This is a genomic window from Clostridium sp. AF19-22AC, assembly GCF_003479085.1.
GTDB lineage: Bacteria > Bacillota > Clostridia > Lachnospirales > Lachnospiraceae > Faecalicatena_A > Faecalicatena_A orotica.
Window position 1 is genome coordinate 1 of sequence record NZ_QUGN01000008.1, and the last position, 115,343, is coordinate 115,343.

Annotated in this window: 110 protein-coding genes, 4 tRNA genes and 1 other annotated feature (1 of these 115 running past the window's edge); of the genes, 86 read left to right on the forward strand and 28 right to left on the reverse strand. The window is 45.2% G+C overall.

Features of this window, described 5'->3' with window-relative positions:
• Positions 1-44: 44 nt before the first annotated feature.
• The 6 genes from DWX43_RS10715 (at position 45) to DWX43_RS10740 (ending at position 6,700) form a co-directional block, all read left to right on the forward strand.
• Positions 45-974: an ABC transporter ATP-binding protein gene (locus tag DWX43_RS10715; RefSeq protein ID WP_109733114.1), complete on the forward strand. Its 930-nt coding sequence runs from the start codon at positions 45-47 to the stop codon at positions 972-974.
• 10 nt (positions 975-984) lie between these two features.
• Positions 985-2,115: an ABC transporter permease gene (locus tag DWX43_RS10720; RefSeq protein ID WP_118620276.1), complete on the forward strand. Its 1,131-nt coding sequence runs from the start codon at positions 985-987 to the stop codon at positions 2,113-2,115.
• Entirely contained in the window at positions 2,102-3,253 is a 1,152-nt protein-coding gene (locus DWX43_RS10725; RefSeq protein ID WP_118620277.1) for an ABC transporter permease, read from the forward strand. Before DWX43_RS10720 ends, DWX43_RS10725 begins: the two co-directional genes overlap by 14 nt.
• Positions 3,254-3,466: 213 nt before the next feature.
• Positions 3,467-4,861 carry an MATE family efflux transporter gene (locus tag DWX43_RS10730; protein WP_118620278.1) on the forward strand — a complete coding sequence of 465 codons (1,395 nt, stop codon included), beginning with the start codon at positions 3,467-3,469 and terminating at the stop codon, positions 4,859-4,861.
• Between the two features lie 155 nt (positions 4,862-5,016).
• Positions 5,017-5,646 carry a CatB-related O-acetyltransferase gene (locus DWX43_RS10735; protein WP_118620279.1) on the forward strand — a complete coding sequence of 210 codons (630 nt, stop codon included), beginning with the start codon at positions 5,017-5,019 and terminating at the stop codon, positions 5,644-5,646.
• 226 nt (positions 5,647-5,872) lie between these two features.
• A complete protein-coding gene (locus DWX43_RS10740; protein WP_118620280.1) occupies positions 5,873-6,700 on the forward strand; it encodes an Mrp/NBP35 family ATP-binding protein in 828 nt (275 codons plus the stop codon).
• Between the two features lie 128 nt (positions 6,701-6,828).
• On the opposite strand, the gene DWX43_RS10745 is transcribed toward DWX43_RS10740, so the two are convergent.
• On the reverse strand, positions 6,829-7,527 hold the full coding sequence (locus DWX43_RS10745) for a S1 RNA-binding domain-containing protein (protein WP_347559300.1): 699 nt from the start codon (positions 7,525-7,527) through the stop codon (positions 6,829-6,831).
• 334 nt (positions 7,528-7,861) lie between these two features.
• On the opposite strand from DWX43_RS10745, the gene DWX43_RS10750 reads away from it, so the two are divergent.
• A complete protein-coding gene (locus DWX43_RS10750; RefSeq protein WP_109733121.1) occupies positions 7,862-9,514 on the forward strand; it encodes a putative manganese-dependent inorganic diphosphatase in 1,653 nt (550 codons plus the stop codon).
• A gap of 81 nt (positions 9,515-9,595) precedes the next feature.
• Complete coding sequence (locus DWX43_RS10755) at positions 9,596-10,177, forward strand: flavin reductase family protein (protein ID WP_118620282.1); 582 nt, start codon at positions 9,596-9,598, stop codon at positions 10,175-10,177.
• 84 nt (positions 10,178-10,261) lie between these two features.
• On the opposite strand, the gene galT is transcribed toward DWX43_RS10755, so the two are convergent.
• Genes galT through DWX43_RS10770 form a run of 3 tightly spaced genes read right to left on the reverse strand, consistent with a single transcriptional unit; the run spans position 10,262 to position 13,963 of the window.
• A complete protein-coding gene (gene galT, locus DWX43_RS10760) occupies positions 10,262-11,752 on the reverse strand; it encodes a UDP-glucose--hexose-1-phosphate uridylyltransferase (protein WP_118620283.1) in 1,491 nt (496 codons plus the stop codon).
• Positions 11,753-11,756: 4 nt separating this feature from the next.
• Positions 11,757-12,755: a UDP-glucose 4-epimerase GalE gene (gene galE / locus DWX43_RS10765; RefSeq protein WP_118620284.1), complete on the reverse strand. Its 999-nt coding sequence runs from the start codon at positions 12,753-12,755 to the stop codon at positions 11,757-11,759.
• A 38-nt stretch (positions 12,756-12,793) separates the two neighbouring features.
• Positions 12,794-13,963 (reverse strand): galactokinase, encoded by a 1,170-nt coding sequence (locus tag DWX43_RS10770; RefSeq protein ID WP_109733125.1) that lies wholly within the window; start codon positions 13,961-13,963, stop codon positions 12,794-12,796.
• A 176-nt stretch (positions 13,964-14,139) separates the two neighbouring features.
• Here DWX43_RS10770 and DWX43_RS10775 point away from each other — a divergent pair, with 176 nt between their 5' ends.
• Positions 14,140-14,967: an AraC family transcriptional regulator gene (locus DWX43_RS10775; RefSeq protein ID WP_109733126.1), complete on the forward strand. Its 828-nt coding sequence runs from the start codon at positions 14,140-14,142 to the stop codon at positions 14,965-14,967.
• 15 nt (positions 14,968-14,982) lie between these two features.
• On the opposite strand, the gene DWX43_RS10780 is transcribed toward DWX43_RS10775, so the two are convergent.
• Together DWX43_RS10780 and DWX43_RS10785 are read right to left on the reverse strand one after the other, a co-directional pair.
• Positions 14,983-17,580 carry an FtsX-like permease family protein gene (locus DWX43_RS10780; protein ID WP_182440667.1) on the reverse strand — a complete coding sequence of 866 codons (2,598 nt, stop codon included), beginning with the start codon at positions 17,578-17,580 and terminating at the stop codon, positions 14,983-14,985.
• Between the two features lie 64 nt (positions 17,581-17,644).
• On the reverse strand, positions 17,645-19,024 hold the full coding sequence (locus tag DWX43_RS10785; protein ID WP_118620286.1) for an MATE family efflux transporter: 1,380 nt from the start codon (positions 19,022-19,024) through the stop codon (positions 17,645-17,647).
• Positions 19,025-19,159: 135 nt separating this feature from the next.
• Between DWX43_RS10785 and DWX43_RS10790 the strand changes: the two genes are divergently transcribed.
• The 4 genes from DWX43_RS10790 to DWX43_RS10805 all read left to right on the forward strand — a co-directional run bounded on the left by DWX43_RS10790 (position 19,160) and on the right by DWX43_RS10805 (position 22,564).
• Positions 19,160-19,855 carry a polysaccharide deacetylase family protein gene (locus tag DWX43_RS10790; protein ID WP_242996216.1) on the forward strand — a complete coding sequence of 232 codons (696 nt, stop codon included), beginning with the start codon at positions 19,160-19,162 and terminating at the stop codon, positions 19,853-19,855.
• Between the two features lie 28 nt (positions 19,856-19,883).
• Positions 19,884-20,606, forward strand: coding sequence for a tRNA threonylcarbamoyladenosine dehydratase (locus DWX43_RS10795; RefSeq protein WP_118620287.1), 723 nt, complete (start codon positions 19,884-19,886; stop codon positions 20,604-20,606).
• Positions 20,607-20,698: 92 nt separating this feature from the next.
• On the forward strand, positions 20,699-21,550 hold the full coding sequence (locus DWX43_RS10800; RefSeq protein ID WP_109733130.1) for a YitT family protein: 852 nt from the start codon (positions 20,699-20,701) through the stop codon (positions 21,548-21,550).
• A gap of 225 nt (positions 21,551-21,775) precedes the next feature.
• Positions 21,776-22,564: a MarR family transcriptional regulator gene (locus DWX43_RS10805; RefSeq protein WP_118620288.1), complete on the forward strand. Its 789-nt coding sequence runs from the start codon at positions 21,776-21,778 to the stop codon at positions 22,562-22,564.
• A gap of 104 nt (positions 22,565-22,668) precedes the next feature.
• Here DWX43_RS10805 and DWX43_RS10810 read toward each other — a convergent pair whose 3' ends face one another.
• On the reverse strand, positions 22,669-23,292 hold the full coding sequence (locus DWX43_RS10810; RefSeq protein WP_118620289.1) for a GNAT family N-acetyltransferase: 624 nt from the start codon (positions 23,290-23,292) through the stop codon (positions 22,669-22,671).
• Between the two features lie 91 nt (positions 23,293-23,383).
• Between DWX43_RS10810 and DWX43_RS10815 the strand changes: the two genes are divergently transcribed.
• The 3 genes from DWX43_RS10815 (at position 23,384) to DWX43_RS10825 (ending at position 26,308) form a co-directional block, all read left to right on the forward strand.
• Positions 23,384-24,196: a MerR family transcriptional regulator gene (locus DWX43_RS10815; RefSeq protein WP_118620290.1), complete on the forward strand. Its 813-nt coding sequence runs from the start codon at positions 23,384-23,386 to the stop codon at positions 24,194-24,196.
• Between the two features lie 121 nt (positions 24,197-24,317).
• Positions 24,318-25,235, forward strand: a complete 918-nt coding sequence (locus tag DWX43_RS10820) for a tyrosine-type recombinase/integrase (protein ID WP_118620291.1) — start codon at positions 24,318-24,320, stop codon at positions 25,233-25,235.
• 293 nt (positions 25,236-25,528) lie between these two features.
• Positions 25,529-26,308 carry a toll/interleukin-1 receptor domain-containing protein gene (locus tag DWX43_RS10825; protein ID WP_118620292.1) on the forward strand — a complete coding sequence of 260 codons (780 nt, stop codon included), beginning with the start codon at positions 25,529-25,531 and terminating at the stop codon, positions 26,306-26,308.
• On the opposite strand, the gene DWX43_RS10830 is transcribed toward DWX43_RS10825, so the two are convergent.
• A complete protein-coding gene (locus DWX43_RS10830; protein ID WP_118620293.1) occupies positions 26,282-27,700 on the reverse strand; it encodes an SIR2 family protein in 1,419 nt (472 codons plus the stop codon). The two genes, DWX43_RS10825 and DWX43_RS10830, sit on opposite strands and share 27 nt — an antisense overlap.
• A gap of 178 nt (positions 27,701-27,878) precedes the next feature.
• On the opposite strand from DWX43_RS10830, the gene DWX43_RS10835 reads away from it, so the two are divergent.
• A complete protein-coding gene (locus DWX43_RS10835; protein WP_118620294.1) occupies positions 27,879-29,195 on the forward strand; it encodes a replication-associated recombination protein A in 1,317 nt (438 codons plus the stop codon).
• On the opposite strand, the gene DWX43_RS10840 is transcribed toward DWX43_RS10835, so the two are convergent.
• From DWX43_RS10840 to DWX43_RS10850, 3 genes are read right to left on the reverse strand one after another with little or no spacing between them, the layout of a single operon-like run.
• The gene (locus tag DWX43_RS10840) at positions 29,172-29,684 is read right to left on the reverse strand and encodes a DUF4364 family protein (RefSeq protein WP_118620295.1); all 513 of its coding nucleotides are present in this window, start codon (positions 29,682-29,684) and stop codon (positions 29,172-29,174) included. The two genes, DWX43_RS10835 and DWX43_RS10840, sit on opposite strands and share 24 nt — an antisense overlap.
• Positions 29,677-30,603, reverse strand: a complete 927-nt coding sequence (locus DWX43_RS10845) for a TIGR01212 family radical SAM protein (protein WP_118620296.1) — start codon at positions 30,601-30,603, stop codon at positions 29,677-29,679. Before DWX43_RS10845 ends, DWX43_RS10840 begins: the two co-directional genes overlap by 8 nt.
• Positions 30,604-31,752, reverse strand: coding sequence for a malic enzyme-like NAD(P)-binding protein (locus DWX43_RS10850; protein ID WP_118620388.1), 1,149 nt, complete (start codon positions 31,750-31,752; stop codon positions 30,604-30,606).
• Between the two features lie 303 nt (positions 31,753-32,055).
• Between DWX43_RS10850 and rho the strand changes: the two genes are divergently transcribed.
• Positions 32,056-33,405, forward strand: a complete 1,350-nt coding sequence (gene rho / locus DWX43_RS10855) for a transcription termination factor Rho (protein ID WP_109733140.1) — start codon at positions 32,056-32,058, stop codon at positions 33,403-33,405.
• 12 nt (positions 33,406-33,417) lie between these two features.
• Here the strand turns inward: rho and DWX43_RS10860 are convergent, their stop codons facing one another.
• Positions 33,418-34,179: a TSUP family transporter gene (locus DWX43_RS10860; RefSeq protein WP_109733141.1), complete on the reverse strand. Its 762-nt coding sequence runs from the start codon at positions 34,177-34,179 to the stop codon at positions 33,418-33,420.
• 235 nt (positions 34,180-34,414) lie between these two features.
• On the opposite strand from DWX43_RS10860, the gene rpmE reads away from it, so the two are divergent.
• The 4 genes from rpmE to prfA all read left to right on the forward strand — a co-directional run bounded on the left by rpmE (position 34,415) and on the right by prfA (position 37,693).
• Positions 34,415-34,615 carry a 50S ribosomal protein L31 gene (gene rpmE / locus DWX43_RS10865; RefSeq protein WP_109733142.1) on the forward strand — a complete coding sequence of 67 codons (201 nt, stop codon included), beginning with the start codon at positions 34,415-34,417 and terminating at the stop codon, positions 34,613-34,615.
• A 135-nt stretch (positions 34,616-34,750) separates the two neighbouring features.
• Complete coding sequence (locus DWX43_RS10870; RefSeq protein ID WP_118620297.1) at positions 34,751-35,683, forward strand: DUF1385 domain-containing protein; 933 nt, start codon at positions 34,751-34,753, stop codon at positions 35,681-35,683.
• A gap of 2 nt (positions 35,684-35,685) precedes the next feature.
• On the forward strand, positions 35,686-36,588 hold the full coding sequence (gene prmC / locus DWX43_RS10875) for a peptide chain release factor N(5)-glutamine methyltransferase (RefSeq protein WP_330582241.1): 903 nt from the start codon (positions 35,686-35,688) through the stop codon (positions 36,586-36,588).
• Positions 36,589-36,619: 31 nt separating this feature from the next.
• Positions 36,620-37,693 (forward strand): peptide chain release factor 1, encoded by a 1,074-nt coding sequence (prfA, locus tag DWX43_RS10880; RefSeq protein ID WP_109733145.1) that lies wholly within the window; start codon positions 36,620-36,622, stop codon positions 37,691-37,693.
• 148 nt (positions 37,694-37,841) lie between these two features.
• Here prfA and DWX43_RS10885 read toward each other — a convergent pair whose 3' ends face one another.
• From DWX43_RS10885 to DWX43_RS10890, 3 genes are all read right to left on the reverse strand, one after another.
• Positions 37,842-38,459, reverse strand: a complete 618-nt coding sequence (locus DWX43_RS10885; protein ID WP_109733146.1) for a VanZ family protein — start codon at positions 38,457-38,459, stop codon at positions 37,842-37,844.
• Positions 38,460-38,645: 186 nt separating this feature from the next.
• Complete coding sequence (locus tag DWX43_RS26940) at positions 38,646-38,795, reverse strand: hypothetical protein (RefSeq protein ID WP_182440668.1); 150 nt, start codon at positions 38,793-38,795, stop codon at positions 38,646-38,648.
• Positions 38,796-38,862: 67 nt separating this feature from the next.
• Positions 38,863-39,408 (reverse strand): Uma2 family endonuclease, encoded by a 546-nt coding sequence (locus DWX43_RS10890; protein ID WP_347559301.1) that lies wholly within the window; start codon positions 39,406-39,408, stop codon positions 38,863-38,865.
• A gap of 166 nt (positions 39,409-39,574) precedes the next feature.
• Here DWX43_RS10890 and DWX43_RS10895 point away from each other — a divergent pair, with 166 nt between their 5' ends.
• The 5 genes from DWX43_RS10895 to DWX43_RS10915 all read left to right on the forward strand — a co-directional run bounded on the left by DWX43_RS10895 (position 39,575) and on the right by DWX43_RS10915 (position 45,211).
• Complete coding sequence (locus tag DWX43_RS10895) at positions 39,575-41,317, forward strand: ABC transporter ATP-binding protein (RefSeq protein WP_118620300.1); 1,743 nt, start codon at positions 39,575-39,577, stop codon at positions 41,315-41,317.
• Positions 41,318-41,498: 181 nt separating this feature from the next.
• Positions 41,499-42,398: a phosphatidylglycerol lysyltransferase domain-containing protein gene (locus tag DWX43_RS10900; protein WP_118620301.1), complete on the forward strand. Its 900-nt coding sequence runs from the start codon at positions 41,499-41,501 to the stop codon at positions 42,396-42,398.
• A gap of 33 nt (positions 42,399-42,431) precedes the next feature.
• Positions 42,432-43,619 (forward strand): pyridoxal phosphate-dependent aminotransferase, encoded by a 1,188-nt coding sequence (locus tag DWX43_RS10905; RefSeq protein WP_109733150.1) that lies wholly within the window; start codon positions 42,432-42,434, stop codon positions 43,617-43,619.
• A gap of 10 nt (positions 43,620-43,629) precedes the next feature.
• Positions 43,630-44,688, forward strand: a complete 1,059-nt coding sequence (gene hisC / locus DWX43_RS10910; protein ID WP_118620302.1) for a histidinol-phosphate transaminase — start codon at positions 43,630-43,632, stop codon at positions 44,686-44,688.
• A gap of 13 nt (positions 44,689-44,701) precedes the next feature.
• Positions 44,702-45,211, forward strand: coding sequence for a small multi-drug export protein (locus DWX43_RS10915; RefSeq protein ID WP_109733152.1), 510 nt, complete (start codon positions 44,702-44,704; stop codon positions 45,209-45,211).
• A gap of 61 nt (positions 45,212-45,272) precedes the next feature.
• Here DWX43_RS10915 and DWX43_RS10920 read toward each other — a convergent pair whose 3' ends face one another.
• Positions 45,273-45,602, reverse strand: a complete 330-nt coding sequence (locus DWX43_RS10920; protein WP_242996217.1) for a helix-turn-helix transcriptional regulator — start codon at positions 45,600-45,602, stop codon at positions 45,273-45,275.
• A 243-nt stretch (positions 45,603-45,845) separates the two neighbouring features.
• Here DWX43_RS10920 and DWX43_RS10925 point away from each other — a divergent pair, with 243 nt between their 5' ends.
• The 3 genes from DWX43_RS10925 (at position 45,846) to DWX43_RS10935 (ending at position 51,917) form a co-directional block, all read left to right on the forward strand.
• The gene (locus DWX43_RS10925; protein ID WP_109733154.1) at positions 45,846-46,304 is read left to right on the forward strand and encodes a hypothetical protein; all 459 of its coding nucleotides are present in this window, start codon (positions 45,846-45,848) and stop codon (positions 46,302-46,304) included.
• Between the two features lie 67 nt (positions 46,305-46,371).
• On the forward strand, positions 46,372-47,433 hold the full coding sequence (gene ispG, locus DWX43_RS10930) for a flavodoxin-dependent (E)-4-hydroxy-3-methylbut-2-enyl-diphosphate synthase (protein WP_109733155.1): 1,062 nt from the start codon (positions 46,372-46,374) through the stop codon (positions 47,431-47,433).
• A complete protein-coding gene (locus DWX43_RS10935; RefSeq protein ID WP_118620303.1) occupies positions 47,421-51,917 on the forward strand; it encodes a PolC-type DNA polymerase III in 4,497 nt (1,498 codons plus the stop codon). Before ispG ends, DWX43_RS10935 begins: the two co-directional genes overlap by 13 nt.
• A 365-nt stretch (positions 51,918-52,282) precedes the next feature.
• Here DWX43_RS10935 and DWX43_RS10940 read toward each other — a convergent pair whose 3' ends face one another.
• The 4 genes from DWX43_RS10940 to DWX43_RS10955 are packed head-to-tail and all read right to left on the reverse strand — an operon-like array spanning position 52,283 to position 54,474.
• Positions 52,283-52,954, reverse strand: coding sequence for an ElyC/SanA/YdcF family protein (locus tag DWX43_RS10940; RefSeq protein ID WP_118620304.1), 672 nt, complete (start codon positions 52,952-52,954; stop codon positions 52,283-52,285).
• A 24-nt stretch (positions 52,955-52,978) separates the two neighbouring features.
• The gene (locus tag DWX43_RS10945) at positions 52,979-53,251 is read right to left on the reverse strand and encodes a metalloregulator ArsR/SmtB family transcription factor (RefSeq protein WP_109733158.1); all 273 of its coding nucleotides are present in this window, start codon (positions 53,249-53,251) and stop codon (positions 52,979-52,981) included.
• 37 nt (positions 53,252-53,288) lie between these two features.
• Positions 53,289-53,534 (reverse strand): thioredoxin family protein, encoded by a 246-nt coding sequence (locus tag DWX43_RS10950; protein WP_109733159.1) that lies wholly within the window; start codon positions 53,532-53,534, stop codon positions 53,289-53,291.
• 10 nt (positions 53,535-53,544) lie between these two features.
• Complete coding sequence (locus tag DWX43_RS10955; RefSeq protein WP_118620305.1) at positions 53,545-54,474, reverse strand: GTP-binding protein; 930 nt, start codon at positions 54,472-54,474, stop codon at positions 53,545-53,547.
• 219 nt (positions 54,475-54,693) lie between these two features.
• Between DWX43_RS10955 and glyA the strand changes: the two genes are divergently transcribed.
• The 16 genes from glyA to DWX43_RS11035 all read left to right on the forward strand — a co-directional run bounded on the left by glyA (position 54,694) and on the right by DWX43_RS11035 (position 72,656).
• The gene (glyA, locus tag DWX43_RS10960) at positions 54,694-55,929 is read left to right on the forward strand and encodes a serine hydroxymethyltransferase (RefSeq protein WP_109733161.1); all 1,236 of its coding nucleotides are present in this window, start codon (positions 54,694-54,696) and stop codon (positions 55,927-55,929) included.
• Positions 55,930-56,316: 387 nt separating this feature from the next.
• The gene (locus tag DWX43_RS10965) at positions 56,317-57,390 is read left to right on the forward strand and encodes a zinc-binding dehydrogenase (protein WP_109733162.1); all 1,074 of its coding nucleotides are present in this window, start codon (positions 56,317-56,319) and stop codon (positions 57,388-57,390) included.
• An 11-nt stretch (positions 57,391-57,401) separates the two neighbouring features.
• Positions 57,402-58,085 carry a ribulose phosphate epimerase gene (locus DWX43_RS10970; RefSeq protein WP_109733163.1) on the forward strand — a complete coding sequence of 228 codons (684 nt, stop codon included), beginning with the start codon at positions 57,402-57,404 and terminating at the stop codon, positions 58,083-58,085.
• Positions 58,086-58,136: 51 nt separating this feature from the next.
• Positions 58,137-59,510, forward strand: coding sequence for an MFS transporter (locus DWX43_RS10975; RefSeq protein ID WP_109733164.1), 1,374 nt, complete (start codon positions 58,137-58,139; stop codon positions 59,508-59,510).
• Between the two features lie 62 nt (positions 59,511-59,572).
• A complete protein-coding gene (locus tag DWX43_RS10980; protein ID WP_118620306.1) occupies positions 59,573-60,628 on the forward strand; it encodes an NAD(P)-dependent alcohol dehydrogenase in 1,056 nt (351 codons plus the stop codon).
• 33 nt (positions 60,629-60,661) lie between these two features.
• Positions 60,662-61,501 carry a ketose-bisphosphate aldolase gene (locus DWX43_RS10985; RefSeq protein ID WP_118620307.1) on the forward strand — a complete coding sequence of 280 codons (840 nt, stop codon included), beginning with the start codon at positions 60,662-60,664 and terminating at the stop codon, positions 61,499-61,501.
• Positions 61,494-62,477 carry a sugar kinase gene (locus DWX43_RS10990; RefSeq protein ID WP_109733167.1) on the forward strand — a complete coding sequence of 328 codons (984 nt, stop codon included), beginning with the start codon at positions 61,494-61,496 and terminating at the stop codon, positions 62,475-62,477. Before DWX43_RS10985 ends, DWX43_RS10990 begins: the two co-directional genes overlap by 8 nt.
• A 36-nt stretch (positions 62,478-62,513) precedes the next feature.
• The gene (locus tag DWX43_RS10995) at positions 62,514-63,503 is read left to right on the forward strand and encodes an aldo/keto reductase (protein ID WP_118620308.1); all 990 of its coding nucleotides are present in this window, start codon (positions 62,514-62,516) and stop codon (positions 63,501-63,503) included.
• A gap of 165 nt (positions 63,504-63,668) precedes the next feature.
• On the forward strand, positions 63,669-64,427 hold the full coding sequence (locus tag DWX43_RS11000; protein WP_109733168.1) for a DeoR/GlpR family DNA-binding transcription regulator: 759 nt from the start codon (positions 63,669-63,671) through the stop codon (positions 64,425-64,427).
• Between the two features lie 127 nt (positions 64,428-64,554).
• The gene (locus DWX43_RS11005) at positions 64,555-65,910 is read left to right on the forward strand and encodes a dicarboxylate/amino acid:cation symporter (RefSeq protein WP_243099293.1); all 1,356 of its coding nucleotides are present in this window, start codon (positions 64,555-64,557) and stop codon (positions 65,908-65,910) included.
• An 854-nt stretch (positions 65,911-66,764) separates the two neighbouring features.
• Entirely contained in the window at positions 66,765-68,075 is a 1,311-nt protein-coding gene (locus tag DWX43_RS11010; RefSeq protein WP_118620309.1) for a phenylacetate--CoA ligase, read from the forward strand.
• 3 nt (positions 68,076-68,078) lie between these two features.
• A complete protein-coding gene (gene iorA, locus DWX43_RS11015; protein ID WP_109733170.1) occupies positions 68,079-69,824 on the forward strand; it encodes an indolepyruvate ferredoxin oxidoreductase subunit alpha in 1,746 nt (581 codons plus the stop codon).
• A gap of 2 nt (positions 69,825-69,826) precedes the next feature.
• A complete protein-coding gene (locus DWX43_RS11020) occupies positions 69,827-70,396 on the forward strand; it encodes an indolepyruvate oxidoreductase subunit beta (protein ID WP_109733171.1) in 570 nt (189 codons plus the stop codon).
• Between the two features lie 19 nt (positions 70,397-70,415).
• Positions 70,416-70,835, forward strand: coding sequence for an ACT domain-containing protein (locus DWX43_RS11025; RefSeq protein ID WP_118620310.1), 420 nt, complete (start codon positions 70,416-70,418; stop codon positions 70,833-70,835).
• Positions 70,836-70,863: 28 nt separating this feature from the next.
• Positions 70,864-72,198: a phenylacetate--CoA ligase gene (locus tag DWX43_RS11030; protein WP_109733173.1), complete on the forward strand. Its 1,335-nt coding sequence runs from the start codon at positions 70,864-70,866 to the stop codon at positions 72,196-72,198.
• A gap of 14 nt (positions 72,199-72,212) precedes the next feature.
• Entirely contained in the window at positions 72,213-72,656 is a 444-nt protein-coding gene (locus DWX43_RS11035; RefSeq protein ID WP_109733174.1) for an amino acid-binding protein, read from the forward strand.
• 211 nt (positions 72,657-72,867) lie between these two features.
• On the opposite strand, the gene DWX43_RS11040 is transcribed toward DWX43_RS11035, so the two are convergent.
• On the reverse strand, positions 72,868-73,065 hold the full coding sequence (locus DWX43_RS11040; RefSeq protein WP_109733175.1) for a cold shock domain-containing protein: 198 nt from the start codon (positions 73,063-73,065) through the stop codon (positions 72,868-72,870).
• A gap of 298 nt (positions 73,066-73,363) precedes the next feature.
• Between DWX43_RS11040 and DWX43_RS11045 the strand changes: the two genes are divergently transcribed.
• The 14 genes from DWX43_RS11045 to DWX43_RS11110 all read left to right on the forward strand — a co-directional run bounded on the left by DWX43_RS11045 (position 73,364) and on the right by DWX43_RS11110 (position 87,610).
• Positions 73,364-73,795 (forward strand): Rrf2 family transcriptional regulator, encoded by a 432-nt coding sequence (locus tag DWX43_RS11045; protein WP_118620311.1) that lies wholly within the window; start codon positions 73,364-73,366, stop codon positions 73,793-73,795.
• A gap of 239 nt (positions 73,796-74,034) precedes the next feature.
• Positions 74,035-74,475 carry an Rrf2 family transcriptional regulator gene (locus DWX43_RS11050; RefSeq protein WP_109733177.1) on the forward strand — a complete coding sequence of 147 codons (441 nt, stop codon included), beginning with the start codon at positions 74,035-74,037 and terminating at the stop codon, positions 74,473-74,475.
• Between the two features lie 43 nt (positions 74,476-74,518).
• Positions 74,519-75,808, forward strand: a complete 1,290-nt coding sequence (locus DWX43_RS11055; RefSeq protein ID WP_118620312.1) for an O-acetylhomoserine aminocarboxypropyltransferase/cysteine synthase family protein — start codon at positions 74,519-74,521, stop codon at positions 75,806-75,808.
• Positions 75,809-75,833: 25 nt separating this feature from the next.
• Positions 75,834-76,763: a cysteine synthase A gene (gene cysK / locus DWX43_RS11060; protein ID WP_118620313.1), complete on the forward strand. Its 930-nt coding sequence runs from the start codon at positions 75,834-75,836 to the stop codon at positions 76,761-76,763.
• 162 nt (positions 76,764-76,925) lie between these two features.
• Positions 76,926-77,183 (forward strand): HPr family phosphocarrier protein, encoded by a 258-nt coding sequence (locus tag DWX43_RS11065; protein WP_118620314.1) that lies wholly within the window; start codon positions 76,926-76,928, stop codon positions 77,181-77,183.
• Positions 77,184-77,207: 24 nt separating this feature from the next.
• Positions 77,208-78,830 (forward strand): phosphoenolpyruvate--protein phosphotransferase, encoded by a 1,623-nt coding sequence (gene ptsP / locus DWX43_RS11070; RefSeq protein WP_118620315.1) that lies wholly within the window; start codon positions 77,208-77,210, stop codon positions 78,828-78,830.
• Positions 78,831-79,167: 337 nt separating this feature from the next.
• Positions 79,168-80,499, forward strand: a complete 1,332-nt coding sequence (locus DWX43_RS11075; RefSeq protein ID WP_109733182.1) for a putative DNA modification/repair radical SAM protein — start codon at positions 79,168-79,170, stop codon at positions 80,497-80,499.
• A gap of 9 nt (positions 80,500-80,508) precedes the next feature.
• Positions 80,509-81,279 (forward strand): TIGR03915 family putative DNA repair protein, encoded by a 771-nt coding sequence (locus DWX43_RS11080; RefSeq protein ID WP_118620316.1) that lies wholly within the window; start codon positions 80,509-80,511, stop codon positions 81,277-81,279.
• Positions 81,280-81,425: 146 nt separating this feature from the next.
• Positions 81,426-81,869, forward strand: a complete 444-nt coding sequence (locus tag DWX43_RS11085; RefSeq protein WP_109733184.1) for an NfeD family protein — start codon at positions 81,426-81,428, stop codon at positions 81,867-81,869.
• A gap of 3 nt (positions 81,870-81,872) precedes the next feature.
• Positions 81,873-82,808 carry an SPFH domain-containing protein gene (locus tag DWX43_RS11090; RefSeq protein WP_109733185.1) on the forward strand — a complete coding sequence of 312 codons (936 nt, stop codon included), beginning with the start codon at positions 81,873-81,875 and terminating at the stop codon, positions 82,806-82,808.
• A gap of 84 nt (positions 82,809-82,892) precedes the next feature.
• Entirely contained in the window at positions 82,893-83,615 is a 723-nt protein-coding gene (locus tag DWX43_RS11095; protein ID WP_118620317.1) for a LytTR family DNA-binding domain-containing protein, read from the forward strand.
• Positions 83,608-84,459, forward strand: coding sequence for an ATP-binding protein (locus DWX43_RS11100; RefSeq protein WP_118620318.1), 852 nt, complete (start codon positions 83,608-83,610; stop codon positions 84,457-84,459). The genes DWX43_RS11095 and DWX43_RS11100 overlap by 8 nt, the downstream gene beginning before the upstream one ends.
• Before the next feature lie 52 nt (positions 84,460-84,511).
• Positions 84,512-86,875 (forward strand): ATP-dependent DNA helicase, encoded by a 2,364-nt coding sequence (locus DWX43_RS11105; RefSeq protein WP_118620319.1) that lies wholly within the window; start codon positions 84,512-84,514, stop codon positions 86,873-86,875.
• Positions 86,876-86,944: 69 nt separating this feature from the next.
• A complete protein-coding gene (locus DWX43_RS11110) occupies positions 86,945-87,610 on the forward strand; it encodes a MerR family transcriptional regulator (RefSeq protein ID WP_182440669.1) in 666 nt (221 codons plus the stop codon).
• A gap of 95 nt (positions 87,611-87,705) precedes the next feature.
• On the opposite strand, the gene DWX43_RS11115 is transcribed toward DWX43_RS11110, so the two are convergent.
• The 4 genes from DWX43_RS11115 to DWX43_RS11130 all read right to left on the reverse strand — a co-directional run bounded on the left by DWX43_RS11115 (position 87,706) and on the right by DWX43_RS11130 (position 90,547).
• On the reverse strand, positions 87,706-88,125 hold the full coding sequence (locus DWX43_RS11115; protein ID WP_109733190.1) for an Hsp20/alpha crystallin family protein: 420 nt from the start codon (positions 88,123-88,125) through the stop codon (positions 87,706-87,708).
• 112 nt (positions 88,126-88,237) lie between these two features.
• Complete coding sequence (tsaA, locus tag DWX43_RS11120; RefSeq protein WP_118620321.1) at positions 88,238-88,717, reverse strand: tRNA (N6-threonylcarbamoyladenosine(37)-N6)-methyltransferase TrmO; 480 nt, start codon at positions 88,715-88,717, stop codon at positions 88,238-88,240.
• Positions 88,718-88,795: 78 nt separating this feature from the next.
• On the reverse strand, positions 88,796-89,629 hold the full coding sequence (locus DWX43_RS11125; protein ID WP_109733192.1) for a MerR family transcriptional regulator: 834 nt from the start codon (positions 89,627-89,629) through the stop codon (positions 88,796-88,798).
• Positions 89,630-89,674: 45 nt separating this feature from the next.
• Positions 89,675-90,547, reverse strand: coding sequence for a LysR family transcriptional regulator (locus DWX43_RS11130; RefSeq protein WP_109733193.1), 873 nt, complete (start codon positions 90,545-90,547; stop codon positions 89,675-89,677).
• Between the two features lie 111 nt (positions 90,548-90,658).
• Between DWX43_RS11130 and DWX43_RS11135 the strand changes: the two genes are divergently transcribed.
• From DWX43_RS11135 to DWX43_RS11250, 25 genes are all read left to right on the forward strand, one after another.
• A complete protein-coding gene (locus tag DWX43_RS11135; protein WP_243099294.1) occupies positions 90,659-91,378 on the forward strand; it encodes a TIGR01906 family membrane protein in 720 nt (239 codons plus the stop codon).
• 81 nt (positions 91,379-91,459) lie between these two features.
• Positions 91,460-95,215, forward strand: a complete 3,756-nt coding sequence (locus DWX43_RS11140; protein WP_118620322.1) for a phosphoribosylformylglycinamidine synthase — start codon at positions 91,460-91,462, stop codon at positions 95,213-95,215.
• 237 nt (positions 95,216-95,452) lie between these two features.
• Positions 95,453-95,526: transfer RNA gene (locus tag DWX43_RS11145), tRNA-Met, on the forward strand.
• Between the two features lie 123 nt (positions 95,527-95,649).
• Complete coding sequence (locus tag DWX43_RS11150) at positions 95,650-95,895, forward strand: DUF3781 domain-containing protein (protein ID WP_109733195.1); 246 nt, start codon at positions 95,650-95,652, stop codon at positions 95,893-95,895.
• A 74-nt stretch (positions 95,896-95,969) separates the two neighbouring features.
• Positions 95,970-96,398 carry a phage tail protein gene (locus tag DWX43_RS11155; protein WP_118620323.1) on the forward strand — a complete coding sequence of 143 codons (429 nt, stop codon included), beginning with the start codon at positions 95,970-95,972 and terminating at the stop codon, positions 96,396-96,398.
• Positions 96,399-96,532: 134 nt separating this feature from the next.
• Positions 96,533-96,605 (forward strand) — tRNA-Val (locus tag DWX43_RS11160).
• A gap of 23 nt (positions 96,606-96,628) precedes the next feature.
• A tRNA-Met gene (locus tag DWX43_RS11165) sits at positions 96,629-96,702 on the forward strand.
• Between the two features lie 146 nt (positions 96,703-96,848).
• The gene (locus DWX43_RS11170; RefSeq protein WP_118620324.1) at positions 96,849-97,175 is read left to right on the forward strand and encodes a hypothetical protein; all 327 of its coding nucleotides are present in this window, start codon (positions 96,849-96,851) and stop codon (positions 97,173-97,175) included.
• 3 nt (positions 97,176-97,178) lie between these two features.
• On the forward strand, positions 97,179-97,724 hold the full coding sequence (ispF, locus tag DWX43_RS11175; protein ID WP_109733198.1) for a 2-C-methyl-D-erythritol 2,4-cyclodiphosphate synthase: 546 nt from the start codon (positions 97,179-97,181) through the stop codon (positions 97,722-97,724).
• A 23-nt stretch (positions 97,725-97,747) separates the two neighbouring features.
• Positions 97,748-98,875: a GNAT family N-acetyltransferase gene (locus DWX43_RS11180; protein ID WP_118620325.1), complete on the forward strand. Its 1,128-nt coding sequence runs from the start codon at positions 97,748-97,750 to the stop codon at positions 98,873-98,875.
• Between the two features lie 125 nt (positions 98,876-99,000).
• Positions 99,001-99,225 (forward strand) — a binding site (T-box leader).
• An 83-nt stretch (positions 99,226-99,308) separates the two neighbouring features.
• On the forward strand, positions 99,309-100,019 hold the full coding sequence (epsC, locus tag DWX43_RS11185; RefSeq protein WP_347559302.1) for a serine O-acetyltransferase EpsC: 711 nt from the start codon (positions 99,309-99,311) through the stop codon (positions 100,017-100,019).
• Complete coding sequence (cysS, locus tag DWX43_RS11190; RefSeq protein WP_118620326.1) at positions 100,006-101,412, forward strand: cysteine--tRNA ligase; 1,407 nt, start codon at positions 100,006-100,008, stop codon at positions 101,410-101,412. The genes epsC and cysS overlap by 14 nt, the downstream gene beginning before the upstream one ends.
• Positions 101,397-101,855: a ribonuclease III domain-containing protein gene (locus DWX43_RS11195; protein ID WP_118620327.1), complete on the forward strand. Its 459-nt coding sequence runs from the start codon at positions 101,397-101,399 to the stop codon at positions 101,853-101,855. The genes cysS and DWX43_RS11195 overlap by 16 nt, the downstream gene beginning before the upstream one ends.
• A 15-nt stretch (positions 101,856-101,870) precedes the next feature.
• Positions 101,871-102,641: a 23S rRNA (guanosine(2251)-2'-O)-methyltransferase RlmB gene (gene rlmB / locus DWX43_RS11200; protein WP_118620328.1), complete on the forward strand. Its 771-nt coding sequence runs from the start codon at positions 101,871-101,873 to the stop codon at positions 102,639-102,641.
• 11 nt (positions 102,642-102,652) lie between these two features.
• The gene (locus tag DWX43_RS11205; protein ID WP_118620329.1) at positions 102,653-103,264 is read left to right on the forward strand and encodes a sigma-70 family RNA polymerase sigma factor; all 612 of its coding nucleotides are present in this window, start codon (positions 102,653-102,655) and stop codon (positions 103,262-103,264) included.
• A gap of 179 nt (positions 103,265-103,443) precedes the next feature.
• The gene (locus DWX43_RS11210) at positions 103,444-103,815 is read left to right on the forward strand and encodes a GntR family transcriptional regulator (RefSeq protein WP_109733205.1); all 372 of its coding nucleotides are present in this window, start codon (positions 103,444-103,446) and stop codon (positions 103,813-103,815) included.
• 5 nt (positions 103,816-103,820) lie between these two features.
• Complete coding sequence (locus tag DWX43_RS11215) at positions 103,821-104,669, forward strand: ABC transporter ATP-binding protein (protein ID WP_118620391.1); 849 nt, start codon at positions 103,821-103,823, stop codon at positions 104,667-104,669.
• A complete protein-coding gene (locus tag DWX43_RS11220; RefSeq protein WP_118620330.1) occupies positions 104,666-105,322 on the forward strand; it encodes an ABC-2 transporter permease in 657 nt (218 codons plus the stop codon). Before DWX43_RS11215 ends, DWX43_RS11220 begins: the two co-directional genes overlap by 4 nt.
• Before the next feature lie 76 nt (positions 105,323-105,398).
• Positions 105,399-106,415 (forward strand): cell wall hydrolase, encoded by a 1,017-nt coding sequence (locus tag DWX43_RS11225; protein ID WP_118620331.1) that lies wholly within the window; start codon positions 105,399-105,401, stop codon positions 106,413-106,415.
• A 320-nt stretch (positions 106,416-106,735) separates the two neighbouring features.
• A tRNA-Thr gene (locus tag DWX43_RS11230) sits at positions 106,736-106,808 on the forward strand.
• 157 nt (positions 106,809-106,965) lie between these two features.
• Positions 106,966-107,088, forward strand: coding sequence for a putative holin-like toxin (locus DWX43_RS27340; protein WP_243099295.1), 123 nt, complete (start codon positions 106,966-106,968; stop codon positions 107,086-107,088).
• 301 nt (positions 107,089-107,389) lie between these two features.
• On the forward strand, positions 107,390-108,745 hold the full coding sequence (locus DWX43_RS11235) for a GHKL domain-containing protein (RefSeq protein ID WP_118620332.1): 1,356 nt from the start codon (positions 107,390-107,392) through the stop codon (positions 108,743-108,745).
• Between the two features lie 27 nt (positions 108,746-108,772).
• Positions 108,773-109,528, forward strand: a complete 756-nt coding sequence (locus DWX43_RS11240) for a LytTR family DNA-binding domain-containing protein (protein WP_118620333.1) — start codon at positions 108,773-108,775, stop codon at positions 109,526-109,528.
• A gap of 150 nt (positions 109,529-109,678) precedes the next feature.
• Complete coding sequence (locus DWX43_RS11245) at positions 109,679-110,551, forward strand: ABC transporter ATP-binding protein (protein WP_243099296.1); 873 nt, start codon at positions 109,679-109,681, stop codon at positions 110,549-110,551.
• Positions 110,551-111,294 (forward strand): ABC transporter permease, encoded by a 744-nt coding sequence (locus tag DWX43_RS11250; RefSeq protein WP_118620334.1) that lies wholly within the window; start codon positions 110,551-110,553, stop codon positions 111,292-111,294. Before DWX43_RS11245 ends, DWX43_RS11250 begins: the two co-directional genes overlap by 1 nt.
• A gap of 11 nt (positions 111,295-111,305) precedes the next feature.
• Here the strand turns inward: DWX43_RS11250 and dtd are convergent, their stop codons facing one another.
• On the reverse strand, positions 111,306-111,752 hold the full coding sequence (gene dtd, locus DWX43_RS11255; RefSeq protein ID WP_109730556.1) for a D-aminoacyl-tRNA deacylase: 447 nt from the start codon (positions 111,750-111,752) through the stop codon (positions 111,306-111,308).
• A gap of 146 nt (positions 111,753-111,898) precedes the next feature.
• On the opposite strand from dtd, the gene DWX43_RS11260 reads away from it, so the two are divergent.
• A complete protein-coding gene (locus tag DWX43_RS11260) occupies positions 111,899-113,245 on the forward strand; it encodes an MATE family efflux transporter (RefSeq protein ID WP_118620335.1) in 1,347 nt (448 codons plus the stop codon).
• A 13-nt stretch (positions 113,246-113,258) separates the two neighbouring features.
• Here DWX43_RS11260 and DWX43_RS11265 read toward each other — a convergent pair whose 3' ends face one another.
• Positions 113,259-115,214 carry a DUF6449 domain-containing protein gene (locus DWX43_RS11265; protein WP_147356301.1) on the reverse strand — a complete coding sequence of 652 codons (1,956 nt, stop codon included), beginning with the start codon at positions 115,212-115,214 and terminating at the stop codon, positions 113,259-113,261.
• A gap of 16 nt (positions 115,215-115,230) precedes the next feature.
• Positions 115,231-115,343, reverse strand: partial view of an ATP-binding cassette domain-containing protein gene (locus DWX43_RS11270; protein ID WP_118620337.1) — the 3' portion only. It continues 787 nt past the right edge of the window; only the last 113 of its 900 coding nucleotides appear in the window; its start codon lies beyond the right edge, outside the window — the gene reads right to left on this strand; it ends in the stop codon at positions 115,231-115,233.

The following is a 115,343-nucleotide window of genomic DNA, read 5'->3' on the forward strand; positions in this document are numbered from 1 at the left end:
TAGTCTTGATTGACTACATCATTATTATACTAGGAGGAAATGTTATGATAAAGATAGAAAATCTCGTAAAACGATATGGAAATCTGGTGGCGCTGGATCATTTGAATCTGGAAATAGAGGAAGGGGAAATTTTCGGGCTGCTTGGTCCGAACGGTTCGGGAAAAACGACGGCGATCAGCTGTATGCTGGCACTGCTGAAATATGACAAAGGAAAAGTCACGATTTTTGGTGAAGAGATGAAGCCTGACAGCTACAAGATCAAGCAGCAGATCGGAATCGTTCTTCAGAATGTGGCGGTTTTCGATGAGCTGACAGTCTATGAAAACATTGATTATTTTTGTGGGCTGTATGTGAAGGAGAAGGCGAAACGGAAAAAACTTGTAGAGGAAGCCGTCCAGTTTGTGGGACTGGAAGAATATATAAAGATGCGTCCGAAAAAGCTTTCAGGAGGCCTTTTAAGACGGCTGAACATTGCATGCGGAATCGCACACAGGCCGAGGCTGATTATTATGGATGAGCCGACAGTCGCGGTGGACCCGCAGAGCAGGAACCGGATTCTGGAAGGGATTAAGGAACTGAACAGGCAGGGCTCGACGATCATATACACATCCCATTATATGGAAGAGGTGGAACAAATTTGCACAAGGATTGCGATCATGGACCACGGCAGGAGCATAGCATCGGGAACGAAGGAAGAGCTCAAGAGTATGATCAAAACAGGTGAGACTGTAACAATAGAAGCCGTTGCAATAGAAGAGGCACAGATCAGGGAAATCAGACAGCTGCCTCATGTGTTTGATGTCCGGTACGATGAACAGGTATTGACTGTGAGATGTACGGGCGCAAAACATAACCTGATCCGCATTCTGAATTATCTGCAGGAAAACGCAGTCTCTTTCGGGAGAGTTTTTTCAGAACTGCCGACTTTAAACGATGTTTTTCTGGAAATCACAGGAACAGAACTGAGAGATTAGGAGGGAAGATATGCTGCATTTAATGAAATACGATGTGAAAGTAAAACTGCATAATTTTAATATGCTTTTCTGGCCGCTGGTTTTTCCTCTTGTTCTGGCAACGTTTTTTTACTTTGCCTTTGGGCGCATGGAAGAAGCAGATTTTGAAACAGTGCCAGTGGTTATTGTGGAAGAGGCAGACAGCGCAGAGGCGGATGCATTTACAGAGTTTCTGAAGAGCATCGAGGCGGACGATACAAAACTGATTACAGTAAAGAAAATGGATGAAAAAGAAGCACAAAAAGCATTGGAAGAAAAGAAAGCAGCCGGTATTTTTTACGCCGGTGAAGAGCCGTCACTTACTGTCAGGGGAGTCGGTCTGGAGGAGAGTATTCTTCAGTCCCTGCTGGAAAGCTATGAGAATGGAAGGCAGACAATGGAAAATATTGCGGCAAGTCATCCAGAAGGCATCCAGAACGCTGTAAAACAGATGGAGAATTACGAGGAATTAGTTTCTCAGGTATCTCTGGGCGGCAGGACGACAAATGGCAATGCACAGTTTTTCTATGCATTGATAGCGATGGCATGTATGTATGGCTGTTTTATCGGTTTTGGATCTGCACTGACCCTGCAGGCAAACCTGACCGCCCTGGCGGCAAGAAGATGTGTAACACCAACCCATAAGCTGAAACTGATCCTCTCAGAGATGCTGACTTCTTTTGGGATTCACTTCATTAATGTAATAATACTGCTATTGTACCTGAAGTTTGTACTGAAACTGGAATTTGACGGGCAGATGCTGCAGATGCTGCTTGTGTCTTTTGTCGGCTGCATGATCGGGGTATCAATGGGAATCTTTATCAGCAGTTCCAGTAAACGGGGAGAAGGAATCAAGATTGCCATATTGCTGGGGATTTCTATGGTATGCAGTTTCCTGGCAGGGCTGATGAATTCAGGGATGAAGGATGTAGTAGAAAGAAACTGCCCGATCATAAACCGGATCAACCCGGCCGCACTGATATCAGATGCCTTTTACTGCATTAATGTCTATGATGATCCGCTTCGGTTCAGACGCAGCCTGATGACACTGGTCATAATGTCTGCCGTACTGACAATTGGCTCATTCTTAGTGATCAGGAGGGAACGTTATGACAATATTTAAAGGATATATGAAAATCACAAAACAAAATGCAGCCATCATCATTCTCTATCTGGTGGTTTTCTTCGGAATCACTCTAATGATACAAAGCTCTGTCAAATCAACGATGAATGACAGCTATACAGCACATAGCGTTAAACTAGCATTTGTGGATGAAGATGGCGGAGAAATGGCAAAAGGGCTTATGCAGTATCTTGAAAAGTACCATCAGGTAACATTGACAGAGAACAATAAAGAAGAATTACAGGAAAACATGTTCTATTCGAACATCGAATATATTGTAAAGATTCCTGCCGGATTCGAGGAAAAATGTCTGGACGGCGATGAAAAACTGTCTGTGACCAAAATTCCGGGTTCATACACAAGCTTCTATGTAGACCAGCAGATCAACAGCTTTCTGAATAACATGAAAACATACAACGCAGCAGGGTATACAGTTGGAGAGGCAGTCAAAGCAGTAAATGCGGTAAAGGAACCATCAGTAACAATGCTGGCCAGTAACGGAAACGCAGGAGAGGCACCGGTATACAGTTACTATTTTCAATACATCCCTTATCTCCTGCTGAGCATACTCTGCTATGTCCTTGGAAACATCCTGTCCGCTTTCCATAAGCCAGACATCCAGAAAAGAATGCAGGCAAGTGCGGTTTCCGCACGCAGACAAAATGTGGAGGCACTATTGGCGGCATCTGTATTCGGCCTGGTATTGTGGGGAATCAGCATGGCCGGAAACCTGATCCTGTATGGAAAAGAATTCCTGCAAAGCAAAAACGTTCCATACTATATCATAAACTCGCTAATCATGCTGGTGGTGGCATTATCACTCGCATACATGGTCGGAATGATTACAAATAACACGAATGCACTGAACGGAATCGTTAATATACTCTCCCTTGGGATGGGCTTCCTCTGCGGCGTCTTCGTCCCACTGGAATTACTGGGGAAAGGCGTAAAAACAGTCGCACAGTTCCTGCCGGTCTATTGGTACGTAAAAAGCAACGACCTGCTGGCCGAATACGGAAGCATCACCGGAAACGTCAGGACAGAAATACTGCAGGCATTCGGAATACAACTCGTATTCGCAGCGGCAATCTTATGCATCGCAATGGTAATATCAAAAAGAAAGAGATTAGGGACGTAATATAGTTCAGGTTTACTACGTCCCAAATTAAGGTTTGTGGTGTACCAATTTGAAGTTTGCCCTGTACCTTTTTGGAATTTTATGCTAATATTTTTATACTAAGATGTTCTTTGCGTCAGCGGAGGGCATCTTTTCTAAGGTTAGGCCGGTGTGTGGATAGATGTTTTCCAGACAGGTGAAAAATATAAAGTATAAGAGAGGGCGGCGAAGAAGATGAGTGTGGAGAAAGGCAGGATACATATAGAGAATCAGCTGGGGATTGACTGGGGTAAGTTTTATAAAAGTGTGTTTGCCCTTGTGATTCCGATGGCGCTGCAGAATCTGATAAATGTGGGGGTTACTGCGGCGGATGTTATTATGCTGGGCAAGGTGGGGGAAAAGGCCCTTTCAGGGGCGTCTCTGGCTGGGCAGGTGCAGTACATCATGGTTCTTTTTCTGTTTGGCCTGACGTCCGGGGCAACGGTGCTGACGGCACAGTACTGGGGGAAGGGCGATAAGAAGACGATTGAGAAGATACTGGCTCTTGGAATGAAGGCGGCGGTGGTGGTTACTGCGGTGTTTATGATTGCGGCCCTTGTGATTCCGGGGATGCTGATGAAGATATTTACGAATGATCCGGAGGTGACAGCACAGGGGATACAATACCTGCGGATTGTAGCATTTTCATATGTGATAATGGGGATTACCCAGGTTTACCTTTATGTGATGCGCAGTGTGGAGCGGGTGGTTGTGGCAACTGTCGTCTACCTCATTTCGCTTATCGTGAATGTGGTCCTGAATGCCATTTTTATTTTTGGCCTTCTGGGCTGTCCGGCGATGGGAATTCAGGGTGCGGCGCTTGGAACGCTGATTGCAAGGATTACGGAGCTGGTACTCGTATTTGGATATGCCAGGTTCTTTAATAAGGACATAAAATTCCGGATAAACTATTTTTTAAGGACAGATAAAATACTTGTGCAGGATTTCCTGCGTTATGCACTGCCTGTTGTTATGAATGAGGTGATGTGGGGGCTTGGCACGGCTGCGAATACGGCTATTTTAGGACATATGGGAAGCGCGGCCGTGGCTGCAAATTCTGTCGCGCAGGTGGCCAGACAGCTGGCAACTGTTGTGGCATTTGGCCTGTCGAGCGCCACTGCGATTTATTTAGGTAAAACAATAGGGGAGAAAAAATTTGAACATGCAAAGGCATATGCCAACAGGTTTCTTTGGCTGAGCGTCATTATGGGGGCATTAGGCGGGGTGCTGATTCTGGCGGCATCACCGGTCGCAGCGGCGGCGCTGTCACTGTCTGTGGAGGCTAAGGGCTATCTGAAATTCATGTTCTTTATTATGTCTTATTTCGTAGTTGCCCAATCATTCAACACAACGATGGTAGTAGGAACATTCCGTTCAGGCGGGGACACGAGGTTCGGCCTGATTATGGATGTTTCTACCATGTGGGGAGGCTCTATCCTGTTTGGATGGCTGGCCGCATTTGTGTTTAAATGCAGCGTCCCGGTTGTATACATGATATTGATGTGCGACGAGTTGATTAAAGTACCGATCACATGGATACGCTACAAAAGCTTCAAGTGGCTGAAAGACGTCACCCGGGATGAATTGTAGAAACGAAGGACGGATGGGAAAGTTTACTTTAAAGCATCTCTATGTTATGATAAATATTGTATCAAATTAAAAAGAGGTGAGCGTTTGTGAAGCTTTGCATTGCATTAGCTGGAATGGTTGAAATAAGTGGTTAACAATTAAGAGGAGGACTTAAAATGACTATTCCAGAGGAACAAATATATCCCAGAACGGGAGATAATCAGACAGTTTATTTAAAGAACGTAATCAGCGATCCAAACATAATGGTCGGCGATTATACGATGTATAATGATTTTGTCAATGACCCGGTATTGTTTGAAAAAAGTAATGTGCTGTATCATTATCCGGTCAACCATGACCACCTTGTGATCGGCAGGTTCTGTTCTATTGCCTGCGGAGCAAAGTTCCTGTTTAACAGTGCAAATCACAGGATGTCATCCCTGTCTACGTATCCGTTTCCACTTTTCTTCGAGGAGTGGGGGCTTGACATGAAAAATGTTGCAGATTCCTGGGACAACAAGGGTGATATCGTCATAGGAAATGATGTGTGGATCGGCTATGAGGCAGTTATTCTGGCCGGGGTTACCATCGGTGATGGCGCAGTCATAGGCAGTCGTGCGCTTGTGACAAAAGACGTTGCACCATATACCATCGTCGGCGGAATACCGGCAAAGCCTATCAGAAAACGGTTTTCAGAAGGTACCATTAAGACCCTTCTGGAGCTGAAATGGTGGGACTGGCCGAAAGAGCGCATTGCACAAAACATTACAGCGATACAGTCCGGCGCCATAGAAAAACTGGTATAGGGGTATGCAATCATTCCGGGGGTTTTAAGTAAATTGCATTTATGGTATAATGCTCGCACTTAGCGTGGTTTTATCACGCTTAGTAAGACATATACCTAAATACTTAACGAGGTATTTCACGAGTTTAGTATTTATGGTATAATACAAAAAGCGGGCCTTGCCGTTACAGGCAGGCTTGCTTTTTGAAGCAGTACGATACTATTATAGAAAGAGAAGGTAGAGCAATATGGCAGATGAACACAGCAATGGCTGCAGCGAAGAGTCCTGTGCAGGCTGCGCACATGCAGGATCATGTGAGAGCAAAAAGGAGGATTTCAGAGTTCCGGCAAATAAATATTCACAGATTAAAAAGGTAATCGGCGTTATCAGTGGAAAGGGAGGCGTAGGCAAATCACTCGTGACCGCATCTCTGGCCAGAATGATGCGTGAGAAAGGATACACCGTCGGCATTCTGGATGCAGACATTACAGGACCGTCCATTCCAAAGATGTATGGTGTGCATGAGACGGCGAAGGGCAGTGATGAGGGGATGTTCCCTTGTATCGCAAAGGATGAGACCAGAATCATGTCCGTCAACCTTCTGCTGGAGGATGAGGATACCCCGGTTATCTGGAGGGGGCCTGTTATTGCAGGAGTCGTAACACAGTTCTGGACTGACGTTATGTGGGGAGACATTGATTATCTGTTCGTGGACATGCCTCCGGGAACTGGAGATGTGCCGTTAACCGTATTCCAGTCACTGCCGGTAGACGGGGTTGTCATTGTAACATCTCCTCAGGACCTTGTACAGATGATCGTGAAGAAAGCATACAACATGGCAAAACAGATGAATATCCCTGTGCTTGGCGTGGTGGAAAACTACAGTTATGTAAAATGTCCTGACTGCGGGAAAGAGATCAAAGTATTCGGCGAGAGCCACATAGACGAGATTGCGGCGGAACTGAACATGCCTGTACTCGGTAAGATGCCGATCGACATGAAGATTGCAGAAGCGGTTGATGCAGAAAAATTCTATGAGGCAGAGAATCCATATCTGCAGGATATTGAACTTTAAAAAGGCGGGGGAGCCGACCAAAGCATATAATGAAACCCTTCAGTCCGGGCAGGAAAAATATATCCTGCTCCAGTCTGAAGGGTTTGTTCATTTCATAGCTTTTTCCGGAAACTTTCAAAAAGGAAATCCTAAAGCTTAATGTTCTTAAAGAGGTCACCAAGGTTTGTCCCGATGTTCTCGCTCTTAGGAATCTCTACTTTTTCAACAACTTCTTCTGCAGATTCCTCGAGTGCTTTCATACTCAGGCTTATCTTGCCGTCCTTAATCCCGATCACTTTTACCTTTACAGTGTCGCCGGCTTTCAAAACTTCACCCGGAGTCTTGATGCGCTTCTGGGAGATCTGGGAGATATGCACGAGGCCGGACAGTCCGTTCTCGAGTTTGATAAATGCCCCATAATTCTGCAGAGTCTCAACAGTTCCTTCCATAACAGTACCGATCTTAATGCTTGCGATCTGGTCTTCACGTGCTTTTTTCTCTTTTTCCCTTAAAATCTCGCGGGCGGATAAAACGAGACGGTTATTTGCCTGATCAACATCAATGACGCGTACTTCGATGTCCTTCAATAAATAGGTTTCCAAATCCTCAATATATGAAAGAGAAAGCTTGGATGCAGGGATGAATCCGCGTAAGCCCTCGACCATTGCGATAGCGCCGCCATTTACGATCCCTTCTACTTTAACAGGCAGGACTGTCTTGTTCTTCATGTAGTCAAGAACTCTGTTCCAGGGATTTGCATCATCAAAATGTCCCTCGTAATCAGCCATTGTCTCAACAGGTTCTTCATTTGTCTGTACTTCTTCTGTTCTCAATTCTTCGCTCATCATTGCACCTCAACTTATCTTTAAAATTCGTGTAAATCACACTTGCACCGCGGCCTATTACTGAAAACTCGTGTGTCTGTGTGAAAAATAGTACAGACTTAGTATAGCATATGTTTTACCAAAAAAACAACCAATCTTGAAAATTGGGTTGACGAATTCCTGAAAAAATGGCAAGCTACTATTAATGAATTGAAAAACCAAAGACCCTGCGGCGGGCTGCAGGGCATTAAATTTGCAGTGCGGCGGGTCCCGGGTAGAGGTTTTCTCCCACGGTGACAAAAAGGGATGGGATACCTGATCCCGTCCTGCCGCCTGCGGGAATAGAGGGTGAAATAATATGGATAATGGAGTAAATAAGCGAAAAGTATATGTAGTAGGCCACAAGAACCCGGATACGGATTCGATCTGTTCTGCGATTGCCTATGCAAGGCTTAAGACGAGGCTGACAGGGGAGGAGTATACCCCGCGCAGGGCAGGGCAGCTCAATGAAGAGACACAGTATGTTCTGGAGCGGTTTGGCATAAAAGTTCCCGGACTTCTTTCTGACCTGCGTGTCCAGGTGAAGGACGTAGAGTTAAGGAAGGTAGAAGGGCTCAATGGCAGCGTGTCCATTAAGACGGCATGGGCCAGAATGAAGGAACTCAACATCAAGACACTGCCGGTCACAAGAGGCGGCAAGCTCGAGGGTCTGATCACCATTGGTGACATTGCTACATCTTATATGGATGTGTATGACAGTACGATCCTTTCCACAGCCCGCACACAATACCGCAATATCGCAACGACGATCGGCGGCCGGGTAGTAATCGGAAATGACCACAGTTTTCTTCTGAAAGGAAAAGTGGGGATTGCGGCGTCCAGCCGTGACCTGATGTCTGATTTCATTGAGGAGGATGACCTCGTAATCCTTGGAAACAGAAGAGAAGCACAGCAGTGTGCGATCGACCTGAATGTAGGCGCAATGGTCGTTTGTCATGGTGCGGAGATACCGGCTGACATCATAGAACAAGCGAGACAAAAAGAAATCGTGATTATCAGCACGCCCCACGATACATTTACGGTGGCAAGACAGATCAACCAGAGTATCCCTGTCAGACATTTTATGACAAAGGAAGGGCTCATTACGTTTAAATTGCGTGATTACGTCGATGATGTAAAGGATGTCATGGCACATAAGCGTTTCCGTGATTTCCCGATCGTAGATAATAAAGGCAATTTCCTCGGCTTCATTTCCAGAAGGCGGCTGCTTAACAGCAGAAAGAAACAGGTCATTCTTGTAGATCATAATGAGAAGAATCAGGCTGTAGACGGGATTGAGGAGGCTGATGTGTTGGAAATCATAGACCATCACAGGCTGAGCAGCATAGAGACAATGGGACCTGTATTTTTCAGGAACCAGCCCGTTGGATGTACGGCAACCATCATCTACCAGATGTATCAGGAAGAGTGCATTGAGGTGGAAAAGGAAATTGCGGCGCTTCTTTGTTCCGCGATCATTTCCGATACACTGATGTTCCGTTCACCAACCTGTACGCCGCTGGATGAGGCATCTGCCAGAAAACTGGCGCAGATAGCAGATATCAATATAGAAGAACTGGCACTGGAAATGTTTAATGCCGGAAGCAACCTGAAGGGAAAGAGTGCAGAAGAAATCATTTTCCTGGACTTCAAGCAGTTTACAGTCAACGAAACCGTCATCGGGGTAGGCCAGGTCAACTCCATGAGCGGGGACGAACTCAAAGAAATCAAGGCAACGGTCCTGCCTCATTTGGAGAAGGCAAGAAAATCACACCGTCTGGATATGATTTTCTTCATGCTGACGAACATCGTTACAGAATCCTCGGAACTGATTTGCTGTGGTCTGGATGCGCGTTCCAAGGTGATCGCTGCCTACGACCTGCGTGAAGATACGGACGATTTGCTCTTAAAGGGTGTAGTATCCAGAAAGAAACAGCTCGTGCCGACACTCGTAGGTGCCCTCCAGCAATAAGCGTGCCGCAAAGGGGTCAGACCCTTTTGCACTCCGTATTCAGAATATTCTGAATTTAAGGGAAAGGAAGATGGTAAGAAGATGAGCAAACAAGTATGGAAGCCCGGGAATATGCTGTATCCGCTCCCGGCTGTTATGGTAAGCACCGCGGACCGATCAGGAAAAACGAATATCCTGACGGTTGCGTGGACAGGAACGATCTGCACAAATCCGCCGATGGTCTATATTTCCGTCAGGCCGGAGCGTTATTCCTACCAGATGATAAAGGAGTCAGGGGAATTTGTAATAAATCTGACAACAGAAAGCCTGATCAGGGCAACAGATTACTGTGGGGTCCGCTCAGGAAGAGACGTTGACAAATGGAAAGAAACTGGTTTGACGCCGTTAAAGGCGGAAACGCTGTCTTATGCACCGGCTATAGAAGAGAGTCCTGTCAGTATCGAATGCAGGGTGGCTGAGGTCAAAGAACTGGGGAGCCACCATATGTTCCTTGCCGAAGTGACGGCAGTTCAGGTGGATGAATCCTATATGAACGAGAAGAATAAGTTTGAACTCAACAAAACAGGCCTGCTTGCTTATTCCCACGGGGAATACCTTGGACTCGGGAAAAAGCTGGGCACATTCGGATACAGTGTACGCAAGAAAAAAAGAAAGAAAAAATAGAGAGAAACAAAAACGGGTGTGGGGTCAAATGATCAGAGTAACTGACAATTTGGCCGCACACCCGTCTGGCTTATTGAAACTTTCTTACAGGGCAGCAATAAATCTGCCGAATGCGTTCATTCCTTCTTCTGTGCATTTATAAACACCTGCATCTTCGAGCACCTGGCAGAAGACTTTCCCGACCTCCTGTTTCAAAATCCCGTCGATATTATCCGGGTTCAGGTCCGGATAATCAGGAAGGAACCCTTCTACCCAGTCGGCATGTTTTTGAAGCGTCTCATTGCTCCTGATATCTTTCTTTTCCAGAATATATTCTGTCAGCAGTTCCAGCTCATCTTTCAGACGTGACGGCAGGACTGCGAGTCCCATGACTTCAATCAGGCCGATATTTTCTTTCTTGATATGGTGCAGTTCTGCGTGCGGGTGATAGACGCCGAGAGGATGTTCTCCGGTCGTGATATTATTGCGCAGTGTCAGGTCAAGTTCATACAGGTCACCGTGCATTCTGGCGATCGGCGTGATCGTGTTGTGAGGCTGTCCGTCTGTCTCTGCATAAATGAATGCATCTTCATCGGTATATCCCCTCCATGTCTTTAGGATATGGTCTGCCAGCTCGATAATCCGGTTCTCATCACTGCCCTGGAGGCGGATGACGGAGAGCGGCCATTTTACAATCCCTGCAGCCACATCTTCAAAGCCTTCGACCACAAAGTTCCTGACAACAGGGGCCTTGGCCATAGCGAACGTATAGTGGCCGCCCTGAAAGTGATCATGGCTTAAGATAGAGCCTCCTACGATCGGCAGGTCCGCATTAGAGCCGAGGAAGTAGTGGGGGAACAACTTTACAAAATCAAATAGTTTACGGAAGGTATTCTTCTCAATCTTCATGGGCACATGCTCACCGTTGAGTACGATACAGTGCTCATTATAATAAACATAAGGAGAGTATTGGAACCCCCAGCCGCTGTCATTGACCGTGATCGGGATAATCCTGTGGTTTTCACGCGCCGGGTGGTTTGTACGGCCGGCATAGCCTTCGTTCTCCATGCAGAGCAGACACTTCGGATAAGAAGATGCCTTCGCATTTCTTGCGGCTGCGATGGCCTTGGGGTCCTTCTCCGGTTTGGAAAGATTGATTGTAATGTCCAGTGTGCCGTAATCCGTGTCAACGGTCCACTTCATATCCTTACAGACACGGTAGCGGCGTATATAATCGCTGTCCTGGCTTAACTTGTAATAATATTCGGTAGCGGCCTTTGGTGACTCCTTGTACCTTTTCCAGAATTCAGACTGCACCTGGGAGGGACGCGGCATGAGACAGTTCATCAGCTTCGTATCAAACAAATCCCTGTATACGATGCTGTCCTCAATGATTCCGCGGCTGCATGCCTCATCCAGCAGTTCTTTCAAAACATCCTCCAGAACAATCAGGGAGAGATCACAATCTGTGTCTTGATATTCATCCTCATGGAACAGATCGAGCAGCAGGTTGGTCGTATAAATACGTTCACATTCCGGTGTAAGCCCTGTCTGGATTCCATACTGTACCAGCTTCTTGATTGCTTCATTCAACATAACGTTATGCCTCCTGTTTTCTGAATCCGTGCGGATGGGTGCTGTGCCATTTCCAAGCAGAAGCGATGATCTCTTCCAGATCGGCATGCTGCGGATTCCAGCCGAGGACCTCTCTTGCCTTATCACTGGATGCAATCAGCCTTGCAGGGTCTCCTGCACGCCTTGGTGCTATCTTTGCATTAATTTCAAGGCCGGTTACTTTTTTGGCAGTCTCAATTACTTCTTTGACGGTGAAGCCGATCCCGTTTCCGAGATTGAAGATATTGCTGTCACCGCCGTCCAGAAGATATTTCAGGGCAAGGATATGAGCCTGTGCAAGGTCCGTTACATGAATGTAATCACGGATGCATGTGCCATCTTTCGTGTCATAATCATCCCCGAAAATACTGATGTATTCACGCTGGTTCAGCGGAACCTGGAGGATCAGTGGAATCAGGTGCGTCTCAGGACTGTGTGCTTCACCGATGCTGCCGCTTTCATGGGCACCACAGGCGTTGAAGTAGCGCAGAGCGACATATTTCAGGCCGTGTGCGGCATCAGTCCATTTCATCATCTTTTCCATCGCAAGCTTTGTTTCCCCGTATGTATTGGTTGGACAGGTCCTGTCATCCTCCATGATCGGGATATTCTCAGGCTCCCCGTAGGTCGCGGCGGTGGAAGAGAAGACGATTTTCTTTACATCATGGGCAATCATAGATTCCAGAAGGACTTTCGTGCCGCAGACATTGTTGTCGTAATATTTCAGCGGGTCGACCATACTCTCACCTACAAGGGAGTTTGCGGCAAAATGAATGACAGCATGGATTTCTTCGCTTTCGAAAATGTTATCCACGAAACCACGGCTGCGGATATCCCCTTTGTAAAAACGGGCTTTCGGATGAACCGCCTCTATATGCCCTGTCTCCAGATTATCCGCGATGACAACATCGGCTCCTTTGTCAATAAGTTCATAAACTGTGTGTGAGCCGATGTATCCGGCTCCTCCTAATACTAAAATAGACATTTGAACTCCACCTTTCTGAATCTTTTATTCCCTGTTTCTTAATTTAACTTACATGCCCCGCCGCCGATATCAACGGTATAGAATTCTGCCTCGTGGCCGACTTTCTCCTTATAGCTGCTGCCGACGGTACTGATGAAGGCATCCACGGCGTCATTTTTTACAATGCTGACCGTACAGCCGCCGAAGCCGCCTCCTGTGATTCTGGAGCCGATCACGCCGGGAACTTCCCATGCCAGGTCAACTAAGACATCAATCTCATCACAGGAAACCTCGTAATCATCCCTTAAGGAAATATGGGACTGGTTCATCAGTTCGCCGAACCGTTCAATATTGCCGGCTTTCAGTGCCGCTACAGCCTCGATCGTGCGCTGGTTCTCGGCAACCGCATGCTTTGCACGTCTTACCTGAACCGGATTCGGGATGACTTCTTTAAACTTCTCAAACGTATCCATATCCAGATCACCGAGTGCGTTGATGTCCAGTTCTTTTTGAAGTGCGGCAAGAGCCTCAGAACACTCCTGACGTCTTTCGTTGTATTTTGAATCAACGAGGCTGTGCTTTACCTTGCTGTTCGTAATAATAATCTTGGCGTCTTTAAGGACGACCGGGGCATATTCATAATGCAGTGTCGCGGTATCAAGGAAAATGGCATGGTCTTTTTTGCCCATTGCAACGGCGAACTGGTCCATAATCCCGCAGTTACAGCCGTTGAAGTTGTTCTCGGAATATTGTCCGATCAAAGCTAAGTCAATCATACTGAACTTATCAATGCCAAACAGGTCACTTAAGATCACTCCTGTCAGAACCTCCAGAGAGGCAGAAGAGGAGAGGCCGGATCCATTCGGGATATTGCCCCAGATTACCATGTCAAAACCACTGTCCAGCTTCACACCCTTTTCGGCAAAAGCCCAGACAACACCTAACGGGTAGTTCGCCCAGCCATAGGCTTCTTTGTTCGTCAGGTCGTCCAGAGAGGCTTCCACGACACCGAAGCTGTTCAGGTTCATGGAATAAAAGTGCATTGCCCTGTCGGAACGTTTCCTTGCCATCCCGTATGTACCAAGAGTCAGGGCACATGGGAAAACATGCCCTCCGTTGTAATCGGTATGTTCACCGATCAGGTTCACGCGCCCCGGTGAAAAATAAAATCCCGCGCCGTCAGCGCTTCCAAACAGTTCTTCAAATTTTGCAGATAATTTTTCTTTCATGTTAAATCCTCACTTCCATATGGTGTCAGAGTCGTTCTTTCCTATGCTTTTATTATAACGGAACAGAGGGAGGATGTATATAAAAAATCCGTGCAAAGATATGTAATTATGTTGCACGAGGAGAAAGCAGCCGATATAATAATGAAAGAGAAGTAAGGAAGAAGGGAGAGCAGAATATGGAAGGAACTTATAAATACTCATACAAGGTTGGAGAGAGCCTGCTGACCTCACTGTCTGTTTATAATGTGGGACATCAGAAATGTGGGCCCGGCTACCAGTGGGGGCCCGGTATCCGGAACCATTACTGCATCCACCATATCATTTCCGGGACGGGGTATTATAGTGTACATGGAGACACCTATAAGCTGTCGGCGGGGGATACTTTTATTCTTTATCCGGATACGGAAGTGAAATATTATGCAGATACGGAAAAACCGTGGGAGTATGCATGGGTAGGATTCATGGGGACCGACGCGTCGTCCATCATACGATCCACAGACTTTACGAGGGAAAAACCATATATTGAGAATGGGAAAACACCGAAAAGAGTCCTGAAGAATCATCTGGATAAGATATACGAAGTAAAGGGAAACAGTCATGAGGCTTCCGTGGCAATGACCGGGGCACTCTATACACTGCTGGCTGTATTCATGCACTATGCAGGCCATAGGGAGCCGTCCAGCGATATCCAGCTTGCTTACGTCGAGAAGGCAAAAAACTATATATCCACGAGCTACTCTTATCCGATCACGGTGGAAGATGTTGCGGCCTATGCGGGCATCAGCCGGAGCCATCTGTACCGTTCGTTTCAGGCATATGAACAGCAGTCCCCGAAGGAATACCTGAGCAATTTCCGCATAAAACAGGCCTGCCGCCTTTTAAAGGAAACAAGCCTGTCTATCGCGTCAATTGCTTATTCGGTTGGGTTCGAGAACAACCTATATTTTTCGAAGGCATTTAAGAAAGTGATGCATGTCAGCCCGTCAGAATACAGACAGAACTGAGAGGAAGGGATAAAGCTATGGCTCCTCCACCTTTTTGATAAAGCCCTTTTCCAGAAAATGTATTCCGGCACAATAGACCACAACATATACTGCCAGTAAAACGGCAAGCAGAATCAGGTACCTGGCAGTTTCCGCCCCGGTAAACAGTCTCTTCACAGGCATTCCGATGAAGAAGATGGCGGAGACGGCCACACCAGCCAGAAAGGCGAACCGGGAGTGCACAGACATATCGCTGCGCAGGAGATGGACCCGTTCTCTGCGGTTCATTCCAACGGCCTCGAGAAGCTGATTCCTGCGCCTGAGTTCCCCGATCTCCAGACTGTACTTCAGATAGAAGACGAACAGGCTGCTAATCAGCAGGATAAGTGCCGTGACAGAGAATGCAATTGCCTTAAAGAAGTGCCCGCCTTCGGCAAAAGACTGTGAAGCCTGTTTTCCGTAGCATGGCAGGATGGTCGGGTCCACATAAGTGTCCGCTGCATGCTTCTCTGTGAAAACCTTCAGATGCTCTGAAACATTCTGATATTCCCCGTCAGCCGTTTTCAGCGTTATAAGCTGTGTCGGGGAAGGTTCTTCTTCAATCCTGTCCAGTACGGACTGGCGCAGTTCTTCAAAATACGAATCAGAGAAGACTACGATATTTTCCTGGTCCCCTTCATGGAACATTCCTGTCAGAACTGTCTTTTCCTGACTTTTAATCCGGTATGGGGGATACAGCTCATCGCGGTTGTTCAGGGTATAATTGCAGATCACCCCCGCCCTTAAGTGCGGATCATATCCAAGGTCCTCCATCGGAGAATAGTACCAGTCCAGAAGACGGGCACGCTGTGAGGTATCCTGCTGGAACACGACATGAATCTCCCGGCCGTTCAGGTTCAGACTGCTTTTTTCATCCGGCCGTATAATCTTTTTCAACGTCCGGTATGTACTGTCCGAAATTCCAATATGCTGTCCGAGTGGGAAAAACATACCGTTATTTGTGGAACCCTTCAGTGTATTAAATGAAAACGGTTCTGCAAGCAGCGTGTCAATCCGGACCATCGGATAAGTCTCCATCTGTACATCATAGTCTGCACTCAGATCTTGAAAGAATTCCTCATCCCCTTCATGTGCCATACATACAAAATCATATGGATAGAGATTCTTCTCCGCAGAGGCAGTCAGAACCGAACTTAACCGCGGCAGGTAGACGGAGAGTGCAAATATATGAATCATAAACAGAAGAAAGAGGTACTTTGCATTTGTACGAAACCGGTATTTCCAGGGCAGTGTCAGGAAGATATGGTTCAGGCGGCGGTCCCTTTTCTTAATAAACCAGCGGTACAGCCTGCTGCCCCCACAGTAGATCAGGAGCAGGAAACCAAACAGCATGACTGCCAGCCTCGAAAGACCTTCCATCCAGTATCCATACAGATAGCCGCTGATTCCTGTTATGATACAGTAAATTCCGTAAATGAGTCCGACAAGCAGAAGTCGTTTTGGCAGCTTTTCCTTTTTGGTTTCGCTGACTGCCGAGGACGTAATATCCGTATATTCAAATAAATGATAATTGATCAGGGTTGCGAGACCTGCCATAAGTAAAAATGCAATGGCGGTAATGAGAATGAGCAGCCCATAGTCAGTAGGAACGGATGTATGTACCCCGATAGCGCGCAGAAAAAGAATTTTTGTGAGCGGAAGAAACAGGTTCCCGGCAAGCAGTCCCGCAGCCAGTGAAGCAAGGATACATACGATATATTCAAGCGCAATGACCAGCCCCAGAGTCTTTCTGCGGATCCCTAGGCTTATAAAAATCCCGTAGTTTTTCATGCGTGTCTTTATATAGTTCGAAATAATCAGAACGAACAGCAGGACTGACAGGACAACAACGATCACGGCGGCCTCAATAAAAATGGAGGTAATCTGGGCGCCTGAAGCCGAAGGCACATCCTGTCCCGGACTAAGCGTATGGTAAGCAGCCAGTGCCCCGAACATGACGTAAATAAGCGCAACAGAGGCCGAAGCAGCCAGAATAAATAAAAGATAGCTCTTCAGGTTGCTGCGGAAATTCGCAAAGATCACCTCAAAAAAATCTTTGGAGTACCGTCCTGGAAAACGCATCCGGCGGAGCTTGTCCAGACGGGCAGCCTCCTCTTTACGCTTCAGTTCCCGCGCTTTACGGTTCATCTCGTCGTGTTCCATAATCAGCCTTGCGCCGATATAATCCGCGACCATAAGGATCATAGAAACAGCTACGGCGGGCCGTACGGTATAAACGCCCAGAAATACGGTCAGAAGGTATACGAAACCGGTCCAGTAGCTGATGCTGCTGAGTACATTCGCATTTTTCCCAGCCAGGAAAAGAACGGACCGCAGGAGTAAAATCGCTGTAAGCAGGAGGGGCAGGAAAAGAAACAGGTAGGCAGGAACAATACTGACACCCGTTGCGGCCACCACCGCGGGATCCTCCAGAGCATTAGAAAAAGCCGAAATCCCGCCATAGCGCCGGACCTCAGCGTAAAATTCCAGAATCGTATAAGAGACCCCCTGAAAAGAGAGCCATTTAGCAAAAAAAATCAGGCAGGAAATCACAATTCCCACCACGGCGCAAAACCGGTTTGCAATACGCTTCATAAAAGCCTCCGTTCCCGGACGGCCCGCGGTGCACATCCCTTCCCGGCGGGCCTCCTGTCAATTCTTAAGAAACACTCGTTTCCGCTCCCAGCGGTTTCACCTTCTGGCGTATGATGCGCTTAAACAGCAGAGATGACAGTACCACAGAAACAATCTCCGCGATTGGAATCGCCCACCATACCATGTGAAGCCCAAACAGCTCAGCAAAAAGATAAGCTACCGGAAGGATCACAAATAACTGTCTTGCAACAGACACGATCAGGCTGTATACCCCGTTCCCGAGTGCCTGGAAAGCAGAACCTACGATAATACAGTAGCCTGCAAATATAAAACTCAGGCTGATGATGCGCAGCGCCGGCACCCCGATCTCCAGCATATGTTCAGAAGCATCGAACAGTCTCAGCAGCTGTGCCGGGAAGATCTGGAATATGGCAAGCCCAAGTATCATAATGCCGACAGCAATCATGACACTCAGATTAATGGTCTTCATGATTCTTTTCTTATCACGTGCACCGTAATTGTAGGCGACAATCGGAATCATACCATTGTTGAGGCCGAACACCGGCATAAAAATAAAGCTCTGCAGTTTAAAATACACACCGAACACGGCTGCGGCGGTAGATGAGAAAATCAGAAGGATCTTATTCATTCCAAATACCATGACAGATCCGATGGACTGCATAATAATAGAAGGCACGCCGACTTTATAAATGTTGGCGATAATCGTCCGGTCAGGGCGGAATCCTTTCATATTAATATTCAGTTCCGGATTTTTCCGGCAGTTAAAGTATAAAGACATACATACGGCTACAAGCTGGCCGATAACGGTTGCAAGTGCTGCCCCTGCGACTTCCATTCTCGGCAGGCCAAACAGGCCGAAGATCAGGATCGGGTCAAGGACAATGTTGATAACGGCCCCGGTTCCCTGTGTGATCATGTTATAAATCGTTCTTCCGGTGGACTGCATCAGACGTTCAAAGGTAATCTGCATGAAGATGCCGACGGATACAATCGTGATGATCAGCATGTATTGTGTACCATAACGGATGATGACGGGATCATTTGTCTGGACGGTAAAGAAAAGATGCGAACCAAACAGACCAATCAGTGCCATCACAATATAGCTGGCCATTCCGAGAAAAATCCCGTTTCTGGCAACGTTATTCGCCTCCTCGAACTTCTTCTCCCCGAGATGTCTGGAAAGAAGCGCATTGATACCGACACCGGTGCCCGCGGAAATGGCAATCATCAGGTTCTGTACGGGAAAGGCAAGCGAAACTGCAGTCAGGGCGGCTTCATTAATCTTTGCGACAAAGACACTGTCCACGACATTATAAAGCGCCTGTACGAGCATCGAAATGACCATAGGCAGAGACATTGTAATTAAAAGTTTCGGAACGGGCATAACGCCCATTTTGTTTTCTTGTTGTAATGGTTTTTCCATATTTTTATAATTCCTCCTCATTTGTGGCACAATGCTTATTATAACATCAATAAAATATAGTTACAATGCATATATTTAAAGGAAGCGTTAAAAAAGGGTCGTGACGGTTTGCGTTTTAAAAGGATGATGCAGGGCATGGGCCTGGTCTATGTTCTGCTTCTGATGGGAGTGGTCTATCCGTCTTTCTTCAGGGAAAATACGGTGGAAAATGAGAAGCGGGAAGTGTCGAGTCCCAATGCGATTGCATATGTGGCAGAGTCAATGACGGAGAAACCAAGAATTGCAATTACTTTCGACGACGGGCCGAATGCCACCTACACCCCGAAACTGCTGGATGGCCTGAAAGAACGAGGCGTGAAGGCTACATTTTTCCTGATCGGGCAAAATATAGAAAAAAATGGAAACAGAGAAATTGTGAAACGGATGTATGAGGAAGGCCACCTGATTGGAAATCATACATACCATCATGTGGAGATTACGAAGGTGAGTAATGAGGAGGCTTATCAGGAAATTGTTATGACGAATGAACTAATCAGCAGCATTACAGGGGAAGAGGTACAGTTCATGAGGCCCCCGTTCGGACTGTGGCAGAAAGAGCTTGAACAGAAGATCCATGTACTCCCCGTGATGTGGAGCATCGACCCTCTCGACTGGGCCACGGAAAATGTAGACGAAATTGTAAATAAGGTAGTGACGGAAGCGGAAGAAAATGATATTATTCTGTTGCATGACTGTTATGACAGCTCTGTAAAAGCGGCTCTGAAAATCATTGACCGGCTGACCGCTGAAGGATATGAGTTTGTAACAGTCGATGAATTGATGATGGATTAAATGACAGGACATAAAACAGGAGAAAAAGATGAATACACTAAATGAATATTCAAGAACAGAATTACTGATAGGAGCAGAAGGGATAAACCGGCTTAAGGATGCGTCAGTGATGGTATTCGGTGTCGGCGGCGTAGGTTCGCACTGTATCGAGGCACTTGCCAGAAGCGGGGTGGGAAATCTGGTACTGGTAGATAATGATACGGTATCACTCACAAATATTAACCGCCAGTCCATTGCGTATCACAGCACGATAGGAAAGTACAAGACGAAAGTAATGGAAGAACGTATCCATGATATCAATCCGGCAATCCGGGTGAAGACATATGAAACATTCGTACTCCCGGATAATCTCCAGTCTCTGTTCGAAGAGAAGCCGGATTATATCATAGATGCAATAGACACGGTTACTGCCAAACTTGCGCTTGCCAAGCTGGCCCGGGAACTGGATATCCCTCTCATCAGCAGCATGGGAACAGGGAACAAGCTTCATCCGGAACTGTTTGAAATAGAGGATATATCAAAGACAAGCGTATGCCCCTTATGCAAGGTCATGCGCAGGGAATTGAAAAACAGGGGGATATACCACTTAAAAGTGCTGTATTCAAAAGAAAAACCGATTGATACATCCGAAAGGGATACAGGAGAGGAAAAGGGTGTGAGGCGCAGTCTCCCGGGAAGTATTTCATTCGTTCCTCCCGTAGCAGGCCTCCTGATTGCCGGGGAAGTCATCAGAGAGATCGTTTTCCAATAAATGAAGTGCAAATTGGACAGACTTATAGTATACTATAGGCAATATGCGGTTGTTAGGATAAAAAAACATAGTGGGAATAGGAGAAATTAATAATGAACTCAAAGAAAAATTCGGTCCGTGAGTTTTTAATCATTACATTCGGAATGATGCTCGTGGCGGCGGCAGTCTATTTTTTCATGGTTCCGAGTAATATCGTGGTAGGAAGTATTTCCGGTCTGGCCCTTGTCCTGTCACAGCTTATCGGAATCCAGCTCTCTGTTATTACATTTATATTGAACGCAGTACTCTTAGTAGTGGGATTTATTTTTATCGGGAAAGAATTTGGTGCAAAGACAATTTATACATCCATGCTTCTTCCAGTTTTTCTATGGCTTTATGAGCGGATATTCCCAGTAACTAAGTCCGTGACAGGGAATCCGGTATTCGACCTTGTAACTTACATCCTGATCGTAGCGTTGGGACAGGCAATGCTGTTTCATGTCAATGCTTCTTCCGGCGGAATTGATATTGTGGCAAAAATCATCAGCAAGTTTACCCATATGGAGATCGGAAAAGCAGTGACCGCGGCGGGGATGGTAACGGCGATGACCTCTATCTTTGTCTACGACTTTTCAACACTGGTTGTCAGCATCCTTGGGACATATGCGAATGGCATCGCGGTAGATTACTTCATAGACGGATTTAACAAGAGGAAGAGGGTCTGCATTCTTTCTGACAACTATCAGGAGATTCAGGATTATATTATGAAGGAATTAAACAGGGGAGTGACACTATATGAGGCACAGGGTGCCTATGACAAAAAGAAGCGGACAGAACTGGTGACAATCCTGACCCAGCAGGAATATAAGCTGCTCCTGAACTACCTGCACACGACCCAGACCAATATATTCGTAACAGTGTCCACGGTGAATGAAGTAGTGGGACAATGGAATAAAAAACAATAAGAAGAAATGGCAGACTGTTAAAGGGCGTAAATCCAGATATTGGATTGCGCCTTTTTGTAATACATGTTAGTGGAGTGATAGGCTGGGGATTGATCTAATACATATCTTTTTAAAATAAATTGATTAGGTACCTTGACAAATAAGAGAGCGAGTGATATTATTTATACAAGGTACCTAACTAATTGCGGATTTCAACCGATTTTTAAGAAAGAGAGGAATTTATTTATGAATAATCAAGAAGTTAATAACCAAAAACAGAATCAGGAATTTTGTAACCAGTGTAACCGGCAGTGCCCAAAGGACGATCTTTTGTGCGGAAGAGGCAGGGCTTATTTCGGCATCGGAGATAACGGGAACGAAAGAGGCTCAGAGTCAGGAGACAGCCGGTCCGGGGATCACAGAGATTTTAACGGGGACTCTGAAAGAAAGCGTGGATACAGAGCTGCCCGCGAAAGACTGCGCAAAGAGCGCATGGCGGAGCTCCACAGGGACAGCGAAGGCAGGCATCACGGTCATGGAGGATGGCACGGACAGTCCGAAGAGGAGATGCCGCTTTCCCAGCTGTTAAGCAGCTGCGGTCATATTGCGGGGCACGCCGACAGACGTTTCAGGGGACAGGGACGCATCCTGCACATCCTCTCCCAACAACAGGAAATGAGCCAGAAAGAACTTCAGGAAGCCATGCAGGTCGAGGCAGGTTCGCTGAGCGAAATCATGGGTAAAATGGAAGCGAAGGGTATACTTGAGCGAAAGAAAGACGACAATGACCGCAGAAGAATGCTTGTCCAGCTTACAGAGGCCGGCCGGAAAGCTGCATTGGAATCTATGAAGGATACAAATACCGGGGAGGATATGTTTCAGGTACTGAGTGAGGAAGAACAGCAGCAGTTAAAGGAAATACTCGTGAAATTACTGAAGCAGTGGAAAGAAGACTTTGCAAAAGAAGGGCACGGCAGACAAAATGGGCACAGGCATGGAGGAGATCATCAGCATTCCCGGTCCGGGAAGGAATAAGGGCAGTGCTGCCAGAGATGAAAGCTTATAAAAATAGCTGCATAAAGGCATATGAAAACAATAGAAGTCTGGTTTTCATATGCCTTTTATAAAATTCCCTGAGATTATTTACAGTAATAATCGTAGATAAAGAAATTCATTTTTGCAGTCTGCCCGTTTATCATAAAGGTATGTTCTTTCTCGCAGCGCCGCGTCATTCCCTGGTGTTCATAAAATCCATAATTGCAGCTTGTATCGGTAAACAAGTAAAAGGCATCCAGTTTCTGCTCCTTCATATAATCAAGGGCAGATTGAAACAGTACCTTCCCGATCCCTTTTCCACGGCAGGAGGAATCAACTGCAAATAATGCAATCTCCGCAGGATAAGTTCTGCCGCAGTCCTGTAAAAGCTGCTGATCTATTCCATTTACATTCCCGAAGATTTTCGATACGTTTCTACCTTCTTTGGAAAGAAACAGGGAAATTACTGCGGTTAACTGTCTGATTTTCCGGCTAAACGGACATCTATGTATTGCCCTGTTTTTGGCTAAAATGATGCCGACAGGTACTCCATTATCAAGGGCAGCACGGGAAAAGGTGTAGTTCGTCAGGCAGCTGCTTAAATACACCCGTGCTAATTTGGATGCGGTCTTTGGGCTGCATAATTCATCATAATGCCATGTCTCTCTGATTATGTTTTCCAATGCCTTAAAATCCTGATTCTGAAATTCTCTTAATGTAATCTGCATACTAATTTCTCCTTGTCTGTAATCTTTACAGCATTTATAATAAAGTATACAGTTACTGTAAAGTCAATAATGGAATGAAAAGAGGTTAAAAATGAAAAGAAATCTGGCAAAACTGACTACGGCACAATTTGCCAAACTGCACAAGGTAAATAAACGGACACTGCATTACTATGATATGATCGGTCTTTTTTCACCAGATATGAAAGGAGATAACGGCTATAGATACTATGACATTTCACAAAGTATAGATTTTGAATATATCCGGATGCTGAAAGATTTGAACATGAGCATTGAAGAAATACAAACTTATCTGCAGCATCCTGATTCAGAGAGCTTTATTAAAATGGCTGAAATAAAAGAAAAAGAAATCGAAACACAAATACAGAACTTAAAGAAGGTAAAACAGGTATTACATACGAAAAGGGGGCAGGCAGTTTTTTGCAGGACATTAGATGAACAAGAAATCAGAATTACAGAATGCGATGCTGAAGAATATTTTATCCTTCCTTATGATTTCTTAAATGATGATTTAACAGATTTATTTTCATATGTAAAAGAATCCTGGAGCATCGAGCAGATCCGAATGGGAATTGGGGGATTTATATCCGCAGACAAAATCATGAGAGGGGAATTTGATATGTATGACGGTATTTATTCCCCTGCGGCAAAGGGCCCGTCGTCCGCGAAAAAGCTAGTAAGGCCGAAAGGAAAATATTTATGCGGTTATCAAAAAGGAACATGGGACAAATTACCTCAGATTTATCATAAGATGATTTCATTTGCAAAAGATCATGATTTTAAGCTGGCTGGGTATGCTTATGAATCAGGTCTCAATGAGTTTATGATTGATAGTGAAAATGAGTATATTACACAGATCATGATAAAAATTGAGCAGATACATTGATTTACAGGATAAATTACGAAAATAAGTCATCCGAAAACAAATGCTAAATATATTACAACTGTTTAGTTACGAAATGTATGCTACACTGTATGGTATATTTTTAATGCTGGAGGATGAAAGAATGGAGATACAACAAAGAGTAAAATCTTATCTGGAGTATTGTGAATTTAGAAAACAGCTTGACGGTAAAACGTTAAAGGCATATAGGATTGATTTAAGGCAATATTTGACTTTTATGGACCAGAAAGAACCGAGCAAAGACCAGTTGGAGCTTTATATAACAGATCTGCATAAAAAGTACAAGCAGAAAACAGTAAAACGAAAACTGGCAAGCGTAAAGGCTTTTTACAATTATCTGGAAGAGGAGGAAATCATAAAAGAAAATCCATTTAGGAACATTAAGGTTAAATTCAAAGAAAATATCATTTTGCCCAGAATTATTCCGAGAGATGAGATAGAGCGGCTATTGAATTATATGCATTCACATCTTCGGGAGGAACGCGAAAAAGGCAATAAATACTGGCTGCGTGATCTGGCCGTGATAGAAATGTTTTTTGCTACAGGCGCAAGGGTTTACGAGATATCAAATATTAGGGCAGACTGTGTCGATCTGGGTTCGGGAACAATCAGATTCATGGGGAAAGGCGGAAAAGAGCGATATATTCAGATCGGAGAGCCTTCCGTGATAAGGTTGTTAAGAGAGTACTCTGACGAAAATAAGAGTGAAATCAGAAAGAGCGGATACTTCTTTATAAATCAGCGGGGAGAACGATTTACAGAGCAGTCTGTCAGACTGATGCTGAAAAAGCACACCAAACAGGCCGGAATAGACAGAAACATCACACCTCACATGTTCCGGCATTCATTTGCCACATATTTGATTGAAGAAGGTGTTGACATCAGCTGTGTGCAGCAGATACTTGGTCACAGTTCAATAAAAACAACACAGATATATATTCATGTGGCGGCGAGACGACAGGCGGAGATATTGCGGAGCATGCATCCCCGGAATCAAATGAAAATCATAAGTGCTGCATAGATAAAATGTATAAAATACAAGGGATTAGGCTGGCTTAAGAGGGCGGTCTTTTTGTGGTATAGAAAAATTAAAAAGTTTATGCAGATAGGAAAAATGTGGAGTTTTAGGTTGTCGAAAATGGGAAAGTATGGTATTATTATCCCGTGGTGAACAGTTTTCTCGAGATAAGTACAAGGGGGGCTATCACCTTTTTTATTAATTTATTTTGGGGATGGTAGCAGGAGGATTATTATTGTCAAGATGTTGGATAATTAGTAGTTATCAATTACTCTTGATGTCAAATGGAGTAAGTTATGAATATTAATTATTTTATCTCACATAGCAAAGAAACAAAAGAAAATATCGCCATTCCTATTGTGCAAATATTACTAAATTTGGGATTTGACGTATGGATTGATCGAAAAGAAATTGCATCTGGAGGATATATTTATCAGGACATAAAAGAAGCTATTTACAGTTCTGAATACTGTATTGCTATTATTGATTCCTTTTATTTATCACGTGCATGGACATTAAAGGAATTAAATTTATTCTATCAACGTGAACTCACAGAACATAAAAACCTAATAATTCCTATATACATAGGTATTGAAAAAGAGACAGTATATAAACAGTTTTCATGGTTGGAAGGGCGCGCTTTCGAAGAAATATCCAATGATAAATTTGATATTCACGTATGCGTAGATACAATATGTAGAATAGTAGGTAGATACTATAACGATAAGATAACAGAATCAATTGAAAATATTTTTAATCATATTAAAAATTTCTCCTTTCCTTGCAAAGAAACCATTATGATTTTAATCAATGACAAAGAATACTATTCAACAGATTTTCGGACTGCAATCATTGAATTTAGTAATATTGGGGGACTCTTACATGGAATATATATTTCCATGAGCCAAAATCAGACCCCCAATTTTGATTTAGAGACTTCTTTTCGTTTTTGCAATCTTTTGAGAAACATTTGTTTTAATGCCCAATACAAATTAACTTATAATATGTATATTGCCATACTGAAATCAGTTACCATTGCGGCAAAAGAATTAAAAATCCTTCTGGATTCGAATTAAAATACGCAAAATGGAATGAATTACTTCTTCTGCATCCGTGCAGTCTCGCAGTATACTTGCTTCAGCTTTCAGATATGGAAATTTTTCCAATTCACTTGATACTTCGTTCCATATCTGTCTTGCTACATAGCCGGTAGAACCAACAGGAATAATATACGCATTTGATTTTTTAGCAATGCAGTACTCCTCATATACACCGTTACTTAGAATTAGACCATTCTCAGTAATTTTGTTTCCAAACATAAATATGGCAATTCCAGCGTGTTCAAATATACCTTCTCGATATTCTGTAATTAATTGTGAATAGTCACTTCTTTCTTTATCTTCATATGGGAACGCCTTTATTATAAGATGTTTTTCCAATTTTGATACATTTGATTGGCATTCTTCTAGCACTGAACTTATGACATAACTCCCAACGCCTCTTGCATGGCCTGTTATTATTTTATAATGATGATAGTATAATTCTCTAACTAGATTTTTTATAAATAAAGGTGCTGTGGTGTTCCATTCAGAACCATACTCATGTGCCGCACCAGAAATAAAAATATTGTTACACTTCACCTCCTTCTGGATATTCATTAATATAGAAGGGATATCATCATAACTATCTATCAAAACAGCCTCTATACCATACCGTCTCAAATCATGGATCTTTAGAGTCTGTTTGTTTAGGTCATAATAAAACGCTTCAAGATTGTCTTTATATTTTTCTTTATCTAATTTTTCCAATAGAAAATAGTGTGTACGCCTGTTCTCATCCAATAAATTTCGTATTCTTGTAAGTATATATTTCAAATTTGGATCTTCAAAGCTAAATCCAATAAACAAAAAAGTTTTAGAAACTAAGTCACCTTGTAAAGCCGTTGTAAACAATTGACGCTTTTCGTTATACAATTCATAATCATCTTTTGTAATAACACATGATGAGGGATCCAAATAATCCCCATGCATTTTATATACAATTGCATCATTTTCCGCTAAAGTTGTTGCAAGGTTTTGCGGTGTCATTTTAATATCAATTCGTTTACCACTCTTTTTGAGTGTATCTTCCAATAAATGGTCATAATTCGTTGTCCAATAAGTGCGAATTGGCATTTCTGTCAGTACTTGTATACTGATATTTTCTTGTGATTCAGTAATAAACCTATTTAATATTTTATCATTTATTTCATTTCTTCCTCTTTTTTCGTTACAATAATATTGTGCAACTTCTATTAAATCGGTTTCTTTATCTACATCTAACTGAATTTCTTCTGCTAAATCACGTAATAAATCCTTCCAATCAACAAAACCTGATGGACGTGAAAGACCCGCTCCTGCAAATATAGCAGCATAACCCTCTTGTATTGCTTTTGCATAATATTTTTTGAATTCCGATAATTTTGCCATCTTTTCCTCTTTTGCTTTGAATATCGGATAACTACTAATTATCCAACATCAAAGAATGAATGGCATAAAGAGGTATTGAATTTTCCGTCCTTTTGGAATAATATAAGTATCAGGCTCTATTTTTAAAGTAGACTATATGAAAAGCAATGTATAATTCTATGGAAAGGAAGTTGTCATCATGGATTTATTTGACTATATGAGAGAAACAAAGCAGGAGAAGGAGTCGCCTCTTGCGTCAAGGATGCGTCCTACGACTCTGGATGAGGTGGTGGGACAGCAGCACATTATCGGAAAGGACAAGCTGCTGTACCGGGCAATTAAGGCTGACAAGCTTGGCTCCCTGATTTTTTACGGCCCGCCGGGGACGGGTAAGACGACACTGGCGAAGGTGATTGCCAATACGACGAGTTCTGAATTCAAGCAGATCAATGCGACGATTGCAGGGAAGAAGGACATGGAGGAAGTGGTGAAAGGAGCGAAGGAGCTTCTGGGGATGTACCAGAAGAAGACGATTCTGTTTGTCGATGAGATTCACCGTTTCAATAAGGGACAGCAGGATTACCTTCTGCCTTACGTGGAGGACGGCACGATCACGCTGATTGGCGCCACCACAGAGAATCCTTATTTTGAAGTGAACGGGGCCCTGATATCACGTTCCAGTGTGTTTGAACTGCGGTCACTGAGCAAAGACGAGGTGAAGACTCTGATAAAACGGGCGGTCTATGATGAGAAGAAGGGGATGGGGAGTTTTTCGGCTGAGATCGACGATGATGCGCTGGATTTTCTCGCTGACGTTTCCGGCGGGGATGCGAGAAATGCCTTGAATGCTGTCGAGCTCGGAATCCTCACGACGGATCGAAGTGCGGATGGGAAAATACATATTACGCTGGATGTGGCTTCCGAGTGTATCCAGAAGAGGGTAGTGCGGTATGATAAGACAGGAGATAACCATTACGATACCATTTCTGCGTTCATTAAGAGTATGCGCGGGTCAGACCCGGATGCGGCCGTTTATTATCTGGCGAAGATGCTCTATGCGGGCGAAGATATTAAGTTCATTGCCAGAAGGATCATGATCTGTGCCTCCGAGGATGTGGGCAATGCCGATCCGATGGCATTGACGGTTGCAGTGTCCGCGGCTCAGGCGGTGGAACGGATCGGGATGCCGGAATCCCAGATCATTCTGTCCCAGGCAGTCACTTATGTGGCATCCGCTCCGAAGAGCAACTCAGCCACGAATGCTATTTTTTCCGCAATGGAGAGTGTAAAGAACCAGAAGACGACTGTCCCGTCACATCTTCAGGACGCGCATTATAAGGGATCACAGAAGCTGGGGCATGGCATCGGCTATAAATATGCCCATGATTATCCGAACCACTATGTTGACCAGCAGTATCTCCCAGATGAAATAAAAGACGCCAGATTCTACGAACCGGGCGTCATGGGTTATGAAAAAACAATCAAAGAACATTTAGAGAAGCTTAGACAGGATTAATGCATAGATATCCTGGCATTGTCCGGTCCAGTTATTTGCGATGGTTTCGGCCTCGACCTCTGTAGGAACGGTAAGTTTCAGGTCGATGAGGCTGAAACCATTTTCTACAATCTGGCACTGCACATCGTATTCATGCCTTGTATTCAGATAGTAATCAGACTTTATGGCAACTTCTTCTTTCAGGTCATACTGCTTTTCCTTAAGAAATTCATCAATATCTTTCTGGATTGCAGGGGAGATTTTGTTTTTGAAAAATTGAATGGTTTCTTCCCCGTTCTCGGTCAGGTGATATAATGTCCTGTTGTGGGTCGTCTCAACCCTGAGTAATCCTGACTCCATCATTTCTGACAAGGTCTCCTGAAGCTTAAAGTACGTTGTGTAGCCTTTGTCCAGTATAAATTCTGAGATTTGTGAGGTCGTCAGCGGAAAGTCTACTTTCTCGAGCATGTACAATACAATTAGTTTATAGAGTGTGAATGATTCAGCCATAATACTCCTTTCCCTGCCAGATATCCTGCTCCTTTAAATAGCGGTGCAGTGTATTCAGCACAGTTCTTTTATTGCTTGTCCACAGAGGGGCGGTCAGAAGGCTGCCCGGTCCGTCGCCTGTCAGGCGGTGGATCGTGATCTGCGGATTCAGGTGTGAGATACAGGTCCCCAGGAAACGGATATATTCGTCCATATCCGGAACCGGGAAGGGATGCGCCTCATATACTTCTGCAAGGTCTGTATCTTTTAAAATATGCAGAAGCTGGAGCTTTATTCCCTGAATATCCATATGATTCAGATAATCAAGTGTTTCCATCATCATTTCTTTCGTCTCTCCGGGAAGGAAGAGGATTGTATGGACTATGACGGTAATTCCAAGTGCCCTCAGATCCTTCACTGCTTTTTCAAAAACAGGCAGTTCATATCCCCTGCGGATGAACTTAGCGGTATCTGTGTGTATTGTCTGCAGGCCAAGCTCGATCCAGACAGGCTTTATCCGGTTTAACCGTCCCAATAGTTCCAATACGTCATCACCGAGACAGTCGGGCCTTGTTGCAATGGAAAGAATCTTTACATCGTCGTCCTGAACAGCTTCTGTAAAGATTTGTTCCAGACGGCTTAACGGAGCATAGGTATTAGTAAATGCCTGAAAATAAGCAATATAAGAGTGGACCGGCCTTTTTCCGTTCAGTTCCTGCTTGCCGCGTGCAATCTGTTCCGAGATGGACAGCGTTTTAGGACCGGCAAAATCACCGGAACCACTGGCACTACAGAAGATGCAGCCGCCCGTTCCGACGGTCCCGTCACGGTTCGGGCATGTCATGCCCCCGTTCAGTGTAATCTTATAAACTTTTTCGTGGTAAATCTGCTTTAAATCATAATCCAGAGAGTGGTAGCGCTTTTCCCCCCAGCGGTTCATCTATATCAATTCCTTTACTGCTTTGCTTACTGCATCAGCCACACGCGGATCGAATGCTTCCGGAAGAATATTATTTTCATTCAATTCTTCGTCAGGTACAAGACCTGCAATCGCCTTTGCGGTCGCCAGCTTCATTTCTTCTGTGATCTGTGCTGCACGTCCTTCCAGAGCCCCTTTGAAGATCCCCGGGAATGCAACGACATTATTGACCTGGTTCGGGAAATCAGAACGCCCTGTTCCGACTACTTTTGCTCCCGCTTCTTTCGCAAGGTCAGGCATGATCTCCGGAACAGGATTCGCCATAGCAAAGAGGATGGCATCTTGGTTCATGGAAGCGACCATCTCTTTTGTGACGATGTTAGGAGCCGAGACACCTACAAAAATATCAGCACCTTTCAGGGCGTCTGCCAGTGTGCCTGTATTTCCTTCAAGGTTTGTGACTTCAGTCATCTTTTTCTGCATCCAGTTCAGATTAGGGGAAGCCTTGCTGATGATGCCATTGATGTCACACATTGTAACATTCTGAAAACCGTATGTGAGAAGCAGCTTCGTGATGGCCACCCCTGCAGAACCCGCGCCGTTAACCACGACTTTACAGCTTTCTTTTGCCTTTCCCGTCACTTTCAGGGCATTGATTACACCAGCCAGTACAACAATGGCCGTACCATGCTGGTCATCGTGGAAAACAGGAATATCCAGAAGTTCCTTCAGGCGCTCCTCAATCTCGAAACAGCGCGGTGCCGAAATATCTTCCAGATTGATCCCGCCGAAGGCAGGGGCTATATTTACAATTGTTTTAATGATCTCTTCTGTATCCTGGGTGTCCAGACAGATCGGCACGGCATTGACACCGCCAAATTTTTTGAACAGGACGGCCTTCCCTTCCATAACGGGCATCGCCGCACGTGCACCGATGTTACCGAGCCCAAGGACCGCGCTCCCGTCAGATACGACCGCGATCGTATTCGCTTTGATTGTATATTTATACGCCGCATCCGGATCTTTAGCAATGACCTTACACGGTTCTGCAACACCCGGGGTATAAGCGATAGCAAGGTCTTCCCTTGAATTCACATGGGCTTTTGCTGTGGTCTCGATTTTTCCGTTCCATTGTTCATGCATCTGCAATGCTTTTTCACTGTTTGTCATTTTGTTACCTCGCTGTTTTATAATGTTCTTCTTATTGTTATATCTGTTCATTATCATATCACTCTTGGAAATGCAACGCAAGCAGGAAACAAAATGGTTTGTGATAGTTTTGCAAAAAAAACTTTCCTTTTTACGAAAGATGATGTATAATAGGTACAGATTTAATACATCTATGGAGACAGGTATGGCATACATCCCTGAATTCGGACAAGTCACTTCAGACTAAGGTTCCCGCGACATTTTTTATAAAATGAATACATGAACTTAATAACATTAATTTTAAAGAAAGGAATAGTTGAATTTATGACGAGAGAAAAGTATGAATCTCTGCCTCTTGCTACACTTAAGGAGCTTGCAAAGGCCAGAAAAATGAAAGGCGTTTCCACGATGAAAAAAAGTGATCTGATAGAGGCTATGCTTTCACAGGACAAGAAAGAAGAAATGGAGGAGGCAAAGGCAGAAGCGAAGGAAGAAATTAAAGAAGAATTAAAAGATAAGAAGGAGACTACTGATATCGAGCAGCTGGACAGCGGGGAAACAGCGAATGGTATTCTGGAGGTACTGCCTGACGGATATGGGTTTATCCGCTGTGAGAATTATCTGCCGGGGGAGAAGGACGTATATGTTTCACCTTCCCAGATCCGCAGATTTAATTTGAAAACAGGAGATATTATTACGGGAAACAAAAGAATCAAGACACAGTCTGAAAAGTTCAGTGCTCTTTTGTATGTTTCAACAATTAACGGACTGAGGCCGGCAGAAGCGATGAAGCGCACCAATTTCGAAGACCTGACTCCGATTTTCCCGAACCAGCGCCTGCGTCTGGAGACACCGGGATGCTCTACTGCAATGAGAATCGTAGACCTGCTTTCACCAATCGGAAAGGGACAGCGTGGTATGATTGTGTCTCCTCCGAAGGCAGGTAAGACAACCTTGTTAAAAGAGGCGGCACTATCTGTACAGAAGAGAGAGCCGAACATGCATCTTCTGATCCTCCTGATCGATGAGCGTCCGGAGGAAGTTACCGATATTAAAGAAGCAATCGGGGGACCGAATGTAGAGGTTATTTATTCTACGTTTGATGAACTTCCGGAGCATCACAAAAGAGTGTCTGAGATGGTGATCGAGCGTGCAAAACGCCTTGTTGAGCACGGCAAGGATGTCATGATCCTTCTGGACAGTATCACGAGGCTTGCACGTGCATACAACCTGACCGTTCCACCGTCAGGAAGAACACTTTCCGGCGGTCTCGACCCGGCGGCGCTGCATATGCCGAAGCGTTTCTTTGGTGCGGCGAGAAATATGAGAGAGGGCGGAAGCCTGACCATTCTTGCAACCGCACTTGTTGAGACGGGAAGTAAGATGGATGATGTCGTATACGAGGAGTTCAAAGGTACCGGCAACATGGAACTTGTTCTGGACAGGAAACTGCAGGAGAAGAGAGTATTCCCTGCAATTGATATTCCGAAGTCAGGAACAAGAAGAGAAGACCTTCTGCTGACAAGAGAAGAGCAGGATGCTGTTTACATTATCCGCAGGGCAATGAATGGTATGAAAGCAGATGAGGCTGTGGACAATCTTCTAAATATGTTCGCCCAGACAAAGAACAACGCAGATCTTGTACAGACGGTAATTAAGAAGAAATTTATATAAATCTGATGTACCTTAATATACATTCAGTACTTTTAAGAGCAGAAGGAAAAGGACGAGCAGGATACTCGGTTTTACAATCTTTGCCCCGTTCTTCATAACCATCCCGGCTCCCAGATAACCGCCGGCCATGTTGCATAAAGCGGCGGCGATTCCGACAGGGATCAGAACCTGCCCGTTTATAAGGAATATGACTAAGGATGTAATATTTGTCGTTAAATTAATGACCTTTGCCTGCCCGTTGGATGTCTTAATGCTCAGCTTTGCAAATACGGTGAATGCGATGATCAGAAAGGTTCCGGTTCCCGGACCGTAAAAGCCGTCGTACATACCGATGATCAGGGCGGCGATCGTGGCGGTGAGGTAGGTTCTTTTATCGAGGGTAACCGTATCACTTCCCTTGTCATGGAACAGTTTTTTGTTCAGTACAAGGAATGCAGATACAGGCAGAATCCCGACCAGAACATACAGCATGATTTTTTCCGGCACGATCATGGAGATATGGGCGCCGATGGAAGAACCAATGATCGCGGCAATGACAGACGGGACAGCGAGCTTAAAATTTACCAGTCCGTTTTTGATAAAGCGGTAAGTTGCAAGTGCGGTTCCGCAAGTGGAAGACATCTTGTTCGTGGCAACTGCCGTGTGAGGGGGCAGCCCTGCAATCAGATAGGCAGGAAGTGAGATAAGTCCGCCGCCTCCGCCGATGGCATCTACCATTCCGGCAAGGAACAGAAAGGGACAGACAATAAAAAATGTGGATGCTGTAATTTCCATTAGAAGTACTCCTTTGTAATTAAACTTAGTAAGAGCAGTATAACATGACAAAATAACATTACACAACTACTGTATTACTTCTATTTTATGTTGCCCGGCAGGTCTGGTTCAAAAAAATAAGCCGTTTCACAGATTATTCAGAGAAATCACTTGCAAAACAAAAAATCTTATGATACAATAACAAAGCTGTTTAGAGATTATAATAACTATATTTTGAAATAGAGAGGTGAAAATCATGAGAGAAGGAATCCATCCAGAGTACCATCAGGCAACAGTAACTTGCAACTGTGGGAACACATTCGTAACAGGTTCTACAAACAAAGATATCCACGTAGAAATCTGCTCCAAATGCCATCCATTCTACACAGGCCAGCAGAAAGCTAACCAGGCTCGCGGACGTGTAGACAAGTTCAATAAGAAATATGGTATGAAATAGGAATGATTTATTGCAGGCTGAGGTGAAAATCTCAGCCTGTTGTTAAATTATAGCATTGTAGAAGATCATCAAAAGGTCAGCAACTTCAAAGAGAAGGAACTGACCCTTTTTACGGTCCTACAGACAGGAGGATAGATGAAGTCATCTAATATAGGCGGTCAGGCGGTGCTGGAAGGCATCATGATGAAGAACTGGGATAAGTATGCTGTAGCAGTCAGGAAGCCTGACAAAGAGATTGAAGTAAGTGTAGACGAATATAAGAGTGTCATTCCCTGGAAATCGGTGACAAAGGTTCCTTTTATCAGGGGGATTTTCAATTTTATTGATTCGATGGTACTGGGGATGAAGACACTGATGTTTTCTGCCAGCTTTTTTGAAGATGAAGAGGGGACTCCGGAAGTTCTTACGGAAGAGGCCTTAGCAAAGCGGGAGAAAAGGGATAAGATGATCATGAACCTGACCGTTGCCTTTTCTGTCGTTCTGGCGGTGGGGATTTTTATGGTACTCCCTTACTTCCTCAGCAACATTCTGAGAAAACATATAGAATCAAGGGCGGTAATTACGATTCTGGAAGGTGTGATCCGTGTGGGAATATTTCTGGCATACATTCTGCTTGTGTCGAGAATGGAGGATATCCAGAGAACCTTTATGTATCACGGGGCGGAACACAAGTGTATTAACTGCATCGAACACGGACTGACTCTGAATGTAGAGAATGTCCGGGCAAGTTCCAAGCAGCATAAACGCTGTGGGACAAGTTTCTTGTTCTTTGTCATGATTGTAAGTATCATATTCTGTTTCTTTATTACCGCGGAATCCCAGATTATGAGGGTGCTTCTGCGTATCGCCCTTTTCCCGCTGATTGCAGGGGTATCTTATGAGATTATCAAGCTGGCGGGAAACAGTGATAATGTGATCGTCAACCTGCTGAGCAGGCCGGGACTCTGGGTACAGAATCTGACGACAAAAGAACCTGACGACAGCATGATTGAAGTGGCAATCTGTGCGGTGGAAGCAGTGTTCGACTGGAAGGCATATGAGGCCGAGAACTTCGGTAGAGAGTTATGACGATGCAGGAAGCATATCAGCAGGGGGAAAAACTGCTGGTGCAGGCACAAATACCGGATGCCCGTCTGGATGCATGGTATCTGCTGGAACATGTGACCGGGGTGAGCCGGGCCATGTATTATGCCATGCCGGACAAGGAACTTTCGGAAGAACAGGCGGATCAGTATTCGGATTTTATCAGCAGGAGGGCGGCACATATCCCGTTGCAGCACCTGACGGGGGAACAGGAATTCATGGGGCTTACCTTCTGGGTAAACGAGCATGTTTTAATCCCGAGACAGGATACAGAACTTGTAGTGGAAGAAGCACTGAAAATCATGGAAAGCCGTTCTGAGGCAGAATATCCGGCAGGTAAAGCGGACGACAGTAAGAAACAGGATTTCAGGGTGCTGGATATGTGCACGGGTTCCGGATGCATTCTTCTTAGCGTGCTGTATCATGCCGGAAAGGATAAAAAGTGCGGGAATCTAAAGATGGCTGGAACCGGCGCGGATATTTCGGAAGAGGCACTGGAAACTGCACGGATAAATGAAGAATTACTTAATATAGAAGCAGAGTTCATACACAGCGATTTATTCGATGAGGTAGAAGGAAGGTTTGAGCTGATTGTATCGAACCCGCCTTATATCCGTACAGATGAGATCAGTAAGCTTCAGGATGAAGTCCAGGGCCATGACCCGTGGATTGCATTGGATGGAAAAGAGGACGGCCTTTACTTTTACAGGAAGATTATCTCAGGGGCGGGTGGTTACCTGAGTGATGGAGGACACCTTGTATTTGAAATCGGTTTTGACCAGGCTGATGCGGTCAGTACCCTGATGAGGGATGCCGGATTCAGAGATATTATGGTAAAAAAGGACCTTGCAGGTCTTGACCGTGCAGTGATTGGCGTGTATGATAGGTAAAGTAGTGTTAAGTGAGAAAGGATAGAGAAAAATGTTTGACAGATTAGAAGATTTGCTGATCCGTTACGAGGAAGTGATGGGGGAATTACAGGAGCCGGACGTGGCGAATGACCCGGAACGTTTTCGCAGACTGATGAAGGAACAGAGTGATCTGGGTCCGATCGTGGAAGCATATAGAGAATACAAGCAGTGTAAACAAAACATAGAGGACAGCCTCATCATGCTGGACGAGGAGTCCGATGACGAGATGCGTGAGATGGCGAAGGAAGAATTAAATGAGTCAAAAGCACGTGTAGAAGAATTGGAACAGGAACTGAAGATCCTGCTTCTTCCAAAAGACCCGAACGATGACAAGAACGTTATGGTGGAGATCCGTGCGGGTGCCGGCGGAGACGAGGCGGCTTTATTCGCGGCAGAGATTTACCGTATGTATGTCCATTATGCGGAAGGACGCCGCTGGAAGATAGAGATGATCTCTCTGAACGAGAATGGGATCGGCGGATTCAAGGAATGTGTATTCATGATCACAGGACAGGGAGCGTATTCCCGTTTAAAATATGAGAGCGGTGTACACCGTGTACAGCGTGTGCCGGAAACGGAAAGCGGTGGAAGAATCCATACATCAACGATCACGGTTGCGATTATGCCTGAGGCGGAGGATGTCGATGTTGTGATTGAGGACAAAGATATCCGTATTGATGTTATGCGTGCATCCGGAAACGGCGGACAGTGCGTCAATACGACAGACTCTGCCGTACGTCTGACGCATTATCCGACCGGAATTGTTATCTACAGCCAGACAGAGAAGTCACAGCTCCAGAACAAGGAAAAAGCGTTCAGACTGCTCCGTTCCAAGCTGTATGACCTGGAGATGGAGAAGCAGCAGGCATCAGAGGCGGAGGCAAGAAGAAGCCAGATTGGTACCGGCGACAGATCTGAAAAGATCAGGACTTACAACTTCCCGCAGGGAAGGGTCACTGACCATAGAATTAAGCTGACACTCCATAAGCTGGATACAGTATTAAACGGAGATCTGGATGAGATTATTGACAGCCTGATTGCGGCAGACCAGAGTGCAAAACTTGCAAATATGAATAATGAATAAAGAATAGAAAAAAGAAGCACACAGGGATACAGATTGATTCCAGAGAATCAGACGGCATCCCTGCAGGCTTCTTTTTGTTATAGTCTGGAGCATATCGAGGATGAGACTTCATACTGCGGATTATAAAAGTTCGTTACCACTGCCGGAATTACATGAAGAACGTCCGCACCATCCAGCGCCAGTTAAAGAGGAAAAATTCACCGGCCATGCTGAGTACGAGATAGACTGCAGCCTCTTTGCCGGAGAGTGAAATTTCTCTTTTCCCGCCTTTAGGGTGGAACAAACATACGAAGATAATCCAGATGACATACCCGGCGACGGCTCCGAGCGTATTCATGATAAGATCATCTATATCTGTCACACGGTTGTTGAACAGCTGGCAGAATTCGATACCGAAGGAATATCCTGCTCCTGCCAGAAGTACTTTGAGCGGGGAGCGGAATTCTTTCCAGATGAACGGAAGCAGGAATCCAAGCGGCATGAACATGATGATATTCAGGGACTGGGAAAAGCCCGTTATATCAGTGAACGGAATCAGGTTGATTTTGTCAACGGAGATGATGCCGTCATATTTCCCAATATCCCAGATAGTGCCGATGCCGGTTGCCTCCAGAACCATATACAGGTACAGTAAGAAAATCAGAACCCAGATAAAATGGGGCCCGCTCAGGCAGACGCCGGGTTTTCTCTTTTGCAGGAATATATAAAAAATACACGGCAGCATCATACATAAAAGCGGGTAAAGTGTTGAAATCAGAATCGTCATGGTATCTCCTCCCTCTGTTTCATCTTTTATTGGTTATTCTTATTTTTACAGGTCCATTTTAAAATTCACGTATTATTTTATTAAGAATTGTTTAATTTGGGGAGGAGTTTATGAAGTATAGAAAAATCAAGGGCGATAACTGTTAACCCTTGATTTTACGATGTTTCTTATATATTTTACAGTAGATCAGGATTGTCTTAATACATCTGATATGATTTCGTCCACAGCTTTTAATTCTGCTGTATCTTTCATCTGTTGATGTTTCAGATCTTTCATTCCTTTTTCAAGATCTCCAACTTTTTCAAGTAATAAATCTAATTTTTCGCTGTCTGTCATATGAATACCTCCAATGTTATTAACTTGCTAAAAAGACTCTAATTACAGGATAAAAGCTATTGGTAAGTTAAACTAATTGCGCCATTTTAATAACGAGGTCATCATAAATGCAGACGCTGATATCTTCATCAAAAGTATATAGGTTGGATTCTTTCTCTTTCTCGAAATCATATACCATTACCGTATGCTTCTGAGGATCTACAATCCAGTATTCACGTACCCCGGCAGTGCGGTACTTAAACAGCTTTACACCATAATCCATCTGCGGATTGGAAGGGGAGGTTATTTCAATCACCCAGTCCGGAGCGCCGCTGCATCCACTGTCTGTGAGCTTGCTTTTGTCACATATAACGGAGATGTCAGGCTCCACGTAATTTTTATCGTCTTTATTGAGAAAGACTGCAAATGGGGCGGGATATACCTCACAGCAGCCTTCCCTGCGTTTGATATAGTCGCGAATTTGATAATTTAATTCAGAAACAAGTTTCTGATGCTGTCTGTTGGGCGGTGACATCATATATAGTTTGCCATCAATTAACTCTGCTCTCTGCCCATCTGGCAGGGAATAGATATCATCAATAGTATAAGCCCGCTGCTGTGCCAGTGCCATAATACATACCTCCTTATTCGATAAAGTATTGCCTTTTTTCGTCTTCTTTAAAGAAAGGATAACGTGACAAGTTAAAAAAGTCAATAAAAAGAAAGAGAGGTTTACAAACGCCCTTCAACTGGAGTAATATGGTATTCATAAATTGTGAACAGTCAGAGAGGGAATGAAGATGAAAGAGAAACTAAAAAAATTATTTGCTTATTATAAGCCCTATATGGGGTTATTTTACAGTGACATGTTTTTCGCTGTCCTGGGGGCGGCCGTCACGCTTGTGATTCCCCTGCTTGTCAGGTATATTACGAATGAAGTCATATATTTTGATGCTGCCGAGGCAAAATACGCGATTTTTGTACTCGGTGCAGTGATGATCGGCCTCGTCCTGCTGGAAGTCTTCTGCAACTTCTATATCGCCTATTTCGGACATATTATGGGTGCGAAGATGGAAGCAAATATGCGGAGCGATATTTTCGGTCATTATCAGAAGCTGACATTTGCTTTCTACGACAATCAGAAGGTGGGGCACCTGCTGTCCAGAATTACAAGTGATCTGTTTGATATCAGCGAACTTCTGCATCACGGACCGGAAGATCTTGTTATTTCTATCATTAAAATTGTCGGTTCATTTATCATTTTACTGACCGTAAACGTAAAACTGGCCCTGATCGCATTCGCATTTATCCCGGTTATGGCCGTATATGCTTTCTATTATAACGGTAAGATGAAGAAGGCGTTCAAACGTAATCGTGAGAAAATTGCAGATATTAACAGCCAGATCGAAGACAGCCTTTCCGGAATCCGGGTTGTAAAATCTTTCGCGAATGAAAATGTAGAGATGAAAAAGTTCAAAGTAGGGAATGATAACTTTGTAGCGGCAAAAAAGACGAGTTATAAATATATGGGGATCTATAACTCCGGCCTTGGTGCAATGAGCACCCTGATTACGGTAATCGTACTGCTCTCGGGAGTCGGGATGATGCTCACGAAGAGCATCGCCGTGACCGATTTGATCACGTTTCTTCTCTATATCAATAACTTCACTGAACCTGTGAAGAAACTGGTAACATTTACAGAGCAGTTCCAGAACGGGTATTCAGGATTTGAAAGATTTCTGGAAGTACTTTCTATTGCACCGGATATCGCAGACGAGCCGGACGCAGTGTCACTCGATGAGGTGAAGGGGGAGATCGAGTTCAAAGGCGTTTCATTTTATTATGAAAATGAAGCGGATAGGGTTCTCGATAACCTGAACCTGAAAGTGGCAGCAGGGGACTATATTGCGCTGGTCGGCCCCTCTGGTGTTGGAAAGACGACGCTCTGCAGCCTGATACCAAGGTTCTATGAGGTGAAGGAAGGTGGAATCTATCTGGATGGGACGGATATCAGGCATATCAAACTGGAGGAACTGAGGAATCATATCGGAATTGTACAGCAGGATGTGTATCTGTTTGCGGGAAGTATTATGGATAATATCCGCTATGGCAGGCCGGATGCGACAGATGAAGAGGTAGTCCGGGCCGCTAAGAATGCCAATGCACATGAATTTATCATAAGTTTCCCGGAGGGGTATGATACAGATATCGGACAGCGTGGCGTGAAGCTTTCGGGCGGACAGAAACAGCGGCTGTCGATCGCGCGCGTATTCCTGAAGAACCCGGAAGTATTGATTTTTGACGAGGCAACTTCTGCACTGGATAACGAGAGTGAGAAGGTGGTCCAGCAGTCAATGGAAAATCTGGCGGAAAACAGGACTACGTTCGTAATTGCCCACAGGCTTTCAACAATCCGCAATGCACAGCGGATCCTCGTGATGACGGAAACCGGGATTGCGGAAGAAGGAACACATGAAGAACTGATTGAAAAGAAAGGGATCTATGCGGGTCTGTATCAGATGATGCCGGGAGCGTCAGCGTAAAATAGCACTTTTTACGGGAGAATAATTACTTCAGACCGGCAGGGATATTGTCAGATAAAGAGAAAATGTGTTATACTATCAAAGTATGTAATTTTTATCTTGAAAAAAGATAAGATAATAATCGATATGCAGAGACGTATCTGATTCAGAAAAACTAACATTCAGAAAGAGAAGGACAGGAATGGAAGATATAATATTTAAGAGGCCGGAGCTGGAAGATAAGGAGATCATAGATTCTTATTTTGCAAAAGCGCCAAGCAGGAGCTGCGAGAGAACATTTGATAATGTATATCTCTGGTCCCGGCATTACCATGTGAAGTACGCAGTTGTAGAGGATGCATTGATTTTTCAGGATGACGAGGCTGGACTCGCTTTTGCTTATCCGGCAGGGGAGCCTGAGTGTGTTAAGAATGCGCTAGAATTCCTTGATAAATATAGCCAGGAGAAGGGATATCCGTTAAAACTATATAATGTGACCGAAGAGAACTTCGCACAGCTGGAATCCTGGTATCCCGGTGAATATCAGGTCGAATACGTGCGGGATGTGGCTGACTATGTCTACGAATCTGAGAAGCTGGCGACGCTGGCAGGCAAGAAGCTGCATAGTAAGAGGAACCATATCAATAAGTTTAAGTCAATCTACCCAAACTGGAGCTATGAAAAGCTGACAGATGAAAATCAGGAAGAATGTTTCCAGATGGCATTGAAATGGAGAAATCAGAACGGATGTAATGATGATCCCGATAAAAATGCAGAGATGTGCGTGACGCTTAATTCCATCAGATTATATAAGGAATTAGGGCAGACGGGGGGCATTATCAGGATAGACGGAAAAATTGCCGCATTTGCAATCGGTGAACCGATCTGTGACGATACCTTTGTCGTACACATTGAGAAGGCATTTCCTGAGATCGACGGCGCTTATACGATGATTAACCAGCAGTTTGTGCTGCATGAGTGTATGGACTACAAGTATGTGAACCGGGAAGACGATGCCGGGTCAGAAGGCCTGAGAAAGGCAAAGCTGTCTTATAAACCGGCGTTTATGGTGGAAAAAGGCATTGTAACAAGGAAACAGTAAAAGCAAAATAAATTAAGAAACGGAGAGAAAGCAATGATTTCAAAAAAAATGGAAAATATGGTCGCAAACAGTTCAGCAATCCGTGCAATGTTCGAAGAAGGCAACCGTCTGGCAGGGATTTATGGTGCAGAGAATGTATACGATTTTAGTCTCGGCAATCCGAACGTACCGGCACCTGAGGCTGTGAAGACTGCAATCAGAGAACTTCTTGATGAAGAGAACCCGGTTGTACTACACGGATATACAAACAGCAATGCAGGGTATGAGGATGTGAGGCAGGCTGTTGCAGATTCTGTAAACGAAAAATTTGGAACGAATTTTGGTTCCAAAAATATTACGATGACAGTCGGTGCGGCAGGCGGGCTGAATGTGATTCTGAAATCACTGCTGAATCCCGGGGACGAAGTGATCGCTTTTGCACCATATTTCGGCGAATACAGAAGCTACACAAACAATTATGACGGAGTGCTTGTGGAGATTTCCCCAAATACCGGGACATTCCAGCCAAAGCTGGAGGAGTTCGAAGAAAAGATCACAGCGAAAACAAAGGCAGTTATTGTGAATACACCGAACAATCCGACAGGTGTTGTCTATTCTGAGGAAACAATCAAAAGGATGGCAGCCATTATGGAAGCAAAGCAGAAGGAGTTTGGCACAGAAATCTATCTGATCTCTGATGAGCCTTACAGAGAACTGGCTTATGACGGCGTGGAGGTTCCGTATCTGACGAAATATTATGCGAATACGATAGTTGGCTATTCTTACAGCAAGTCACTTTCCCTCCCGGGAGAACGGATCGGATACCTTGTTATCCCGGATGAGGCCGCTGACAGTGAGAAGCTTATCAGCGCAGCAAATGTAGCAACCAGGATTCTTGGTTTTGTAAATGCCCCGACCCTTCAGCAGAAGGTCGTAAAGAAGTGTCTGGGAGAGAAGACTGATATTTCTTATTATAACAGAAACCGTGAGACACTTTACAATGGCCTGAAAGACCTTGGATTTGAATGCATCAAACCGGAAGGCGCTTTTTACTTATTCGTAAAATCACCGGTAGCTGACGAAAAGGAATTCTGTGCGGCAGCGAAAAAATACAATATTCTGATTGTACCGGGAAGCTCCTTTGCGTGCCCTGGATATGTGCGGCTTGCATACTGTGTATCTTACGAAACGATTGTAAACTCTCTGCCGAAGTTTGCAGAACTGGCAGCGGAGTATAAATAGGAGTCAGAAAATGGAATTAAACCCAAAGATTTTAGAAAATATCCGCAAAGTCGAGCCATATGTTCCCGGAGAACAGCCGCAGAACAGAGTCATCAAATTAAATACCAATGAAAACCCGTATCCACCGGCGCCCGGAGTCGTTGAAGCAGTAAGGAATATGGATGTGGACCGCTTTAGGCTGTATCCCGACCCGACTGCCTCTTCTCTCGTGAATGCACTCTCTGAGTACTATGGAGTAGGAGAAGACCAGGTGTTTGTCGGAGTAGGTTCTGACGACGTACTGTCTATGTGCTTCCTGACCTTCTTTAACTCAGATAAACCGGTCCTGTTTCCGGATATTACATACTCTTTCTACAAGGTCTGGGCGGAATTATACAGGATTCCTTATGTATGCCCTGAAGTAGATGAGGGATTTCGCATCAGGAGAGAGGATTATTACAGGGAGAACGGGGGGATCATTTTCCCGAACCCGAATGCACCTACAGCGATTTATGAGGAACTAGATTTTGTGGAGGATATCGTCAGCCGCAATCAGGATGTCATTGTCATTGTAGATGAGGCATATATTGATTTTGCGGGCAGGTCTGCACTGGAGCTTCTGGACAAATACAAGAACCTTCTGGTCGTACAGACATTTTCCAAGGCAAGGTCTATGGCCGGGATGCGCATCGGCTATGCGATTGGTGCGCCGGAATTGATCAAATACCTGAATGATGTGAAATATTCATTCAATTCTTACACCATGAACCAGCCGTCGCTTGTCTATGGTGTGGAAGCCGTGAAGGATAAGGCATATTTTGAAGAGACAGTGGGCAGAATTATTGAGACAAGGGAGTGGGCCAAGAAAGAACTCAAAGAACTGGGATTTGCATTCCCGGATGCAAAAGCGAACTTTATCTTTGCGACCCACCCCGAATATGATGCGAAAGAGCTGTTTGAAGCCCTGAAGAAAGAAAATATCTATGTCAGATACTGGGGCAGCAGGAGGATAGAACAATACCTGCGTATCACGATAGGCACAAGAGAAGAAATGGAAGAGCTTTTCAGCTTTTTGAAAAGATATAAATAGGAGAGTATAATATATGAAAGAAGCTTTAATTGATTGGTTTGTAGTGAATCTGGGGGGAAAAGTAAGCAAAGAATTTATTGTATTCCTCATTTCTATGGTTCCGATTCTGGAACTCCGCGGAGGCTTGCTGGCAGCCGGACCGGCTATATTGGATGTTGCAAAATGGCAGGCAATACCGATATGTATCATAGGAAACCTGATTCCGATTCCATTCATACTGCTGTTAATTACGAAGATTTTTGACTGGATGAAAGGCACGAAGAAGCTGCGGCCTATGGTAGAAAAACTGGAAGCAAAAGCTATGAGCAAAAGTGGCAGGATTGAGAAGTATGAATTCTGGGGACTCGTACTCTTTGTGGGAATCCCGCTCCCGGGCACCGGGGCATGGACAGGTTCGCTGATAGCGGCACTTCTGGGAATCCGTTTCCGGAAAGCTTTCCCGGCTATTGTACTTGGCGTGCTGATAGCGGCATTTATCATGACGATACTGTCCTATACGGTAATCGGTGGAATTCTGGGCTAGATGGTATTTTGACTGGTATTGCGAAAGGCATTGTACATCACACCCGATGTACAGTGCCTTTTTATGCTTCATCATTTACAAAAATGGACACCAGATGTTCCAGAGAATCACAACAGAATTTCCTGAGATCCGGAGAGAGCCGGGAGTAACTTGTTAAAAGCCTTTTTTCTGATTCCGTAGGTATATACTGCAAGGGATCCCCGCTGAATTCCGAACCGGTCAGCAGGTAATCCACAGAAACGTGGAAGAAACCGGCGATCTGCAATAAGCGCTCATAATCGGGCTGCTTCCCCTTGGTTTCATATCCTGCTATCGTGGAACGTGTTACACCAAGCTCTTTGGCCAGAGCTTCCTGTGTGATAGCTTTTTCTTCTCTTAATTTTTTTAACATGGCTGCGAACCTCATATGGCACCTCCCTGATTTTGGAATATTTTACCAGTTAGTTATAATTAATTGACGTTTTGTGTTGAAAATCAACAAAATAAACATTTATGTGTCAGATCGCCACATATTGAATACTGTTTACAGGTTTTTCAGGGACGGTAACACACATTGCTGTGTAAGTGATACCCGTTGACATGGCTCCTGAAAATTCGTATAATGAAATAGAGGAAATAGAAGGGAAGATAATGCATGATTGCAAAGAATAACGAAGAGAAGAGAAATCAAATCTGGAGGGCTATAATGGCGGTTTCTACAGTGCTGATTATCATTATTGCAGCTTTTTTTGTAGTGAAGCTGTTTACAGCGAATCCACTCGAAGGTAAATGGAGCCATCAGGACAGCAGTCTTGTGCTGACTGTGAAGAGCGGCGGAACAGCCGTTGCCGCGTGGCCGGGTGAATTCGAAGGAGCGGGCGTGGCAGTCAATATGGAGTACAGCATTGATAAAGAAACCAAGACCTTCACCTTACGTGTAACAGATGAAGCCATACAGAAAGCGGCAGATGCTTCAGACGGCGCTGTGACGGCAGAGGGCCTGAGTTCAGCAGTGAATACACTGGAGGCCACCTATGATTATAATATTGAGAATAAGGAACTGACCCTGACGGACAGGGAATATGGGAATCCGATGGTATTTGATAAGGAATAGCAGATAAACAGGGAATGTATTCCCTGTTTATTATGTTATTAGTTTCCATGAGAAAAGGAGCAGGCGTATGGAGGAATTAAGAAAGAAGACAAAAGAAGTCAGAATTGGTGATGTCATAATCGGAGGCATACATCCAGTCGCGATTCAGTCCATGACGAATACGAAGACAGAGGACGCGGCTTCAACAGTGGCACAGATCTTAAAACTGGAGGCAGCCGGATGTGAGATTATCCGTTGTGCAGTTCCTACGATGGAGGCCGCAGAGGCGTTAAAGGAGATCAAAAAGCAGATCCACATCCCTCTGGTCGCAGATATACATTTTGATTACAGGCTGGCTATTGCAGCCATTGAAAACGGTGCGGACAAGATCCGTATTAATCCGGGGAATATCGGGAGTGAAGAGCGCTTGCGGGCAGTGGTTGATAAGGCAAAAGAACGTAATATCCCGATCCGTGTCGGCGTTAACAGCGGTTCTCTGGAAAAACCGCTGCTCGAAAAGTATGGCGGTGTTACGGCAGAAGGGATTGTAGAAAGTGCCCTGGATAAGGTCAGAATGATTGAGGATATGGGGTATGACAATCTGGTTGTGAGCATCAAGTCTTCCGATGTCATGATGTGTGTCAAGGCACATGAACTGATTGCAAAAGAATGTCCGTATCCTCTGCATGTCGGTATTACAGAGGCGGGAACCGTATATTCGGGAAATGTAAAGTCTTCGGCAGGACTGGGAATTATACTGTATGAAGGCATCGGCAATACGATCCGTGTATCCCTTACCGGGGATCCTCTGGAGGAGGTCAAGACAGCGAAGCTGATTCTGAAGACTCTGGGGCTGAGAAAGGGCGGCATTGAAGTCGTATCCTGTCCGACCTGCGGCAGAACAAAGATTGATCTGATCGGGCTTGCCAATCAGGTAGAAACGATGGTTGCAGATATCCCGCTGGATATCAAAGTTGCGGTTATGGGCTGTGTCGTGAACGGGCCCGGAGAAGCAAAGGAAGCGGATATTGGGATTGCCGGCGGTCAGGGAGAAGGTCTCCTGATTAAAAAGGGTGAGATCGTCAAAAAAGTGAAGGAAGAAGAACTTTTGGAAACATTACGACAGGAGTTGTTAAATTGGAAAAGATAGGAAATGCAAAGAGTTTCTTTGTAGTGTTCCCTACACTGAAGGTGGAAGAGGACATCCAGCTGCTGTTTGAAGATGTGGAGGTAGAGAAGATTACGACGAATTCGAAGCGTGATTTTCTTCGCGTCCACATTTTCAGCCGCCATCTGATCCAGAAGAAACACATCTGGCAGATGGAGCAGAAGATCAAGGAACAGCTCTTTGGAGATACTAAAATCAAAATTAGAATTGCAGAGAAGTATTCCTTGTCAGAACAGTATACGGTGAAAACGCTGATGATAGAGTACAGGGACAGTATTGTACAGGAATTAAAGCAGCAGAGTGTACTCGCTTCGAATATGTTTGAGCAGGCAAAGATGAGTTTTGAAGGCCGGGAGATCATGTATCTGGAAATGCTGGATACGATCGTCTCAGAAGGCAGGAAGGACTATATCGTTGACCTGCTCCACGATATTTATGACAACCGGTTCCATATAAAAGCAGATATCCGGGTTACATACTGCAAGGCAGAAAAGGGAGATGACACCCGTAAGTATGACGAACAGCGGATCCAGCAGGAAATCAATGCTATCTTTGAACGGCGTGCGAAGCAAAAAGGCGAGGAGCCTACAGATGACGGGAAATCCAAAGAGAAGCAGGAGAAGAAGCAGGACAGCTCCAATGAGAAGAAGGGGGATTTCAAGAAGGATTTCAAGAAGAAAGACTTCTACAGGCCGCTGAAGCAGGGGGATGACCCGAGCCTGATTTACGGTAAGAATTTTGATGACGAACCGATTACCCTGGATCAGGTAGTGACAGAGATGGGTGAGATCACGATCCACGGCAAGATTATCAACTTTGATACCCGTGAGATCAGAAATGAAAAGACGATTCTCATGTTTGCAGTCACAGATTTTACCGATACGATTATGGTCAAGATGTTTACGAGGAATGACCAGCTGCCGGATCTGCTCGGAGATCTGAAGAAGGGGGTTTTTGTCAAGATCAAGGGAGTCACCACGATCGATAAGTTTGACGGGGAGCTGACAATCGGTTCTGTGACAGGGATCAAGAAGAGCGGTGACTTTACTGTTTCCAGACAGGACTTAAGCCCGCAGAAAAGAGTGGAACTGCACTGCCATACAAAGATGAGCGACATGGACGGCGTTTCTGAGGTTAAGGATATTGTAAAAAGGGCGCATGACTGGGGGCACCCGGCCATTGCGATTACCGACCACGGAATTGTACAGTCTTTCCCGGATGCGAATCATTTTATCGAGACACTGCCCAAAGATGATCCATTTAAAGTGATCTACGGCGTGGAAGGGTATGTTGTGGATGACCTGACGGAGATTGCCGTGGGAGCGGGAGACGAAAGACTGGATGACACGTATATCGTGTTTGATATTGAGACGACCGGGTTTAGCGCCATCAAAGACAAGATTATCGAGATCGGTGCAGTGAAAGTGACCGGCGGTGAGATCGTGGACCGTTTCAGCACATTTGTCAATCCAAAGAGACCGATCCCTTTTGAAATCACACAGCTGACAAGTATTACAGATGAGATGGTCATTGGCAGCCCGGATATTGAAACAATCCTGCCGGAATTTCTCGCGTTTGCAAAAGGCGGCGTGCTCGTTGCCCACAATGCCGGATTTGATGTCGGTTTTATCGAACAAAACTGCCGGTATCAGGATATCGAGTTTGATTTTACATATGTGGATACAGTGGCTCTGGCGCGTGTGCTTTTGCCGACACTGTCCAAGTATAAACTGAATGTGGTAGCGAAGGCTCTGGGAATATCACTGGAGAACCACCACAGGGCCGTGGATGATGCAGCGGCAACGGCGGAGATTTTCGTGAAATTCGTGGAGATGCTTAAGGAACAGAATATCACCACCTTAAAGGAAATGAACCAGTTCGGAGACATGAATCCAAATGCGATCCGCAAGATGCCGACCTATCATATCATCATACTGATTGAAAATGATATCGGACGTTATAATCTATATAAACTGATATCAGATTCGCATCTTGTTTATTATGCGAGACGCCCCAGAATTCCGAAGAGTGTCTTAAACCAGCACAGAGAAGGCCTGATTATCGGGAGTGCCTGTGAGGCGGGAGAGCTGTATCAGGCGATTTTGAATAAAAAGTCTTCCGAGTCGATTGCAAGGCTGGCTGACTTCTATGATTACTATGAAATCCAGCCCCTTGGAAACAACCAGTTCATGGTGGAGAGCGAGAAATATCCGGACATTGAAACTATCGTGGACCTACAGGAGATCAACCGGGAGATCGTAGAACTGGGTGAGAAATTTAAAAAGCCGGTGGTAGGAACCTGTGACGTACATTTCCTGGACCCGGCGGATGAAGTGTACCGCCGTATCATCATGGCGGGCAAAGGCTTCAGCGATGCAGATAACCAGGCACCGCTCTACCTGAGAACGACGGAAGAAATGCTGAGTGAGTTTGAATATCTGGGGTCGGCCAAGGCAAGAGAAATCGTCATCGACAACCCGAATAAGATCTGCGATATGATTGAAAAGATATCTCCGGTCAATCCGAGCAAATGCCCTCCTGTCATTCCGAACTCAGAACAGGACCTGAGGGATATCTGCTATAACAAGGCACATGAGATTTACGGGGAGGACCTGCCGGTACAGGTATCGTCCCGTTTGGAGAAAGAGCTGAACTCCATCATATCCAATGGATATTCCGTTATGTATATCATTGCGCAGAAATTGGTATGGAAGTCTAATGCCGACGGATATCTGGTAGGTTCCCGTGGATCAGTAGGGTCTTCATTCGTAGCAACAATGTCAGGAATCACGGAAGTAAATCCGCTGAGTCCGCACTATTACTGTTCTAACTGCCATTACAGCGATTTTGAATCAGAAGAAGTAAGGGCCTATGCGGGAGGCTGCGGCTTCGACATGCCGGATAAAAACTGTCCGAACTGCGGGGAAAAGCTGCATAAGGATGGTTTTGATATTCCTTTCGAAACATTCCTCGGATTCAAGGGAGATAAGGAGCCTGATATTGACCTGAATTTCTCGGGAGACTATCAGTCGAAGGCTCATAAGTATACAGAGGTTATCTTTGGGGAGGGGCATACCTTCAAGGCAGGAACGATCGGAACACTGGCCGATAAGACAGCCTATGGTTATGTCAAGAACTACTACGAAGAGCGCGAGATGAGGAAACGCCGGTGCGAGATTGAGAGGATTTCAGTCGGGTGCACTGGAATCCGGCGAAGTACGGGACAGCATCCCGGCGGTATCGTCGTACTGCCTCATGGTCATGACATCAATGAGTTTACACCGGTCCAGCACCCGGCCAATGATATGACAACGGACATTATTACGACACACTTTGACTACCATTCTATTGACCATAACCTGCTGAAGCTCGATATTCTCGGCCATGATGATCCGACCATGATTAAGACGCTGGAGGAGTATATTACATCCGATGCAATGGATAATGAATACAATGAGGAACACCCATTTGTTGCAACGAATATTCCACTGGATGATAAGAAGGTGCTTTCTCTGTTCCACGATACGAGTGCGCTCGGGATAAAGCCGGAGGATATTGATGACTGTAAGCTTGGCTGTCTTGGAATACCGGAGTTCGGTACGGACTTCGTAATCCAGATGGTTCAGGATGCAAAACCACAGTCCCTTTCCGACCTGATCCGGATTTCCGGTCTGTCCCACGGGACGAATGTATGGCTCGGCAATGCACAGGAACTTGTAAAGTCCGGAAAGGCGACGATTTCAACCTGTATCTGTACCCGTGATGATATTATGATCTATTTGATCAACCAGGGCGTGGACAGTGCGCTTTCCTTTACAATTATGGAAAGTGTGCGTAAAGGAAAGGGCCTGAAGCCGGAATGGGAAGAGGCAATGGCGGAGAAAAACGTCCATGACTGGTATGCATGGTCCTGTAAGAAGATCAGCTACATGTTCCCGAAGGCACATGCTGCCGCATATGTCATGATGGCATACCGGATTGCCTACTGTAAGATCAACTACCCGCTTGCATATTACGGGGCGTATTTCGGCATCCGCGCAAATGCGTTTTCTTATGAAATCATGTGTCAGGGGAAAGAAAAGCTGAATTATTACATGAAGGATTATAAAAAGAGGATCGATTCCCTAACCAATAAGGAACAGGATGTTCTCAAGGATATGAAGATCGTGCAGGAAATGTATGCAAGAGGGTATGAATTTACTCCTCTGGATATTTACAAGGCGAAGGCAACGAAGTTCCAGATTGTGGATGGCAAGCTGATGCCGCCGCTGTCCAGTATAGAAGGGATGGGAGATAAAGCGGCCGAGGCCGTGGAAGACGCAGCAAAGGACGGACCATACCTGTCACTGGATGACTTCCGGCAGAGGACAAAAGTCAGTAAAACGGTTATCGACCTCATGGCTGACCTCGGATTATTCGGGGACCTGCCGCAGAGCAATCAATTATCGCTGTTTGATTTCGGGTAGGGGGGCGCTTCGCGTACTGAACACCGCGGCGGCCGTTGGACGGCACATGCCGCTGCGGATACAGGGCGCTTCGTTAAGCGGCCGTAAGAGAAAAACAGGCGGATTATAGGGCACCGAACGCATTTACCGTGTAAGCCTGATGCTTACACGGTGCAGGCGTTCTTGAATGTTGATTTGGAAATCAACATTCAGCCGTATAATCCGTCTGTTTTTCTCTAACGGCCGCTAAGCTCGCTGGATGTATCTGCAGCGGCATGTGCCGTCCAACGGCCGCCGCGGCGTTCAGTCCGCTCCGCTTTGGTGTCGAAATCGGGAGGAAAAGCTGGACGGTAAAGGCGCAGGTAGGTTGTTCTATAAACTCTGTTTTAATCGTTGGTTATGTTGCCGTTTCCGTTTACAGGGATGGCGTCGCCTAAGTAGGTTGGTTTGGGTTTGTAGATGGAGGTTAGGAAGTCTTTGTTGCGGGCGAGGATTTCGCGGAGGTCACGGTAGGTCTGGCCGCCGTAGGTTTTTGTGTCGGCGGGAACTCCCAGGGCCTGGAGGCTGAGTGCTTCGGCTGTGTAGAGCGCCCTGTAAAGGTGGTACTTCTGGGTGACGATTACGATGTTTTGGGCCTGAAAGATGTCACGGGCGCGGTAAAGGCTCTCGTAAGTCGAGAAGCCGGCGTGGTCCATGAAGATGTCTTCCGAAGGAACTCCTTTGTCAATGGCATAGTCCTTCATGGTCTGTACTTCATCGTAGTCTTCGCGGCTGTGGTCCCCGCTCATTAAAAGCTTGGGGGCCGCTCCTGATTTATAGACTTCAATTGCGGTATCAAGACGGTCTTTGAGCATAGGCGTGGGCGAACCGTCAGCACGGATACCCGCTCCTAGAACTAAAATACAGTCGGCATGAATCGTGGAATCCGTATGTCCCTTCGTAACCAGCCTGTCCTTTGCAGACCTCACAACATAAAAATTAATTCCCAGCATAATAGCCGTACCAACTAAAAAAATTACTACAAGAATCTTCAGTATACTCATACTCCATCTCTTCATTCAAATACCTCCGTACGAAAAGCTTTATATCTTAATTTGGTTTAACAGTGTTTTTGCGTATTCGACCCCGTCCGGGCTTATCGAGTAATGTGTCCACTTTCCCTCTCTGCGGCCTGTTACAATTCCGGAATCGCATAATATCTTCATGTGGTGTGATAGAGTGGACTGGCCTATATTCAATTCCTCCAACAATTTGCAGGCACACTTCTCGCCATTTTGAAGCAGTCCTAAAATAGTAAGCCGGTTTGCGTCGCAGAAGGCCTTAAATACCCTTGCCCTTTTTTCGTTTTCTGTCAATGCGGACCCCCCTTTCAAGATAGCAATATAAAAGTTCTCATTTGTCAGTGTTTCCGCTAAGTATGCTTAAAAGGCTTTTGACATCAGGAACCCGTCCGGTGATAACAATCTTCCCGTCTACCATCAATGCCGGAGTTAACATCACGCCTAACCTGACGATGTCCATTAACTCTTCTACTTTTTCGATATTAGCTGTTATTCCAAGTTCATTAACTGCCTGCTGAACATTTTGATATAGTCTGTTGCATTTTTCGCATCCCGTTCCGATTACTTTAATTTCCATAATTACGACCTCAATTCTTTAGCTTCATTGGGAGAGAGACAATCTCTTTCCAGGCATTATCGATACTTCTAATTACTTTTGGACCTATTTTAGACAGGAAGACAATCTGTGAGAACTCATGCGGAGAACAAGTCTTATAGTCAATGAGTTTTTCGACGACGTCCACCTGATTCCAGCCGCTGTCTAGTTTAAAAAAGCCCTTGATCCGATAACAGTCGGGCAAAACGCGCTGCAAAAATGTTGTAAAAACCTCTTGATTAATCGTTTCATTACATTCTAAAGAAATGGTTTTTGGTTTGTTTTCTTCTGAATTTAAAGAATCTTCACACGAAGCCCACTGGAGAGAAGTTAAATCTTCTTCTAATAGTGACAAGTCGATCATTCCATTCTTACAGGTGGTTATCCTGCAAATAGGGTTCACTTTACGAACAGCAGTTATTACTTTTTCCAGCTGTGTTGCGTCAACTAAGTCAACCTTGTTAATTACTGCCATATTACAGTGAGCCAGCTGCCGGTCAACTGTTTCAATATCATTCATCTGGCCAAGAAAATTAACACTGTCGATAAGACATACAACTCCTTGAAAGCGATAGACATCACCTGCAAGCAAACGTGTGGCTTCAAGAATTTCTTCGATATTTGAAGGATCGGCAAGTCCCGAACTTTCAACAAACACAGTATCTAAATCAAGCTTCCCCATTTCCGCCAGAGCCTGTACAAAAGAGAGCTTAAGACAGGAGCAAAAAATGGAACCTCTGTTTATTTCGGTCATTTCAATTCCATTGCGATGAATAATCTCACCATCGATTCCCAGCTTCCCAAACTCATTTTGAATAATGCCGATTTTTTCATTAGAGATATTATTTAGTAAGTGCAGCAGAAGTGAAGTTTTTCCGGCCCCCAAAAAACCTGTAAGGACATATAATTTTTTTTGTGTCATAATATGAAACCTCCGTTCAGAAATGTATTTTTGCAGTCGTTCAGGCTTATTTCTTTTCCTTATTATATTTCTTAAATCGAAAAATATCAATATGAAAATCCCGCCTCCTTTAATTACATATGGATTTCTGCCGGTCTCTGTGCTATAATGTCCCCAATGACTTATCCGGCGGCTTATACTGCCGGGAAAATGCTAATTGATTCATGGAGGGAAAGGACTATGTACGATTTCGAGGAAATCAAGAATGAAGATGTTGAAGTTGCAAATGCAATACAGGCAGAGATGGAAAGACAGAATTCACACATCGAGCTGATTGCTTCTGAGAACTGGGTCAGCAAAGCTGTCATGGCAGCTATGGGAAGCCCGATGACGAATAAATATGCAGAGGGTTATCCGGGAAGAAGATACTACGGCGGATGCCAGTGCGTTGACGTGGTTGAGAACCTTGCAAGAGAGAGGGCGGAAAAGCTTTTCGATTGTGAGTATGCAAACGTACAGCCGCACTCCGGGGCCCAGGCGAATCTTGCAGCGATGTTTGCAATGGTGGAGCCGGGAGACAAGATCCTTGGCATGAATCTGGATCACGGCGGACACCTGACCCACGGTTCACCGGTCAACATCTCAGGAAAATATTTTGATTTTGCAGCTTATGGCGTAAATGATGAAGGCGTGATAGATTATGACAAAGTGCTCGAAGTCGCAAAGGAACACAAGCCAAAGCTGATCATCGCAGGAGCGAGCGCCTATGCAAGAACCATTGATTTCAAGAGATTCCGTGAGATCGCGGATGAGGTCGGCGCATATCTGATGGTAGATATGGCACATATCGCCGGGCTGGTGGCAGCAGGCGTACATCCGAGTCCAATCCCTTATGCCCATGTTACGACAACGACTACACACAAGACTTTAAGAGGACCGAGGGGCGGAATGATCCTCTCCAGCAACGAGATGAACGAGAAGTTTAACTTCAATAAGGCAGTATTCCCGGGAACGCAGGGAGGCCCTCTGATGCACGTGATCGCGGCAAAAGCGATCTGTTTCAAAGAAGCACTCCAGCCGGAATTCAAGACATATCAGGAGCAGATCGTGAAAAATGCCCAGGCATTGTGTAAAGGACTTCAGAGCCGCGGAATCAAGATTGTTTCAGGCGGAACAGATAACCATCTGATGCTCGTGGATTTGACAGAGAACAATGTCAGTGGAAAAGAACTGGAAAAACGTCTGGACGAGGCGCATGTAACCTGTAACAAGAACACAATCCCGAATGATCCAAGATCTCCTTTTGTAACAAGTGGCGTCAGACTTGGTACACCCGCTGTAACAACACGCGGAATGAAAGAAGAAGACATGGATAAGATTGCCGAGATCGTTGCAATGGTAATCGCTGACGAAGCGAATGTTGAAAAAGCAAAATCAATGGTGGCCGAACTTACAGCTAAGTACCCGCTTATTTAACCAAATAGGGGAAATACGCCCGCAATTATGTTACAGAGATATAAGCGGCAGATTTTAAATGTTCGAAAAATATAATAAAGAAGAAATCAGAAGACGCAGGATGCAATTTATCCTGCGTCTTTTGATTTCTTGGAAAACAAAGCAATAAAAGTGTAAAAACAAGATAAAATCTGTAAAACAGAAATATTAATGGTGAATATAGACAAAAAGAAGACTTTATATTTGTGAAACAGTAATAAAAATCTGTGAAAACAACATAAAATGTTTGACTTACAAAAAATATTGATGTAATATGTACTCATAAAACAAGTGAACAAATCACTTAACATTTCGGCCGAAATGTAAAACCTATAAACCAAAAACCTATGAAAGTATGGAGGCATTAGAATGAAAGCATTAGCAAGATATGGAAAAGAATTTGGCGGTTACAGAATGATTGATGTTCCAGAGCCGGAATGCGGACCGGAAGATATTATTATCGAAGTGAAGGCCGCTGCAATCTGCGGAGCAGACATGAAGCACTATAAAGTTGACAACGGGTCAGATGAGTTCAACTCAGTACGTGGTCATGAATTTGCAGGAGAGATTGTCAAGGTTGGTGAAAAGGTTACTGACTGGAAGGTCGGACAAAGAATCGTATCAGACAACAGCGGGCATGTATGCGGCGTCTGCCCGGCATGTGAACAGGGAGATTTCCTCTGCTGTGAAGAAAAGGTAAACCTTGGTCTGGACAATAACCGCTGGGGCGGCGGATTCACGAAGTACTGCAAGATACCGGGAGAGATCCTGAGAATCCATAAACATGCAATCTGGGAAATCCCGGAGGGGATTAAATACGAAGAAGCGGCTGTCCTTGATCCAATCTGTAATGCCTATAAAGCAATCGCGCAGCAGGCCCATCTGCTTCCGGGACAGGATGTAGTCGTATTTGGAACAGGCCCGCTTGGTTTATTCTCCGTACAGATGGCACGTATCATGGGGGCGGTTAACATCGTAATGGTTGGTCTTCAGGATGATACAAAAGTACGCTTTAAAGTAGCAGAAGAACTAGGGGCAACCCATTGTGTGAACGGGTCAACGGAAGATGTTGTTGCAAGATGCCAGGAGATCTGCGGAAGAGATAATCTCGGACTGGTAATCGAGTGCTCAGGAGCAAACATTGCATTGAAACAGGCACTTGAAATGACAAGGCCTAATGCAGAGATCGTCCGCGTCGGAATGGGATTCAAGCCTCTGGAATTTTCCATCAACGATATTACATCATGGAACAAGAGCATCATCGGACATATGGCTTATGACTCCACATCATGGAGAAATGCAATCCGCCTGCTTCAGAAAGGTGAGATCAAGGTTCAGCCGATGATCACACACCGCATCGGACTTTCCGAATGGGAAAAGGGATTCGATGCAATGGTATCTAAAGAAGCAATCAAGGTAATCATGACATATGATTTTGACTAATGGAGGACACGATGAGAGATAGACTTTTAGTTGCGCCATCGATGGGGTGCTGTGACCTGTTCCGTATGGAGGAGCAGGTAAAGTTCATCGATTCAAGGGCTGACTTTTTACATATGGATATCAAAGACGGGAATTATGTTAAGACATTTGGAATCGGACCGGACTTTATGGCATATTTGAAACCGCATGTGAAGACGCCGATGGATGCACACCTTATGGTAAAGCACCCGCAGGATTATATTGAGGCTTGTGCAGAGGCAGGGGCAGCCTACATTACACCTCACACAGACTGTATCGAAAGCGACGCATTTGTGACAATCAACAAGATCAGGTCCCTGGGGTGCAAAGCCGGAATCGCTTTGAATCCAGCGGCTCCGCTGGAAGCCATCCGTTATTATCTGCCGCTTCTTAGTAAGGTGACAATTATGATCGTGGATGCCGGATATGCGGGCCAGAAGGTGATTGAACAAATGTATGATAAGATCCGCACCCTTGTTAAGTGGCGTGAGGAGATGGGACTGAAGTTCCTGATTGAAGCAGACGGGTCTATGAACTGGGACGTATACCAGTTACTATATGATGCAGGCGCGGACGTTGTTGTGTTAGGGCCTCCGGCATTATGGAACAAGAGTAAAGATATCCGGAAGGCATGGGAGATTATGGAAGCGGAGATCAAAGTAGAGAAGAAGATATAAGACAACAAAAATGAGAAATGGTATCGAAGGAGATATCAGGAGGGTGTGAAAATGGATAAAAAACGAAATGTAAACATTGGCGCAAGGCTTGACCGCCTGCCAAACTCTTCATGGCACATCAAAATGTGGCTTGTTACGGCCTTCGCGCTTTTAGTCTGCTGGTCTAATGGTATCGGCGGTGCGGTGCAGAACATTCTGCTCAATGAGATCCACTGGCTGGAGCCGGGATCTAAACTGCTGGCTATGTGGAGTACCACGTATACCGCAGGGCAGCTGTTCGGAGCTTTGATCGGGGGACCGATCGGCGATAAGATCGGCCGTAAGAAAAGTATTCTTTTATATGAAGTAATACATATCATTGCCATGATCGGCGGTGCGGTTTCACCGAATATCTATGTACTTTATGTATTCAGACTGATACAGGGACTCGGACTCGGGGCACTTTTAGTCGTTCTTTTTGCAGGATTTACAGAGTATGTTCCAGGCAGAAACAGGGGGACATGGTCAAGCCGTACCTCTTTCATCGGCAACTGGGCACATCCAATCTGTAATGGTATCGCACTTCTGGTTGTTTCAACCGGCGTCAGCTACGCCATGAACTGGAGAATCCAGTTTATGATTCCGTCCGTATTGTCCATCATTGCAAGTATTCTGGTAGCAAAGAAGTTCCCGGAATCACCAAGATGGCTGGAAGCACAGGGAAGAGTTGACGAAGCAGATGAGCTTATGACAAAGATCGAAAAAGAAATCGAGGCGGCTACAGGAAAACCACTGCCAGAAGTAACAGAAGAACCAAAACAGGTGAAGCAGCTCCCATATTCAGCATTATTTAAAGGCAAACTTTTGAGAAGAACCATTGTAGGCTCCCTCGTATTAATCGGTATGAATACGATCCAGTATACCTTGATGAACTGGATGCCTTCCATGCTCTCCTCATTAGGGTTTGATACATCCCAGTCCCAGTTCATGACAATGTTCGGACTGTTCGGGGCGCCGTTCGGAATCTTTATTGCGTCACTGATTATGGATAAAATCCCGCGTAAGGCGATGGGTGTGGTTCTTCTGGCAATCATGGCAGTCTTCGGGATTATCACAGGAAGACAGAGTTCTATGGGAGGACTGATTCTCTGGACATTCCTGCTCAATACAGCGATTTATATGTATGTCTGCTATGCATCTGCAGTCTATGTGCCGGAAATGTGGCCGACATCAGCAAAACTATCCGGTTCCGGATTCAGTAACGCAATGGGACGTGTCAGCAATATCTTTTTCCCATTCCTTGTAACATACGTGGCAAACAGTGCAGGGGCGAACGGAGTATTTATACTGATCTCCGTTGTGGCAATTATTATAGCAGTAAGCATTCTGTTCCTGGGAATTGAAACCAGGGGAGAATCTGTAGAGGATATTGGAAACATCGACTAAACCGGTAAATTCCCGGTGTCTGGTGAAGTCAGGCGCAGGGTTACATAACAGGAGGTTATATCATGAATAATTCAGAAGCGATATTGGTAACACCGAAGCAGTTTGAGATTCAGGAGTGTCCCGTTCCACAGCCAAAGGACCATGAAATCCTGATGAAAGTTGAATATGTGGGGATGTGCGGGTCAGATATCCACGGATTCGAATTTGGACCATTTATTCCGCCCAAAGATCCAAACCAGAAGATCGGGCTGGGCCATGAAGTGGCAGGTGAAGTTGTGGGCGTTGGTGCCGCAGTCACAAGATTTAAGGTCGGCGACAAGGTTTTGATCGAACCGGGCGTGCCGGATGACACCTGTGAATATTGCCGCAGCGGACGTTATAATATCTGCCCGGGAGTAGACTTTATGGCTACACAGCCTAATTATAAGGGGGCACTGACGCAGTACATGACACATCCCGAAGAATGGACCTACCATATTCCAGAGGGAATGACCACTTTGGAAGGCGCACTGGTAGAACCGGCAGCAGTCGGCATGCATGCGGCCATGTTAGGCGGGGCGCAGGTAGGAAAAAGCATTGTCATCCTCGGGGGCGGGACAATTGGGCTTATGGTCCTGCAGGCGTGCTTAAGCCTTGGCGCGACTGATATCACAGTTGTAGATGTGATTGAGAAACGGCTGGATTTAGCAAAAAAACTTGGTGCAAAGAGGGTTATTAACGGAAAAGCTGAGGATACCGTTGCCGTACTGCGATCAAAAGAGCTTTATGGCGATCATGGTGTGGAGCTTGTGTTTGAAGCGGCAGGCTCAGCATTTACAGCACAGCAGGCAGTGCAGCTTGTGGCACGCGGCGGCAAGATCATGATGGTAGGCACACAGTCCGCCCCTGTTCCGATTGATTTCCTCAAGATCAACCGTGAAGTTACCATCCAGACAGCATTCAGGTACTGCAACAACTTCCCACAGACAATCGAAGCGATTGCCACAGGAAAGTTCAATGTGAAAGATATGGTTACAAATATTTATGATTACAAGGATGTACAGAGAGCATTCACAGAAGCTATTGATCCGGTCAAGAAGAATGATATGGTCAAGGGTGTTGTAAAAGTAGCAGATTAATTGATTCTATGAAACCGTGAGAAGGAGAAAACTATGTTATCAGATATCAGATATTGGGAAAATAAAGCGAGAGAAGGCCACTATGCGATTCCGCATTTTAACGTGTGGAATGCAGAAATGCTGATGGGGGTAATCGATGCGGCAGAAGAACTGCGTGCTCCGATCATCATCTCTTTTGGTACAGGATTTACAGGAAACACATCTTTCGAGGACTTCTGCTACATGATGGATTCTATGGCTAAGAATGCGACAGTACCGGTGATAGAGCACTGGGACCACGGCCGCAACATGACTATCCTGCAGAATGCGGTTAACCACTGCATGAATTCCGTTATGCGTGACGCTTCCGCACTTCCATATGAAGAAAACGTTGCGGAGATCAAGAGATGTGTCGATTATTTCCATGCATATAACATCCCTGTCGAGGCAGAACTTGGCCATGTGGGAAATGAGACCGTATATGAGGAGGCACTGTCAGATTACCAGTATACAGATCCGACAAAAGCAAAGGAATTCGTCGAGAGAACGGGATGCGATTCTCTGGCTGTTGCCATAGGTAATGTCCACGGCGTATACTCTTCAGAGCCGGAACTGGCTTTTGATGTGCTTGAGAAAGTTGCCAGTGAAGTTGATGTGCCGCTTGTACTGCACGGCGCTTCAGGAATCGGAGATGAGGATATCAAGAAGGCAATCTCGCTTGGAATCGCAAAGATCAACATTCACACGGAGCTTTGCCAGGCTGCGATGGAAGCAACGAACGCCCATAAAGATGAGCCGTACTTATCTGTACAGCGTGAGGTAAGAAAAGCGGTCAAAGAGCGTGCAATGTATAAAATCAAACTGTTCGGTGATGATGGAAGGGCTGATGAATAAAGTGGATAAGAAATTGGATGTCATAATCATAGGGGCGGCGATCGTTGATCTGCCGCTGAGACCGGTAAGTAAAGAAGTGTTTGATGTGGTCTCTTATCCGGTGGACGGCATTACGATGACGATCGGCGGAGATGCACTTAATGAATCAACGATTATTACAAGGCTCGGCCACAGGGTCGGCTTAATGAGCTGTATCGGTGTAGATGTACCAGGATGGTTTGTCATCGATCATTGTAAATCCAACAATATAGATACTACATATATCAAACAGGACCCGGAGAAGGTAACTTCTATTAATGTAGGCCTTGTGGCAGCAGACGGAGAACGGACCTTTATTACGAACAGGCAGGGAAGCCTGTGGAAGTTCTGCTATGAGGATTTGGACATGTCTGCACTAAAAGATGCCAGAATACTATCGTTTGCGAGTATTTTCAATAATCCTTTATTTGACAACAAGGCTCTTGTCTCTGTCTTTTCGAAGGCAAAAGAAGAAGGAATGATCATCTGTGCAGACATGGTTTCCCCGAAACTGGATGAGAAGCTTGAAGATATCAGAGAAGCACTAGGGTATATCGATTATTTCTTCCCGAATTTCGAGGAGGCATGTGAGCTGACAGGCGAGACAGAAGAAGACAGGGTTGCTGATGTGATATATAACTGCGGCGTTAAAAATGTCATCATGAAGATCGGAAAACGAGGATGTTACATCCGAAATGCAGAAGGCTCCATGATCGTGCCCGCATGTAAGGGAGTTACAGCGATTGATACGATCGGTGCAGGTGATAATTTTGCATCAGGCTTTATCACTGCTCTTTTGGAAGGGAAGGAACTGCGTGAATGTGCAGTTTATGCAAACTGTACGGCAGCAGTCTCGGTCCAGTATGTCGGTGCGACAGGCGGTGTAAAGAATAAGCAGATGGTAGATGACATGCTGGCTAAATACCGTGAAGACTATAAACAGCAGATAAACGAATAAGAAGAACGCTTCACAGCAGGAAAGGAAGTAACGGATATGAAAACAATGAAGCTTGGCAGGACAGGTATGGACATTTCAAGAATCGGCCTTGGGACATGGTCGATCGGCGGGGGCTCCGCATGGGGCGGTGATCATGATATGCAGGTTGTCGTTGATACAATCAGGGAAGCACCAAAGCTAGGGGTAAATCTGATCGACACGGCACCGGGTTATAATTTTGGCAATAGTGAGAAGATCCTCGGGAAAGCATTGGAAGGAATGAATCGGGAAGATGTTGTTATCATTACAAAGTGCGGTGTCATATGGGACCAGGAAATGAAAGGGGACCTTTTTAACAAGGTAAACGGCATCCAGCTTTACAAGAATCTGAACAGTGCGTCAGTGAAAAAAGAAATTGAAGAATCACTGGAACGCCTTGGGACAGATTATATCGATGTATATATGACACACTGGCAGGCCATAGAAGGAACAGAGTATTTTGTACCGATCCAGAAGACAATGGATGTATTAAACGACTTAAAAGCACAGGGGAAAATCAAGGCAATCGGAGCAGCTAATGTGGACATACACCATATTGAAGAATATCTGAAGTGGGGCCAGCTGGATATTGTCCAGGCAAAATATTCCATACTGGACCGCGGCATTGAAGATGAAATTATCCCATGCTGCCGCGAAAACGGTGTGACCATTCAGGCATACTCCCCATTGGAGATGGGACTTCTGTCCGGCACGATGCCAAGGGACTACAAACCGGTCGGCGCCCAGATACCGAAAAAATGGTTCCAGCCGGACAATATGCAGGCGGCAATGGATATGATGGAACAGTGGAAACCGCTCTGCGAGAAATATAATTGTACGATTGCGAATCTTTCCCTTGGCTGGATACTCGCACAGGGGGATTTCCTGAATCTGTTGAGTGGTTCCACAACGGTAGACCAGATTGCGGAAAATGTGAAGTCTGCAGAGCTTGAACTTGACCCGAAGGATGTCCAGCTTATGCGTGAGATGGCAGAGGCGCTTGGCTAAGGCCAGACACTCCAGATTTTTTGTACAGATATGATTTGTTGAAAACAGAAGAAAAAACTTTGAACTCAAAAAGAAATCATGTTAGTATAAAAGAAAGAAATAAAACTCTGACATACCAAACCAGCATTAAAATCCGGTATGCAGATTTTGACAAGGAGTGTTAGGATGGCTGCAAAAGACAGGTTAGAACTAATAAAAAACATGATACAAACAGAAAAGAAAGTAGTCGTATCAGAGTTAAGCTCAATTTTTGGCGTGACAGAAGAGACAATCAGGCGTGACCTTGAAAAGCTGGAAAATGAGGGCATTCTAAACCGTACATTTGGCGGTGCGGTACTGAATATTGAAAATCAAAGAGAGGGCATTCATTTTTATCAAAGAGCCGGGATTCACATTGAAGAAAAGAAAAAAATGGCGATTGCATTTGCACCTATGCTTAAGGATAAGGTAACAATTGCCGCGGATGCGAGTACGACCGTTATGGAGGTGGTTAAATTAATCCCTAACAGCAGAGATATTACGCTCCTCACAACATCAACCGCGATCTTCAATGAAATGGCGAATACAGATATACATTTACTTTCCACCGGAGGTGCATTTAACCGGAGTACACTTTCTCTTCAGGGGTCAGTGGCGAAAGAAAACGTGAAAAAGTATCATGTTGACCTGCTTCTGATCAGCTGCAAGGGGATTGACATGGAGTACGGCATTATGGATTCAAAGGAAACCGAGGCCGAAGTGAAGAAGACCATGTCAGGGCAGGCCAGGGAAGTTGCGCTGTTTGTTGATCACTCGAAATTTGATAAAAGGGCATTTGCCCATCTGCTGGACTTTTCCGAGATTAACTATCTGGTAACGGATAGGAAACCGGATGACAGGTGGGTCGAATTCTGTGAAAATAATCAGATTACATTGGTTTATTAGTACATTGCTATATACGATGTGCTGGATCAAAGAATGGAATCCTGTGAATGCAAATCAAAAGATATGCAGACACAGGATTTTTATTTTAGAAAATAACTCTGGTTTACACAATACAGGAGGTTATAGAATGGGAGAGAACCAAAAGAAAAAGCCCATGACCATTATGAAGAAAATGGTTATCGCATTATTCGGGGGACTGGCACTGGGAATTGTTTTCCTGCTGATCCGTGAATCCCTGACGGCCAATGGGCAGGACCATATATGGCAGGTAATAAGCAGGATTCTGTTTCAAGATATTACGAAAGAGGACAGTTTCAAATCAATAGGAATTTTTTACATCATAGGGCAGCTGTTTATGCAGGGACTGCAGCTGGCGATTGTGCCGCTTGTATTAGTATCACTCAGCCTTGCATTATGCAGCATGTCAAATCCGGAAAAGCTTGGTAAAATAGCCGGCAAAACTTTGCTGTGCTTTGTTTCTTTCTACGCTGTCGGAGCTTTTTGCGCAGGAAGTTTTGCTTACCTGATAAAGACACTGGGCTGGTTTTCCGTTGAACTGCCGGCAGCGGATACATCGTCGGTAGCAACGATGGATTCATACAATCCTCTTGTAACGGTTGTAAATGCCGTACCAAGCAATATTTTTTCGGTGTTTACCACGAACACCAGCATTCTGGCAGTTGTGGTAGTGGCAGTGATTATCGGCCTGTGCATGAACCTGTTAAGAGAAAAAGCAGACCCGTTAAAAAAAGTACTGGAAAGCCTGAATGAGATCATCAAAGTTTATATGGAGTTCCTGATCAATAAAATCAGCCCGGTGGCGATCTTCTGTATGATCACGAGGACCTTTGCAACATACGGAGTAGAGTATCTGCAGCCGTCACTGACTTACATACTGGCAACAATATTTATCGGACTGCTGCTCGTATTTACTATATACCCGGTCGGAATCTGGCTGACAACCAGACTAAACCCTTTTATATTCATAAAGAAAGTTCTCAAGGTCGGCCTGTTTGCGGCGGCGACAAACTCGTCCGCAGCGACGCTTCCACTGAACAAAAAAACATGTATCGAAGAACTGGGATGCAGTGAAGAGATAAGCAGCTTCGTACTCCCAACTGGAATGACAATCAACATGAACGGAACCACAGTCATGCATATGATGGCAATCACATTCATAGCCACATCTGCAGGAATCGACATCAGGCCGTCCCATCTGGTACTTGCGGCATTCCTGTCAATCTGCACCGCGATGGGAACACCCGCAATCCCAGTGGCCGGGACAACGATGGTCTTCGCCGTGCTGAACGGGTTAGGCTTCAACTCTGACCTGTGTATGATCGGCTACGCCCTCGTATTAGCCATGAACTATCCGCCGGGAATGGCCGTCATCACCCTGAACGTCGTAGGAGATGCAGCCACAAACGTAATCATCAACGCAAAAGAGAAAGAGTTGGATAGGGAAATCTATAACAAGCAGTAAATAGGCGGGACGCTGATAGGGATGGAAGCCGCAGGTCTTCCTGCCGGCATTGCTTTTTGAAATCCAGACCGCACTGCGAAGAAGTTCTAACAGTCCAGAAGACGCCCGGAAGGGCACATCCGGCATGCAGCGAAAAAATTGATATTTTTTCGCTTTAGCCGGACTGAAACTTGATTTGGTGAATCAAGTTTCATCCCTTCCGGGCGTCTTCTGTCCTGTAAGAACTTCTAATCGCCTGCTGAATGGAGTTTCAAAAAGCAACGCCGGCAGGAAGGCCTGCGGCTTCCATCCCTATCAGCTGGTGCATCCAATTTGCTGGTAAAGATTTCCGGTTAGTCCAAGTAACCAGATTAGGGATGTCACGTTTTTGCAAAAGTCTTCTGGCTTTGTAATGGTATGAAGCCCAACCCGGAAACGAATTTTATTGTACTGACCGGATGAACCTAGCGAAGTAGAAGGGCAGGGGATGGCTGTGGGGGTGTCCTGCTTTTCCAAACTCCATAAAGCGGGTGAATAGAAGTTCTTACCGCGCGAAAGGCGTCCGGGAGGGATGCAGCTTGATTCACCAAATCAAGCTGCATTCCGGTCTAAGGTGAAAAAATATCAATTTTTTCGCCGCATACCGGATGTGCCCTCCCGGACGCCTTTCGCACGGTTAGAACTTCTTCACCAAGCGCTCTGGATTTCGAAAAGCAGGACACCCCCACAGCCACCCCCTGCCCTTCCACTTCGCGTCCGTTTACCGCTCTGTCACAAATTCATTCTCCAAAAATGAATTTAATGCTTTAACTCGACAAAGTCTTGTGTTATACTGTTTGTTAACGAACGTTTTATGTCGAAGGAGGTTTTAGGGAATGATTTGGGCAAAGGAAGAGACTCTGCCGAGAGCTGAGATCGAGAAAATCCAGCAGGAACGATTGAAGGAAACGGTATCATATATTTATGAACGTGTAGAGCCTTACCGCCGGAAGATGGACGAGGCGGGAGTAAGACCGGAAGATATTCGGACTTTGGATGATTTAAGAAAGATGCCGTTTACATATAAAGCAGATTTCAGGGACCATTACCCGGACGGACTGTTTGCGGTGGATAAGAAGGAGATTGTCAGATATCATGCCAGTTCAGGAACAACAGGAAAGCCTACGGTAGTAGGCTACACGGCCCACGATCTGGATGTATGGCTGAATAATGTGGCAAGGATCGCCTGTATGGGAGGCGCTACATCGGAAGATGTGGCCCAGATATCATTTGGATACGGTACGTTTACAGGTGCGCTGGGACTGCACGGAGGGCTGGAGAAGGTAGGAGCATCTGTCATACCAATGTCATCCGGCAATACGAATAAGCAGATCATGTTTCTGCAGGATATGGGAGTCACACTGTTAGTTGCAACGCCGTCTTATGCACTCCATCTCGGGGAAGTGCTCAGAGACAGGGGGATTGACCCTTCAAAAGATCTGAAGCTGCATATCGGGCTGTTCGGCGGAGAAGGCATGACCGAGCCGATGAGGGATGAGATGCATAAAGTCTGGGGAGACCAGTTTGTTTGTACGCAGAATTACGGCATGAGCGAGCTCTGCGGGCCGGGAGTTTCCGGAGAATGTACGGAACTGTGCGGTATGCATGTGAATGAGGACTGGTTCATTCCTGAGATCATTGATCCGGAGACGGAAGAGGTACTTCCTCCGGGAGAAATCGGGGAACTGGTAATCACTTGTCTGGGCAAGGAGGCCCTGCCATTAGTCAGATACCGTACGGGAGATCTGACGAAACTGATGTATGAGCCATGTAAATGCGGCAGGACAACGGTGCGTATGGCGAACCTGTCAGGGCGTGCAGATGATATGCTCGTAATCAGGGGGGTCAATGTATTCCCGGGACAGATCGAGGAAGTCTTATTCAAGATTGATGAAATCGGACCTCATTATGAGATTCTGGTAGAAAGAAAGAACAGGCTGGATGTCATGACGATTACTGTAGAGCTGATTGATGACAGGCTTCTGGACAGTTATGCTATGCTGAGCGAACTGGAGCAGCGAATTAAGTCTGCACTGAAGTCACAGCTTGGACTTGCAACCCATATCAGGCTGGTTGCACCGAACTCTCTCCAGCGTTTTGAAGGCAAGGCAAAGAGAGTGACTGATTTACGAAAGGATGGTTTATAGAATATGTCAGAAAAAGTAATTATGTTGGGAAATGAAGCCATTGCCAGAGGGGCTTATGAAGCGGGTGTAAAGGTTTCTTCTGCTTATCCGGGAACACCGAGTACAGAAATCAGCGAATACCTGGTACAGTACAGGGATGATCTCTATGAGGAATGGGCACCGAACGAGAAAGTGGCTGCCGAAGTTGCAGTCGGTGCCAGCCTTGCTGGTGTACGTTCTATGGCCTGTATGAAGCACGTCGGGCTGAATGTGGCTTCAGATCCACTGTATTCCGTATCTTACATGGGAGTGAATGGAGGTCTTGTTTTTGTTGTTGCAGACGACCCGGGATTATACAGCTCCCAGAACGAGCAGGACACAAGAATGGTGGCAAGGGCCTCACAGGTGCCGGTCATTGAACCGTCAGACAGTGCAGAGGCGAAAGAATTTATGAAGGCAGCTTTTGAATTAAGCGAGCAGTTTGACAGACCGTTTATCGTACGTCTGACAACAAGGCTATCCCATTCACAGGGGATGGTGGAACTTTGCGAAAGAGAAGCAGTTGAAGACAAAGTTTATGAAAAGAATATCCGCAAGAATGTCATGATGCCCGGAAATGCAAAGCTGCGCCATGTAGAGATAGAAAAGCGTAATCTGGAACTGGCAGAGGCGGCTAATACACTGCCAATCAACAGAGTGGAGATGAACGACACAAGAATCGGAGTCATTACAAGCGGTATTCCTTATGAATATGTAAAAGAAGCACTCCCGGAGGCATCTGTGCTGAAACTTGGCATGGTAAATCCGCTTCCGAGAAAGATGATTGAAGAGTTTGCTTCCAAAGTGGATACACTGTATGTTGTAGAGGAACTGGATCCGGTGATTGAGGAGCAGGTAAAATCATGGGGGATCAAGGCTGTCGGAAAAGAAATCTTCACCGTACAGGGCGAGTACAGCGCCAATATGTTAAGAAAGGCTATCCTGAAACAGGATCTGGAGATCAAAGCACCGGCAGAAGCACCGCAGCGCCCGCCGATCTTATGTCCGGGATGTCCTCACCGTAGTGTTTACTACGTCTTAAACAAGCTGAAAATGCATGCGGCAGGTGACATCGGATGCTATACACTGGGGGCAGTGGCGCCATTGAGCGTTGTAGATACGACTATGTGCATGGGGTCCAGTATTTCCACCCTGCACGGTATGGAAAAGGCGAAAGGAAAAGAGTATATTAAAAACTGGGTAGCTGTGATCGGCGATTCTACCTTCTTACATACGGGTGTGAACTCCCTGATGAACATGGTATACAATAATGCAACCGGTACAGTTATGATTCTGGATAACTCGACAACAGGAATGACCGGACATCAGGATCATGCGGCAACAGGGAAAACGCTGCAGGGAGATCCTACCTATGCGATCAATATCCCGGCCCTCTGCCATGCAATGGGCGTGAAGAATGTCGTGGAAATAAATGCTTTTGATATTGCAGAACTGGAAAAGGTGATTAAAGAAGAGGTGGCCAGAGATGAAGTATCCGTGATCATTACCAAGTCCCCTTGTGTACTTCTGGATAAATCAAGGAAGCCAATTTATATCGCGCATGAGGATAAGTGTAAGAAGTGCGGCATGTGTATGAAGCCGGGCTGCCCTGCGATGACGAAGAATGCGGACGGAACCATTCATATTGATGATACAATGTGTACAGGATGCGGACTGTGCGAATCATTATGTAAATTTGATGCGATAGAACTGGTAAAGGCGGGTGAATAGTTATGGCAACAAAGAATATCATGATTGTAGGGGTAGGCGGTCAGGGAACCCTGCTTACCAGCAGAATTTTAGGAGGACTGCCTCTTGCGGCAGGCTATGATGTAAAGCTTTCCGAGGTGCACGGCATGGCACAGAGGGGCGGCAGTGTTGTTACGTTCGTAAGATATGGCGAAAAGGTTGCAGAGCCGATTGTAGAGGAAGGGCAGGCAGATGTAATCATTGCATTTGAACGTCTCGAGGCTCTGCGTTACGCGCACTTCCTGAAAAAAGACGGTGTCCTGATTGTGAATGACTGGAGGATTGATCCAATGCCAGTTGTGATTGGAATGGCTGAATATCCGGATCAGATTATGGAGAAACTGGAAGCAGAGTATAAAGTCTATAAGGTAAATGCGACAGAAGAATCCAAAAAACTTGGCAATCCAAAAGTATTTAACCTGATTGTCCTCGGAATTGCGGCACAGCATATGGATTTCACGAAAGAGCAGTGGTATGATGTAATCGAAAAGACTGTACCGCCAAAAACGATTGAAATCAATAAGAAGGCATTCGAGGTAGGGTTCGCATTATAAGGTAAAGGCAGGTGAGAGGATGATTAAGCAGTTATCAGTGTTTGTGGAGAACAGACCGGGAAGCCTGATGCGGGTGACATCGGCATTGACGGAAGCGCATATCAACATCCGTGCAGTAGCCTCTTTCGACACCCCCGAGTTCGGCATACTGCGGCTGGTAGTGGACAAACCGGCAGAAGCGAAGGAGTATCTGACAGGAAAGGGCTTCGTTGTCAGGATACATGAGGTTATTGGTGTGGAGCTGAAGGATGAGAAGGGGAATCTCAACCGGATGTTATCCATCCTTGCTGACGGAGAAATTAACGTCAATTATATTTATTCTTTTGTAATCCGTGAAGAAAAAGCACCGGTCATGGTATTTAATACCGATGACTATGACAAAGCAGCCAAGGTATTGAAGGAAGCCGGTGTGAAGATGGTAGAGGAAGCGGATTTATAGACTGTATAACAGATAAGGAGTTAGTGAAATGGCGGCAGTAAAATTAGAAAACTGGGTCGAGAGGATCAGGGACCCCAAAATCGAATGTATGAGCAGCGATGAGATGGCAGCTCTGCAGAGCAGACGTCTGGTTGATGTAGTGAACAGAGTATACAATAATGTAGATTTTTATCACAAAAAAATGAAAGATCTTGGTGTGGAGCCGGGCGACATCAAAGGCATTGAGGACATCGGTAAACTTCCGTTTACAACAAAGGAAGATTTAAGAGATAATTATCCGTTCGGGCTTCTTGCCATTCCGAAAAAGGATGTGGTGCGCGTACAGGGGACATCCGGTACAACGGGAAAGCTGACACTTGCGTCCTATTCACAGAAGGATGTGGATGTCTGGGGGGAATGTGTTGCCAGATGCCTGACAATGGCAGGGCTGACGGATGAGGATATCATTCATGTATGCTATGGATACGGGCTGTTTACAGGAGGCATGGGGCTGGATTACGGCGCAAAGGCACTTGGTGCTACGGCAATCCCGATGTCCGCCGGAAATACGAAGCGGCAGATGATGTGTATGGAAGATTTCGGTTCTACAGCATTTGCATGTACACCATCTTATGCACTGCATCTGGCGGAATCTCTTGAAGAGGCGGGCGTCGTTGACCGCCTGAAACTGAAAGCTGGTATCCACGGGGCAGAACCGTGGACGGTTGAGATGCGCAAGAAGATTGAGAGCATTCTGAATATCAACTGCTTTGATATTTATGGTTTGTGTGAGATTTCCGGCCCGGGTGTGGCGCAGGATTGCATCCACCATGCGGGGTTACATATTAACGTGGACTACTTCTATCCAGAAGTCCTGAATCCTTCTACATATGAAGCGTGTGCTGACGGTGAGACAGGAGAACTCGTATTTACGACACTTGCAAAGGAGGCAATGCCTCTGCTCCGTTACCGCACAAAGGATCTGACAAGTATCGACCACAGCACCTGTGCATGCGGCAGGACAACGCCAAGAATATCCAAGTTTACAGGACGTACAGACGATATGAAGGTAATCCGCGGAGTCAATGTATTCCCGACACAGGTTGAGACAGCACTCCTTGGCATGGGCGGTGCGGTAGCACCTCATTATTTGATGATCGTAGACCGTGAGGATAATCTGGATGTACTGACAGTCATGGTAGAGGTAGACGAGAGTATGTTCTCTGATGAGATCAGAAAGCTGGATGCACTGAAGAACAAGATCGGTGCAGTTCTCAAACAGGCACTCGGGGTATCTGCCCGTGTAAAACTGGTAGAGCCTAAGACAATTCAGAGAAGTGAAGGAAAAGCAGTACGTGTCATCGACAACCGTAATCTGCAGTAAAGGAGGTAAGCACGATGGGTATCACAATTCAACAATTATCAGTATTTCTCGAGAACCGGGAAGGAAGGCTGGATGAGGTCCTTGCAGTACTTGCCAGCAATGACGTCAATATCGTGGCTTTGAGTCTGGCAGACACATCAGACTATGGGATGCTGCGTATGATCGTATCGGATCCGAATAAAGGAAGGGCGGTTCTCAAAGAGAACGGTATCACAGCAATGCTGACGGACGTAGTTGCACTGCGTGTTCCACATGCCACAGGCTCCCTGAGCAAAGCAATGCACCAGATCGTGGAAGGCGAAGTGAACATCGAGTATATGTACGCTTTTGCAAATGGTTCCGATGCATCCGCAGTTCTTAAGACCGATGATCCGGCAAGGGTAGTGGATATTTTAAGAGGCAGCGGATTTGATGTATGGGAAGCGTCAGAAGCATATGTTTCTAATGTGAAGATTTAAGTGTTATGTGCGGAGGGGAATTTCTGTAGATCAGGATTCCCCTCCGATTTATGGATTGTGGATGAAAAACGAATTTCGTTTTCGGAACAAAAAAGATATCCGGAATACATCCGGATATCTTTTGGTTTCTTAATCTCATTTTGCTGTAATTCTTTTAAATATTAAATCTAATACTGAATTTATATATTTAAAGGTACATTAAAAATTCTGATTAAAGTTTGACTACATTAACTGCCTGAGGTCCTTTGCTTCCTTCTGTTACATCAAATTCAACAGCCTGACCCTCTTCTAAAGATTTGAATCCATCCATTGATAATCCTGAGTAGTGTACGAATACATCATTTCCTTCTGAGTCAGAGATGAATCCATAACCTTTTTGGTTGTTAAACCATTTTACTGTACCTGTCATTGTGTTACCCTCCATAAATAAAAAATAAATAGTATAGTGCTGTAACGGCCTTTTATGTGGCTCGATACTGTGTTAGATTAGCATATTTAACAATGAAAGTCAATGTATTTACGTGAGGTTTTGTAAAAATACACAAAAAGTGTCGAAAAATAGAATTTTGACGTAAATAAAAGAAAGATTGTATTTTTCTAGGTTTTTGTTTAAAATAAGGAGGGAAGAACAGTCCGGGAGCCTGGGGAAAGCTGCGGGCATAATATGGCAGTAAAGCATGCTGCACAGATAAAGGAGCATATCATATATGAAAATGTCAACAAAAGGAAGATACGCCCTGGAAATCATCGTAGATCTTGCCATGAATTCCACACCTGAGCGTTTAGAGAGTCTTAAAAATATAGCACAGCGAAGAAACCTGTCCGAAAAATATCTGGAGAGAATTATCAAGGCCCTGAAACAGCGGGGGCTGGTAGAAAGTGTACGGGGGGCGTACGGAGGCTACTGCCTGACAGTCCCCTGTGAAGATATTACTGTGAAAAATGTGCTTACTGCAGTAGAAGGAGAACTTACCCCGGTCCACTGTCTGACGAAAGAAAGTGACTGTGGAGTTTCCTGTGATCTCTGTCCGACAAGAAATACGTGGGGAAGTATGTGGAAAACAATTACAAATACAGTAGAAAATATAACCATAGCAGATATTTTAAAAAGAGTAGACGAGATTAATGACGAATCCTGATGTGCGTCTGATAATAGATGCACGGTATGTACTTTAAACTCATTAAACAGGTTCCAGACGGCCTGCATCATGCAGTTACAGAGACTGCATGGTGCAGGCTGTCTGCATTTCGCTACAGATCTCCGGAAAAAAATCCCAGAAAATTTGTTAAACTATATTGACATGGTAGGAAAAAAGGTGTATAACATAAAACATATAATACTTATCGAAATAGTAGGAAATGAAAATGGAGGTGTTATATGAAAGTATCTACAAAAGGAAGATACGGGCTCAGGGCCCTTGTAGACATGGCGGCGAACTCTCAGGAGAGGCCTATTTCCCTGATACAGACCGCGAAAAGACAGAACATTTCGCTGAATTATCTGGAACAGGTTTTTGGAATTTTAAGAAAGGCCGGGATTGTTGCAAGTGTAAAGGGTGCAGGAGGAGGCTATAAGCTTGCACGGAGCGCAGGAAGTATTACAGTAAAAGAAATACTGGAAGCACTGGAAGGAGAGTTTTCGATCATTGACAAGAATGGCGAAGAAGATCAGGATGCAGTGCAAAGAGCGATTCAGGAACTGGTCTGGGATGAGATAGACAGGCAGGTGAATGAACTTCTGGGACAGCGTACTCTGGAGCAGCTTGTTACGGAGTACAAAGAAAATCTGGATTACAGTTCTAACATGTATTACATCTGAATTGTAAGGGAAGACATCAAAGGCAGAAAGTGAGGACAAAAAAATGACAGAGGACAGAAAATTAAAATTCGAGACACTTCAGTTACATGTTGGGCAGGAGCAGCCGGATCCGGCGACCGATTCAAGGGCGGTTCCTATTTACCAGACAACATCTTATGTATTCCGTGACTGTCAGCATGCAGCTGAGCGCTTCGGCCTTGCAGACCCGGGGAATATTTATGGCAGGCTGACGAACAGCACGCAGGAAGTCTTTGAAAAGAGGATAGCTGCTTTGGAGGGCGGTACGGCAGCACTGGGAGTTGCTTCCGGTGCGGCGGCCATAACATATACCTTCCAGAATCTTGCGAAACAGGGTGACCACATCGTAGCGTCCAAGTACATTTACGGCGGCAGCTACAACCTGCTGGCACACACACTGCCGGATCAGGGGGTGACAACAACGTTTGTAGATCCGGACGAGGCAGGGGCTTTTGAGAAAGCAATTCAGGAAAATACAAAGGCAATCTTTATCGAGTCAATTGGCAATCCGAATGCAAACCTGATTAATATAGAAGAAGCGGCAGAAATCGCGCACAGAAATGGAATCGTACTCGTGGTTGACAGTACGTTTGCCACACCATACCTGCTCAGGCCGTTTGAATACGGCGCAGACATTGTTGTTCATTCTGCAACCAAGTTTATCGGAGGTCACGGGACGGCACTGGGTGGTGTGATTATAGAAAGTGGGAAGTTCGACTGGGAGGCTTCCGGGAAATATCCGCAGCTGACCGAACCAGATCCCAATTATCACGGTGTAAGGTTTTGTGAGGCAACCGGTAATGCAGCGTTCGTAACAAGGATCCGTGCAGTGCTTCTTAGAGATACGGGGGCAACGATCGCTCCACTTCATGCATTTTTATTCCTTCAGGGGCTGGAGACATTATCACTGCGTGTCGAGAGACATGTCGAAAATACATTGAAAGTAGTGGAATTCCTGCAGAACCATCCGAAGGTGGCAAAGGTGAACCATCCTTCCCTTCCGGACAGCCCTTACCATGAACTGTACCAGAAATATTTCCCAAAGGGCGGGGCTTCTATATTTACTTTTGAAATAAATGGTTCCGAGGAAGACACAAAAAGATTTATAGACCATCTGGAAATTTTTTCACTGCTGGCCAACGTGGCGGATGTAAAATCACTGGTTATCCACCCGGCAAGCACAACACACTCTCAGATGACAAAAGAGGAACTGGAAAATTCGGGAATTACTCCAACATCAGTGAGAGTTTCCATAGGAACAGAACATATAGACGACATTTTATATGATCTGGAACAGGCATTGGCATATATATAGATAAAAGAAGATCAGGAGGTAAGATATGGGAAAGATTTATAAAAGCATTACAGAATTAGTCGGGAAGACACCGGTTTTAGAAGTGTCTAATATTGAAAAGGAGCTGGGACTGAAGGCCCGTGTGCTTGTGAAACTTGAATATTTTAATCCAGCGGGAAGCGTGAAAGACCGCGTTGCACTGAAGATGATCGAAGACGCAGAAGCAAAGAGGCTGATAAGCCCCGGCGCCACGATCATTGAGCCGACAAGCGGCAATACAGGGATTGGTCTGGCTTCAGCGGCCGCCGCAAAAGGATATAAGGCAATTTTTGTTATGCCTGAGACCATGAGTATAGAGCGAAGAAAGCTGCTGCTCGGTTATGGGGCCGAGATTGTGCTGACAGACGGGAAAAAGGGAATGAACGGTGCAATCGAAAAAGCATCAGAATTGGAAAAAGAGCTGGATCAGGCAATTGTTCTGGGACAGTTTGTAAATGATGCGAATCCGCAGGCCCATATTGAGACGACAGGTCCTGAGATATGGGAAGATACAGACGGTAAGGTCGATATTTTCGTGGCGGGAGTCGGAACAGGCGGTACCATTACAGGAACAGGAACTTACTTAAAGGAGAAAAATGCAGATATCCAGATTATTGCAGTCGAGCCGTCAGGATCCCCGGTCCTGTCTGGAGGAAAACCGGGACCGCATGGCCTGCAGGGGATCGGGGCCGGATTTATCCCGAAAGTACTGGATACAGAGATCTATGACCGTATCATACAGGTGAGGGACGAGGAAGCATATGATGCCGAAAAACTACTCGCTCACAGAGAGGGTGTTCTGGTCGGTATCAGCTCAGGAGCCGCGCTGCATGCAGCGGTTGAAACCGCCAAACTGCCGGAAAATGAAGGAAAAACAATTGTAGTACTACTTCCGGATACAGGCGAGAGATACCTGTCCACACCTTTATTTGCATAATGGGCCATGAAGAAACAGGTTACTGTGCACGCCCGCAGGGGGGTGCACAGTAACCTGTTTCTTTATAAGTACAAACGAAAAGCTTTTAAGCAATTGAAAAACTTGCGAATATGTTATATACTTAACTAAGTTAAAATAAAAAACAGGAGGAGAAGTTATATTATGAAGGAATTTAAATATGTTATCACAGATCCAGAGGGAATCCATGCAAGACCGGCAGGTCTTCTCGTTAAGCAGGCTGCAGGCTACAAATCAGACATCAAAATTGGTAAAGGTGAAAAGATGGCTGATGCAAAGAGAATCTTCGGCGTTATGGGATTAGGTGTTAAGACAGGTGAAGAGATTGTTATGACAGCAGATGGTGAAGACGAAGATACAGCAATCACAGAATTAGAAGAATTTTTCAAGGCTAACTTATAAATTCATTAATTTAAGGATGGTATTATGATTACATTAACAGGCAAAAGTGTATTCGGTGGAGTATCCATCGGAAAGCTCTCTTTTTATAAGAGAAACCAAAAAGTAATTAAACGTTCACATGTAGATGATGTAGAGGCAGAATGTACTCGTTTTCAGGAGGCAAAGGCCACGGCAGTCAGCCAGCTTCAGGAACTTTACAACAAAGCAATAGAAGATGTCGGCGAAGCGAATGCCATGATCTTTGAGATTCACCAGATGATGCTGGAGGATCTTGACTATATTGAATCCATTGAGAATATTATCCGTACACAGGAAGTAAATGCAGAGTTTGCAGTCGCTACGACGGCGGACAACTTTGCACAGATGTTCGCGTCAATGGATGATGCCTACATGCAGGGGCGTGCGGCCGATGTAAAGGATGTTTCCGAACGCGTGCTGGATATCCTGTGCGGTGTCGGTGAGGGCGTGAAGCAGACAGATGAGCTTTCTATTATTGCAGCCGATGATCTGGCACCGAGTGAGACCGTACAGCTGGATAAGAGCAAGGTTCTGGGATTTGCCACCATGTATGGATCATCAAATTCCCACACTGCAATTCTGGCAAGGACAATGAATATCCCGGCCGTAATTGGTCTGGGAGAATCACTGAGTCCGCAGTACGATGGACAGATGGCAGTGATCGATGGTTTTACAGGTACTTTATATATTGATCCTGACGAAGAGACTCTGGCAGTGATGCAGGAGAAGCGCGAAAAGGACCTGGCACAGAAAGCACTTCTGGAACAGCTCAAGGGAAAAGAAAATGTAACAAAGAGCGGACAGAAGATTAATGTATATGCCAATATCGGAAATGTGTCCGATGTGGGTGCGGTCCTGAAGAATGATGCAGGCGGCATCGGCCTGTTCAGAAGTGAGTTTTTATATCTGGAGAATGATACATTCCCGACAGAAGAACAGCAGTTTTCTGTTTATAAGCAGGTTGCTGAAAACATGGCCGGGAAAAAAGTCATCATCCGTACATTGGATATCGGTGCGGACAAGCAGGTGGATTATTTTGACTTGGATAAGGAAGAAAACCCTGCCCTTGGATACCGTGCAATCCGTATCTGCCTGACAAGGACCGAGATTTTCAAGACACAGCTGCGTGCTTTATACCGTGCGGCAATGTTTGGCAATATTTCCATTATGTTTCCGATGATTATTTCAATCAAAGAGATTCATAAGATAAAGGAAATCATAGCAGAGGTCAAAGAGGAACTGAAGGCAGAAGGCATCCCTTACAAAGAGGATGTGGAACTTGGTGTCATGATCGAGACGCCGGCATCTGTAATGATAAGCCGTGAACTCGCAAAAGAAGTAGATTATTTCAGCGTGGGAACAAATGACCTGACCCAGTATACACTTGCAATTGACCGCCAGAATTCAAAACTGGACGAGTTCTATGACCCGCACCATCCGGCTGTGCTTGCCATGATTAAGATGGCGGCTGACAATGCACATGCGGAAGGAAAGTGGATCGGGATCTGCGGTGAACTTGGTGCTGACCTGGAATTGACAGAAGAATTCCTGAAGATGGGACTGGATGAACTTTCTGTATCACCATCTATGGTATTGCCGTTAAGAAAACGCATCAGAGAATGCGAGTAAAACAAGTTATCAGGAATGAGCTTTAAAAGCGCCGGAATTACGGTCCCTTTGATGAAGCGGTTCTGACAGTATAAGAGACACCCGGAAGGGGAAACTTGATGTAAGTTAATCAGGTGTTCCTTTCCGGGTGTTTTATACTTTATCAAAGAGAGCATACTCCGTTTGCTGTAAAATATAAAAACAGAACAAATGTTCTTGTAAATCAGAAACAGTTATGCTATCATAATAAACAGAACAAACGTTCTGCAAAGGGCGTTTCAGGCAGAAGCCAGACAGGGTGATATAATGTACGGTTTCAGGTGTGTTTTCATTTACAGGGATAAAGGAGTTGCAGGGGATGGCAGAGGTAATTCAGGAGCAGATATCTTTATATGATAAGCTTCAAATTCTTAGTGATGCGGCAAAGTATGATGTGGCATGTACGTCCAGCGGGGTTGACAGGCAGGGGGACGGCACGGGAATGGGGAATTGTTCCAAGGCAGGGATCTGCCACAGTTTTTCATCGGATGGGAGATGTATTTCTCTCTTAAAGATATTATTTACAAATGAATGTATCTTTGATTGTAAGTACTGTGTAAACCGTTCTTCGAATGATGTTGTGCGTACTTCATTTACGCCGGATGAGATCTGCACACTTACGATGGAGTTTTACAGGAGGAATTATATAGAAGGACTGTTTTTGAGTTCGGGTGTTCTGAAAAGTCCCAATTATACAATGGAGCTGATCTATGCGGCGCTGTATAAGCTGCGTCATGAATGTAATTTCCAAGGGTATATCCATGTCAAGGCGATTCCGGGGGCAGATCAGGAGCTTGTTAAGAGAGTGGGATTTCTGGCGGACAGAATGAGTGTGAATCTGGAACTCCCCACGGCGGAAAGCCTTAAGCTTCTGGCACCCCATAAGACGAGAAAGAATATACTTGCGCCCATGAGGCTTGTCCAGCAGAAGATGCAGGATAACCGGCAGGAGATCGTACTATACAGGAATGCACCCCGATTCGTACCGGCGGGGCAGAGTACACAGATGATTATTGGGGCAACCCCGGAGTCAGATTACCAGATTCTGAATGTGGCAGAGGCCCTGTACAAAAAGTTCGAACTAAAAAGGGTATTTTATTCTGCTTTTGTTGCGGTAAATGAGGACTCGGCCCTTCCGGCAAAGACAGGGGAAGGACCTCCGCTGCTTCGGGAACACAGGCTCTATCAGGCAGACTGGCTGCTTCGGTATTACCGGTTTGAGGCAAAGGAACTTCTGGACGAAAATAATCCCAATTTTAATATTTTCCTTGACCCGAAATGCGACTGGGCCCTGAAGCATCTGGAGTATTTTCCCGTGGAGGTGAACAAGGCTGATTATAATACCCTCCTGCGTGTGCCCGGGATCGGGTACAAATCCGCCTCAAGAATTGTTAAAGCGAGAAAGATGGGGACACTGCAGTTTGAGGATCTCAAAAAAATGGGGGTCGTGCTGAAGCGGGCACTCTATTTCCTGACATGCAGTGGAAAGATGATGTACAGGACAAAAATTGAGGAAGATTACATCTTGAGAAATCTTTTGAACACGAAAGAAAAGCTTCCTGATTCCGTGACAGGAATGACATTTAAACAGCTGTCGCTTTTTGACGATGTGAATTTCAGAGAGGCTCAGATTCAGACAATAGTGGGGTGAAAGACAGAAATGGTATGTACAAAACAGGTTTATATATGTCATGATACGATTACTGGTATCTTTTCGGCTATCTATGATGCATGGAAAGAAAGCAGGGATACGGAGGCCGGAATTGCACTTAGAGGCTGTTTGATGCCACAGTTGTTTTGTGAATACAGAGAGGTAGATGAAAAAGAACAAAAATCAATAGCCGTTGAGCGGTTGATAAAGAACAATCTTGGGTATAATGCTTACTGGGACCTTTATCACGCACTGCTCTCCGATGACCCGGAGAAGGCAGATGCGGTCTATCAGACGATCCTTGCGGCCAGAAAGGTTAAGGACAGCAGGAAGATTATGGAGCATCTGAGCAATCCCCATGTGGCAAAGGTCTTTGAACTGAGCAGGAAGGTTGCAAATGAAGCACATCTTTTTACAGAGTTCATCCGCTTCAGGGAACTGGATAATGGAGTACTGCTCTCTGAGATCACACCAAAAGGCAGGGTGCTCACCTGTATAGCCGATCATTTTACGAATCGCTTCCCGTTGGAAAACTGGATGGTTTACGATAAGACCCATAAGGTGTTTCTTGTTCATAAAGCAGGGATGAACTGGATACTCGTAGAGGGGGAAGAACTGGATCAGACTGAGGCTGAAAAGGTATCCACGGCTGAATTGGAATATGAGAGATTATGGAAAGGATTCTGCAAATCGATTGCCATAAAAGAGAGGGAAAATCTGGCCTGCCAGAGAAATCATCTTCCCATTCATTTCCGGCAGGATATGACAGAATTCCGCTAAATTGTAAAAGCTTTTCATTAAAACAGGAAATCACTGCATTCACGCAAAAAGTATTGTATAATAGGGTTAGCTGGATTAACATATAACTATCATCAGGAAGAGGTTATAAGCCGGATGAAATACGAAATTTGAGAGAAGGGAGACGTATGGAGAAAGAAGCATTTGTATGGCTTGGACTGTTGATTGTTTTTCTGGTTATCGAAATTATTACAGTCGGGCTGACATCTGTCTGGCTTGCCGGGGGCGCTCTGGCTGCGTTACTTTTAAATATTGCAGGATTGAATTTAATATGGCAGGTAGGCGCTTTCTTCGCAGTCTCATTTTTACTATTGTTTTTTACCCGTCCTTTCGCGGTAAAATACATAAACGCCCATCATGAGAAAACCAATTATGAGGGCGTGATAGGTAAAATAGTGAGAATTACGGAGACGGTAGATAATCTGGCCCAGACGGGTACGGCGGTTGTTAACGGCCTCGAATGGACTGCGAGAGCAGAAAAGGACGGCGAAGTGCTCGAACCGGGGACACTGGCAAAAGTAGTCAGTATATCTGGTGTAAAGCTGATTGTAAAGAAATATGAGGAGGATTAGAATATGGGACTTTGGATTGGGATTGCTATTTTGGTCATTTTACTTATCATTATTGTGGCGAATGTCAGAATCGTACCGCAGGCACATGCATTTATACTGGAACGTCTCGGCGGCTATAAGGAGACATGGAGTGTGGGGCTGCATTTTAAGATTCCGATCCTTGACAGGGTTGCAAAGAAGGTATCTTTAAAGGAACAGGTAGTGGACTTTGAACCGCAGGCTGTTATTACAAAGGATAATGTAACCATGCAGATTGATACGGTTGTATTCTTCCAGATTACAGATCCGAAGCAGTATGCATATGGTGTGGAGAGTCCGATAGCGGCTATTGAGAACCTGACAGCAACAACACTTCGTAATATCATTGGTGATCTGGAACTGGATGAGACACTGACATCCAGAGAGACGATCAACTCTCAGATGAGAACGTCTCTTGATATTGCGACTGACCCGTGGGGAATTAAAGTAAACAGAGTGGAACTGAAGAATATCATGCCTCCGAAAGCAATTCAGGATGCGATGGAGAAACAGATGAAGGCAGAACGTGAACGAAGAGAATCCATTCTGAGGGCCGAGGGTGAAAAGAAATCTACGATTCTTGTTGCCGAAGGTGAGAAAGAATCCGTTATTCTGGAAGCGGAGGCATCCAAACAGGCGGCGATCCTTAAGGCAGAGGCCGAAAAGCAGAAGAGGATCAAAGAGGCAGAAGGCCAGGCCGAAGCGATCAGGTCCGTGCAGAAGGCTACGGCAGAAGGTATTGAATATATCAAGGCAGCTGGCGCAGATAATGCAGTGCTGACAATCAAGAGCCTGGAAGCATTTGCCAAGGCGGCAGACGGCAAGGCGACGAAGATTATTATTCCTTCAGAACTGCAGGGAATCGCAGGACTGACTAAGACAATCGCTGAAGTCGCGAAGTTTGAAGAGACTGAAAAGTAAGATCAGCAGTGATATATTTTTTGAGATACGCCCCGGAGAGAACAAGCCGGGGCGTACTCTTTACAGAGGACAGGGAGTAGGGATATGGCAAGAATACTTATATTAGAGGATGATGGACCAAGCAGGAAAGCACTGGTATCCATGATCGGCAGAATTGGTGCTGAAATTAAGGCGGATGAAGCTGCAGACCTGGGGGAAGCAAGGAATCTGCTTACGGGCGGTGGTTCCTATGACTTATTTCTGCTTGATGTAAATCTGGACAGCAAAGACAGCAGTGATGCCTCAGGCCTTACGTTTGCCGGTGAGGTGCGGGATATTATGAAGTATGAATTGACGCCTATAGTGATGCTGACCTCGGTTGCGTCTCTGGAAATCGAAGCATACCGCCGGATTCACTGTTACCAGTATATTCTGAAACCCTACGAGGAGGAAGAAGTACAGCGGATTGTAAAAAGGGTGCTCACACATGCACGCCCCGCCGAAAAGCCGTATGTGATTGTAAAAAAGGATGGGATTAATTATAAGATCCTATGTGAAGACATAATTTTCTGTAAGGCAATCCCAAGGGGTGTGTGTATTTATCTGAAAAATGAGCAGATGGACGTCCCGTATCTTTCCATCCGCCAGCTGCTGGATAAGCTTCAGGGGCAGGATTTCGTCCAGTGCCACAGAATGTTTGTTGTCAACAAGAAGTATGTAAAATACTATGATCTGGTAAATCAGATGATACAGGTAGAGAAGTACCCCGATGAGATCGATATAGGGGTTACCTATAAGGCGGAGGTCAGGAGGCTGTTGAATGAATAAAGGGAAAAGGAAGATATTATACCGTGTGTTTTGTTTCCTGTCACTGGCCATAGCAGTATATCTGGTTATTGATTTAAAGGTGAGCAGGACTTTGGACCTGAAGATGATCATTGTATTCATATTGTTCCTTGTTGTGATCATCTGGGGAACGATCGACTGGAAGCTAAACAATGACATCATAAAGGAGCAGACAAAAGAACTGATGATGTACCAGCTGTATATACAGCCATTGGAAGAACTGGTAAAAGAAATCCGCGCGAAACAGCACGAATTTGATAATCACCTGAATGCCATTCTGAACATGCATCTGACCGTGGGGACATATGACGAGCTTGTAAAGGAACAGTCCGAGTATATAAAACAGATATGCAGGGACGGCGGCAACCAGTATCTGCCTCTGCTCAGAATCAGTGATAAAGTACTGGCTGGTTTCTTGTATAGTAAGATCGTGAGCTCAAATGAAAACATAGACACACAGATTGAAGTCCGCAGCAAAGAGATTATATCCAGAGTTTCTGAGCACAGACTGATTGAAATCGTAGGCGTTCTGGTCGATAATGCATATGAAGCATGCGGCAGTGAGGGCGGAAAAGTGAGGATGTTACTGGACTCCAGACAGGACCACCTTTTTTTCCAGATTTTGAATCAGCATGAGAAGGTATCTTTTGAGACAATCGGGCATTTCTTCGAGAACGGCTATTCGACAAAGAGTAAAAGAAAAGGAGAGCGTGGACTCGGGCTTTACCGTGCAAAGATGATAGCTGAGAAGGCAGGCGGGGAGATCATGGTCGGCCAGGAGGAAATCGGGGGAGAGAACTATATCCAGTTTACCGTGGTGATCTAGTAGTGGTGATCTAGTCTTCCATGAGAGTAAGGTTTGTGATACAATAGGAAACATGGATGAAAAAGAATTGATTAAAATATCTGTCCGGAATCTCGTGGAGTTTATTCTGCGGGAAGGGGACATAGATAACAGAATATCTGGCGGCATAGAAAAGGATGCCATGCTGCAGGGAAGTAGAATCCATCGCAAGATACAGCGGCGTATGGGTTCTAATTATCGTGCAGAGGTTTCTTTAAAGATTCAGACTGCATGTGAAGGGTTTGTACTTCAGGTAGAAGGCAGGGCTGACGGAATCATAGAAGAGGAAGCGGGGACCACCATTGATGAGATCAAAGGGGTGTTGAAGGAACTGGCCCATATAGAGGCACCCTCGAATGTACATCTGGCCCAGGCGAAGTGTTACGCATACATATATGCGAAGCAGGAGAATCTGGAGAGGATCAGCGTCCAGATGACTTACTGCCATATGGAGACGGAGGAATTAAAGCAGTTTAAGCAGGAATTTCTATTTACAGACTTGGAAGAATGGTTTCAGAAACTGGTCCGGAGATATGAGAAATGGGCAAAGTTCCAGATTGAGTGGAAAGCGAAGAGGAATGCGTCTATCAGGGATGTGGAATTTCCATTTGAATATAGGGAAGGACAGCGAAATCTCGTAACATCGGTCTACCGTACGATCCTAAGAAAGAAAAAGCTGTTCATACAGGCACCGACAGGTGTTGGAAAGACGATGGCAACCGTATTTCCGGCCGTGAAGGCGGTCGGAGAGGGGCTGGGAGAACGTATTTTTTACCTGACGGCAAAGACAATTACAAGGACCGTGGCCGAGCAGGCTTTTCAGACACTGAAAAAGCAGAATCTGAGTTTTAAAGTGATTACACTGACCGCAAAAGAGAAGATTTGTTTTTGCGAGGAAGCGGTATGCAACCCGGATAACTGTCCATATGCCAAGGGACACTATGACAGAGTAAACGATGCAGTATTTGATATGATTGTCAATTCGGATGAAATGAGCAGGGAAGAACTGGAACGGCAGGCGGAGAAACACAAGGTCTGCCCGTTTGAGATGGCACTGGACGTATCATTATGGGCCGATGCCATTATCTGTGACTATAATTACGTCTTTGACCCGAATGCACATTTAAAACGCTTCTTTTCGGAGGGGAACAAAGGAGAATATCTTTTCCTGATTGATGAGGCGCATAATCTGGTGGAGAGGGGCCGTGAGATGTACAGTGCCGTTCTCTATAAAGAGGATGTACTGGAAATGAAGAAGCTGGTAAAGTCTGAAGATCCGGGCCTTGCAAAACGTCTGGAGGAATGTAATAAGCAGCTCCTTATGCTGAAGCGCGAATGCGAGAATTACCAAGTGCTGGACAGCGTATCACATATTGCTGTTAAACTGATGAACATCATGTCAGGACTCGAGGAGTATCTGGAGATCGTACAGAATGAGGAGAAGAGGGAGCAGATACTTGATTTTTATTTTCAAGTACGGGATTTTCTGAACATTCATGATATTATGGATGAAAATTATGTGATTTATACGGAACTGGAGAGGGACGGGCGGTTTAAACTAAAATTACTCTGTGTCAATCCAGCCGTTAATCTTCAGACTTATCTCGAACAGGGGAACAGCACGGTCTTTTTCTCGGCAACGCTTCTCCCGATTCATTATTATAAGAAGCTGCTCAGTGTGGAGAAGGACGATTATGCGATCTATGCAGAATCCACATTCCCAAAAGAAAACCGTCTGCTGCTGCTCGGAACGGACGTCAGCACAAAATATACGATGCGTTCGGCGTCTATGTATGATAAGTTCGCACAATACATTCTGAAGGTGGTGGAAGCAAAAAGGGGCAACTATTTGATCTTCTTTCCGTCATACCGGTTTATGGCGGATGTATATGAGTGTTTCCAGAACGAAATACAGGGAAGGACAGATATAGAATGTATTCTCCAGTCACAGTTTATGGATGAATCTGCGAGGGAGGTTTTTCTGGAGACTTTTGAGGAGGAGAGGACGACCAGTCTGGCCGGTTTTTGTGTTATGGGAGGGATTTTTTCTGAGGGAATTGATCTTACGGAGGACAGGCTGATCGGGGCGGTTATCATTGGGACCGGGCTGCCGCAGGTGTGCAATGACCGTGAGATTCTGAGACAATACTTTGACAGCAGGGATATGAGGGGATTCGATTATGCTTATCTGTATCCAGGGATGAACAAGGTACTGCAGTCGGCAGGAAGAGTGATCCGTACAGAGGAAGACCAGGGGGTCATCGTCCTGCTCGATGAGCGCTTCATGGGAAGGCAGTACAGAGAAATTTTTCCAAGGGAGTGGGAAGGGTACCAGACATGCAGACTGGAGAATTTGAATGCCCATATGGAAAAATTCTGGGAGAAAATCAAAAATTGATGTTTCTTCTGGTAAAGTATTGACATTCAAGCCGCTTGATAGTTTTAAATGTTAGTAAAGGAGGAGTCCATGAACATCAAAGAAGTAGAAAAAGAAGTGGGAATCCGAAAGGCTAACATCCGCTATTATGAAGAGCAGGGGTTGGTTACCCCAATGAGAAATGCAGAGAATAATTACCGGGACTATTCAGAGGAAGATGTCATATGTCTGAAAAAAATAAAAGTGCTCCGCCTGCTGGGTATTTCTGTCGCGGAGATTAAAGCGGTCCAGAACCGGGATACTGCTCTTAATACTGTGGTACAAAGCAGAATATCTGAGATTGAAAAAGAAGTGGAACAGCTGGGTGAATTAGAAGAAATGTGCAGGATGTTTCTGGCGCACGACCAGACATATGATACACTGGATATTTCCCTGCTCGATACGCGGGAATGCCTTTCGATACAGAAAGGAGCAGTATTTATGAAGATAGACAGATGCAGAAATTATCAGGAAGCACTTAGAAGGTCAGAAGTCATTATGACTTGTTTCATATTTCTTGGCCTGATCCCTACGGGGGAAAATGTACAGCGGCTTTTTCATTACAGCCTGCCTGAATGGATCAGGTGGATCGGATTTGCGGGCGCCTGTGTTACAGGGATTATCAATATCGTTCTGTACAGGAAAATGTACAGCACACAAAAAAAGGATTGGGAAAGGGCAGAGGAAAATCTGGCAGCGAAGGCCAGACGAAGTTAAGTATGCCATATAAGCAGGGGGGCCGCCGCGTCATAAATGATTCATGATGCGGCGGCTTCCCTGCTTTAAGTTTCATGGAAATCTGTGGAGATTCCTTATTCGATTGTGATATATTTCGGCTGTTCTTCAATTGCCTTTGGTACCTCTTTTGGTATACATAAGCTGAGAATTCCGTCTTTGAAGGACGCCTTGATGTCTTCCTGTCTGAGCTGGTCACCTACATAGAATCTGCGGTTGCAGGATCCTGTATAACGCTCCTTGCGGATGCAGTTGCCCTTCTGGTCTTTCTCTTCCTGAGTCTCCTCGTGGGATGCTGTAATCGTAAGATAGCCGTCTTTTAAATCGGCCTTGATGTCTTCTTTGCCGTATCCCGGAAGCTCCATCTCTACAAGATAATTGTTGTCTTTCTCATGAATATCAGTCTTCATAATCTGAGTAGTAGAGTTATCGAAAGATCTTTCAAAAAAGGGATCCTTAAAAAAGTCATTTAAAAAACTTCTGTTTGATAATAACATATGCCATACCTCCTAAAATAAATCTGTTATTCTTGTTCTATATGTAATATAGCATATGTTATTAGCACTGTCAAGAGGTGAGTGCTAATTTGTTTTAAGCATTTATTTTAAGCTAATAAAAGTTGAATTCATCTTCCCATGCAAAATTAGCAGATTCCTCTAAACTTTCAGGCCAGTGACTGCACCATGACGGTACACTGCAATTTTTTACCTTATCAAGGCTGGGTGTATAGGGTTTCAGGTCCAGGACAGGGGTATTATTGTTTGCATCAATATAAGCAATCTGAATAGCGCCTTTTTGATAATCTATATCAATGACTTCTACGGCTGTCAAGGCTATCGGGTTTGGACGGATCGGTGACCTGGTAGCAAAAATCCCCATTTTTTGAGGAGCATTTTTATAAGGCTGTTCTGTTTCCAGCATTGACCTGAACTCTTCCTTGTCGAAATCACTGAACCACCAAAGAACATTGATATGGCTGAATCCATCCAGAGCCTTTAATGCGGGGACAAATTCAGGTTCCAGCCGGATAAAAGTTCCTTCTTTGCTGCTGCAGATAGTTCCTATCGAATTTACTTTATAAGTTGACATGTTTTACATCCTCCTTTTCTATAAGCAGACGATAGACCCTGACATCATGTGAGAGTCAAGAAAAAACGTCCTGTAAATTTATCTACAAGACGTTTTCGCTGTTTTTTGCAAGGGTATTTGGATTTCAGTTAAGTATTTTTGAGGGTCCTCCTCATTCCACGGACCGCGGTGTACGATTTGCCTGCTTCCTTCTTTCATTTTATACTGGCTGTTATTCTGTAGCCATTCTGCAAATGTAAGATAAGCAGACGCAATATTTGAAAAATCACCGTAAACCATCGTACAGGCCATGACAGGGACAGGATCTGTGTGCCGGAACTGGAAAGGCGGTTCCTCCGGCCCGGCCTTGTTTACCACTGCGCATAGTTCTACATCCACATTTTCTTCTTTGTAGTCTGCATCGTGGTAGATGGAAAACGTATCATTTGAATGCACTATATTATGCTGTTCTGCATATTCAGATAATTCCTGCCATAATTCACCCTCGGCATAATAGCTGGGGATGACTTTTCTTAATGAAAGAACATAATAATCAGGAATAGCTTTTATAGTAACATTGTAATGTATTTCATTTTTCCCGCTTAATAATTCTTTTTTAGCAAGTTCAATTTTCATTAACTTTTCTTGCTCTGCCTGTATATTGAATTTGATTTCTTTATATTTCCTGTCAAGCTGCTCTATAATGAAAGAATCATTTTCACTATTAAGAGCGGCTATTATTTCAGAGACGTTAAAACCGCTGTCACGCAAATAAATGATTTTGTTCAGCCGGGGGATTTGTTCTGCGGAATACATACGGTATCCGGTCCATGAGTCAACTGCTTCTGGTTTCAACAGACCGGTTTCATCATAATATCGCAGCATACGGACAGATACTTGTGTTAACTTTGAAAATTCACCAATTCTAAACATGTAATATCCTCATTTCTGGACGGCACAAAGGGATGGGTGGTACTATTAAAAGTAATTCAGGAATTCCCGCGCCGCTTTCGACAGGGGCATCTGTTCATTGTAAGCGATTACGAGTTCGCGCCCGGGCAGTTCTTCTTTTGTTTCTACGACAAACAGGTCGTCTTCTGCATGTCTGATACAGTAATCCGGTATAAATGCAATCCCCAGTCCGATGCGGGCCAGATCGATCAACAGGTCATTGCTCGTCAGTTCAATCTCGGGCACAAGGTCAAGCTGGTGCTGCTGGAAAAGCCTGTGGAGGAATTCACTGGTAGTGCTGTGTCGGTCAAGCATGAGGATCGGATAATGGGAAAGCTGCTGGTAAGTCAGCTTTTTTCCCCTCAGGTCTTCAAAAGCGCTGTTGGCGATAAAGACATCCCTGAATTTAGTGATCTTTTTTATAGAAGATACATTGCTTAAATAGTTGTTCGGATAGTTGACCACGACCAGATCGACCTGCCCGGTTTCCAGTAGTTCCACGCACTTGATAGAGGTCTGGTTAATCACTTTGATGTGTGCACTTGGAAATTCCTTGTGAAACTTTTCGAGGTACGGCACAAGAAAATAGCGGCATATGGTGTCGCTGGCGCCGATGCGGATCTGTCCCCCCGTTGATGCGGCATCCAGAAGCTGGGCTTCACCCCGCTGGATCAGATGCATGGCCGGCTCTATATGGCGGAGCAGTATTTCGCCTTCGGGGGTCAGCTGAACCTTTTTTGTGCTCCGGATAAATAATGTCTGGTCCAGCTTGCGCTCCAGTGTCTTGATTGACTGGCTGACAGCGGACTGTGATATAAAAAGCTGTTTGGACGCTTCTGAGAAGCTTAAGGTAGATGCTACATGAAAAAAGACCTTATACAGTTCATAGTTGATATCCATTATTAGACCTCCTAATAAGTATTGTTAGTATTATAAGCCAAATTGTGGTGAATTACAATGTGATTTATGATAAAATATAAGAATTAAACGATATTGAATGAAAGTGTGGGCATGATGAACGAAGAAAAGAAGACGAAAAAGGCAGAATGGCTGCTGGGGGTTGTTTTATCTTTTGCAGTGATTCTCATTCTGCTGATTTCCAGTTTCCAGGCGGCGATGTACATGGATTTTGGTTTCTATGAAAAAGAGTATAAAAAGTATGATGTCCTTTCCGATCTTGACATGGAGATGGAAGACGTGATGTATGTTACTCAGGAAATGATGGCTTATTTAAGGGGCGACAGAGAGACGTTGGAGGTGGTTACGACTGTAGAAGGTAAAAAGCAGGACTTTTTTAACGAACAGGACAGACTGCACATGGAGGATGTACAGGGGTTGTTTATCGGCGGGCTTCACCTTAGGACGGGGGCTGTAATCGTACTGCTGGTCTGTCTGGCGGCGCTCATCCTTATGAAGGGCGGATGGAAGTATGTCCTCCCGAGGGCATTCCAGATTGCGGTGGGTGTGTCCGGCATCGCGACGGCAGCGCTGGCATTTCTGTTCTCGAGGGATTTTGATGCGGCATTCACTAAGTTCCATGAGATTTTCTTTTCCAACGACCTGTGGATGTTTGACCCGGCAGAGGATTATATGATCAGGATGCTGCCGGAGGGACTTTTTTCTGATATGGTTATAAGAATTGGGATACTGTTTATTGCGTCCCTTCTCATTCTGCTGGCAGGAAGCGCTGTCTGGAGACGAAAAACAAAGATTAGGAAAACTAATGAATAAGTTTAAGTATATTAATTGTACTTATCAGAAGAAGTATGATAATATATAAAATATAGTGATAAAATGCAAAGGAGATTCTATATGAGTAATGTAAAACGTGTATATGTGGAGAAAAAGCCGGAGTTTGCCGTTCAGGCAAAGGAACTGCGTCATGAGATCAAGCATTACCTGGGGATTGAAACAGTGAGCGCCGTGCGTGTCCTGATCCGCTATGATGTGGAGAATATAACAGACGAGACTTTTGATAAGGCGTGCAACGGTATTTTTGCGGAACCGCCGGTAGATGTCCTGTATCACGAGACATTTCCAATGAAGGAAGGAAGCCGTGTGTTTTCTGTAGAATACCTTCCGGGACAGTTTGACCAGAGAGCGGATTCAGCAGAGCAGTGCGTCCAGTTTATCAGGGAAGATGAAAAGCCTGTCATCAGGACTGCTACAACATATGTTGTTGAAGGCACAGTAACGGACGATGAATTTGCGGCGGTTAAGAACCACTGCATCAATCCGGTCGATTCCAGAGAGACAGGTCTCGGAAAACCGGAAACACTCGTGACTGTTTTTGAAGAACCTGAAGACGTAAAGGTATTTGACGGATTTCAGGTTATGCCGGAAGCAGAACTTAAAGAATTATACGATTCCCTGGGACTGGCAATGACATTCAGGGATTTCCTTCATATTCAGAATTACTATCAGGGTGAAGAGCACAGAGACCCTACGATGACAGAAATCCGTGTTCTGGATACTTATTGGTCAGATCACTGCCGCCATACGACATTCTCGACGGAGCTTAAAGATGTCACCTTCGGTGAAGGCGACTACAAAGAACCGATCGTAGATACATACAGACAGTACCTGAAAGACCACAGTGAGATTTTTGCAGGAAGAGAAGACAAGTTCGTCTGCCTGATGGATCTGGCGCTGATGGCGATGCGCAAGCTGAAAAAAGAAGGAAAGCTTCAGGATCAGGAAGAGTCTGACGAGATCAATGCATGCAGTATTGTTGTACCGGTCAAGGTTGACGGAGTGGAAGAGGAGTGGCTTATTAATTTTAAGAATGAGACACATAACCACCCGACTGAGATCGAACCTTTCGGTGGTGCGGCTACCTGTCTTGGAGGGGCAATCCGCGACCCGCTGTCAGGACGTACTTATGTATACCAGGCAATGCGTGTGACAGGGGCGGCAGATCCTACGGTACCTGTGACAGAGACATTAAAAGGAAAGCTGCCACAGAAAAAGCTGGTCAGGGGCGCAGCCAAAGGATACAGCTCTTATGGAAACCAGATCGGACTGGCTACGGGTGCGGTTAAGGAGATCTACCACCCGGATTATGTTGCAAAACGTATGGAGATCGGTGCAGTCTTAGGCGCAGCACCGAGACGCGCCGTGATCAGGGAAACTTCTGATCCGGGCGATATCATTATTTTATTAGGCGGACGTACAGGACGTGACGGCTGCGGCGGTGCAACAGGGTCTTCCAAGGTTCATACAGAAGAATCCATCGAGACATGCGGCGCAGAGGTCCAGAAGGGAAATCCGCCGACAGAACGTAAGATTCAGCGTCTCTTCAGGAGAGAAGAAGTAAGTAAGCTGATTAAAAAGTGTAATGACTTTGGCGCAGGCGGTGTTTCTGTAGCGATCGGTGAGCTGGCTGACGGGCTTCGCGTGGATCTGGACAAGGTACCGAAGAAATATGCCGGGCTGGACGGAACAGAGATTGCCATTTCTGAATCTCAGGAGAGAATGGCAGTTGTGGTTGACCCGGGCGATGTAGAAGAATTCCTTGCATTTGCAAAAGAAGAAAATCTGGAAGCAGTTGAAGTTGCAGTAGTGACGGAATCTCCGAGACTCGTACTGACATGGAGGGGAAATGAGATCGTGAATATTTCACGTGCATTTCTGGATACAAATGGTGCCCATCAGGAAACTTCCGTTGAAGTGGAAATCCCAGCGAGGGAAGGAAGCCTTTTCGTGAAAAATGAAGTCGGTGATGTCAGAGAGAAATGGCTGAATGTGCTGGAAGACCTGAACGTATGCTCACAGAAAGGGCTTGTGGAAATGTTTGACGGTTCCATAGGTGCCGCTTCTGTATTCATGCCTCACGGCGGAAAATACCAGATGACAGAGACACAGACGATGGTTGCAAAGGTGCCGGTTCAAAATGGAAAGACAGACAGTGTTTCCATGATGAGCTTTGGTTTTGACCCGTATCTGTCCAGCTGGAGTCCGTACCACGGTGCGATCTATGCAGTTGTTGAGTCTGTTGCCAAGATCGTGGCATCAGGCGGGGATTACAAAAAGATCCGGTTTACATTCCAGGAATACTTCCGCAGGATGACAGAAGATCCAAAGAGATGGAGCCAGCCGTTTGCAGCACTGCTGGGTGCGTACAATGCACAGCTCGGTTTTGGACTGCCGTCAATCGGCGGAAAAGACAGTATGTCAGGAACATTCCAGGATATCGATGTGCCGCCGACACTGGTTTCCTTTGCTGTAGATATGGCAACTGAAAAAGATATCATTACACCGGAATTCAAGAAAGCCGGCAGCAAGATTGTATGGATGAGAATCGAGAAGGATGAATATGACCTTCCTGTATACAGCCAGCTGATGGATCAGTACAGTAAGTTTACGGCCGATATCCACAGCGGTAATATTATATCTGCTTATGCCCTTGACCGCCACGGCGTGATTGCAGCGGTCAGCAAGATGGCATTCGGTAATGCATTTGGTGTTAAGATCGAGCATAACATGGACGAAAGAGAGCTGTTTGCCCCGGCATTTGGTGACCTGATCGCAGAAGTACCGGCAGAGAAAGTTTCTGAGCTTGGAATTACCTATACCGTGATCGGTGAAGTGACAGACGATAAGACATTTAGCTATGGCAATACTGCAATCACTCTGGATGAGGCGGAAAAAGCATGGACAGAGACACTGGAGAAAGTATTTGCTACAAAATCTTCCGCGGACAGTGATGAGGCTCTGGAAGAGAAGCTGTATGATACAAAGGATATCCACATCTGCAGCCATAAGATCGCACAGCCGACCGTATTTATCCCGGTATTCCCGGGAACGAACTGTGAATACGACAGCAAAAAGGCTTTCGAGCGGGCAGGCGCAAAGGTTATTACAAAGGTATTCAAGAACATGGATGCCGCTGACATCCGGGATTCTGTAAATGAATTTGAAAAGGCGATCTCCCAGGCACAGATGATTATGTTCCCGGGCGGATTCAGCGCAGGTGACGAACCGGACGGTTCCGCGAAATTCTTTGCCACGGCATTCCAGAATGCGAAGATCAAAGAAGCTGTGGAAAAGCTCCTCAATGAGAGGGACGGACTGGCACTCGGTGTCTGCAATGGCTTCCAGGCCCTGATTAAACTCGGACTTGTTCCTTACGGACAGATCGCCGGACAGACAGAGGATTCACCGACACTGACCTACAACACCATTGGACGTCATATCTCCAAGATGGTTTATACAAAAGTTGTTACAAATAAATCACCCTGGCTTCAGGGGGCACAGCTCGGCGGCGTATATACGAACCCGGCTTCCCACGGAGAAGGAAGGTTTGTTGCAAGTCAGGAATGGCTAGATAAATTATTCGCAAACGGACAGGTTGCAACACAGTACTGCGATCCTGACGGTGTGATCAGTATGGATGAGGAATGGAATGTAAATGGTTCCTACTGTGCGATAGAGGGTATTACAAGTCCTGACGGACGTGTGCTCGGCAAGATGGCACACTCCGAGAGACGTGATGATTCTGTGGCAATCAACATATACGGAGAGCAGGATCTCAAGATCTTTGAGTCCGGAGTTAATTATTTTAAATAATCGGATGTAAAGGCAAGTTTTTGCCTGACATCCACGAAAATAGACTGGGGAAAAGAGTGGCGCAGGCCTGAATTTTCCCCGGTCTATCATTCATAAATCCGGCTGATGGTTCCGGTAGGATTTTATCTTTGTTTGAATTGTAGAAAAAATTAGAAAAAGCTTGACAATTCTCCCGGCATGATAGTATAATAACAAAGCGAGTTGCGGATGGGACATGCGCAGTTGCGAATAAAATATGGCGGAATAGCTCAGTTGGCTAGAGCACACGGTTCATACCCGTGGTGTCGCTGGTTCAAATCCAGTTTCCGCTATCTGTGAAGAGGCCTGTGTTTACGGGCTTCTTTTTGTATCCTTACAGAAAAGAAATGACGTAATAGGATAAGAATGATATAATATTACATGGCACAATTGAACAGTAAAAGGTGAAAATAGACATGGGAGTTGAATTACTGAAAAATTTAGACAGGCTGCATACTACAGAACTCGGAGTGCTGCGGATAAAGAGGAATTTGTCTTTAGACACAGATCATGTTGTAGAGTGGTGCAGGAACAAAATCAATTCTTCAGATGCGGTGATTACAAGGAACGGAAAGAACTGGTACATAAACGCAGAAGACTGTTTGATAACGGTAAATGCGTACAGCTATACGATTATTACCGCCCACAAACACAAGAAATAATAGGAAGGCAGCATTCCAAACATTAATGTTTTGAAATTTGAAGAAAAGCAGGTTCGAAAAGGAGAGAATAGAAAATGGCATCTATATATTCATTAAAAAAATTTTGCTATATTGTTTTAATTGATTCAAAAGAAATCGGCGGATTTTCTGAAATCAGTACAACAGATATTACCACCGATCCTATTGAGTATCGTGAAGGCACATCCAGTGTCAATACTGTTTATAAACAGTCAGGACATGTAAAATATGGAAATGTCACTTTGAAATGGGGACTTGTGACATCTGCTGAATTCATCATCTGGTTGCAAAGCGCAGGAGACAGGGCATGTGAAAGAAAAACAATAAAAATCCAGCTGCGTGATGACTTAAATGGAGTTGCTGCAGAGTGGGAAATTATGAACGCATGGCCAGTCAAATATACATCAGAAGATTTAGATAATTCAAGTAATGAAATTCCGATTGAAAGTATGGAATTGGCACATGAAGGTATTAAACGTATGTAACCATACTTAACTCTGTTACAAAAATTAAAAAATTTGGAAAAAATTTATAAAAAGATGTTGACATTTGGTGAAAGATAATAGTATAATAGCAAAGCGGGTTACGGATGAGAGATACGTAAGACGCAGTAGAATATGGGATCTTAGCTCAGCTGGGAGAGCATCTGCCTTACAAGCAGAGGGTCATAGGTTCGAGCCCTATAGGTCCCATATACTTTTTAAAAATTATATATGGCGGAATAGCTCAGTTGGCTAGAGCACACGGTTCATACCCGTGGTGTCGCTGGTTCAAATCCAGTTTCCGCTATTGGAAAAGAAGTCTGTTAATTACAGGCTTCTTTTTTTAGAACTGTTTACATGCGTGTCTGTAAACAGCAACCGGATATTCTGGTGGTAATCGCAGACAATTTATGCTAAAATCAGAGAATGAGAAATGAAATGGAGGATGGAATTATGAGTCAAAAATCATGGGATGTGCTGCGGATAGTGGCAGGGCTATATCTCGCCTATCTGGGAGTAAAAAGTATGATGACAGCTATCTCTGACAGGCCGGAGAATATGGTGTTTTTCCTGATTATGGCGGTTATATTTATGATTACCGGTGCCGGATATGCAATCTATGCAATAAGAAGAGTATGGGCAGGCAGGAATGAAGAGCCGGAAGAGCCAGAAGCTATAGAAGAGAATGAAGATTTTGAGAATAGTGTGGAAGAAACTGCAGAAGATAATGAGGAAGATGACTCTGAAGAAGATGACGCTAATGAGGAAGAGGAGGAATAATTCATGCGGGTTGGAATGGGATACGATGTTCATAAGCTTGTAGAGGATAGAGAGCTGATTTTGGGCGGCGTGACGATTCCCTATGAGAAAGGTCTTTTGGGACATTCTGATGCAGATGTGCTATTACATGCTGTCATGGATGCTCTTTTAGGGGCGGCGGCGCTGGGGGATATTGGAAAGCATTTCCCGGATACAGATCCCCAATATAAAGGAATCTCCAGCATCAGGCTTCTGGAGCATGTAGCGGCACTGCTCGATGAGCAGAACTATATCGTGGAAAATATTGATGCAACGATTATTGCACAAAGGCCGAAGATGCGCCCTTATATTGATACTATGAGGGAAAATGTAGCGAAGGCGCTTAAGATTTCCGTGGATCAGGTGAATATCAAAGCAACGACCGAGGAGGGGCTTGGATTCACCGGAAGCGGGGAAGGGATTTCTTCACAGGCGGTCTGTGCATTGGAGAAGATTACGAACTATGCAAGCTATGATATGACACCGAATCCGGGCGGCTGTGAGAACTGTCATGGATGCGCCAGAAAGTAACGTAAGAAGAGAGGAATGCGGGCATGCAGTTACGAAAGCTAGAGATCAATGAACACGGCAGGACGAGGACGCTGTGGGAGAAGGTATTTGCAGAGGACAGCAGGGAATTTCTGGATTATTATTATTTCATAAAAACGAGGGATAACCAGATCTATGTCATTGAGGAAGACGGGGGTGTCCGTTCCATGCTCCAGCTGAACCCTTATCTGCTGCAGGTAGAGGACAGGCAGTTTCCGTGTAATTATATCATTGCTGTCGCGACAGAAGAGAATTACAGGAAACGCGGGTATATGGGAGAACTGCTCAGAAAGGCCATGCAGGACATGTATGCGCGCAAAGAGCCGTTTACCTTCTTAATGCCCGCGGCAGAAGCAATCTATACACCATATGACTTCCGGTTTGTCTATGCCCAGAACCAGTGCGAAAGTATGGGGACGGACAGTGCGGCAGAGTTGGAGCTTACGGATGCAGGAATGCGTGATGCGGCAGATATGGCGGCATTCTTCAATCAGTATTTTGCGGAGAAATATCAGGTTTGTGCGGTCAGGGATGAGACATATTACCAGACCATGATCTTTGAACAGCAGAGTGAAAACGGCGGTGTGAAGCTTATAAAGGAGGGGCAGGACATCAAAGGAATGTTCGCCTATGCAAGTGAAGAGAATGTCGTGGAAATCAGAGAACCTCTGTATCTGGATGAATACGAAGCACAGTTTCAGAAAGCAGTCCGTGACCTGCGCTCAGGCAGGGACGTGCCGGTAAAGATATATGCATGCCGTAACGGGGAGCATGTCAAAAAAGTGCCTATTATCATGGTCAGGATCCTGCATCTGGAGACATTCTTATCTGCGGTGAAGGTGAAAGAAGGTGAAAGACTTTCCTGCTCCTTTGCAGTGCTGGATTCAATCATTACAAAAAACAGCAGGGTCTGGAAGCTGACAGGGGGACAGGACAGCCGGGATGTACAGGTGAGTGAGACAGAAGATTCCGAAGGAGTCCTGACAATCAGTGCTTTGACAAGCTTTCTGTTCGGCTACAAGACCGTGGATGAAATCAGGGGAGAAGAAGGCGTCATAATTCCCGGACAGCTGGGGAATGAATTAAACAAGATACAGGCATTAAAGCAAACATTCCTGAATGAAATAGTCTGAAAAGTCTGAAAACGGTCCGCAAAGGGGTCAGACCCCTTTGCGGACCGTTTTCAGACTTTTCAGACTTCGAATTATGTTGACAAATTGGAAATTTTTGAATAATATATATCTATATCAATACTGAAGCAAAGGCAATGAACGGAAAGAGTAACTGATTCGGAACTTTCAGAGAGAGGCTGTCACCGGCTGTAAGCAGTCTCAGGGGAAGGATTTGTGAAGTGCATCCGGGAGCTGATTCTGCAAAAGGAATTTCCAAGTAGCAGGATACGTAAGGCATACGTTACATGCGCTGAGTGAAAGAAGAGATTCTTTTAATAGAGTGGAACCGCGGATATGACTTCGTCTCTAATGCAGAGACGGGGTCTTTTTGTTTCTGTGGGCAACTTGCCGTGAAAGTCAAACATTCCAGGGAATGGAGGAATATGATATGGGAATGATATCTTATATAAAGAATGAGATTCAGGTAATACGGGAACGTGACCCTGCCATTAAATCTAATATGGAGGTCTTGCTTTACCCCAGTTTTAAAGTTATACTTAGATACAGAGTGGCCCATAAGCTGTACCTGAAGGGGCACTATTTCCTTGCCCGCTGGATATCCCAGAGGGCGGCACGCAAGACCGGGATTGAGATTCATCCGGGGGCGGAGATAGGGAAAGGGCTCTTTATTGACCACGGAAGCGGTGTGATCATCGGGGAGACTACGATTATCGGGGATAATGTTACTCTCTATCAGGGGGTAACACTCGGCGGTACAGGCAAGGAACAGGGAAAGAGACACCCGACGCTGAAGGATAATGTCATGGTAAGTGCGGGGGCGAAGATACTTGGGTCCTTTACCATCGGGGAGAATTCGAAGATCGGAGCAGGCTCTGTTGTGCTTGAGGAGGTTCCGCCGAACTGTACGGTTGTCGGTGTGCCGGGACGTGTTGTGAAGATGGGAGACCAGAAGGTGCCGCGGATTGATATGGATCAGGTTCACCTGCCTGACCCGGTACTAAATGACATCAGAGAGCTTCAGAATGATAATATCCGCCTGTACAGCCAGCTCAAAGAGATGGAGAAGCATATGAGGTGTATGATACAGCAGGATTGTGAGATAAAAGAGGAAAAGAAAGAGGAGAAGAACGATGAAAATTTATAATACAATGTCAAAGAAAAAAGAAGAATTTGTGCCTTTGGAAGAAGGCAGGGTCAGGATGTACGTGTGCGGCCCAACTGTGTATAACTTCATCCACATCGGGAATGCAAGGCCGATGATCGTATTTGATACGGTCAGAAGATACTTTGAGTATAAAGGGTATGATGTGAACTTCGTTTCCAACTTCACAGATGTGGACGACAAGATCATCAAAAAAGCAATTGAAGAGGGCGTGACGGCAGACGAGATTTCCAAGCGCTATATTGCGGAGTGTAAAAAGGATATGGAAGGCATGAACGTGAAGCCCGCGACGAAGAATCCGCTTGCAACAGAGGAAATCTGTGGTATGGTTGATATGATACAGACACTCATTGACAAGGGTTATGCATATGAAAAAAATGGTACGGTATATTTCCGTACAAGGAAGTTTGAGGGCTACGGCAAGCTGTCACATAAGAATCTGGATGACCTCCAGTCAGGCGGACGTTCTCTCTTAGTGTCAGGACAGGATGAAAAGGAAGACTCACTGGATTTCGTACTCTGGAAACCGAAAAAAGAAGGTGAACCGGCATGGGAGTCACCGTGGAGCGAGGGACGTCCCGGATGGCACATCGAGTGTTCTGAGATGTCTAAAAAATATCTGGGCGAACAGATCGATATTCATGCAGGAGGAGAAGACCTTGTGTTCCCCCACCATGAGAATGAGATCGCCCAGAGTGAGGCAGCCAATGGAAAAGATTTTGCAAAATACTGGATGCACAACGCATTCCTGAACATAGACAATAAGAAGATGTCCAAATCTCTTGGCAACTTCTTCACAGTCAGGGAAATCAGTGAAAAATATGACCTGCAGGTACTTCGGTTCTTTATGCTGGGAGCACATTACAGGACACCGCTGAATTTCAGTGCAGACCTGATGGCCGCTGCAAAGACCGGGCTTGACCGCATCATAACAGCAGCAGATAATCTCAAATTCCTCATTGGAAATGCAAAGGCAGAGAAGATGACAGAGGCTGAGAATCAAGCATTTGCAAAGACTTCAGAGTATGTAGATTCTTTCGAACGTGCGATGGACGATGACTTCAATACAGCCGATGCGATAGCATCCATCTTTGATTTGGTGAAATATTCCAACACAACGGCAAATGAAGACAGTTCTAAAGCATATTTGCAGGGAATACTGGACCTGATCCTGAAACTGACAGATGTGCTCGGAATCATTGTGGAGAAAGAGGAAGAACTGCTGGCGAAAGACATTGAGGCATTGATCGAAGAGCGTCAGGCGGCAAGAAAGGCAAAGAATTTTGCAAGAGCAGATGAGATCAGGGATGAACTGCTTGCAAAGGGAATTATTCTGGAAGATACACGAGAAGGAGTAAAATGGAAGAAAGCGTAAAATTTGAGTTTCACAATTATATAGAAAAAACGCTGGATTTACAAGAGGTGGATATTACAAGCTATTCACCTCTTGTTCTGGCGTTTATCGGAGACTGTGTCTACGATCTGGTTATCAAGACCATGATCATCAACAGAGGAAACAAGCAGGTGCATAAACTGCATGAAGAGACAAGCAGGTTTGTACAGGCATCCACACAGTCGCTGATGATGCGTTCGATGCAGGAGCTGCTCACGGAAGAAGAACACGCGGTTTACAGGCGGGGGAGAAATGCAAAGTCCGTGTCACCCGCGAAAAACCAGTCCATCACGGACTATAGAAGGGCAACCGGGTTCGAGGCGCTCCTTGGCTATCTCTACATGAAAAAGGAATACAAAAGGCTGCTGGAGCTTGTAAAAGCCGGGCTTGACAGTCTGGATGAAGAGTATTTTGAACAAAAATAGAAAATGGAGAATAAGATGCAGGAAAATATAAAAAATGAACAGGAAAATACAGAGCATACTCTGGTAATAGAAGGAAGAAATGCAGTACTGGAGGCATTCCGCTCCGGAAAACCGATTGATAAGGTTTTCATCCTGGACGGCTGTCAGGACGGTCCGGTCAGAACAATTGTCAGGGAAGCAAAAAAGCATGATACTATTTTAAACTTTGTTGGAAAAGACAGACTTTCACAGCTTAGTGAAACCGGCAAACACCAAGGTGTGATAGCCTATGCGGCAGCGTACGAATATGCGGAGATTGATGACCTGTTTAAAAAGGCAGAGGAAAAGGGTGAAGATCCTTTTTTTATCCTGCTGGACAATATTGAAGACCCTCATAATCTGGGGGCAATCATCCGGACAGCAAATCTGGCGGGGGCGCATGGGGTTATCATACCGAAGCGCAGGGCTTCCGGCCTCACGGCGACGGTTGCAAAGACTTCGGCAGGTGCCCTGAACTACACACCGGTTGCCAAAGTGACAAACCTTGCAAAGACGATGGAAGAGCTCAAGGAGAGAGGTCTCTGGTTTGTATGTGCGGATATGGGCGGCGAGTCCATGTACCGGCTGAACCTGACAGGGCCGATCGGCCTTGTGATCGGAAATGAAGGCGAGGGTGTCGGACGTCTTGTGAAAGAAAAGTGTGATTTTGTAGCAAGTATTCCTATGAAGGGAGAAATAGATTCTCTGAATGCATCTGTAGCCGCAGGTGTGATGGCATACGAGATTGTCCGCCAGAGGATGAAGTAGGGGAAACGCTGATGAGCAAGTACGATGCAATACCGGACGAGCAGCTGATTGCAGACTTTAATAACGGTGAATCAGAAATCATGGATTATATCATGATGAAATATAAGTCAATGGTGCGTAAAAAGGCAAGGGCAATGTACCTGATCGGAGGGGAGAACGAAGATCTTATCCAGGAAGGAATGATTGGTCTTATTAAAGCCGTGCGCGACTACGATATTTCCCAGAGGGCATCCTTCGCAAGCTTTGCAGAGCTGTGCGTATCCAGACAGATGTACACAGCCATAGAGGCGTCGAAAAGAAAAAAGCATATTCCTCTGAATTCTTATGTCTCCCTCTATGAGGAGGGGGAAAGTACGGATGAAGAAAAAAAACTGCCGCTGATCGATACGATAGAGCCTGAGATAGAGAACAATCCGGAGGCGCTGTATTTCGGAAAAGAATTTACGGAAGCTTTTGTTGATGAATTGAAGCAGAATCTGAGTGCACTGGAGAACCATGTCCTGTATCTGCATCTTTTAGGGACGGATTATAAGACAATCGCAGAACTGCTCGGAAAAAGCCCGAAAGCAATTGATAATGCGCTGCAGCGGATCAGGAATAAGGCAGGGAAACTGTTGGAATAACAGAAAATAAATGTTTCATAATCCATATTGAACCAGTTATAACCGCAGGAGAGAATGATATGATACCATTCTCTCCTGCGGTTTTTGATTTTTTATAAAAAATAATAAATAAACAGTATATAACAGTTGACAACAGTTCTATACTGTTATATACTGTTTATGAACAAAGGAGGATTGCTATGAAGTTAATTATCAATAATTCTTCCATGCAGCCCATTTATGAACAGATTGGTATCCAGATCAGGACGAAGATTATGGAGGGTGAACTGTCGGAAGACACGATGCTCCCGTCTGTCCGTACATTGGCTAAGGATCTGAGGGTCAGTGCACTGACCGTTAAGAAAGCATATGATGCACTGGAGCAGGAGGGATTCATCGTAACCGTGCACGGCAAAGGCAGTTTCGTAGCCTGTGCCAATCAGGAGTTTATGCTGGAAGAGAAGAAGAAGGAAGTGGAAGCCGACCTTGAGATGGCCATCAGGAAGGGCAGAAGCTGTGGTATGAGCAATCAGGAGATTACAGAATTATTTCAAATCATTTTGGAGGATTAGTAATGATACTAAAATTAGAAAACGTAGAAAAACATTATGAACAATTTGATTTAAAATGTTCCCTCGAACTGCAGGATGGCTGTGTGACCGGGCTGATCGGGCAGAACGGGGCAGGGAAGAGTACTACATTTAAGGCTGTCCTTGGCCTGATCAGTATTGACGGGGGCAGGATTGAAGTTTTCGGGAAAGATGTAACAGAACTATCAAAAGAAGACAGGGAAAACATAGGTGTTGTCCTGTCGGGTTCCGGATTCAGCGGATATCTTACGGTTCATGATATCATACCGATTTTATCCAGTATGTATACATCCTTTCAGAAAGCAGATTTCCAAAAGAGATGCAGGAAGTTCAGCCTGCCGATGGACAAGAAAATTAAGGATTTTTCAACAGGCATGAAGGCGAAGCTGAAGGTACTCGTTGCCATGTCGCACGATGCGAAGCTCCTTATTCTGGACGAACCGACAGCGGGACTCGATGTCATCGCAAGAGATGAGCTGCTGGATATGATGAGGGAATATATGGAAGACGGCAACCGCTCAATACTAATCAGTTCTCATATTTCAAGCGATCTGGAAGGGCTGTGTGATGACCTTTACATGATCCATGACGGCAGTATTATTATGCATGAGGATACGGACCGGCTTCTTGGTGATTATGGTTTACTGAAGGTTACAGAAGCACAGTACGGCAAATTAGACAAACGTTACATCCTAAAAAGAAAAAGGGAAAATTTTGGATACAGCTGCCTGACAAACCAGAAACAGTATTATATAGAAAACTATCCGGGAATTGCGGTAGAAAAAGGTAATATCGATGAGGTAATCACAATGATGATAAGGGGGGAAAGTAAATGAAAGGATTATTAATAAAAGATTTGAAGCTGTTAAAAAACCAGATGAATTTCTTTCTCATAATTTGTGTGGTGGGTATGATGTTAATGATTACACAAAAGAATCCCATGATCATGGTCAGCTATTCCACTTTTTTATTCTCCATGTTTACGCTCAGCACGATCAGTTATGACGAATTCGATAATAGCAATGCCTTTTTATTTACATTACCGATAACCAGAAAACTGTATGTCGTAGAGAAATATGTATTTGGCATACTGACAGCTCTGGGTGCGTGGTTTGCATCGACAGTGATAGCAGCTGTATATACGGCGCTCAGGCAGCCTGGGACAAATCAGACAGAATGGATTATAACGGCGGCTATTATGCTGTGTCTGCCGGCTGTCTTTCTGGCCCTTACCATTCCGGTCCAGTTGAAGTTCGGCGCAGATAAGGGAAGGGCAGCTATGATTGGAGTCGTTGGGGGGATCTTTATACTATGTTTTGCTGCCTCATACGTGATGAAGTCAATGGGAATCAATATAGATGATATCTCAAACATCATCACAAATATGGGTGCCCGGGGGCTCGCATTCACAGTAGCTGCCATCTGCATTGCAGCCTGCGTGGTATCATATTTTATATCACTCAGGATTATGGAGAAAAAACAGTTTTAAAAACAGATTTGCTTTAGAGGGCATCTTGTAGTATAATACAAAAACAGACGACTTTTCAGAAAGGAATCTCTATAGTATGAAATTATACCCAAGACAAAAATTAAATGCAGGAATTGCCCTTATTTGTACGATTGCAATGTTGTGTCCGCCTGCTTTAGGTCAGGCGAAAGAGTTTTCATCTGTTCAGGAGAAGGCCTCCAGCCTCCAGACAGAACTGGATGGAATCAACAAAGAACTGGCTTCTATCAGCGAAGAGATTGCTGACACGCAGATGCAGACAGAGATGATGTCAGCGGAAATTCTTCGTACAGAAGATTCTCTGCGTGCCGCACAGGAAGATGAGAACAAACAGTATGAAGATATGAAGGCACGGATAAAGTATATGTATGAGACCGGCGATGCCACACTCTTGGAATTACTTTTCTCTGCGGATAATATGGCAGACTTCCTGAATAAGGCAGAATTTGTGCAGAATGTCAGTGACTATGACAGAGAGATGCTGGACAAACTGACGGCGATCAGTGACGATATTGCTGCGAAAGAAAAGACACTGAAGGCACAGAAAAATGCACTGGGGGATTTAAAGACCCGGCTGGATAAGCGTCAGAAGGAGCTTGAAGCAAAGGCGAAAGAGACATCCACAGATCTGGAGGCTTTAAAGGTACAGATCCAGAATACGTCATCTAATGTGGTGATGAGTACGGACGGAAGAATCGTGCGGGGAACGGCCATGAAAGTATCGGCAGAAGAAGAGAAGCTGCTTGCCGCGATTATAGAATGTGAGGCGTATCAGGATTACAATTCACTCCTTGCCGTCGCAACCGTGATTATGAACCGTGTAAATGATTCCCGCTTCCCGAATACAATTGCAGAAGTCGTATATGCATCTAACCAGTTCGAACCGGTTACTTTAGGCAGCCTCGATGCAGTCCTGTCAAGAGGACCGAGCAATTTATCCTGCCAGGTGGCAGAAGATGCCCTCGCAGGGGCGAAACTGGCTTCCGTAGCGGACTGCTACTTTTTCCTCTATGCAGGAGCCACCAGCAAAGGCGGCGTGAATGTTGGGAACAATGTTTTCTTCCAGAGCTGGTAGAATTTAAATCAAAGACCTCTAAAGCAGATTTGGCAGATGCCATAGCTGCATTGGAGGTCTTTTAAGAGGATGAATTGTCGTTACTGTTCACTCCCCAGCCTATCACTACGCTGATAGGCTGGGAGCCGTAACGTAAAACAGCCAATAAGCCTGCCCTCTCGCCGAAGGCGACTTTAAATGGGCAGGCGCGTTACTGTTTACAGGCTTGCCTGTGAACAGTAACGAATTGTCAATGGATTTATAATTTATTTGAAAAATCATATTGACAACTATACTCTTTTTAGTGTATATTAATACCGTTGCGTATGCATTACGTACAGGCTGTCGTGGCTCAGTCGGTAGAGCGTCGCCTTGGTAAGGCGGAGGTCGGCGGTTCGATTCCGCTCGACAGCTTAAAAAAGACTTTCAAGAGTTGATATCTCTTGAAAGTCTTTTTTTAAAGTTATTGACGATTGTGTGATTAAAATACATATGCTATTATTAATTCATGGAGCAGCTGTGTACAAGGTGGAAGCCTCCCATACTTTATAGAAGAGGGGAGGTGGTGCGAATGAAAACATATGAAGTCCTCAGCCTATTGTTTTTAGGTGGTTCATTTCTCATAGCACTGCTTGCGTTACTGTTTAAACCGTGCCGTGCACTCCGCTGCACGGCATCGGAGCCAACAAAATAATAATTTCGGGGCATCTGCCCCTCGCCGAAGGCGACTTTTAATGGGCAGATGCCGTTACTGTGCATGCCCGTAGGGGATGAACAGTAACCTGCTTGCCTATATAGATAGGAATAACAAGCGAAAATAAAAAAGTCTACCTTTGTACTTGGCGGTCTAGGTAGACTTTTTGCAACTTAGGGGCTAACCACCTTTGTGGGCGGCTGCTCCAATTTCTATCATTATTATAACATACTTCCATTGATTGTAAAGGGAGATTTTATTGAATCTAAACACTGTTTAAAGAACAAGAGGTTTTCTGACTATGCCGGCTTCATTAATTATACGCACAATATTTATACTTGTTATTGACTCAATTAGTTCACATCTCGTGTTATATCTGTTTCTGTTTGCGATTGCGGATTCCAGAATCCGCTGGAAGGCTGTGGGGCGGATGATGCTTATATCTGTCCCGCTGACGACGCTGGCGGCCTGGTTTTTGTATTATATGGTTTCCATTCATATTCTGTTGGGCTATGCATTATCGTCCCTGGTTACAATCGGCCTGAATGTAATTCTCATTACTGTCTATCTAAAGTGGCATCCTTTAAAATCTTTGACTGCACTTGCTCTTGCGGCGGCCATGCAGGTCGGGACAGGGGCCATATTTGCGTCAATAATTTCGGGTGTATCTATCGCGGAGTCCGCGGGATTAGTAAAATACATATTCTGGATGGTTATAGTGTATCCGGCTGTTGTTTTTGCCATTTGCCTGCTTTTGACCCGGCTTCAGCTTGGACGGTATATGCGGTTTCTTTTGTCGGATGAGAAGAGTCTGGTTTTTACGGCGTCAGCTGCTTTGGTGCTGGAGATTTTTGTTGAACTGCTTTTTACGATGAAAGATGTGTTTCAGGCTAACTTTAATTTTACATATATATTGAGTATCCTGACATTCCTGCTTCTTATCCTATGCTTTTTTACCTATATATCTGCAAAGGGGGAGCGTGATTCAAAGATCAGGATGCAGGAAGCGATGCTGCTGGAGCAGAGACATTACATGGAGAATCTGGAAGCCATCCAAAAGGAGATGAGGGCATTCCGGCATGATTACAAGAATATACTTTCCGGTATGTCTGTCTATGCGGAGGAAGGAAATACGCAGGAAATCAAGAATGCACTCAGGAAGATGGAAGCAGATTTTGACTATAAAGTGGGAGAGAACATAAGGCAGGCGGGCCAGCTGGGCAATATTCAGATTCCGGAACTCAAGAGTCTTGTACTCTCGAAACTCAGCCGTATGAAAGAGAAACAGATTGTCTGCAATCTGGAGGTGTTCCGTCCGGTTACCGAAGTTTCAATGGATGTTCTCGACCTGAACCGGTGTCTTGGAATCCTGCTGGATAATGCGATAGAAGCGGCGGATATCACGGAAGGCTCTTCGGTTGACCTGATTATCAGCAGGCAGGAAGATATGGTTACGATCATAGTCAGTAATCCGTGGAATAAGGAACTGGCCCTGCACAGTATCTGGAAGGAAGGGTACTCGACGAAAGGGAAAGGGCGGGGACTCGGGCTGCCGGGATACCAGAGGATTCTTGGGAAGTATGAAAATGTATTTCCTGTGACAAGCTGGAAGAATCATATATTCACGCAGGAGATAAAAATCATGAATAAGGGATAAAAGTAAACCACAACAGGAGATAAAATAATGCTGCCAGTTTACATATGTGATGACGAAGAGAAAATGAGAAAGATACTAAGTGATGAGATCGCACGCCAGATTCTGATCGGGGGCCATGATATGCAGACTGTGCTATGCACAGGTGATCCGGAAGAGCTTCTGGATATGGCCAGACAAAAGCAGAAGAGAGGGATCTACTTTCTCGACGTGGACCTGAAGCAGAAACGAAGTGAACGGGATGGTTTCTGGCTGGGCAGGGAGATCCGCAAGTTTGATCCGAGAGGCTTTATTATTTATATTACTTCTTTCAGGGACCTTGCTTTCAAGACTTTCCAATACCATGTGGAAGCCCTGGATTATATCGTGAAAGATGACATCCTGAAAATGCTTCCGGCCATACGGGACTGTCTCCAGGTGATTGCAAAACGGATGCTGGAGGAGATGGATGCAGAGACTTCAGCGGCGCCGTATTTTACTGTAAAAATGGCAGATTCACTCAGACATATCCCGCTCGCTGAAATCATTTGCTTTGAGACTTCGCCAAGGACCCACAGGATCCTGCTTTATACGGAGAGTGAACGACTCGATTTTATCGGGAAATTATCGGAGATAGAGGAACAGGCCGGCAGTAATTTCATCAGATGCCACAGGGCATTCCTTGTGAACAGGGAGAAGATACGATCTGTTGACCTGAAGAACAACGAAATTACGATGCAAAACGGACAGATATGCCTTGTATCGAGGTCCATGAAGCCGAAGCTCGCAGAAATCTGTAGGCTTTAGGGGGGTAAAATACCTTTTGACCCCAACATCATACATAATAATGACAAAGAAACCCGAAATGCATTTCAGGCACTCTGTGATACATTTCGGGCATTTTTTTATTTTAAGAGGGGCATTTTTGATATAGTGGGCTCATCAAGAAGAGAAAGGATGAGTGATATGGTACAGACAAACAGTCAGGAAATGATCACATTAAGCCACATATCAAAAAAATACCAGACGGAGCCGGCATTGAGGGATATCAGTTTCCGGGTCGGGAAAGGAGAAATCCTCGGATTCTTAGGACCTTCCGGGGCAGGCAAGACGACAACAATTAAAATCCTGACAGGGCAGCTGAGGCAGACGTCCGGGGATGCTTATATTCTGGGCAGGAACACGAAGGAGATCGACAGCTCTATTTACGAGCAGATCGGTATCGTTACTGACAACAGCGGAATCTATGAGAATATGACGGTATATGATAATCTGAAATATTTTGCAAGAATCCTGAATGTGGATCAGGGGAGAATCGAAGAGCTGCTAAAAAGGGCAGGGTTATGGGAGCATAGAAAAAAACAGGCGGGAAAACTATCGAAAGGGCAGACACAGCGTCTGGTCCTGATGAGATCCGTGCTGCACCAGCCCCAAATTTTATTTCTTGATGAACCAACAAGCGGGCTTGACCCGTCTACGGCACAGGAGATCCACGGACTGCTGAAGGAGCAAAGGGACAAGGGGATGGCGATTTTCCTTACTACCCATAATATGGAAGAGGCGGCAAAGCTGTGTGACAGGGTTGCCCTGCTCAATGACGGAAATATCGTGGAGATAGGGACCCCCAGAGAAATATGCCTCAAATATAATACAAAGAAGCATTACCGCATTCTGCTGAAAAATCAGGAAGAATTTGTACTGGAGCATAATGGAGAAAACATACAAAAGATTGCGGCATATATGTCTGACGGGGAGCTGGAGGTCATTCATTCCTGCGAGCCCACTCTGGAGGATGTATTTCTGGCAGTGACAGGAAGGGAGCTGAGATAATGAAGATTTGTACAAGAAAATTAATGGCTGTGACAGAAATGAAGACGAAGGCGCTGTTTGATAAAAATGTCATTCTGATACCGGTTATGGTTCTGGGAATCACGGTCATCATGAAACTGGTTTACGCAGCGATGCTGGATGGAAAAGAAATTCCGCCCATGCTTCTTGGCGTGATTCTGAATCTGGGACTGACGATGAATATTACGATGACCGGCACGGTTGTGACGAGCACACTTCTGGCACAGGAGAAGGAAAAACATACATTGAGGACGCTGATGACATCCTCGGTCAGCGGGGTTGAGTTCTTTCTGGGAAGCATGATCCCGCCGCTGGCCGAAATCATGCTTGTGAATATTATACTGATTCCACTCAGCGGAATATCCTTTGCAGCTATCAATCTTGGGATGTATGTATTGGCAACGCTGCTGGCCAGCCTGACAAGCTGCATCCTCGGCATGCTGGTCGGAATCTTTGCCCGCAGCCAGATGAGCGCGGGAACCCTGACAACGCCGTTGATTCTTGTCTTCATGCTGGTTCCAACGTTTGCATCCATCGTCCCGTCCATACAGAAGGTATCCAGATTCCTGTACACAGGGGTAATCGCAGAAATGGCATCAGCATATGCGTCAGGAAAGACATTCCACATGAGTGCACTGCATATGATTGTTCTGGCCGGTGAAATCCTGCTTGCCTTCCTCCTGTTCCTGCTCTGCTATAAAAAGAACGGCTATGAGAAAGAATAAACAGACCAGTCCTATAATTGATCGGAATCCAGCACGATTGTAAAGGGTCCGTCATTTACAAGGCTGACCTTCATGTCGGCTCCGAATCTTCCGGTCTGTACAACCGGTACGGATGTACGGCATTTCTCAATGATATATTCATAAAGTGCGTTTGCTTTGTCTGGTTTACCGGCTTCGATGAAGCTTGGCCGGTTTCCTTTCCGGCAGTTTGCGTAAAGCGTGAACTGGGATATGAGCAGAAGACTGCCGTCTACATCCGCAAGGGAAAGGTTTGTCTTACCGTCTGCATCCTCAAAGATGCGCAGACCGGTCATCTTGCGGAACATTTTATCCGCCGTCTCCTCGGTATCGCTGTCCGATACGCCTATCAGGACAACCAGTCCCTTTTCTATACTTCCGATTACTTCATGGTCTACCGTCACGGAAGCCTCCGTGACTCTTTGTATGACAAATTTCATATGAACCTCCTGAATGAAAAATCCTTTGTATCTTCAATTTTAGATACAGACTTTATTTTAAACTTATGGTAGAATAAAGTCTAGAAGGAAATGGAAAAAAATGAAATTTCCGGGGAATTTAAGAGAGGTTTGGGGTGATTGTACGAATGAAAAAGACAACGATTATGACAGAAGGCAGCATCTGGAAGAAGCTGTTATTTTTTGCTGTCCCGCTTATTCTGGGGAATTTGTTCCAACAGCTGTACAATACAGTGGATTCAATTATTGTGGGGAATTATATCGGGAGTGAGGCGCTGGCTGCCGTGGGGGCGAGCAGTTCTGTCGTAAATCTCCTGATCGGGTTCTGTATTGGCGCTTCGGCCGGGGCGGGAGTTGTGATCTCACAGTTTTTCGGTGCCAGAGATAAAGAGGGCGTCAGAAAGGCCGTCCATACGACGGTTGCACTGTCGATTGCGGCAGGAATCGTTATGACGATAGCCGGTGTGCTTCTGACACCGCTGATTCTGCGCGCGATGGGGACTCCGGCAGAGGTGTTTTCACAGGCAGTGACCTATTTGCAGGTATTTTTCGGAGGAATTGTGTTCTCGGTTATCTATAACATGGCGGCGGGAATCCTGAATGCAGTTGGAAATTCTAAACGATCTTTAGTTTACCTGCTGATTGCGGCGTGTTCAAATATTGTTCTGGATTTGTTGTTTGTAGTAGTGCTCAAAATGGGAATTATCGGGGCGGCACTGGCAACAGATATCAGCCAGCTTCTTTCCTGTATCTTCATCCTCCGTTTCCTGATGCGGACAGATGAAATATATAAACTGCGGTTCCGGGAGATTCGTTTTTATGACCACCTGCTCGGGAAAATCTTGAGAATCGGCCTGCCGACGGGTGTCCAGAATATTGTAATCTCACTTTCTAATGTCATTGTACAGTCCACGGTTAACAGCTTTGGGGCTGTAGTGATGGCCGGGTTTGCCGCGTATATTAAGATTGACGGCTTTAACCTGCTGCCGGTACTGAGCATCAGCATGGCGGCGACAACATTCACAGGACAGAACATCGGAGCCGGGAAGCTGGACCGTGTGAAGAAATGTATGATTACATCCGTGGCAATGGGCGTAGTCTATACAGTCGCGACCGGAATCCTGCTGCTGGCCTTTGCACCGCAGGTAATCGGAGTATTTACGAAGAATAGGGAGGTCGTGGAGTGCGGCGTCTATATTATGAGGTTCTTCTGCCCGTTCTACTGGATGCTTGCAGTTCTGCAGATCCTGTCCGGCACCATCCGGGGAGCCGGCAAGACGATGGAGACGATGTTCGTTTTCCTGATCTCACTGTGTCTGTACCGCATCGCATGGATCTGGGGCGCGATGTCAGTAAAGCACAGTCTGGATCTGCTTATGATGGTATATCCGACTTCATGGCTTGTAGGCGCCATTCTAATCCTGCTATATGGATGGAAAGGAAAATGGATGCCGAAAATACCCAAAAGAGATTGAGCATAAAGCCCCCCTATTGCTCAAAATCTCCTTTTAATATCATATTACTGTAATTCACGGTTCTGCCTGAACTGTCCTTCCAGCTAATAACAGCCGGATAACTGGTATTTACAGGATTCAAAAGCTGATTTGCCGCATATTCTGCCGGGAGCAGCTGACCGGACAGCTTTTGGATTTCTCCGGCGTCTCCGGTATCAAGGATCAGACTGCGTGAAGCGGTTTTTTTACCGAGAGCACTTGTTTTTTCGCTCTTTTCAAATAACTGGACCCGGGTGAGCGGGTAGTCCATGACCGTTTTACGGGCCGGGATTCCGGCTGATTCCAGATAGTCAAGTGTGGCCGTAAAACAAGGATAAAGCGGGGCCTCTTCGCCGTAATCGGAGGTTCCATAAACGAGTGAGAGGGTTCCGAGCGGCAAGTCTTTTTTTATATCACTGATTCTTAAACCGGTCAGATCTGAGGTGAGCAGCTTCAGCAGATGTTCGTTTTCCTCCCCGTTCAAATCAAGATGATAGCTTTCTATTCCATTGGACCATACATACTGCCTGATTCCGGGTGATTTATGGCTGATGGCAGAGAAAGCTCCTTTTTTGTAAGCACTGCTTTCGTAAATGGAATGGAAAGCCTCGAGTTCTTCTTCGCCAGAAACGGGATATTTTCGGTAAATCGTCCTGCTGTCCGACATGTGATATGCGACCGCGGCGTAAGTAAGCGGTTCCGGTACATGTGCTGCGGCAGTACGGACATCCTCAAGCCACGACAGAAAGACTTCTTTATCGCTGCCCTTAAGCTGCATGGCCGAAAGCTGTGCGTCTGCCCGGGAGCCTTCAAAATCAGCGCCGTTTTTCCCTGTAAAGGACGGATCATCCAGACCGCGGATAAATACCGCCGCAGACTGCACCTCACTGGCGGAAGGGGTATAATCATCATATCCCCAGAGATCGGAGACGAAACTTCCGGCTATGATCAGGCAGAAGATACTAATCACGGCGAAGTGGAGTTTCCCTGAGAGGATTCCCCGAATATCAAATTGAAAGAGGATTTCCAGAATGCCATTTACCGTAAAGGCACCGAACAGGATCCCGGTCACCAACAGTACGAAAGAGCGGCTGCCCACAGAGCACAGCATGATGTAATAACCGATGATGAGTGCGGCAGGGACGGCGAGTATGAATTTCAGGACAATCTTTGTCTTCTCAAATGCCAGTGCATGGCCGGCGGCTTCTGCCGGCCGTTTCTGAAAGAGCAGGAAGATAAGTACAAAGGTAACGGCAATGATGATCAGAACGGCGGCCATTTCCGGCAGACGGGATGCAAGCAGCCACCCTTCTATATCCTCCTCGCGGCCGGTCCCGGCGAGTGTGCTGTACAACTGGTATGGTGAGGCACAGACGGTCAGGAAGTTCATGAGGTCAGCCCGGTAATAGGTATCAAAAAATGCACTGCTGTATTTTCCGATGACGAGGCCGAAGGCAATTGTCCCGTAGAAGAACAAAAGGATCGTCCCGCCCGCTGCAATGAGCAAATGTCCGGTCAGCAGAATCACTGCAAGTACCAGGTGGAAGATCATCAGAAAGCCGAGGGTATTCAGAAGAATTCCCATCCATGTCACATACAGTGCATCTCCGGAGCGGCTTCCTTCCAGTATGTAACAGACCAGACGCGCAAAGACCATCGGCACGACGGCAATCATTATGGAACTGAAATATCCGGCAAAAAAGAGTCTGCTGCGTTTCACTGGCAGGCTGAAATAAAAGTCGGTTTTTTCTTCCGAAAACAGATAACCGAATCCCTGAAAGGCGCTAAGGACGGCCAATATGATTGTGACAAGAAAGACAGTTCTGCTGCCGGGCCCTAATTTATCATCCCCGATGAACAGGGCTTTTCCCGACTGGGCCAGTGTAAAATCTATAATATAGGTCAGATAAAGATATATGGACAACAGGGCGAGCCAGACACGCCGTTTCATAGTCTCCTTGAAGAGTTTAGGAAAAGAGCAGTTTGATATCATACCCGATCGCCTCCGTTTCATTGATGAATATTTCTTCCAGTGTCAGCGGGAGAAATGCATACCGTTCCGGCTGAAATTGTTCTATGA

Coding starts and splice junctions, on each gene's coding strand:
- DWX43_RS10985 (WP_118620307.1), top strand. CDS start 60,662: ATGTTATCAGATATCAGATATTGGGAAAATAAAGCGAGAGAAGGCCAC.
- tsaA (WP_118620321.1), bottom strand. CDS start 88,717: ATGTCAACTTATAAAGTAAATTCGATAGGAACTATCTGCAGCAGCAAA.
- DWX43_RS11000 (WP_109733168.1), top strand. CDS start 63,669: ATGGCTGCAAAAGACAGGTTAGAACTAATAAAAAACATGATACAAACA.
- DWX43_RS10885 (WP_109733146.1), bottom strand. CDS start 38,459: ATGACGATTCTGATTTCAACACTTTACCCGCTTTTATGTATGATGCTG.
- DWX43_RS10835 (WP_118620294.1), top strand. CDS start 27,879: ATGGATTTATTTGACTATATGAGAGAAACAAAGCAGGAGAAGGAGTCG.
- DWX43_RS10795 (WP_118620287.1), top strand. CDS start 19,884: ATGAATACACTAAATGAATATTCAAGAACAGAATTACTGATAGGAGCA.
- DWX43_RS27340 (WP_243099295.1), top strand. CDS start 106,966: ATGAAAACATATGAAGTCCTCAGCCTATTGTTTTTAGGTGGTTCATTT.
- rpmE (WP_109733142.1), top strand. CDS start 34,415: ATGAGAGAAGGAATCCATCCAGAGTACCATCAGGCAACAGTAACTTGC.
- prmC (WP_330582241.1), top strand. CDS start 35,686: ATGCAGGAAGCATATCAGCAGGGGGAAAAACTGCTGGTGCAGGCACAA.
- DWX43_RS10975 (WP_109733164.1), top strand. CDS start 58,137: ATGGATAAAAAACGAAATGTAAACATTGGCGCAAGGCTTGACCGCCTG.
- DWX43_RS10970 (WP_109733163.1), top strand. CDS start 57,402: ATGAGAGATAGACTTTTAGTTGCGCCATCGATGGGGTGCTGTGACCTG.
- DWX43_RS10990 (WP_109733167.1), top strand. CDS start 61,494: ATGAATAAAGTGGATAAGAAATTGGATGTCATAATCATAGGGGCGGCG.
- epsC (WP_347559302.1), top strand. CDS start 99,309: ATGATATCTTATATAAAGAATGAGATTCAGGTAATACGGGAACGTGAC.
- DWX43_RS10775 (WP_109733126.1), top strand. CDS start 14,140: ATGGAAGGAACTTATAAATACTCATACAAGGTTGGAGAGAGCCTGCTG.
- DWX43_RS10840 (WP_118620295.1), bottom strand. CDS start 29,684: ATGGCTGAATCATTCACACTCTATAAACTAATTGTATTGTACATGCTC.
- DWX43_RS11240 (WP_118620333.1), top strand. CDS start 108,773: ATGCTGCCAGTTTACATATGTGATGACGAAGAGAAAATGAGAAAGATA.
- DWX43_RS11205 (WP_118620329.1), top strand. CDS start 102,653: ATGAGCAAGTACGATGCAATACCGGACGAGCAGCTGATTGCAGACTTT.
- DWX43_RS11050 (WP_109733177.1), top strand. CDS start 74,035: ATGAAAGTATCTACAAAAGGAAGATACGGGCTCAGGGCCCTTGTAGAC.
- prfA (WP_109733145.1), top strand. CDS start 36,620: ATGTTTGACAGATTAGAAGATTTGCTGATCCGTTACGAGGAAGTGATG.
- DWX43_RS11125 (WP_109733192.1), bottom strand. CDS start 89,629: ATGTTTAGAATTGGTGAATTTTCAAAGTTAACACAAGTATCTGTCCGT.
- DWX43_RS11150 (WP_109733195.1), top strand. CDS start 95,650: ATGGGAGTTGAATTACTGAAAAATTTAGACAGGCTGCATACTACAGAA.
- DWX43_RS10750 (WP_109733121.1), top strand. CDS start 7,862: ATGGATAATGGAGTAAATAAGCGAAAAGTATATGTAGTAGGCCACAAG.
- DWX43_RS11010 (WP_118620309.1), top strand. CDS start 66,765: ATGATTTGGGCAAAGGAAGAGACTCTGCCGAGAGCTGAGATCGAGAAA.
- DWX43_RS11170 (WP_118620324.1), top strand. CDS start 96,849: ATGAGTCAAAAATCATGGGATGTGCTGCGGATAGTGGCAGGGCTATAT.
- DWX43_RS10895 (WP_118620300.1), top strand. CDS start 39,575: ATGAAAGAGAAACTAAAAAAATTATTTGCTTATTATAAGCCCTATATG.
- DWX43_RS10860 (WP_109733141.1), bottom strand. CDS start 34,179: ATGGAAATTACAGCATCCACATTTTTTATTGTCTGTCCCTTTCTGTTC.
- ptsP (WP_118620315.1), top strand. CDS start 77,208: ATGATTACATTAACAGGCAAAAGTGTATTCGGTGGAGTATCCATCGGA.
- DWX43_RS11110 (WP_182440669.1), top strand. CDS start 86,945: ATGAACATCAAAGAAGTAGAAAAAGAAGTGGGAATCCGAAAGGCTAAC.
- DWX43_RS11115 (WP_109733190.1), bottom strand. CDS start 88,125: ATGTTATTATCAAACAGAAGTTTTTTAAATGACTTTTTTAAGGATCCC.
- rlmB (WP_118620328.1), top strand. CDS start 101,871: ATGCAGGAAAATATAAAAAATGAACAGGAAAATACAGAGCATACTCTG.
- DWX43_RS10735 (WP_118620279.1), top strand. CDS start 5,017: ATGACTATTCCAGAGGAACAAATATATCCCAGAACGGGAGATAATCAG.
- DWX43_RS10770 (WP_109733125.1), bottom strand. CDS start 13,963: ATGAAAGAAAAATTATCTGCAAAATTTGAAGAACTGTTTGGAAGCGCT.
- DWX43_RS11260 (WP_118620335.1), top strand. CDS start 111,899: ATGAAAAAGACAACGATTATGACAGAAGGCAGCATCTGGAAGAAGCTG.
- DWX43_RS10920 (WP_242996217.1), bottom strand. CDS start 45,602: ATGTTAAAAAAATTAAGAGAAGAAAAAGCTATCACACAGGAAGCTCTG.
- DWX43_RS10785 (WP_118620286.1), bottom strand. CDS start 19,024: ATGGAAAAACCATTACAACAAGAAAACAAAATGGGCGTTATGCCCGTT.
- DWX43_RS11005 (WP_243099293.1), top strand. CDS start 64,555: ATGGGAGAGAACCAAAAGAAAAAGCCCATGACCATTATGAAGAAAATG.
- DWX43_RS10800 (WP_109733130.1), top strand. CDS start 20,699: ATGAACTCAAAGAAAAATTCGGTCCGTGAGTTTTTAATCATTACATTC.
- DWX43_RS11250 (WP_118620334.1), top strand. CDS start 110,551: ATGAAGATTTGTACAAGAAAATTAATGGCTGTGACAGAAATGAAGACG.
- DWX43_RS11105 (WP_118620319.1), top strand. CDS start 84,512: ATGGATGAAAAAGAATTGATTAAAATATCTGTCCGGAATCTCGTGGAG.
- DWX43_RS10925 (WP_109733154.1), top strand. CDS start 45,846: ATGATTGCAAAGAATAACGAAGAGAAGAGAAATCAAATCTGGAGGGCT.
- ispF (WP_109733198.1), top strand. CDS start 97,179: ATGCGGGTTGGAATGGGATACGATGTTCATAAGCTTGTAGAGGATAGA.
- DWX43_RS10900 (WP_118620301.1), top strand. CDS start 41,499: ATGGAAGATATAATATTTAAGAGGCCGGAGCTGGAAGATAAGGAGATC.
- DWX43_RS11180 (WP_118620325.1), top strand. CDS start 97,748: ATGCAGTTACGAAAGCTAGAGATCAATGAACACGGCAGGACGAGGACG.
- DWX43_RS10980 (WP_118620306.1), top strand. CDS start 59,573: ATGAATAATTCAGAAGCGATATTGGTAACACCGAAGCAGTTTGAGATT.
- DWX43_RS10915 (WP_109733152.1), top strand. CDS start 44,702: ATGAAAGAAGCTTTAATTGATTGGTTTGTAGTGAATCTGGGGGGAAAA.
- DWX43_RS10740 (WP_118620280.1), top strand. CDS start 5,873: ATGGCAGATGAACACAGCAATGGCTGCAGCGAAGAGTCCTGTGCAGGC.
- DWX43_RS11080 (WP_118620316.1), top strand. CDS start 80,509: ATGGTATGTACAAAACAGGTTTATATATGTCATGATACGATTACTGGT.
- DWX43_RS10825 (WP_118620292.1), top strand. CDS start 25,529: ATGAATATTAATTATTTTATCTCACATAGCAAAGAAACAAAAGAAAAT.
- DWX43_RS10995 (WP_118620308.1), top strand. CDS start 62,514: ATGAAAACAATGAAGCTTGGCAGGACAGGTATGGACATTTCAAGAATC.
- DWX43_RS10815 (WP_118620290.1), top strand. CDS start 23,384: ATGAAAAGAAATCTGGCAAAACTGACTACGGCACAATTTGCCAAACTG.
- rho (WP_109733140.1), top strand. CDS start 32,056: ATGACGAGAGAAAAGTATGAATCTCTGCCTCTTGCTACACTTAAGGAG.
- DWX43_RS11020 (WP_109733171.1), top strand. CDS start 69,827: ATGGCAACAAAGAATATCATGATTGTAGGGGTAGGCGGTCAGGGAACC.
- DWX43_RS11245 (WP_243099296.1), top strand. CDS start 109,679: ATGAGTGATATGGTACAGACAAACAGTCAGGAAATGATCACATTAAGC.
- hisC (WP_118620302.1), top strand. CDS start 43,630: ATGGAATTAAACCCAAAGATTTTAGAAAATATCCGCAAAGTCGAGCCA.
- DWX43_RS11265 (WP_147356301.1), bottom strand. CDS start 115,214: ATGAAACGGCGTGTCTGGCTCGCCCTGTTGTCCATATATCTTTATCTG.
- dtd (WP_109730556.1), bottom strand. CDS start 111,752: ATGAAATTTGTCATACAAAGAGTCACGGAGGCTTCCGTGACGGTAGAC.
- DWX43_RS11100 (WP_118620318.1), top strand. CDS start 83,608: ATGAATAAAGGGAAAAGGAAGATATTATACCGTGTGTTTTGTTTCCTG.
- DWX43_RS10720 (WP_118620276.1), top strand. CDS start 985: ATGCTGCATTTAATGAAATACGATGTGAAAGTAAAACTGCATAATTTT.
- DWX43_RS10955 (WP_118620305.1), bottom strand. CDS start 54,474: ATGACACAAAAAAAATTATATGTCCTTACAGGTTTTTTGGGGGCCGGA.
- DWX43_RS10950 (WP_109733159.1), bottom strand. CDS start 53,534: ATGGAAATTAAAGTAATCGGAACGGGATGCGAAAAATGCAACAGACTA.
- DWX43_RS11210 (WP_109733205.1), top strand. CDS start 103,444: ATGAAGTTAATTATCAATAATTCTTCCATGCAGCCCATTTATGAACAG.
- galT (WP_118620283.1), bottom strand. CDS start 11,752: ATGTTGAATGAAGCAATCAAGAAGCTGGTACAGTATGGAATCCAGACA.
- DWX43_RS11135 (WP_243099294.1), top strand. CDS start 90,659: ATGATGAACGAAGAAAAGAAGACGAAAAAGGCAGAATGGCTGCTGGGG.
- DWX43_RS11225 (WP_118620331.1), top strand. CDS start 105,399: ATGAAATTATACCCAAGACAAAAATTAAATGCAGGAATTGCCCTTATT.
- DWX43_RS10965 (WP_109733162.1), top strand. CDS start 56,317: ATGAAAGCATTAGCAAGATATGGAAAAGAATTTGGCGGTTACAGAATG.
- DWX43_RS10810 (WP_118620289.1), bottom strand. CDS start 23,292: ATGCAGATTACATTAAGAGAATTTCAGAATCAGGATTTTAAGGCATTG.
- cysS (WP_118620326.1), top strand. CDS start 100,006: ATGAAAATTTATAATACAATGTCAAAGAAAAAAGAAGAATTTGTGCCT.
- DWX43_RS11055 (WP_118620312.1), top strand. CDS start 74,519: ATGACAGAGGACAGAAAATTAAAATTCGAGACACTTCAGTTACATGTT.
- DWX43_RS10940 (WP_118620304.1), bottom strand. CDS start 52,954: ATGAAGAGATGGAGTATGAGTATACTGAAGATTCTTGTAGTAATTTTT.
- DWX43_RS11095 (WP_118620317.1), top strand. CDS start 82,893: ATGGCAAGAATACTTATATTAGAGGATGATGGACCAAGCAGGAAAGCA.
- DWX43_RS11220 (WP_118620330.1), top strand. CDS start 104,666: ATGAAAGGATTATTAATAAAAGATTTGAAGCTGTTAAAAAACCAGATG.
- DWX43_RS11025 (WP_118620310.1), top strand. CDS start 70,416: ATGATTAAGCAGTTATCAGTGTTTGTGGAGAACAGACCGGGAAGCCTG.
- DWX43_RS10850 (WP_118620388.1), bottom strand. CDS start 31,752: ATGACAAACAGTGAAAAAGCATTGCAGATGCATGAACAATGGAACGGA.
- cysK (WP_118620313.1), top strand. CDS start 75,834: ATGGGAAAGATTTATAAAAGCATTACAGAATTAGTCGGGAAGACACCG.
- DWX43_RS11035 (WP_109733174.1), top strand. CDS start 72,213: ATGGGTATCACAATTCAACAATTATCAGTATTTCTCGAGAACCGGGAA.
- DWX43_RS11130 (WP_109733193.1), bottom strand. CDS start 90,547: ATGGATATCAACTATGAACTGTATAAGGTCTTTTTTCATGTAGCATCT.
- DWX43_RS11065 (WP_118620314.1), top strand. CDS start 76,926: ATGAAGGAATTTAAATATGTTATCACAGATCCAGAGGGAATCCATGCA.
- DWX43_RS11140 (WP_118620322.1), top strand. CDS start 91,460: ATGAGTAATGTAAAACGTGTATATGTGGAGAAAAAGCCGGAGTTTGCC.
- ispG (WP_109733155.1), top strand. CDS start 46,372: ATGGAGGAATTAAGAAAGAAGACAAAAGAAGTCAGAATTGGTGATGTC.
- DWX43_RS10755 (WP_118620282.1), top strand. CDS start 9,596: ATGAGCAAACAAGTATGGAAGCCCGGGAATATGCTGTATCCGCTCCCG.
- DWX43_RS11235 (WP_118620332.1), top strand. CDS start 107,390: ATGCCGGCTTCATTAATTATACGCACAATATTTATACTTGTTATTGAC.
- DWX43_RS10870 (WP_118620297.1), top strand. CDS start 34,751: ATGAAGTCATCTAATATAGGCGGTCAGGCGGTGCTGGAAGGCATCATG.
- DWX43_RS10790 (WP_242996216.1), top strand. CDS start 19,160: ATGGGCCTGGTCTATGTTCTGCTTCTGATGGGAGTGGTCTATCCGTCT.
- DWX43_RS11040 (WP_109733175.1), bottom strand. CDS start 73,065: ATGACAGGTACAGTAAAATGGTTTAACAACCAAAAAGGTTATGGATTC.
- DWX43_RS10730 (WP_118620278.1), top strand. CDS start 3,467: ATGAGTGTGGAGAAAGGCAGGATACATATAGAGAATCAGCTGGGGATT.
- DWX43_RS11090 (WP_109733185.1), top strand. CDS start 81,873: ATGGGACTTTGGATTGGGATTGCTATTTTGGTCATTTTACTTATCATT.
- DWX43_RS11075 (WP_109733182.1), top strand. CDS start 79,168: ATGGCAGAGGTAATTCAGGAGCAGATATCTTTATATGATAAGCTTCAA.
- DWX43_RS10745 (WP_347559300.1), bottom strand. CDS start 7,527: ATGATGAGCGAAGAATTGAGAACAGAAGAAGTACAGACAAATGAAGAA.
- DWX43_RS10845 (WP_118620296.1), bottom strand. CDS start 30,603: ATGAACCGCTGGGGGGAAAAGCGCTACCACTCTCTGGATTATGATTTA.
- DWX43_RS11155 (WP_118620323.1), top strand. CDS start 95,970: ATGGCATCTATATATTCATTAAAAAAATTTTGCTATATTGTTTTAATT.
- DWX43_RS11030 (WP_109733173.1), top strand. CDS start 70,864: ATGGCGGCAGTAAAATTAGAAAACTGGGTCGAGAGGATCAGGGACCCC.
- DWX43_RS11085 (WP_109733184.1), top strand. CDS start 81,426: ATGGAGAAAGAAGCATTTGTATGGCTTGGACTGTTGATTGTTTTTCTG.
- DWX43_RS11195 (WP_118620327.1), top strand. CDS start 101,397: ATGGAAGAAAGCGTAAAATTTGAGTTTCACAATTATATAGAAAAAACG.
- DWX43_RS11045 (WP_118620311.1), top strand. CDS start 73,364: ATGAAAATGTCAACAAAAGGAAGATACGCCCTGGAAATCATCGTAGAT.
- iorA (WP_109733170.1), top strand. CDS start 68,079: ATGTCAGAAAAAGTAATTATGTTGGGAAATGAAGCCATTGCCAGAGGG.
- DWX43_RS10725 (WP_118620277.1), top strand. CDS start 2,102: ATGACAATATTTAAAGGATATATGAAAATCACAAAACAAAATGCAGCC.
- DWX43_RS10780 (WP_182440667.1), bottom strand. CDS start 17,580: ATGAAGCGTATTGCAAACCGGTTTTGCGCCGTGGTGGGAATTGTGATT.
- DWX43_RS10715 (WP_109733114.1), top strand. CDS start 45: ATGATAAAGATAGAAAATCTCGTAAAACGATATGGAAATCTGGTGGCG.
- DWX43_RS10830 (WP_118620293.1), bottom strand. CDS start 27,700: ATGGCAAAATTATCGGAATTCAAAAAATATTATGCAAAAGCAATACAA.
- glyA (WP_109733161.1), top strand. CDS start 54,694: ATGTACGATTTCGAGGAAATCAAGAATGAAGATGTTGAAGTTGCAAAT.
- galE (WP_118620284.1), bottom strand. CDS start 12,755: ATGTCTATTTTAGTATTAGGAGGAGCCGGATACATCGGCTCACACACA.
- DWX43_RS10820 (WP_118620291.1), top strand. CDS start 24,318: ATGGAGATACAACAAAGAGTAAAATCTTATCTGGAGTATTGTGAATTT.
- DWX43_RS10805 (WP_118620288.1), top strand. CDS start 21,776: ATGAATAATCAAGAAGTTAATAACCAAAAACAGAATCAGGAATTTTGT.
- DWX43_RS10905 (WP_109733150.1), top strand. CDS start 42,432: ATGATTTCAAAAAAAATGGAAAATATGGTCGCAAACAGTTCAGCAATC.
- DWX43_RS26940 (WP_182440668.1), bottom strand. CDS start 38,795: ATGACAGACAGCGAAAAATTAGATTTATTACTTGAAAAAGTTGGAGAT.